This window comes from Novipirellula herctigrandis, from assembly GCA_007859835.1.
In the GTDB taxonomy this organism is placed as follows: Bacteria; Planctomycetota; Planctomycetia; order Pirellulales; family Pirellulaceae; genus Novipirellula_A; species Novipirellula_A herctigrandis.
Map to the genome: position 1 here is coordinate 635278 of SJPJ01000002.1, position 115343 is coordinate 750620.

At 51.8% G+C, this 115343-nt stretch carries 97 protein-coding genes and 1 tRNA gene (1 of these 98 running past the window's edge); 49 read left to right on the forward strand and 49 right to left on the reverse strand.

The features are described from left to right. The coding region (gene dnaE, locus CA13_RS33210) for a DNA polymerase III subunit alpha (protein ID WP_419195283.1) at positions 1–3187 on the reverse strand (3187 nt) is incomplete at its 3' end. 456 nt (positions 3188–3643) lie between these two features. On the opposite strand from dnaE, the gene CA13_RS33215 reads away from it, so the two are divergent. The 3 genes from CA13_RS33215 to CA13_RS33225 all read left to right on the forward strand — a co-directional run bounded on the left by CA13_RS33215 (position 3644) and on the right by CA13_RS33225 (position 9001). Then, complete coding sequence (locus tag CA13_RS33215) at positions 3644–4594, forward strand: DoxX family protein (RefSeq protein WP_146404384.1); 951 nt, start codon at positions 3644–3646, stop codon at positions 4592–4594. A gap of 64 nt (positions 4595–4658) precedes the next feature. Further along, entirely contained in the window at positions 4659–6503 is a 1845-nt protein-coding gene (locus CA13_RS33220) for a Gfo/Idh/MocA family protein (RefSeq protein WP_146404385.1), read from the forward strand. Between the two features lie 602 nt (positions 6504–7105). Beyond that, complete coding sequence (locus CA13_RS33225; RefSeq protein ID WP_419195284.1) at positions 7106–9001, forward strand: TolC family protein; 1896 nt, start codon at positions 7106–7108, stop codon at positions 8999–9001. A gap of 3 nt (positions 9002–9004) precedes the next feature. Here CA13_RS33225 and CA13_RS33230 read toward each other — a convergent pair whose 3' ends face one another. Continuing rightward, complete coding sequence (locus CA13_RS33230; RefSeq protein ID WP_146404387.1) at positions 9005–10402, reverse strand: undecaprenyl-phosphate glucose phosphotransferase; 1398 nt, start codon at positions 10400–10402, stop codon at positions 9005–9007. Between the two features lie 86 nt (positions 10403–10488). Beyond that, entirely contained in the window at positions 10489–11436 is a 948-nt protein-coding gene (nadC, locus tag CA13_RS33235; RefSeq protein ID WP_146404388.1) for a carboxylating nicotinate-nucleotide diphosphorylase, read from the reverse strand. 187 nt (positions 11437–11623) lie between these two features. Here nadC and CA13_RS33240 point away from each other — a divergent pair, with 187 nt between their 5' ends. After that, positions 11624–12106 (forward strand): ComEA family DNA-binding protein, encoded by a 483-nt coding sequence (locus tag CA13_RS33240; RefSeq protein ID WP_419195285.1) that lies wholly within the window; start codon positions 11624–11626, stop codon positions 12104–12106. Positions 12107–12220: 114 nt separating this feature from the next. Continuing rightward, complete coding sequence (uvrB, locus tag CA13_RS33245; RefSeq protein WP_146404389.1) at positions 12221–14332, forward strand: excinuclease ABC subunit UvrB; 2112 nt, start codon at positions 12221–12223, stop codon at positions 14330–14332. A 23-nt stretch (positions 14333–14355) separates the two neighbouring features. On the opposite strand, the gene CA13_RS33250 is transcribed toward uvrB, so the two are convergent. Then, entirely contained in the window at positions 14356–15051 is a 696-nt protein-coding gene (locus CA13_RS33250; protein WP_146404390.1) for an NAD-dependent deacylase, read from the reverse strand. Further along, a complete protein-coding gene (locus CA13_RS33255; protein WP_419195286.1) occupies positions 15051–15926 on the reverse strand; it encodes a SprT family zinc-dependent metalloprotease in 876 nt (291 codons plus the stop codon). Before CA13_RS33255 ends, CA13_RS33250 begins: the two co-directional genes overlap by 1 nt. A 1-nt stretch (position 15927) precedes the next feature. On the opposite strand from CA13_RS33255, the gene CA13_RS33260 reads away from it, so the two are divergent. Beyond that, entirely contained in the window at positions 15928–17955 is a 2028-nt protein-coding gene (locus tag CA13_RS33260; RefSeq protein ID WP_146404391.1) for a hypothetical protein, read from the forward strand. A gap of 15 nt (positions 17956–17970) precedes the next feature. On the opposite strand, the gene CA13_RS33265 is transcribed toward CA13_RS33260, so the two are convergent. From CA13_RS33265 to CA13_RS33280, 3 genes are all read right to left on the reverse strand, one after another. Then, positions 17971–18648, reverse strand: coding sequence for a hypothetical protein (locus CA13_RS33265; RefSeq protein ID WP_419195287.1), 678 nt, complete (start codon positions 18646–18648; stop codon positions 17971–17973). A 508-nt stretch (positions 18649–19156) separates the two neighbouring features. Continuing rightward, positions 19157–20344 carry a DUF1559 domain-containing protein gene (locus CA13_RS33270; protein WP_146404392.1) on the reverse strand — a complete coding sequence of 396 codons (1188 nt, stop codon included), beginning with the start codon at positions 20342–20344 and terminating at the stop codon, positions 19157–19159. A 738-nt stretch (positions 20345–21082) separates the two neighbouring features. After that, on the reverse strand, positions 21083–21571 hold the full coding sequence (locus CA13_RS33280) for a hypothetical protein (RefSeq protein WP_146404394.1): 489 nt from the start codon (positions 21569–21571) through the stop codon (positions 21083–21085). A gap of 210 nt (positions 21572–21781) precedes the next feature. Between CA13_RS33280 and CA13_RS33285 the strand changes: the two genes are divergently transcribed. After that, on the forward strand, positions 21782–22276 hold the full coding sequence (locus tag CA13_RS33285; RefSeq protein WP_146404395.1) for an FKBP-type peptidyl-prolyl cis-trans isomerase: 495 nt from the start codon (positions 21782–21784) through the stop codon (positions 22274–22276). Positions 22277–22296: 20 nt separating this feature from the next. On the opposite strand, the gene hcp is transcribed toward CA13_RS33285, so the two are convergent. Further along, a complete protein-coding gene (gene hcp, locus CA13_RS33290; protein ID WP_473087525.1) occupies positions 22297–23622 on the reverse strand; it encodes a hydroxylamine reductase in 1326 nt (441 codons plus the stop codon). 111 nt (positions 23623–23733) lie between these two features. Between hcp and CA13_RS33295 the strand changes: the two genes are divergently transcribed. Then, positions 23734–24453, forward strand: a complete 720-nt coding sequence (locus CA13_RS33295; protein WP_419195288.1) for a Crp/Fnr family transcriptional regulator — start codon at positions 23734–23736, stop codon at positions 24451–24453. 59 nt (positions 24454–24512) lie between these two features. Here the strand turns inward: CA13_RS33295 and CA13_RS33300 are convergent, their stop codons facing one another. From CA13_RS33300 to CA13_RS33315, 4 genes are all read right to left on the reverse strand, one after another. After that, positions 24513–25304, reverse strand: coding sequence for a hydroxypyruvate isomerase family protein (locus CA13_RS33300; protein WP_146404396.1), 792 nt, complete (start codon positions 25302–25304; stop codon positions 24513–24515). A gap of 83 nt (positions 25305–25387) precedes the next feature. Continuing rightward, a complete protein-coding gene (locus tag CA13_RS33305; RefSeq protein WP_146404397.1) occupies positions 25388–27256 on the reverse strand; it encodes a CRTAC1 family protein in 1869 nt (622 codons plus the stop codon). Between the two features lie 15 nt (positions 27257–27271). Next, a complete protein-coding gene (locus tag CA13_RS33310) occupies positions 27272–30124 on the reverse strand; it encodes a multiheme c-type cytochrome (RefSeq protein ID WP_146404398.1) in 2853 nt (950 codons plus the stop codon). Positions 30125–30342: 218 nt separating this feature from the next. Then, positions 30343–30807 carry a hypothetical protein gene (locus CA13_RS33315; protein ID WP_146404399.1) on the reverse strand — a complete coding sequence of 155 codons (465 nt, stop codon included), beginning with the start codon at positions 30805–30807 and terminating at the stop codon, positions 30343–30345. A 137-nt stretch (positions 30808–30944) separates the two neighbouring features. Between CA13_RS33315 and CA13_RS33320 the strand changes: the two genes are divergently transcribed. The 9 genes from CA13_RS33320 to CA13_RS33360 all read left to right on the forward strand — a co-directional run bounded on the left by CA13_RS33320 (position 30945) and on the right by CA13_RS33360 (position 37423). Continuing rightward, positions 30945–31511 (forward strand): RNA polymerase sigma factor, encoded by a 567-nt coding sequence (locus CA13_RS33320; protein ID WP_146404400.1) that lies wholly within the window; start codon positions 30945–30947, stop codon positions 31509–31511. Further along, positions 31504–31923, forward strand: coding sequence for a hypothetical protein (locus CA13_RS33325; protein ID WP_146404401.1), 420 nt, complete (start codon positions 31504–31506; stop codon positions 31921–31923). Before CA13_RS33320 ends, CA13_RS33325 begins: the two co-directional genes overlap by 8 nt. Positions 31924–32127: 204 nt before the next feature. After that, on the forward strand, positions 32128–33048 hold the full coding sequence (locus tag CA13_RS33330) for a hypothetical protein (RefSeq protein WP_146404402.1): 921 nt from the start codon (positions 32128–32130) through the stop codon (positions 33046–33048). Positions 33049–33052: 4 nt separating this feature from the next. Further along, positions 33053–34078, forward strand: a complete 1026-nt coding sequence (locus tag CA13_RS33335; RefSeq protein WP_146404403.1) for a type II secretion system F family protein — start codon at positions 33053–33055, stop codon at positions 34076–34078. Then, positions 34078–35208 carry a type II secretion system F family protein gene (locus tag CA13_RS33340; protein ID WP_146404404.1) on the forward strand — a complete coding sequence of 377 codons (1131 nt, stop codon included), beginning with the start codon at positions 34078–34080 and terminating at the stop codon, positions 35206–35208. Before CA13_RS33335 ends, CA13_RS33340 begins: the two co-directional genes overlap by 1 nt. Then, positions 35205–35582, forward strand: a complete 378-nt coding sequence (locus tag CA13_RS33345; protein ID WP_146404405.1) for a type IV pilus modification PilV family protein — start codon at positions 35205–35207, stop codon at positions 35580–35582. The genes CA13_RS33340 and CA13_RS33345 overlap by 4 nt, the downstream gene beginning before the upstream one ends. After that, on the forward strand, positions 35579–36088 hold the full coding sequence (locus CA13_RS33350) for a PulJ/GspJ family protein (RefSeq protein ID WP_146404406.1): 510 nt from the start codon (positions 35579–35581) through the stop codon (positions 36086–36088). Before CA13_RS33345 ends, CA13_RS33350 begins: the two co-directional genes overlap by 4 nt. Beyond that, complete coding sequence (locus CA13_RS33355; RefSeq protein ID WP_146404407.1) at positions 36085–36543, forward strand: hypothetical protein; 459 nt, start codon at positions 36085–36087, stop codon at positions 36541–36543. Before CA13_RS33350 ends, CA13_RS33355 begins: the two co-directional genes overlap by 4 nt. Beyond that, positions 36527–37423 (forward strand): DUF1559 domain-containing protein, encoded by an 897-nt coding sequence (locus tag CA13_RS33360; RefSeq protein WP_146404408.1) that lies wholly within the window; start codon positions 36527–36529, stop codon positions 37421–37423. The genes CA13_RS33355 and CA13_RS33360 overlap by 17 nt, the downstream gene beginning before the upstream one ends. An 11-nt stretch (positions 37424–37434) precedes the next feature. Here CA13_RS33360 and CA13_RS33365 read toward each other — a convergent pair whose 3' ends face one another. After that, positions 37435–38172 (reverse strand): N-formylglutamate amidohydrolase, encoded by a 738-nt coding sequence (locus CA13_RS33365; protein WP_419195289.1) that lies wholly within the window; start codon positions 38170–38172, stop codon positions 37435–37437. Between the two features lie 123 nt (positions 38173–38295). Next, on the reverse strand, positions 38296–39207 hold the full coding sequence (locus CA13_RS33370) for a hypothetical protein (protein WP_146404410.1): 912 nt from the start codon (positions 39205–39207) through the stop codon (positions 38296–38298). A 2-nt stretch (positions 39208–39209) separates the two neighbouring features. Here CA13_RS33370 and CA13_RS33375 point away from each other — a divergent pair, with 2 nt between their 5' ends. Further along, the gene (locus CA13_RS33375; RefSeq protein WP_146404411.1) at positions 39210–39833 is read left to right on the forward strand and encodes a TlpA family protein disulfide reductase; all 624 of its coding nucleotides are present in this window, start codon (positions 39210–39212) and stop codon (positions 39831–39833) included. 42 nt (positions 39834–39875) lie between these two features. On the opposite strand, the gene CA13_RS33380 is transcribed toward CA13_RS33375, so the two are convergent. Genes CA13_RS33380 through CA13_RS33390 form a run of 3 tightly spaced genes read right to left on the reverse strand, consistent with a single transcriptional unit; the run spans position 39876 to position 42897 of the window. Next, the gene (locus CA13_RS33380) at positions 39876–40943 is read right to left on the reverse strand and encodes a Gfo/Idh/MocA family protein (protein WP_146404412.1); all 1068 of its coding nucleotides are present in this window, start codon (positions 40941–40943) and stop codon (positions 39876–39878) included. A 7-nt stretch (positions 40944–40950) separates the two neighbouring features. Further along, a complete protein-coding gene (locus CA13_RS33385; protein ID WP_146404413.1) occupies positions 40951–42027 on the reverse strand; it encodes a Gfo/Idh/MocA family protein in 1077 nt (358 codons plus the stop codon). 57 nt (positions 42028–42084) lie between these two features. Further along, positions 42085–42897 (reverse strand): sugar isomerase domain-containing protein, encoded by an 813-nt coding sequence (locus CA13_RS33390; protein WP_146404414.1) that lies wholly within the window; start codon positions 42895–42897, stop codon positions 42085–42087. 164 nt (positions 42898–43061) lie between these two features. On the opposite strand from CA13_RS33390, the gene CA13_RS33395 reads away from it, so the two are divergent. Further along, positions 43062–45923: a serine/threonine-protein kinase gene (locus CA13_RS33395; RefSeq protein WP_146404415.1), complete on the forward strand. Its 2862-nt coding sequence runs from the start codon at positions 43062–43064 to the stop codon at positions 45921–45923. A 172-nt stretch (positions 45924–46095) separates the two neighbouring features. After that, positions 46096–46488 carry a hypothetical protein gene (locus tag CA13_RS33400; protein WP_146404416.1) on the forward strand — a complete coding sequence of 131 codons (393 nt, stop codon included), beginning with the start codon at positions 46096–46098 and terminating at the stop codon, positions 46486–46488. 76 nt (positions 46489–46564) lie between these two features. Here the strand turns inward: CA13_RS33400 and CA13_RS33405 are convergent, their stop codons facing one another. The 3 genes from CA13_RS33405 to CA13_RS36010 form a co-directional block, all read right to left on the reverse strand. After that, positions 46565–47587, reverse strand: coding sequence for a DUF1559 domain-containing protein (locus tag CA13_RS33405; RefSeq protein WP_419195290.1), 1023 nt, complete (start codon positions 47585–47587; stop codon positions 46565–46567). A 216-nt stretch (positions 47588–47803) separates the two neighbouring features. After that, positions 47804–49042, reverse strand: coding sequence for a DUF1559 domain-containing protein (locus CA13_RS33410; RefSeq protein WP_419195291.1), 1239 nt, complete (start codon positions 49040–49042; stop codon positions 47804–47806). Between the two features lie 67 nt (positions 49043–49109). Continuing rightward, positions 49110–49241 (reverse strand): hypothetical protein, encoded by a 132-nt coding sequence (locus CA13_RS36010; RefSeq protein WP_419195292.1) that lies wholly within the window; start codon positions 49239–49241, stop codon positions 49110–49112. A 549-nt stretch (positions 49242–49790) separates the two neighbouring features. Here CA13_RS36010 and CA13_RS33415 point away from each other — a divergent pair. Continuing rightward, positions 49791–51089: a serine hydrolase gene (locus CA13_RS33415; RefSeq protein ID WP_419195293.1), complete on the forward strand. Its 1299-nt coding sequence runs from the start codon at positions 49791–49793 to the stop codon at positions 51087–51089. 188 nt (positions 51090–51277) lie between these two features. Here the strand turns inward: CA13_RS33415 and CA13_RS33420 are convergent, their stop codons facing one another. Then, entirely contained in the window at positions 51278–51979 is a 702-nt protein-coding gene (locus CA13_RS33420; RefSeq protein ID WP_146404418.1) for a glycine zipper domain-containing protein, read from the reverse strand. Between the two features lie 208 nt (positions 51980–52187). Beyond that, positions 52188–52652 (reverse strand): transcriptional regulator NrdR, encoded by a 465-nt coding sequence (gene nrdR / locus CA13_RS33425; RefSeq protein WP_146404419.1) that lies wholly within the window; start codon positions 52650–52652, stop codon positions 52188–52190. Between the two features lie 79 nt (positions 52653–52731). Here nrdR and CA13_RS33430 point away from each other — a divergent pair, with 79 nt between their 5' ends. The 4 genes from CA13_RS33430 to CA13_RS33445 all read left to right on the forward strand — a co-directional run bounded on the left by CA13_RS33430 (position 52732) and on the right by CA13_RS33445 (position 55946). Next, positions 52732–53370, forward strand: coding sequence for a PH domain-containing protein (locus CA13_RS33430; RefSeq protein ID WP_146404420.1), 639 nt, complete (start codon positions 52732–52734; stop codon positions 53368–53370). A 109-nt stretch (positions 53371–53479) separates the two neighbouring features. Beyond that, complete coding sequence (locus CA13_RS33435) at positions 53480–53884, forward strand: GYF domain-containing protein (protein ID WP_146404421.1); 405 nt, start codon at positions 53480–53482, stop codon at positions 53882–53884. 80 nt (positions 53885–53964) lie between these two features. Then, on the forward strand, positions 53965–55620 hold the full coding sequence (locus CA13_RS33440; RefSeq protein ID WP_146404422.1) for a TlpA family protein disulfide reductase: 1656 nt from the start codon (positions 53965–53967) through the stop codon (positions 55618–55620). Positions 55621–55715: 95 nt separating this feature from the next. After that, positions 55716–55946 carry a hypothetical protein gene (locus CA13_RS33445; RefSeq protein ID WP_146404423.1) on the forward strand — a complete coding sequence of 77 codons (231 nt, stop codon included), beginning with the start codon at positions 55716–55718 and terminating at the stop codon, positions 55944–55946. On the opposite strand, the gene CA13_RS33450 is transcribed toward CA13_RS33445, so the two are convergent. Continuing rightward, positions 55920–56699, reverse strand: a complete 780-nt coding sequence (locus tag CA13_RS33450) for a (5-formylfuran-3-yl)methyl phosphate synthase (protein ID WP_146404424.1) — start codon at positions 56697–56699, stop codon at positions 55920–55922. The two genes, CA13_RS33445 and CA13_RS33450, sit on opposite strands and share 27 nt — an antisense overlap. Before the next feature lie 149 nt (positions 56700–56848). On the opposite strand from CA13_RS33450, the gene CA13_RS33455 reads away from it, so the two are divergent. The 6 genes from CA13_RS33455 (at position 56849) to CA13_RS33480 (ending at position 61619) form a co-directional block, all read left to right on the forward strand. Further along, positions 56849–58036 carry a ribonuclease D gene (locus CA13_RS33455; protein ID WP_146404425.1) on the forward strand — a complete coding sequence of 396 codons (1188 nt, stop codon included), beginning with the start codon at positions 56849–56851 and terminating at the stop codon, positions 58034–58036. Between the two features lie 105 nt (positions 58037–58141). Then, positions 58142–59464 carry an endo-1,4-beta-xylanase gene (locus CA13_RS33460; protein ID WP_146404426.1) on the forward strand — a complete coding sequence of 441 codons (1323 nt, stop codon included), beginning with the start codon at positions 58142–58144 and terminating at the stop codon, positions 59462–59464. A gap of 232 nt (positions 59465–59696) precedes the next feature. Further along, entirely contained in the window at positions 59697–60338 is a 642-nt protein-coding gene (locus CA13_RS33465) for a ClpP family protease (RefSeq protein ID WP_146404427.1), read from the forward strand. Between the two features lie 69 nt (positions 60339–60407). Continuing rightward, on the forward strand, positions 60408–61001 hold the full coding sequence (gene clpP / locus CA13_RS33470) for an ATP-dependent Clp endopeptidase proteolytic subunit ClpP (RefSeq protein ID WP_146404428.1): 594 nt from the start codon (positions 60408–60410) through the stop codon (positions 60999–61001). Between the two features lie 73 nt (positions 61002–61074). Further along, positions 61075–61148 (forward strand) — tRNA-Lys (locus CA13_RS33475). Between the two features lie 45 nt (positions 61149–61193). After that, positions 61194–61619, forward strand: a complete 426-nt coding sequence (locus tag CA13_RS33480) for an FKBP-type peptidyl-prolyl cis-trans isomerase (RefSeq protein ID WP_146404429.1) — start codon at positions 61194–61196, stop codon at positions 61617–61619. Positions 61620–61644: 25 nt separating this feature from the next. Here the strand turns inward: CA13_RS33480 and CA13_RS33485 are convergent, their stop codons facing one another. Both CA13_RS33485 and CA13_RS36015 read right to left on the reverse strand, forming a co-directional pair. After that, the gene (locus CA13_RS33485) at positions 61645–63501 is read right to left on the reverse strand and encodes a DEAD/DEAH box helicase (protein ID WP_146404430.1); all 1857 of its coding nucleotides are present in this window, start codon (positions 63499–63501) and stop codon (positions 61645–61647) included. A 496-nt stretch (positions 63502–63997) separates the two neighbouring features. Beyond that, positions 63998–64933, reverse strand: a complete 936-nt coding sequence (locus CA13_RS36015) for a hypothetical protein (RefSeq protein WP_419195294.1) — start codon at positions 64931–64933, stop codon at positions 63998–64000. Positions 64934–65433: 500 nt separating this feature from the next. Here CA13_RS36015 and CA13_RS33495 point away from each other — a divergent pair, with 500 nt between their 5' ends. Next, positions 65434–66195 carry a hypothetical protein gene (locus CA13_RS33495; protein ID WP_146404431.1) on the forward strand — a complete coding sequence of 254 codons (762 nt, stop codon included), beginning with the start codon at positions 65434–65436 and terminating at the stop codon, positions 66193–66195. A gap of 24 nt (positions 66196–66219) precedes the next feature. Here the strand turns inward: CA13_RS33495 and CA13_RS33500 are convergent, their stop codons facing one another. The 3 genes from CA13_RS33500 to CA13_RS33510 form a co-directional block, all read right to left on the reverse strand. Further along, positions 66220–66990 (reverse strand): rhomboid family intramembrane serine protease, encoded by a 771-nt coding sequence (locus tag CA13_RS33500; protein ID WP_146404432.1) that lies wholly within the window; start codon positions 66988–66990, stop codon positions 66220–66222. Between the two features lie 140 nt (positions 66991–67130). Beyond that, positions 67131–68480: a polysaccharide biosynthesis/export family protein gene (locus tag CA13_RS33505; protein WP_146404433.1), complete on the reverse strand. Its 1350-nt coding sequence runs from the start codon at positions 68478–68480 to the stop codon at positions 67131–67133. A gap of 137 nt (positions 68481–68617) precedes the next feature. Continuing rightward, the gene (locus CA13_RS33510; RefSeq protein ID WP_146404434.1) at positions 68618–69730 is read right to left on the reverse strand and encodes a hypothetical protein; all 1113 of its coding nucleotides are present in this window, start codon (positions 69728–69730) and stop codon (positions 68618–68620) included. A 409-nt stretch (positions 69731–70139) separates the two neighbouring features. Between CA13_RS33510 and CA13_RS33515 the strand changes: the two genes are divergently transcribed. From CA13_RS33515 to zwf, 6 genes are all read left to right on the forward strand, one after another. Further along, complete coding sequence (locus CA13_RS33515) at positions 70140–71726, forward strand: glycosyltransferase family 4 protein (RefSeq protein ID WP_146404435.1); 1587 nt, start codon at positions 70140–70142, stop codon at positions 71724–71726. A 308-nt stretch (positions 71727–72034) separates the two neighbouring features. Beyond that, the gene (gene rpsB / locus CA13_RS33520; RefSeq protein ID WP_419195295.1) at positions 72035–72832 is read left to right on the forward strand and encodes a 30S ribosomal protein S2; all 798 of its coding nucleotides are present in this window, start codon (positions 72035–72037) and stop codon (positions 72830–72832) included. A gap of 240 nt (positions 72833–73072) precedes the next feature. Beyond that, positions 73073–74059, forward strand: coding sequence for a translation elongation factor Ts (tsf, locus tag CA13_RS33525; protein WP_146404436.1), 987 nt, complete (start codon positions 73073–73075; stop codon positions 74057–74059). Positions 74060–74201: 142 nt separating this feature from the next. Further along, positions 74202–74942, forward strand: a complete 741-nt coding sequence (gene pyrH / locus CA13_RS33530; RefSeq protein ID WP_146404437.1) for a UMP kinase — start codon at positions 74202–74204, stop codon at positions 74940–74942. Positions 74943–75133: 191 nt separating this feature from the next. Beyond that, the gene (gene frr, locus CA13_RS33535; RefSeq protein WP_146404438.1) at positions 75134–75694 is read left to right on the forward strand and encodes a ribosome recycling factor; all 561 of its coding nucleotides are present in this window, start codon (positions 75134–75136) and stop codon (positions 75692–75694) included. Between the two features lie 109 nt (positions 75695–75803). After that, positions 75804–77258, forward strand: coding sequence for a glucose-6-phosphate dehydrogenase (gene zwf, locus CA13_RS33540; protein ID WP_146404439.1), 1455 nt, complete (start codon positions 75804–75806; stop codon positions 77256–77258). A 98-nt stretch (positions 77259–77356) separates the two neighbouring features. Here the strand turns inward: zwf and CA13_RS33545 are convergent, their stop codons facing one another. The 4 genes from CA13_RS33545 to CA13_RS33560 all read right to left on the reverse strand — a co-directional run bounded on the left by CA13_RS33545 (position 77357) and on the right by CA13_RS33560 (position 80908). Continuing rightward, the gene (locus CA13_RS33545) at positions 77357–77983 is read right to left on the reverse strand and encodes a LutC/YkgG family protein (RefSeq protein WP_419195296.1); all 627 of its coding nucleotides are present in this window, start codon (positions 77981–77983) and stop codon (positions 77357–77359) included. Continuing rightward, entirely contained in the window at positions 77980–79365 is a 1386-nt protein-coding gene (locus CA13_RS33550; RefSeq protein WP_146404441.1) for a lactate utilization protein B, read from the reverse strand. The genes CA13_RS33545 and CA13_RS33550 overlap by 4 nt, the downstream gene beginning before the upstream one ends. Further along, on the reverse strand, positions 79362–80138 hold the full coding sequence (locus CA13_RS33555; RefSeq protein WP_146404443.1) for a (Fe-S)-binding protein: 777 nt from the start codon (positions 80136–80138) through the stop codon (positions 79362–79364). The genes CA13_RS33550 and CA13_RS33555 overlap by 4 nt, the downstream gene beginning before the upstream one ends. 77 nt (positions 80139–80215) lie before the next feature. Further along, the gene (locus tag CA13_RS33560) at positions 80216–80908 is read right to left on the reverse strand and encodes a DUF4332 domain-containing protein (RefSeq protein ID WP_146404444.1); all 693 of its coding nucleotides are present in this window, start codon (positions 80906–80908) and stop codon (positions 80216–80218) included. Positions 80909–81293: 385 nt separating this feature from the next. Between CA13_RS33560 and CA13_RS33565 the strand changes: the two genes are divergently transcribed. Then, complete coding sequence (locus CA13_RS33565) at positions 81294–82160, forward strand: DMT family transporter (RefSeq protein ID WP_419195297.1); 867 nt, start codon at positions 81294–81296, stop codon at positions 82158–82160. A 154-nt stretch (positions 82161–82314) separates the two neighbouring features. Beyond that, on the forward strand, positions 82315–83529 hold the full coding sequence (locus CA13_RS33570; RefSeq protein WP_146404448.1) for an amidohydrolase family protein: 1215 nt from the start codon (positions 82315–82317) through the stop codon (positions 83527–83529). Positions 83530–83545: 16 nt separating this feature from the next. Here the strand turns inward: CA13_RS33570 and CA13_RS33575 are convergent, their stop codons facing one another. Continuing rightward, complete coding sequence (locus CA13_RS33575; protein WP_146404450.1) at positions 83546–84202, reverse strand: hypothetical protein; 657 nt, start codon at positions 84200–84202, stop codon at positions 83546–83548. Between the two features lie 88 nt (positions 84203–84290). Further along, complete coding sequence (locus CA13_RS33580) at positions 84291–85328, reverse strand: aldo/keto reductase (protein WP_146404451.1); 1038 nt, start codon at positions 85326–85328, stop codon at positions 84291–84293. Between the two features lie 170 nt (positions 85329–85498). Between CA13_RS33580 and CA13_RS33585 the strand changes: the two genes are divergently transcribed. The 4 genes from CA13_RS33585 to CA13_RS33600 all read left to right on the forward strand — a co-directional run bounded on the left by CA13_RS33585 (position 85499) and on the right by CA13_RS33600 (position 89252). Beyond that, positions 85499–86410 carry an alpha/beta hydrolase gene (locus tag CA13_RS33585; RefSeq protein ID WP_419195298.1) on the forward strand — a complete coding sequence of 304 codons (912 nt, stop codon included), beginning with the start codon at positions 85499–85501 and terminating at the stop codon, positions 86408–86410. Between the two features lie 5 nt (positions 86411–86415). Continuing rightward, positions 86416–87576: a 3-dehydroquinate synthase gene (locus CA13_RS33590; protein ID WP_419195299.1), complete on the forward strand. Its 1161-nt coding sequence runs from the start codon at positions 86416–86418 to the stop codon at positions 87574–87576. A 76-nt stretch (positions 87577–87652) separates the two neighbouring features. After that, complete coding sequence (locus CA13_RS33595) at positions 87653–88600, forward strand: leucine-rich repeat domain-containing protein (protein WP_146404453.1); 948 nt, start codon at positions 87653–87655, stop codon at positions 88598–88600. Between the two features lie 16 nt (positions 88601–88616). After that, a complete protein-coding gene (locus CA13_RS33600; RefSeq protein WP_146404454.1) occupies positions 88617–89252 on the forward strand; it encodes a DUF2238 domain-containing protein in 636 nt (211 codons plus the stop codon). A gap of 13 nt (positions 89253–89265) precedes the next feature. Here CA13_RS33600 and polA read toward each other — a convergent pair whose 3' ends face one another. Further along, a complete protein-coding gene (gene polA, locus CA13_RS33605; protein WP_146404456.1) occupies positions 89266–92061 on the reverse strand; it encodes a DNA polymerase I in 2796 nt (931 codons plus the stop codon). Positions 92062–92530: 469 nt separating this feature from the next. On the opposite strand from polA, the gene CA13_RS33610 reads away from it, so the two are divergent. Further along, positions 92531–95248 (forward strand): sodium-translocating pyrophosphatase, encoded by a 2718-nt coding sequence (locus CA13_RS33610; RefSeq protein ID WP_146404458.1) that lies wholly within the window; start codon positions 92531–92533, stop codon positions 95246–95248. A 104-nt stretch (positions 95249–95352) separates the two neighbouring features. Here the strand turns inward: CA13_RS33610 and CA13_RS33615 are convergent, their stop codons facing one another. The 4 genes from CA13_RS33615 to CA13_RS33630 all read right to left on the reverse strand — a co-directional run bounded on the left by CA13_RS33615 (position 95353) and on the right by CA13_RS33630 (position 99310). Then, entirely contained in the window at positions 95353–96309 is a 957-nt protein-coding gene (locus tag CA13_RS33615) for a ribonuclease H family protein (RefSeq protein WP_146404460.1), read from the reverse strand. Positions 96310–96348: 39 nt separating this feature from the next. Further along, the gene (locus CA13_RS33620; RefSeq protein ID WP_146404462.1) at positions 96349–97500 is read right to left on the reverse strand and encodes an HD-GYP domain-containing protein; all 1152 of its coding nucleotides are present in this window, start codon (positions 97498–97500) and stop codon (positions 96349–96351) included. Between the two features lie 171 nt (positions 97501–97671). Then, on the reverse strand, positions 97672–98253 hold the full coding sequence (locus CA13_RS33625) for a hypothetical protein (RefSeq protein ID WP_146404463.1): 582 nt from the start codon (positions 98251–98253) through the stop codon (positions 97672–97674). 247 nt (positions 98254–98500) lie between these two features. Next, a complete protein-coding gene (locus CA13_RS33630; protein ID WP_146404465.1) occupies positions 98501–99310 on the reverse strand; it encodes an SDR family NAD(P)-dependent oxidoreductase in 810 nt (269 codons plus the stop codon). Between the two features lie 211 nt (positions 99311–99521). Between CA13_RS33630 and CA13_RS33635 the strand changes: the two genes are divergently transcribed. Together CA13_RS33635 and CA13_RS33640 are read left to right on the forward strand one after the other, a co-directional pair. Next, positions 99522–100787 carry a serine hydrolase domain-containing protein gene (locus CA13_RS33635; RefSeq protein WP_146404467.1) on the forward strand — a complete coding sequence of 422 codons (1266 nt, stop codon included), beginning with the start codon at positions 99522–99524 and terminating at the stop codon, positions 100785–100787. A gap of 93 nt (positions 100788–100880) precedes the next feature. Next, on the forward strand, positions 100881–101234 hold the full coding sequence (locus CA13_RS33640; protein ID WP_146404469.1) for a hypothetical protein: 354 nt from the start codon (positions 100881–100883) through the stop codon (positions 101232–101234). Between the two features lie 1123 nt (positions 101235–102357). Here CA13_RS33640 and CA13_RS33650 read toward each other — a convergent pair. Continuing rightward, positions 102358–103035: a hypothetical protein gene (locus tag CA13_RS33650; RefSeq protein WP_146404471.1), complete on the reverse strand. Its 678-nt coding sequence runs from the start codon at positions 103033–103035 to the stop codon at positions 102358–102360. Beyond that, the gene (locus tag CA13_RS33655; protein ID WP_146404472.1) at positions 103032–103733 is read right to left on the reverse strand and encodes a hypothetical protein; all 702 of its coding nucleotides are present in this window, start codon (positions 103731–103733) and stop codon (positions 103032–103034) included. Before CA13_RS33655 ends, CA13_RS33650 begins: the two co-directional genes overlap by 4 nt. Positions 103734–103818: 85 nt before the next feature. On the opposite strand from CA13_RS33655, the gene CA13_RS33660 reads away from it, so the two are divergent. Continuing rightward, positions 103819–104130 carry a hypothetical protein gene (locus CA13_RS33660; RefSeq protein WP_146404474.1) on the forward strand — a complete coding sequence of 104 codons (312 nt, stop codon included), beginning with the start codon at positions 103819–103821 and terminating at the stop codon, positions 104128–104130. A 39-nt stretch (positions 104131–104169) separates the two neighbouring features. On the opposite strand, the gene CA13_RS33665 is transcribed toward CA13_RS33660, so the two are convergent. The 6 genes from CA13_RS33665 to CA13_RS33690 form a co-directional block, all read right to left on the reverse strand. Then, entirely contained in the window at positions 104170–106347 is a 2178-nt protein-coding gene (locus CA13_RS33665; protein WP_419195300.1) for an efflux RND transporter permease subunit, read from the reverse strand. Continuing rightward, the gene (locus CA13_RS33670; protein ID WP_146404478.1) at positions 106347–107153 is read right to left on the reverse strand and encodes an alpha/beta fold hydrolase; all 807 of its coding nucleotides are present in this window, start codon (positions 107151–107153) and stop codon (positions 106347–106349) included. Before CA13_RS33670 ends, CA13_RS33665 begins: the two co-directional genes overlap by 1 nt. Before the next feature lie 196 nt (positions 107154–107349). Then, positions 107350–109581 carry a S9 family peptidase gene (locus CA13_RS33675; protein WP_146404480.1) on the reverse strand — a complete coding sequence of 744 codons (2232 nt, stop codon included), beginning with the start codon at positions 109579–109581 and terminating at the stop codon, positions 107350–107352. Positions 109582–109643: 62 nt separating this feature from the next. Next, positions 109644–110381: an arginyltransferase gene (locus CA13_RS33680; protein WP_146404482.1), complete on the reverse strand. Its 738-nt coding sequence runs from the start codon at positions 110379–110381 to the stop codon at positions 109644–109646. Between the two features lie 117 nt (positions 110382–110498). Further along, positions 110499–111866, reverse strand: coding sequence for a DUF1598 domain-containing protein (locus CA13_RS33685; protein ID WP_146404484.1), 1368 nt, complete (start codon positions 111864–111866; stop codon positions 110499–110501). Positions 111867–112196: 330 nt separating this feature from the next. Further along, positions 112197–112601: a hypothetical protein gene (locus CA13_RS33690; protein WP_146404486.1), complete on the reverse strand. Its 405-nt coding sequence runs from the start codon at positions 112599–112601 to the stop codon at positions 112197–112199. A gap of 158 nt (positions 112602–112759) precedes the next feature. On the opposite strand from CA13_RS33690, the gene CA13_RS33695 reads away from it, so the two are divergent. After that, positions 112760–113698, forward strand: coding sequence for an epimerase (locus tag CA13_RS33695; protein ID WP_146404488.1), 939 nt, complete (start codon positions 112760–112762; stop codon positions 113696–113698). A gap of 17 nt (positions 113699–113715) precedes the next feature. Here CA13_RS33695 and polX read toward each other — a convergent pair whose 3' ends face one another. Continuing rightward, a protein-coding gene (polX, locus tag CA13_RS33700) for a DNA polymerase/3'-5' exonuclease PolX (RefSeq protein ID WP_146404490.1) crosses the window boundary here: on the reverse strand, positions 113716–115343 show its 3' portion. The gene runs 106 nt beyond the window's last position; 1628 of the gene's 1734 nt are visible here — the last part of the coding sequence; its start codon lies off the right edge, out of view; it ends in the stop codon at positions 113716–113718.

Here is a 115343-nt window from a genome sequence, read left to right on the forward strand (position 1 = left end):
CTTTGGGCCAGACGATACATCGGATGGCCCCTTGCATGTCCTCCAAGTCGAAGTTGGCGTACTTTGACGGCGCCCCCGGTTTGGGGTTCTTCGTATGCGCGATTTTGATCGAACTAATCATGCCACCAAGGGTCACTTCGCCGCGGTCTTTGATCTCGGAAAGTCCATCCGTGGTATGGGTTCGGAAGGTCGCAAGTTTCGGTTCAAATTCTGCTAGCGGATGGCTATCGAGATAGAATCCGAGGACCTCTTTCTCCGCCAAGAGCTTCTCACGTTCGGGCATTTCATCCATCTCAGGCAACGGAGTCGACGTAGCAGCATCTCCGTCCTCTTCTTCGTCATCAAATGCGCCAAATAGACTGACCTGACCGCTCCTTTTGTCCGCTTGGACAGCGGCTCCGGACTGCAAAGCTCGTTCAATCACTGAAATCAGTTGACTCCGCTTCGCACCGAAACCATCCATCGCCCCGGCTTTGACCAATGTTTCAATCGCGGACTTGTTACAGGCCGATTGGTCAACACGTTCACAGAAATCAAAAATATCCTTGTAGGGGCCATGCTTTTTGCGTTCTTCGGTAATCGATATTGCCGTTGAACCGCCACAACCTTTGATCGCCGAGAGTGCAAAGAAAATCTTACTATCATCAACTGAAAAATCCGCGTCGCTTGTGTTGACATCAGGATGGACGATCTCAATCTCCATACGGTCGCAGTCTTCCATATGCTCGACCAACGCATCTTTCCGCTTAAAGTTGCGTCCCGAAATATCGCTCGACAAAAGAGCCGCCATAAACTCAACGGGATAGTGAGCTTTTAAATATGCGGTTTGGTAGGCAACAAGTGCGTAAGCGGTGCTGTGGGACTTATTGAAACCATAACCGGCAAACTTGACGATCAGCGTCCAAATATCTTCAGCATCTTTTTCGCCAAGGCCACTTTCGCCACAGCCCTTGATAAAGACATCGTGGTTCTGGTTGATCAACGCCTCTTTCTTTTTGCTGATCGCCTTAATACACGTATAGGCCTTGGCCAACGGGACATTACCGAGACGATTTAGAATCCGCATCACTTGTTCCTGATAGACCATGATCGAGTTGGTCTCTTCAAGAATCTCTTTGAGCACCGGATGCTTGTACTCGGGTTGCTGACGACCGTGTTTGATATTCACGTAGTCATCGACCATACCGCCTTCGAGCGGACCTGGGCGATAGAGTGCCGCTGTCGCGATGATGTCGCTAAATTGGTCAGGCTTCATTCGCGTTAACAGGTCACGAATGCCACCCGATTCGAGCTGAAAAACTCCCTTGGTTTCGCCCCGCTGCAACAATGCGTAACTTTCCTTGTCATCAAGCGGAAACTTCAGCGGATCGATCGCTTTTCCGGTCGTTTGCTCGATCAATTTGACCGTCCGACTTAGGATCGTGAGGTTACGAAGACCGAGAAAGTCCATTTTCAGTAGCCCCGATGCTTCCACATCGTTCATCGACCACTGAGTGATGACATCCTGTTTCCCAGGAACGCGTGTCAGTGGGACGAATTCGGTCAACGGCCGATCCGCAATAACCACCGCAGCAGCGTGCGTACCGATATTTCGTGCCAAACCTTCGATCTTCATCGCTAGATCGAGTAGTTCGCGGACTTCGGGATCACCATCGTAGGTCATTTTCAAATCGGCACTCTTATCAAGTGCTTTTTTGATCGTGATCTTCAGCTCGTCCGGGACCATTTCGGTGATCTGGTTCACACGCACTAGCGGGACACCAAGCGCACGGCCGGTATCCTTGATCGCCGCTCGGGCGGCCAATGTTCCAAAGGTCCCGATTTGGCAAACCATGTCGTTTCCATAGCGCCGCTTGACGTAGTCAATCACTTCGATACGACGTTCTTTTTCAAAGTCAATATCGATATCTGGCGGCTCGGTTCGACTTTCATCTAAGAAACGTTCAAACAGCAGGTCGTACCGGAGTGGACAGACGTGCGACATGTAAAGTGCATAACAAACGATTGCACCGACCCCGCTACCACGAGCGGTCGCTGAGATACCTTGATCGCGAGCGTAATTGACGAAGTCCCAAACGATCAAAAAGTAAGTTGGGAAACCGAGTTTTTCGATCACGCCAAGTTCGCGATCGAGTCGAGCGATCACTTCCTCGGAAAGTTCGCCATCAACGATACGTTCGGTGTCACCCTCGTACCGGTCCAACAATCCTACGACGCACAACTCTCGCAAATACTCTATTGGCTTTTTGTTATCGGGGCACTCAAACTTGGGGAAGAAGTGCTTGCCGAGTTCGATTTCAATTTCGACAGAGTCTGCGATTTCCTGGCTGCGTGCGACCGCATGCTCGAGTCCGGGAAACTTTTCGTACATTTCACCGGGGCTGCGCAAGAAGAATTGGTCGTTCTCCATCTTCATTCGCGACGTGTCGGTGCGGAACCGGCCGGTGTTAATGCACAACATGATATCTTGTGCCTCCGCGTCCGATTGATCGACGTAGTGACAATCGCTGGTGGCGACCAACGGGATGCCAACGCGGTTTGCGATGTCGACGGCCCCCTCCAATTGTTGCCGTTGGATCTCGACGCCGTTGTTCATGATTTCGATGAAGTAGCGATCCCCAAAAACACGTTCGAACCAACCGGCGATATCACGTGCCTCTTTTTCGTGCTCCTCGGTTTGGATGCCCTTTAAAATCGCGCGGCTAAACTCGCTGCTGACGCAGCCCGACAAGCAAATGATCCCTTCGTTATATTTTTCCAGGATTTCCTTATCGATCCGCGGTTTAAAATAGAAACCTTCAAGTGACGCAGCGCTAGCGAGTCGAACGAGGTTGCCGAAACCGGTGCGATTTTTCGCTAGCAGCGTCAGGTGATAGCTGGCTTGCTTACTGCTACTGGCGCCTCCTTTGTCGAAACGGCTTCCTGGAGCAATGTATGCTTCATAGCCAATAATTGGGTTGATCCCCGCACCTTTGGCTTTACGATAAAATTCCAACGCACCGTGCAGGTTGCCATGATCGGTAAGCGCCATCGCATTCATACCGTGGCTAACACAGCGATCAACCAATTTTCCGACATCGCCCGCCCCGTCCAAAAGGCTGTAGTGGCTGTGGCAATGGAGATGAGCGAATGGCTTTGGGGGGGCCAACTCGGCTTCGGTTTCAGCAATTTCAAGCGGTGCGTTCATCAGTTGATTCTCCGTAAAAAGACAAGTACTCGCCTCTTCCAATGCCCTTTCGACAATGTTGATGTGTCAACATTGGTTAACAGTGGATCGTTGAGTGGAAGCCGCCGCAACGCAGAGTCGCGGACAAGCCGCGTATCGACGATGACGTTAGCCTACCGTCGAGGCAGCGTCGGGTCAGTGACTTGACAAGCAAAAAATGGAATTTGTTTTTCCGCCCAATTGAGTTTTCTCGGGCCTTAATGAAGCTGTCATCGGGACGATTTGCCGCAGAAACATCCGCAGAAATTTTGCTTAACTTCTCCTTGGCTTTTTTCGCTCAAGCTGCCATAATGGAGTCGACTTAATCGCAGAGAGCCCTTCTAGACCGGCTCTCGCTTACCTTCCCACCTTTCCAAAGCGGCCCCTTTGGCTGGCTGCTTGCTGCGAAGTTATCCTCTGACTAGGAGTCTGCGTTCTGTGAGAAAGCAAATATTTTTGCCGCTGCGTTTGGCCGTTGGCTGGGAGCTTTCTCCGAGACTGCTGAGCATCCTTGGTGCCCTCGCGTTGGTCCTGCTACGGGTGACCATTGGATGGCACTTTTACACCGAGGGAATGGAAAAATATTCCGCTGGTAATTGGACCGCAGCACCCTTTTTCGTGAACGCCAAAGGCCCGCTGGCAGAACAATTCCGCGGGATGGTTTGGGACAACGATGGTTCGATCCGTCTTGACCGCGACACCGTGATGCTTCAATGGGCCACGGTTCGCGATGAAGTCGCTGAGCATTACGGCTTTGACAAAGAACAAACTCGACAAGCCCAGGCGAACTACGCCAAAGCGGTCGAACAGTATGACTGGATTATCAGCGAAAACGCTGCGGATTTGGAAGAGTTCAAACTCGGAGTCGCTCGGATAGCGAAATTGGACTCCGATCCGGTTCGCGACGGTGTTTCGAGCCTGGGTGGCCAGCGAGACACGATCCGCAAAGAGTGGACAGGCAAAGGAAAACCAGCACTGGGGCAAATCAACTCGCTTTGGGAAACTTATATCGGGACGCAAAATGCCCTGGCCACTCGCGAACAAGTCGACTCGACGCCCGCCTATAAATTAATGAAGCCGCGCAGCGCGTTGATGGACACGAGTATCATTGATGTGATGTTGCCCTATTTTGATATCGCCGTTGGTTTATGTCTGCTATTTGGGTTATTCACTCCCGTCGCAGCGTTAGCCGCCGCCGGTTTTCTCGGTTCAGTTGTACTGAGCCAATTTCCGCCGACCACTGGCCCTACATCGAGTATGTATCAATTGATTGAATCGATGGGCTGTTTGGTGCTGGCAGCGACGGGTGCTGGACGTTTTGCCGGCCTCGATTACTTCCTTCATCTCATCGTCCGTAAAGTCTGGGGTGGCCCCAGCCAAAACGCTTAGGTTCAACTTTTGAACCGAAAATCCCCAATCAGCGAATCAAAAACTAGTAACGAGGCATAGAACCATGGTCGATAAACTATCCACTGACGACCGCAAAGTCGGCGAAGACAACTATTACGAAGCGGTTGGCAGCTACTACGACGTCAACCGTCGCGACTTCCTGCGAGGCATCATTTCCGCCGGTGCGGTTAGTGGTGCGGGACTCGGGGCTGCCTACTTTGGCTATGGCAAAGTAAAGGATCCAGTACGGGTCGCCGTAATCGGTACCGGCGACGAAGGCAATGTATTGATTGGCGGATGCAATCCCGAGTACGTCGAAGTGAAGGCGATTTGCGACATCCGGCCGTTCAGCCAATTCCGAGCTTTCAACGGTGATTGGTCCAGTCCTGCTGCACTTGGTCGTCGCCCCGGTTTGATCAATGTCGCTGGATACAAGGACGAGGCCGAAGCTCGCCGCAACGTCAAAGTCTATGACGCCAGCAACGGTGGAATCATGGCGTGTCTGGATGATCCCGATATCGAAGCGATTATCATTGCATTGCCGCTTTGGCTACATGCACCGGTTGCCGCTCAAGCGATGGAGCGTGGTCTGCATGTGCTGACCGAAAAGTTGATGGCACATAACGTTGCCCAATGTAAAGTGATGTCCCGCATGGCAGCCCAGCTCGAAGACAAGGGCGGAAATCCTATCCATTTGGCGACCGGCCACCAACGTCACTACAACGTTAAGTACGACAACGCGGTCAACCTCATCCGCTGGGGACTGCTCGGCCAACTGCATCATATTCGTGCCCAATGGCACCGAGGCAATTTGCCGGGCGCCGATAGCTGGTCGATGCCGATCCCGGGTGGCGAGAAGATGAAGGACGGAAAAATCTTCGATCGCATCGCCAAGGATCTTCAATACCGCCGCGAAGCTCTCGAAGGCACCGTCGATCCGAAACTGCGTGAAAACCTGAAAATGGAAATCGCTCAGTGGGAAGCTTGGGATCAGGACAAGACGATCGATCCATCAAAGTTTGGCTACAACGAATACACGCTGCAAGGCAAAATATTCAGTCCAATGGAACTGCTGCATCGTTGGCGATTGTTCGGCCCAACCGGTGCAGGTTTGATGGCAGAACTAGGCAGTCACCAACTCGATGCAGTCAGCATCTTCCTTAGTTCGCTTCGAGACGACGGAAAGAAGGTGCACCCTCTCAGCGTTCATGCGGTTGGTGGACGTCACATCATGCCAATGGACCGTGAAGTGGGCGACCACGTGTATTGCATGTTTGAGTTCCCAGGACCGGAATATTCGGAAACCTTCGATGTCGGTTACTACGACCGTGTCCAACAGTACCCGAACCCCAAACAACCTCGCAACGGTCCTGTCGAAGGTTACGAAACCGATCCGAACAAGAAGGTGGTTGTGACCTATTCGTCGATCAACGGAAACGGTTTCGGCGGCTGGGGCGAAGTCGTGATGGGAACCAAGGGGACGTTAGTCTTGGAAAAGGAAACCGACGTACTACTGTATCGAAATAGCGACACCAGCAGCAAAGTGGGCGTGTCTAAGAAAGAGGGCGGTTATGCTCTCGATACAAGCGCAAGTGGCGACTACGCCGCGCCGACGGCAAAAGCCGCCGCTGCGGGGCCAGTTAGCCGAGGCTACCAAGAAGAAATCGAGCATTGGGCGTACTGCATACGCAATCCAGATGGCGAGAACAATGTTCGGTGCTATCCAGAGGTCGCGATGGGCGATGCAGTCATCGCTATGGCCACCAATGTTGCACTCAAAAATGCAGCGTCGGGCAAGAGTGGCTATATGAAATTTGAAGAAGATTGGTTCAAAGTGGATAGCGACGCGGTTCCCGACGATAGCAAAATCGCTGATGCGGAAGCTTTCATGAAGAAGCCCGTCGCATAACTCGTTTTCTCGCTGTGATTTAATTTAATAGCAGCGTGATTCGTTGCCTTTCGATCCATGAAGGGCAAGCACGAAGATTGAACCTTAACGAACGCTACATACAAGGCACTTTGATTGGCAAGTTTTGCCGATTAAGGTGCCTTTTTCTTTTTTGCGGCTCTTCGTAGTGGGGCAAATGCCTCGGCGTAGTACGGTTCCACCGATGAACACACGTATTAACGGTCGAATGCATTAGAACACCCTTGTTTTGATGGACCAAATTTGGCTGCATTCAAATGATTCCTAAGCAATCCATTGCAATCACAATCGGCTTAATGCTGCTGGTTTGCTTTGTAGCCTACCCGCTCACACATGCTTCGAGAGCGTCTGAAGGCGCAGAACACGCGTTTCGAGTTCCGCCGGTTTCGGCCAAGGCCAATCAAACAACAACACCCTGGACTCCAACGAAAAAAAGAAATTCAGCAGATCGCATTGCAGGACCTACCACACCACCACGATTAACCCACAACCCGTTTTGTGATCCCCCGCTGGCATCAACAACCCCGCTGGCATCAACAACCCCGCTGGCATCAACAAAGCTGCAAATCCCGAAACCATCTCGGTTGCCAATTCCCTCTCTAACGAGCAGTGCGTTCCCAAGGCCCAAACGGATCGCGGCACGTTCTTTCGCCAGCTATCCGAACAAGGACGAAGCGGAAGCGGAAGCGGAAGAGACCGACGCCACAGACGTCGAAGAATTGCCGCCACCTCGGAACCACGACCAAAATGACAAAGAACTCGACCTTGGAAATCCATCCGCTTCGGCGTCCAACAAAACACCTGAAGAAATCGATGTAGAGAAACAAGATTCATTGGAAAGCGAAACGGATCCGTCAAATCGGAAAATTGACGACGATTCCGAGAAGCAGTCGGATGATGCTGAAGAAGGTGAGGACAAGGACGAAGAAAACAACGAAGAGTCAGATGCGCTGCAAAAAGCGATGGCAGCCCCTTTTCCACACGTACCAACTTGGCAACTAACCTTGGTGGACAGCGTCCATTTGGGAATCACTAACAACCGTGATGTTGCTGTGCTACAACCTGCTCCGAAAGCGAATGCGGCAGCAGTATCATTTGAACGGGGTGACTTTGACCCTGTTTTTGGCCTCTCGGTCTTCGGGGGCGAAGACGACCGCCAAGTCCGCAGCGAAATTCAAAACTTTGGCGCAAAGACGAATTATCAGAACCGCGACTTTTTCAAACCAGTCGATGGATTGAATCAAATCTATTTGAAACAAAGATTGATGAACGGCGGCAGTTATGAGATTGGGGTCGGGACCGACTACCAACGCTTTGTGCCGGCCGGTTCCGAACTGATTTTGCCATCCGCATGGGAATCGTCAATCAATATTAACTACATCCAACCACTGCTTCGCGGACGTGGTAAAGCCGCAGCGACCGTCAAACTACGTGTCGCCCAAGCAAAACAGGAACAATCACAATACGAGTTCTACACGGAATTGCGTGAGATCGTCCGTGACATTGATATCGCCTATTGGGAATTGGCCGGTGCACGCCGACGCCTTGATGTCGCCAAACGCTACGTCCGGTTGGGTGAGATCTATAACGAACAAGAAATCGAGCGTGGGGATTTGGGGCTGAGCGCAAAACCGCAGCAGATCCAAGCGATGACTTTGCTTGGTGACTTCATTATCAGTGCGGCACAAGCCAAAGTCGAAGTGGATGTGTCGGAGATGAAGCTACGACGACTGTTAGGAATCGCTGACCAGCTTTACGCCGACAACAGCTTGTGCTCTTTAGAATCGAATCCCGAGATTGGATTGCCAATCGAGCCAGTCTATGACGTTAACCATCTCGATGAACCCACCGACTTGAGCGCTGCGATTAGCCATGCAATGAGTCGCCCAGAAATCGTTTTCCAACAAGCGAAGGTCAAGGAAATTCAATACCGACTTGCGGCAGCAAAAAATTCTCTGCTGCCGGATATCAAAGCGTATACGCAGTATCAACAACTTGGACTAGCCAAAGAACTCGATTCGTCCTCATCGACTGTCTTTGATGGCGATTACGAACTTTGGGGCGTCGGGATCACGTATGAACGACGACTCACTCAGCGAAGCGAACGCGCCGACGTACGACGGTTGAGTTATTTACTCTGTCAAGAACAAGCCCAAGCACGAAAAGTCTCCCATGACATTGTGGGGCAATTGCGAGAAACTAAAGCGTTCATCGACACCGCTCGAGCAACGATCGAAGCCCGCGAAGCTCAATTGGAGAAGCTTGCCGAACAGGTGGAAATCTACAACGAACTCTACAAAGAGAACCGAGTATCGCTATTTGAACGAGTTCAGTTTGCAACCCGCCTCCAAGAAGCCGAATTGTCACTAATCCAAGATTGGACGCTACTGCAGGCCAATCAAGCACAATGGCGTTTTGCACGCGGCGACAACGCCGACACATGCGGCATCGAACTCAGCAACGGCAGAACGTACTTGTAGGCATTAGTATGCTTCCTGGCTCCAAACGACTCGCAGCGTTTTGAGCAGAATCTTGATGTCAAGCCAAAGCGACCAACTGCGAATGTAGCGGTGATCCCAATCGACTCGTTGCTCCATTTTTTCGATCGTGTCCGTCTCGCCACGACATCCATTGACCTGCGCCAATCCGGTAATACCTGGCTTCACTTTATGCCGAAGCATGTATCCGCGAATTCGGCTTCGGTATTGCTCATTATGAGCCGATGCATGAGGACGCGGGCCAACCAATGACATCGATCCCTCAAGCACGTTGAACAATTGCGGCAATTCATCGAGGCTGGTTCGCCTTAACAGATTTCCAATTCGCGTGACCCGAGGATCGTTCTTGGTCGCTTGTTTGACCACGGGGCCATTGTCACAGGTTCGCATGGAGCGGAATTTCCAGACCAAGATTTCTCGGCCATCCAATCCATAGCGCTTTTGACGAAAGAAAACAGGTCCGGGCGAAGTAAACTTAACCGCTAACGCGATCAGGCTCATTGGAATTGCGGATACCACCAATGCGGCTAACGAAATCGCCACATCCGTGACGCGTTTCATAACGCCATCGACACCAAATAGCGGGTTTTCAAAAACACTCACCGCGGGAATCCCGCCCATGCTGTTCCATCGTGAATGCAATAGTTCAAACACGAAAAAATCAGGCACGATATAGACCGACACCGTCGAGTCACTGAGCTCATCAAGCAATTCACGGATTCGGTCCTCCGCACGCATCGGCAGCGTGATGAAAATCGTGTCGATTATTCCATTTCTCGCCATTCGTACCATCTCGGGCAAATCGCCCGTTAGCGAATGCTTTTGCGTGCTGGTGGCGTCAAATCGAACCTCGTTGCGGTCGTCAAAGAATCCCACAAGATTAAAGCCTAGCGAGGGATCGTTTTCGACGTTCGCCGCCATTTGGATTCCTAATTGATTCAATCCGGCAATCGCGATTCGTCGTGCCCCGACGCCTCGACGCAGAAGTCCCTCTTGAATGATGCGCAAAGACATACGCGACAAGCCAATCAGCGATGGTGCAAGGATGACCCAAGAAAACATCACCGAGCGAGCGAATTCCTGGCTATATCGAGTTGCAAACCCTAGGAACGCGAGCACAAGCACCGTGATACTCCATGTACCGAGGATGCTTGAAATTTCCATATTCGCCGAACCCGCGTGGCTTTTGCGGTACAACCCCGTCAATTGACCGGTCAGCAAAAACACGACCACGGCGATCAAACCCATCGCTTGAGCCGCGTCGTCGATTGCGCCGCGAGCAATCCATTTGACGATCGCCAGCGATGCGAATACACCGGCGGAATCGAGAGCCGGTTGGATAAAATCCCAACATCGTCGATGATGCACGATTGGAGATTGCATGAGCGGATTTGCTTTGGGAAAGGCGTTTCAAAGAGGCTGATCGTCACAGCAACCAATTTCGAAACCCTGGGCTACTGCACAAAACCCTAGCTCAGCGTTTCGCCTATCCAATCCAATCCGAGGTCCAAAGAGGTCGCTTGGTGCGTCAATGCACCGCAACTAATTCGATCTACACCGGTTGTAGCAATTTCAGCGATTGTCTCTAAACGCACATTGCCTGATGCTTCGAGCTCAATCGGCACATCCGCTTGATCGCGAATCGCCACGGCTTCGCGAAGTTCGCTAACAGTGAAGTTATCCAACAAGACAATATCGGGGCGGACTTGGATCACGTCTCGAAATTGGTCCAACGAATCGACTTCGATTTCCACAATCTCGGGTGCTTGAAGGTGTTCCACGGTGGCACCACGCCAATCGATAGCTTTCTGTGCAGCCGCACTGGCCGACATTTTCTCGGAAGTTCCACTGGCCTCATCCCTATCGCCGGCCAACGCCAAGTGGTTGTCTTTGATCAAAAACCCATCGTACAGACCACTTCGGTGATTATGACCACCGCCGCACGCGACCGCATACTTTTCAAGTAATCGCCAACCCGGTGTCGTCTTGCGAGTGTCGTACAAACGCGACGAGCTTTCACCAATCGCTTCAACATACCGACCGGTCAACGTTGCGATCCCACACAAACGATTAATCACGTTGAGTACTGTTCGTTCGCATGTGAGCAAATCACGCACATTGCCTCGCATCGTTGCAATTGCGTTACCCGGAGTTAATGACGCCTTGTCTTGGCAATGACATTCCACTTCCAAGTCGGCATCGAACTCATCTACGATCCATGGAAGCACTGCTAAGCCAGCACAAATCCCGGTCACTCGAGGCACGATCTGACAACAACCGCGCCGATCCGGCGGAATCAAACATACCGTTGTCCAATCCACCGCGTTACGAAGATCTTCGGCAATGGACAATCGCACCAGGGCTCGCAAGTCATTCTCGAGTGCTTCGTCGGCAACAACAGTTCGGTAGTCTTTCATGGAATTCAATCTAGTTGGTTGAAGAGAAACGGTTGATTAAATCGAGTAGGGAGATCCTTCTCAGGAGAATCAAACCCACAAATATCAATGCTAGTAAATGTCTCTTTTTTCGAGCAAAATAGGTGAAGAAATGGCCTGAAGGCTTGATCGTCAAACCGTGGCATTATCATAATGCAGCCGGCGCCCGATGAGTACGGCACTGGAACGTGTCGTCGATTGGAGTGTATTCTTTCTGTCACCTGCTTGTCATGGAGTTGATTCATCCGTCACCATGGTCGGTTCTAACGGTACCAACGCTGATGCAACTCCGCTTTCCCTAGCGAGAGTCCAATGGACACTGGTTATCGGTCTTCTGTTTTCGTTAACGGCATTCCTATGGGCGTGCTTATCAAGTATCCAAGATCGTGCCGAGCATTTGATGATGGCTCCGCGCGACACGAAAATGGTTTTGGACATCAACCATGCAAATCCTCGCGAGTTCGCTCTGTTACCGACGGTGGGCCCCGTTCTGGCAGATCGAATCGTCCATAACCGGAACCAGCACGGTGAATTCCGAACCGTCGCCGAACTACGACGGGTTTCAGGGATAGGGCCCAAAACGCTCGTCGCCATTGGTGACTACTGTAGCGTCGATTCGCCCATCCCTTCGCTAGCGTATCTTGACCGGTAAAAGGTCGGTATCCCGATCCACCATCGTCGAACGGGGATGTCTTGGTTAGAGTGATGGCTAGCAAAGAACGCGTCCTGCATTCCGACCTCGGAACCGTCCCTGGAATTTACGCCAATGTCATCCATTTCGCTTCCGCCCGCCGCATTTCAACTTGCGCGTCCCTTCGAACCGTCAGGGGATCAACCGCAAGCGATCGAGGAATTGACACGTGGCTTTCAGTCGGGCCGCAGTACTCAAGTTCTGCTCGGTGCGACCGGCACCGGAAAAACCTTTACGATGGCGAACGTGATCGCCAACCTCGGCCGCCCTGCATTGATTCTCAGTCACAACAAGACGCTAGCCGCTCAGCTTTACGGTGAGTTCAAAGAATTCTTCCCTGCCAACGCAGTTCATTATTTCGTCAGCTACTACGATTACTACCAACCCGAAGCGTACATTCCGCAGCGTGACGTTTACATCGAAAAGGACTCATCGATCAATCAAGAAATTGATCGACTCCGATTGGCGACCACAAGCTCGCTCGTCAGTCGTCGCGATGCCGTCATCGTCGCATCCGTCAGTAGTATCTACGGTCTCGGATCACCCGACGACTACCGCCAATTGATCGTTTCGCTGCATAAAGGGGAAACCGTTCGACGCGATCACTTACTACTTAAATTCGTTGACGTTCTTTATGAACGTAATGACGTCGCATTTGAACGAGGCAAATTCCGTGTCCGCGGTGACAGCATCGAGCTATGGCCAAGTTACGAAGAATTTGCTTTCCGAATCGAAATGTGGGGCGACGAGATCGAACAGATTTCTTTGATCAAACCTGTCTCTGGTGAAACGATCAAAACGGTGGATCATCTTTACATCTATCCGGCAAGGCACTTTGTCATGCCCGAAAAACGCATCCAAGCCGCGATCCGCGGCATCCGCGAAGAACTCGCCCAACAACTTGAAGTCTTCCAGCAACAGGGCAAACTGCTCGAAGCACAACGCATTTCTGCACGTACTCGATTCGACCTCGAAATGCTAGCCGAAGTCGGCCATTGTCCTGGCATCGAAAACTATAGCCGCCCCCTTTCGGGCAAGCCGCCCGGCTCAACACCCGATACGCTTTATGATTTTTTCCCTGACGATTTCATCACGTTTGTCGACGAATCGCATGTCACGATTCCGCAAGTGCGCGCAATGTACGCCGGCGACCGGAGCCGGAAAACGACATTGGTGGACCACGGTTTTCGTTTGCCCAGCGCATTGGACAACCGACCGTTGAAATTCGAAGAATGGGAAAATCGGACCGCCCAAATTTGTTTCGTCAGCGCAACGCCAAGCCCATATGAGCTTGAACGAACTCAAGGAGAAGTCGTCGAGCAAATCATTCGCCCTACTGGGCTGTTGGATCCGATCGTTGAAGTCGAATCCGCTCGTGGCCAAGTCAAACACTTGCTCGAAGAAATCCGTATCCGTGCCGCAAAGAATGAGCGGGTCCTTGTGACCGCGTTAACCAAGCGACTCGCCGAGGACCTCTCGGCATTTTTGCAGGAACAAAACGTTCGCTGTCGTTGGCTTCACAGTGAACTCGATGCCTTCGAGCGAGTCGACTTGTTGCAAGAATTGCGAGCCGGCCGGTTTGATTGCCTCGTCGGTGTGAATCTATTGCGTGAAGGGCTCGACCTCCCCGAAGTCTCGCTCGTCGCGATCCTTGACGCGGACAAAGAAGGATTCCTAAGAAGTGAAACCAGTTTGATTCAAACGATAGGGCGTGCAGCACGGAATGCCAATTCGAAAGTCATTCTATACGCGGACAAGGTCACCAATTCGATGAAAATGGCGATCGAGGAAACGAGCCGCCGTCGCCAAATTCAAGAAAAGTACAACGAGGAGCACGGCATCACCCCGGAAACCATTCGAAAAGCCATCCGAGCAGGAATCGAAGCCGATGTTGCTAAGCAGCGTCAAGCGACGGCTGCGGCCGACGAATCGGCGGAAGCCTACATTACGCTCGAATATGTCGAAGCACTCGAACGTGAAATGCTTTCCGCAGCCGAAGACCTCGAATTTGAACGCGCCGCTGCGCTACGAGACCGCCTCATGCAACTCCGAGAAAACATCGGCAAACCCCTTTCGGAAGTCGAATTCTCAACCGCATCCACCGGCGCAACCGGTCGCCAAAAGAAACGCCGAAAAGGCGCCAAAGGAGCTGGCCGAAAAAACATTCCGCGTCCGAATCGTGGCTAATCCTTTGCAGCGAGGGTAATGCTTTAAAGAGTCAATGACTTCAAAAACTTCCCCACTTCCACCGTCGCCTTTCCACGAATGGATTCGTCGAAGATTGGCGAACTCGGTGTTGCATCGAGATTGATTTCAATTCGGCGACATGTGGGTTGGGTCCATTGCACGATACTCGCCGCTGGATAGACGACCGCGGACGTGCCGATCGCAATAAACAGATCAGCCTTAGCGGCTGCGGCTTCGATTTGTTCAAGTCCAATGGGCATTTCACCAAACCAAACAACGTGAGGCCGAAGTCGACCGACCGCATTGGGGTTGAGCGGATGAGGTGTCGAGGCATCTAAATCCCCGGTCCAATCGAATATTGAACCCGTATCAACGCAGCGGGCTTTCAACAGTTCCCCGTGCATCGCCAAAACGTTTTGACTGCCAGCCCGCTTATGCAAACCGTCGATGTTTTGCGTGACCAACAAGAAGTCATCGTCATGCTTTTTCTCAAATTCCGCCAACGCGATGTGAGCGGCGTTCGGCTGTATATCGGGCTCCTGGAGTCGGCGTCGGCGTTCGTTATAAAACTGGTGCACCAGAGCGGGATTGCTTCGAAACGCCTCGGGTGTCGCCACATCTTCAAAGCGATGCCCCTCCCATAAACCATTTGCATCGCGAAACGTGGGGACCCCTGATTCGGCTGAAATACCAGCCCCCGTCAATACGAGTACCTTCATCACGTTTTCCTTGAATTCGACTTTGATAGTTTTTCGAGTGGCACGTAGAATCGCGTGTAACGGCCGCCGTCACTAAATCGTTCGCCTTTAGGGTTTTCTACTAACACAGTGGCACGGCGAGTGATTCGGTTGACGCGGCCTAACAAGACATGGCCGTCATGGACAAAACGAACTTGATCGCCAACACGGATATTGAACTTTCGGACCGCTCGTTCGCGTTGAGTGATTAAGTCGTGGCGGAAATCGCGGTGATCAAAATGTCGTCGTGCGATCGACTGAAACCTCGCCTCGCTGCAATTTCCGTCATTCCAAATTAGCATTTCCACCAGATGTGTGAATTCGTGTTCGGCCACACGCTGCATCGCTTGCAACCGATCCTTACAAAGCCGTCCGGTAACTTCGACTTGGCGATCAGCATCTTCGAAGGTCTGAAACAAGAGCGTCGAGGAAAGGACCAATTCAAACTTCCGTTTCCCGTGTTGGGTGCCTTCGGGGTAGTGCGTGACCAATTTTCCAGCGACCTGTGTCATGCGTGAGGAGAAACCGAACGAAAGTCCCTCGGCAAAAGCAGCAGGCAGGATCAGCCCGTCAAAAAAACGCTCGTCGATCATTTGAACCAAACGCACCAAGTCGTCCCGCCCGACCTTCGAGAAATTGGGACGGTCAATCACACGGCTGAGCGACAAGGTTGCCCTGTATATTTCGTTCTGCCACGAAGCGATTTGGCCGGGCGAGAATTGGCGTGACGCGACTTGTTTGGCGAGCCGATCAAGAAGTGCTGGATCGCGAGGTTTGACCGCGCCGCACGAGTGCACTTTTGACCCGATTGAACCAGCCGCGTTGGGAGTGGAAGAGCGTTTAGAAAAGCGGCTCATAATGCGAAGCGGTCCGTTGCTTGGCGGAGTCGAAAAAAGGGTCGGAAAAACGGATCGACCGAGCAAATGGGGTAGCACCGAGAGCGTAATCTTTTCAGCCCTGGATTCCAAGATCGTCGATCGATCCCTAGCAAAGAAAATTTCTCCTGCAAGCGAGCCCTCTAATGGGTCGGATTTTGCCGTATTTGCCGAACTTTTGCGAGGATTCTTGGCCTCGATGGGCGAGATTCATTTGACGATGGGCGGGGGTGTCGATGATAATAGTGGCGTCCCTAAACTTCTCTTTGCACGCAAATCTCAGCAAAAAACGAGTGAAATCGCTATGACTCTTCGAGCGGCAACGAAAACGCAAACACGAAGCCATACGCAAAAAGCCTTGGCGATCTTGTTTCTGTTCCTGATCGCAGCAACCATGTCGGTCTTGTGCGTGTCCTCGAACGGACAAGGAGCGGCAAACGGCAAATTTGATGTGATTCAGATGAACCCGGCTTTCAAGGAAGAAGCGAACGTCCGCAGGATGGAAAGGGCAGCTGGAGCGTACGCGAGTTACCGAGGTGACCCAGCAGCGTTTGGCAGCCTACGGATCGCACAAGCTTTTTTCCAGACCTATTTGCCCGGAAAAATGACTCAGCCCGACTCGTTTGAAGAAGTGTCCAAGTTGACGCAGGATTCACTCAGCTATCTCAATCGCGCACAACGAAGTGGAAGCCCCAGTGCGAAGAAGTTGCTCGAGTGGATCTATGTCGGGATGAAAGGGGTTGCCGAAGGAAACTATCAAACCGTCGCGCGCATCAACGCTACGATTGCTCTAGGTCGACTCGACGAACGAGTTGCGGACCAAGCCAACCAGCGTCCGCCAACCCCCCTGCGGTACTCGTTGCCCATTTTGATCAAACTCTACGAAGACCAGAAAAACGATGAGGGCATCCGAGCGGCGGGTTTGCAAGGCATCCGGCGCCATTCGATGTATAATTTCCCAGGCATTTCAGCCGCGGATCGCACGAAATTGACCACCCTCATGAGTGATCTGCTGAAAGAACCCACTCCGGACGATCGCACCGAACAAGCTCACGCATTTCTACAACGATACGCAGTCGACATTCTGGACTATCTCAACACCGATGACCGTCCGGCCCTCGCCAAGGATTTGGTTACGATCAGTTCCGATCCCAAACGGACGAATTTGATCGCGTTGTATTCGGCGGCCACAGTGGGCCGCATGCCCGAGGAACTAAAAGGTCAAGTGGACGCCCCGGAAAAAGTACTCGAGAATTGGTCAGTTCGTGCCTGGAAAGGCTTTCGAGACGAGCTAACACACATGGCATCGCTCGGTCGCGGAAAGCAAGCGATGCAGCAACCGTCCAAACCTTCATCTCATCTCGCCCCCGAGAAACCAACCGCAATGGCTCGTAGCGGCATGATGGGTGGATCTGGGGGATATGATGAAATGATGGGCGGTGGCTACGACGACATGATGTCGGGTGGCAGCGGAGGAGAGGGTTACGAAGAAATGATGGGTGGTGGCTACGACGACATGATGATGGGCGGTGGCTACGACGACATGATGATGGGCGGCGGATATGACCAAATGATGGGCGGAGGTTATAGCATGCCTGCTGCGAACCCTCAGCCGCCCGAAGTCGTTGCCTCCCGCAAGCGACTCAACTCAATCCTTGAACAAATTCTCCTAGGCGTAACCGGTAGTCCCAAGCTCGATCTCGAGAACGAACAACCAAATGGTGGGCTTTACGCTTCGGTTCCTGAAGCGCAACAGCAAGAGCTCATGATATGGCTTGAAGAAATGCAACCGGTCGTGGACGCATTGAACGATCGGGCGCATGACACCAAACTGGAGTTTGTCGCAGCTCTGAAGGAGCAGCTTGAGGTGCTAAGAGATATCGCTGGCCCTGCTGCCGATGAGGTCGAGGCTCAAGAAAGAGCCTATGCTGGGATCGTCCAGGCTTCCGACCTCTTGAAAGGCGATGACGACGCGGCCGATTCCGCCGTGGGCTTTGACCCCGCCGAGTAAAACGCAGTATCACTATCACTGGCTAGCGATTGCACCATCAATTGCGATGGTTTCGCTAAAATCATAGGGGTGAAACGAACGTCCAATTTGTTGGGCTAACATCCCAAGATAGAGTTTGCGGAACCTCGTTTCGTTCGTTTCGCTGGTGTACTGGCCTGCCGAAACCGGATAAGTGAACTCATCGAGATCGCGTCGATAAAGGACTTCGCCCGTCGCGGCGTCGATCAACGTGACCGAAGCGTCCGCTCGTCCTCGGTAAAGCGTCGCGCCGTCGCGAAGTCGTAAATTGCGAAGCTCGATCCCGAGCACCTTCTCCGCTTTGACACCTTTGCCTATCTCGGCAAAGTCAACATTGTTCCAACCATTACTGTCTCGCCAATCGGCGATCTCATCTTCGCGAACCAGTTTCACGTCATCGAGTTCACGAAGCAGAATTTCACCAACATAGCGGCTCAGAAGTCGCGCGGAAATATTATCGGAATACTCACTGTTGTCCGCAATCGTGACGATCGCCAATCGTGAGTCTTCCAGCTCTTTGGAATCTTTATAGTCCGCCGGCACTTTGTCAGCCCCCACTGCATGGACCAAATTTGCCACCAATCCCAAACAGCCGGTTTGGGTCACCAAAATGGCAGCAAACAGCAAGCTTCCCAACAAGGTTACAAGCGTGTTTGTGGAGAATTTCTTCGTCATCGCGAATCCTTTTCGCTCACCGTGCGGTACCGATCGACAGATTGACAATGTCGATACAGCGGAAATTTAGCCTTTTCAAGCTAGACTCTTAGACTCTTTCTCGTCCGCTTGGCAACCCTGATTTCCCCCATTCCCGATCACCGCAATCAATTGTTAAGTCAGGCATATTTAATGGGGTTGATGACAGGATCCTGAATTTGATGGCATGTTTTCGCGGTCAGAGACCAGAAAAAGAGCAAAATCCATGCGAATTCGACGATTCGAAAGGAGTTCTATCGCGGTGATTGAAGGCCGACGCTCAATATCGATCACACAGTCCCGTCTTCCAATTCACACGCGTGTCGTGTTCATGCCACCGTCATGACGAAGAACCGGTGCGAAAGTCTTGCATACCGTCTAAACAAGCGGAAAGTTCAGGTCTGCAAATATAGACGAGCCAAAAAAAAACGGGTGCGGCCATAAAGCCACACCCGTTTCCGTAAGAGTTTAAGTCTTGTTCAACGCAAACTTAGAACGTCATATCAACCGTTTCTTTCGCATTCTTGGTCCCCATAGCTCCCCAAACCCCGTACGGACTCTCCAGACCAGGGTGATTGTTGTAGGGATCGCCAAGAGCTTTGACGGATTGATCGCCACTTTCGATTGAGTCGGTGACAAACTTAACCGCACCGTCTCCCATCAAAATGTGACATCCGCCTTGGTGGCGACTCGATGGAGGAGCAATGCAATCTGCGTCTTCCCAACGGCCAACAATGTAGCTATTTGGTGGGCGGACGGTATTCATACTGGTGTAGTAGGGACGTCCATCGGCCCATGAACAACCTCGACGTTGATACGTGTCCCACCCCATCAGAGTAGGACCACCCTCTGTCTTCCAGAATCGAGGACGTTCTGGGTTAATCCAACCATTCGATTCCCAGTGATTCGGAGGAAGATCTCGGAAGTTACCATCGACTGCCATATGCGAGAAAGTCTCGAAACGCCCGTCGCCAGTGCAAATCTCACCCGCAGCCATGGTATTGGCTAGGCCATCAAGGATATCGCGGAAACGGGTGAAATGCCGACAGAAGAACGTTCCTCGATCAAACGCTTTTAATCGTGCTTCGTTCCAAGGATTGTTGCCACCGTTTTGGGCGGTATGGGGAACCCCATTGCTATTAATGCCACCAAAGTGGATTTCATTTACAGTATCGCCTAAACATGCAGCGTAATTGGTCATTGCGCAACTTGTAGAGGTAGGAAGGTTTGGATCACTTGGACACCGGTAGCCGGGGACCTGAGTTAACCACGGCAAGTAGTTTCTGTCCCAAGGAATCGGCCCCATGGAGTTAAAAGTTGGGACCCTTGGCGTTCCATCGCGATTAAAGCCGTATGGATTGGAAATACTCTCCCACAACGCTTGTTGCTCAATAAACGGTGTCAAACAAACGAGCCAACTGATAATGTTGTCGTTGTTACCAGGACCTAGATTATAGGTACCACCTGATTGCTTCGGCAGCATTCCAAAGGCCGAATGATAGTTGTGCAGCCCAAGACCAATTTGCTTGAAATTGTTACTGCAACTCATACGGCGAGCAGCTTCACGAGCTGCCTGCACGGCGGGCAACAATAGCCCAACCAAAACGCCAATGATGGCGATAACAACCAAAAGCTCAACAAGCGTGAACCCCCGTCGTCGACGGGTAGAAAAATTCATTACATAGTTCTCCTAGAGAGTGAAACAGAAAAAAACAAATACATCGATGATGACTGCAAAATCCGACGGCGGACTTTGCAATCAGATAGCCAAAAGCCAAAAGCTCCGTTTGAAACTCAGACCACGCGCACCGCTAGAGGGATAGCGGTTGCATCCATCGGACGGGGATCCAAATAGGGGGCAACCAAACTTTTAGCTGCCGTGTTGCTCACGCTCACGTTGAGCGCGTTGCTTCGCATAGTCCTCTTGAGCTTCAATTTCGTCGGCGGTGATCGACTCGACAGACTTAAGTTCAACGGGACCGCTTCCAGAGCCGCATCCGACAGAAAGGGGAAGACAGCAGAGCATAAAGCAAGAGAGAACGAGCACACGGTTCATATTGAAACCAGACTTTCATTCAGCGGGGAATTTGGTGGGAAGTTGAGTTCGAATACTACTGTGCGTTCTGATCGATCGCAATGACTTATTGAAGCAAAGGACAAATCACCAGCCCGCTTTGCCATGCAATTTGCCACGCACCTGATTCGGTAAGCAATCAGTATCTCGAGCGACTGATTTGATTCGTAACGAAGAGCGTCTTGAGCAGCGTATTTGTTTACTTACAACACTGTGCTACTGAGGAGGAGTTGCAATTCGTCGACATGCGACCGAACGGCTAACTGTTAAATGTGTGACATATTGGCCCATCGCCACCGACCGAACAGTCGCAATTGGATGGTAGTGCAAACCGTGACTGCACTAGGAATCGAAATTAATTTCGGTGACCCCACGAGCCTTGCTAGGCAGTTTTCCGGTGATAGTCACTTCGGTGATCGGATAGCGTCCAGGGGCAAAACGCTGGTTCGCCTTCGTCATAAAGATGCCTTGAGGAAGCACCAACGTTTCCCCTTTTTCAAGTGGCGGGTCACGGTACAAGAAATACTGACCATTCAAATTAATGGTCAAATTGGGAATATCAAATTCGGCTAAGTTCTTGATAACAACTACGTCCACGAGTAGCCCACCTTGAGCGCCAGGTGATTGCATGACTTGGCGGTCGAGTGAAATCTCCACGGGCAATGACTTCTCTGCCGCGCGCCCATACAAGGTGGCGTACAGACTTAGCCCAGCAAGCGGCGCAATGCATACCACCAACAACGCAATGGTCAATGCACGAGGCGACAACCGGGCCACCGGCGCGATGCTGCGGGGAGGCAAAGTTGTGGGATCGGTTTCAGATTCAGGCATTGGCTTGTTCATGTCCGCCAGTAGAGGATCGCATCGGGGCGATGAGTTGTCTTTTGTCACCACAGCATCAGTGTACGAGTTCGAAATTGCTCGACAAGCGACGCGCCATCGATCTCAGCATGGTCCCGCACGGGGTACTAAACAATTTGCAATTTCTGGTACACTTTGTCGCACTTACTGACTACCTCCACCACTTTAGGAAACCAGTTCATGACAAAATTTTTGCTATTCACCCTGATGTTCTGCCTCGTTTCGATGGTTAGCCCCGACAACACCTCAGCCGAGGACGAAAAACCGATTCTCAAACCAGGGCCTGCTGATTCTCAAGAAAAGGAGGCGCCGGGTTCTATTGACGAGGATGCCTCGGCCGAATTCAAGAAGACCGAGTCGGGCTTGAAGTATCGTATTTTGCGAAAGAGCGACAAAGCCAAACCAAAGGCGACCGATAAAGTCCAAGTCCATTACAAGGGATGGCTCGACAACAAAACGATCTTTGACAGTTCATACCGTCGCGGTCAAAAAATTGCATTTCCGCTGAACCGCGTCATCCCTGGTTGGACCGAAGGAATGCAGTTGGTCGGCGAAGGGGGAATGATCGAATTAGAAATCCCTTCCAAGATCGGCTATGGTCCCCGCGGCGCGCCACCCACCATTCCGGGTAACGCAACCTTGCACTTCATCGTCGAGCTATTCGAGATCCAATAGCGTTTGCTTGCCACGACGAACTAGGCACCGACGGCTTCGGCACAATCAGCCGCGCCGTCGGGTCCGATCAATTGCAGATTATAGACCTCCTGCAATTTCGCCATGATGTTCGGCGAAATGAATGCCGGAGCAGCGGGTCCAATCCGGATATCTTTCACGCCAAGCGACAATAGCGTTAGTAGGACTGCAACCGCTTTTTGCTCGAACCAACTCAACACAATCGTCAGAGGCAAATCGTTCACCGAACAATCAAATGCATCCGCGAGCGCGACAGCAACGGCAATCGCACCATATGCGTCGTTGCACTGGCCCATGTCCATTAGACGCGGCAACCCAAGATGTTCGCCGTAGTCAAAGCCGTTGATGCGATATTTGCCACAACCGAGCGTTAAAATGAAGCTGTCCGATGGAGTTGCCTGTGCGTAGTCGCTGTAGTAGTTTCGTCCCGGTTCAGCGCCGTCGCAACCACCAATGACAAAGAAGTGACTGATATTGCCACCTTTAACCGCTTCGACAATATCGGCAGCTTTGTCCAAAATCACTGTGCGGTGGAATCCGACGGTCGATTGTTTTTCGAGGTGTTCGACACATGGTTCGCATTTTTTTGCGCACTCGATGACCATCGAAAAGTCATCGTCAGGCACCTTCACTCCTTCGGGTACGGCCGTAGCGCGAGTGTGAAATAGACGATCTTTGTAGGCTTCACGCGGCAACAGCAAACAGTTGGTTGTCGCCAATACGGGACCAGGAAACGCCGAGAATTCGGTCTTTTGTTTTTGCCAGGCACCGCCAAAATGTCCTGCCAAATTGGGATGGTCGCCAAGCACCGGATACATGTGAGCAGGCAGCATCTCACCGTGAGTGTAGACGTTGATGTTGGTCCCCTCGACCTGTTTCAGCAACTGAAGCAAGTCGACCATATCGTGGCCGGTTACCAAAATCCCGGGCCCTGCTTTGGTACCATGATCAACCGTGGTTGGACGCGGTTTTCCGAGGGCCTCGACATGCCCTTCGTCGAGCATCTTCATTACCTTCAAATTGATCTCACCGCATTTAAGAACAAGCTCTAGCAAACTATCGACATCAAAGTTTACATTCGTTACTGTCGAAAAGAGAGCCTCTTCGATGAACGCGTTGACTTCCTCGTCCGTTTTGCCCAGCCGACGAGCATGATGAGCGTAAGAGGCCATCCCTTTGAGACCATATAGCAGGATTTCCTGCAACGACTGGACGTCTTTGTCCTTGCCGCAGACGCCCGGCTTATCACCGATTGAGCAGCCAACGCCTCGTGAGGTTTGCTCGCATTGATCACAAAACAAAGGTGGGCATACGGGAATTGCAGTCATGTTTACCGATCCATCGAAAGGGTAAGATTTAGAGATTCAAAAGTACAGAACGCATTGTCGACGCTTTTCGAAACCGACACCTTGACCTAGATCAAGCCAAAGCATTTTTCTATGAATATTCAATCCCGTTCTCAAAAAAGCCCCCGTACGGACGAGGAAGTGATTCGGTCTTGCGGGCTGTTCCGCGGCCTCGATGACACACAACGAGCGGTTTTGACGTCGATGGCGGTACGTAAACGTTTCAAACAGGGCACGCCGATCTTTGTTCAAGAGGAAGCCTGCCCAGGCCTATTCGTCGTCGATCACGGTTTGGTTCGCGTGTTCCGGCTTGCACCCAACGGCCAACAACACGTCCTGCATCTTTGCGGCCCTGGCCAGACCTTTGCCGAAGTCGCCGCGATCGGTGGATTTGCATTGCCAGCATGTGCCGACGCAGCTCAACCGGCCGGATGTGTGATGATTCCAACCGATCGGTTGCAACAGGAACTTGCGTTGAACCACCAACTCTGTCGCCAACTGCTCACGGGGATGGCATTTTGGGTTCGCCATTTCGTGCAACTTCTCGAAGACATCGCGCTGCGTGATGCAATGGGGCGAGTCACTCGTCTCCTTTACGACTCGCCATGCGATGCATCGGGGCGAATTCAGTTGCCCGGTGCGAAGAAAGACTTAGCCAATCATCTTAATTTGACAAGCGAAACCTTTTCACGCGTCCTACGTCGATTGGCAGAACAAGGAGTGATCGAGTTCGATCAAGACCGCTCAGTTCACGTGATTGATGCACAACAACTTGAACAACTCAGCGGCCAATCTCAAAATACGGACCAATAGCTAAGTATCATGTCGTCTTAGCGTTATGTCAGAGCGGCCCAGTCGAACTTTTTCAGAAACTAAACAGCGCAAATCTCAACCGATTTGCGAAGCGATTCTAAACGTTCCTGGTGACTCGGGTTTCTTTTTGCGGGGCTAAATTCAAACGCCACGTAACCGTCGTAGCCGCTATCCACAATCGCTTGCATGACCGCTGGATAATAGATTTCTTGCGTATCATCTGGCTCGTGCCGACCAGGATTCCCAGCGACATGAAAATCAGCGATGTAATCAATGTTATTGCGAATCGTGCTGATCACGTTTCCTTCCATGATCTGCATGTGATAGATGTCATACAGCAACTTAAAACGCTCCGAGCCAATCGCTTTACACAGTCGCACACCCCAATCGGTATGGTCGCACATATAACCAGGGTGATTCAACTTGCTATTGAGCAATTCCATCACCAACGTGATTCCCTTTTCTTCACACAGTGGCATCAGCCGCTTGAGCCCTTCAGCACAATTACGCAATCCCGTTGCATCGTCCATTCCATCACGATTGCCGGAGAAACAAATCAGGCTTCCAACTCCTGCATCTGCGGCTGCATTGATAACTTTTGAATAGTCTGCCACCAAATCATCGTGTAAATCGGTGCGATTGAACCCCTTGCGAAGCCCCATACCGGCCCCACTTCCAAGCGACACCGCGAGCCCATGTTTGTGGACCGTCGCCCAATCCTTGGGTGACACCAGATCCACAGCAACGATTCCCATCGCCTTGAGTTCTTCGAGAAATTCATCAAGTGGTATGTCGCGTCCGTAACCACGAGTCACACTGAGTTTGATGGCGGAATCTTGAGTGGAAGGCATAAGAATGATCCTGAAAGGCGGGAGTGCCAAACCCCCTTCAAAATGGGTGCGTTGGCGAGAATGGAGTTCTGATTATACATCCACTACTTCCGCTCCACCACGTGTGTCTGGTCCACCGTCAGGTCTTCAAGCGTTTGCGTCTTTCCGTCCGGCCATTTCACGACGGCTTTTTCAATCACGGTCGATTCACCAAGCCCAAATGTGACGGGCAATTCAACCTGCGACAAATAGCTTCGTGTCGGCATCACTTGCTTTCGACACACTTTTCCATCGACGGTCAATTCGACCCAAGATCCAATTGCATCACGATTAATCGTCACTCCGTCGCCCACCAATTTGAGTCGCACAAAGTGATGTTTACGATCTAATTCGTTCCGCAGTAGCCGTGGCTTGCGTCCTGTGGTTGCCACAAGGACATCCAAGTCACCATCCTGGTCATAATCGAGGTAGATCGCTCCACGCCCAACCATCGGTTTTAGCAAGTCATCGCCACAATGGGCTCTGTCCACTTTCAAAAACTCGGTTCCGTACTGAGCGCCGGCATTCCAAAACACCTGGGGCGGCTGCTCATAATGTTGGCTCGGTTGCACTCGGTTGATATCTTCTTCCAAATGCCCGTTCGCACAAAACAAATCCAAACGCCCGTCAAGATCATAGTCGAAGTAGAAAATACCAAACGTTAATTCTAATCGGGTACTTGGACCGAGCCCCGTCGAAACCGCTTCATCAAAAAACTGCATTCTCCCTCGGCGAGACACGTACAGCGCAGTCATCTCATTAGCAAAGTTCCCGATAGCAACCGCCATTGCACTATTTTCACGAAACGGCGTCACGTCGATTCCCATCGCGCCACGCGCACTACCACCAGAGTCAAATGCAAGTCCGGCTAAAACTCCGAATTCTTGAAATTTGCCGTCGCCCGTGTTCTTAAAGAGCAAATTCTGCACGGTGTCATTGGCCACAAGCAAATCGAGTGTACCGTTGTCGTCTAAATCACAAACGGTCACTCCAAGTGCTTTGGGCTGTTCCACCCCCGTGGCTGAATTGCGGACTTGGACTCCTGTTTCAGCCGAAATATCGGTGAATTGACCGTCTCCATCATTGCGATAAAAGTAGGGGAACACTCCCTCGAAATTTTGTGGTCGTCCGTAGGCGCGGCCACCGCCGACAAGCTGAAAATTCTGCGACACATCAAACTCCCGACTCCATTTCAAATAGTTGCCCACGAACAAATCCAAATCACTATCGTTGTCGAAGTCAAACCAAGCCGCTCCACAACTCCACGCGTCATCTGCGCCACCTAACTTCGCTGCCGCAGTGACATCCTCAAATTTGCCTTCGCCAAGGTTATGGAACAACCGATTGGGACCAACAACGGTGATGAAGACATCAACCAATCCGTCATTGTCATAGTCCCCCACCGCGACTCCCATCCCGTAAGCAGAAAAATCGAGTCCCGATCCTTTCGTAACATTCGAAAAAACGCCATCGTCGTTACGGTAAAGCCCCATGGTACTAGGTGAGTCCGACCGTTCTTTCGCACTGAGTTTTTTTTCACTGGGCCAATCGTTTGAATTGACAAACAGAATGTCTTGATCGCCATCGTTGTCAAAATCAAATGCAGCACAACCGCCACCCATCGTTTCGGGCAATAGTTTTTCACCAGTAGCACCGTTGTTGTGAACAAAGTCGATGCCGACCTCGTCTGTCACATCGGTGAACATGACTGACGGGATTTCGACTTTGGGCATTTCGCGAATTTTCACCGGAGCGAGTTTTGTTTCCTTGATTTCGGGCGGTGGTTCACGCCGTGTCGCGAAAAAAGTAATCACTCCTCCAATCGTCACCAATGCGACAATGCCGGCAAGCGAACGACGAAACGCTCGACCAATCGCTGCGTCGTCGTGATGTTCGATCTCTTCTTCGTCGATTTGAGGTGGGATCTTATTCATGTTTTGAGTTCGGCTTTATTCAGTGGTTGACGTTTTAGTATCTATTTGTAGCGACCGAATCAACGAGTATTTCACGACCGCTTCGGCCGCATGATTCGCTGCGGGATACCGTTGTCTCGCTAATCGGATCGCTCGGCCTTGTGCGTTGTCGTCTGGCTTATAGGTCAAATGCAATTCACGATGTTTGGCTGACAAGGTTTCGTCACCAAGTTTTTCGTACAACTGCTGCAAATTGTGATGTGCCGAGACATTTTCAGGATCAATCTCAAGCGTTCGTTTGAACTGCAAGACCGCTTCACTGAGGTACTGTTGAACCTCTTCATCGCGGCCTTGTCGAAAGCGAACATTGCCAAGATCAAACAACGTGCGACCGAGCAAATTGATCACCTCGATGTCGTAGCTGAAATCAAAACCGCGTCGCTGCATTTCTTCGGTATTGTCTTCAAGCACACTGCGAAGGTTCTGTTCGGCTTCCTCCAAACGACCTTGCTGCGCATTAACATCCCCTGATAACCAGGCCCACGTCCACCGCGGGAAGCCTTCGGTGTCGGCATACTTTGTCGCTCGATTGAGTGCGTCCACGGCGTCATCCAAACGTCCCTCGATGTTGAACACTCGAGCCAAATTCAATGGCCCGTCATAGCGGTCGAGCTTCTCGACTTCCAAGAACGCCTCCTCCGCTTGCCGCAATTCGCCTTTACCTTTGAGCAACAACCCGATTCCATAGTCGTTCCAACGTTGCCAGAGGGGAATTTTGCTGTCGGCGTTTTCGGGTGTCACATCAACACCTTCGATCGGGAAGACAATGGAATCGGTCGCAATCGTCGTGATCGGCAAGTCATTAACATACGCTTCGCCACGCTGAGTTCCTCGAATGGGTCGACCTAGCGCGTCCATCTTGTCGGCGACAAAGTTCATATAGTGTTGGTCAAACTTTCGGTAAAGCACCTTCACTTCGACCTTTACAGGCGCGTTAACATCTTCGGGAATATCGAGTTCGTAGTGAACCGTTTGAGCTGCACCGGGAGGCAATTGGTGGTTGTAAAGAGGCGTGAAAATATCCTCCGCATTGCGTCGGTCAATGCGTCGTCCGTCTTTGTCTAGCATAAAGACGTTCAAAAAATGCGACCACGGATCAACTTCATTTTGAGCATCCTTATTCACTTCACCGCTACGCCCGATCAACCGATCACCGCTGGTGACTTTCACATCAATCCACACTTCGTTCGAATCGGTGGTTCCTTGGGTAAAATGATGCCCTAGGTTCAATGTCCGGACCACCGCGTCGAGTAGGTATTTGCTTCCTGGTTTCAGCGTTGGAACCGACGGACGCAGCGGCGCAATCTTTTCCCCATCGATCTCGACACCTTCTCGCAGTGCAAACAAATCGATTCGCAAGTTGTCTTTTAGAAAGTCCTGATGTTTCGCCGTCACCTCTGCGCGATCTCGCAGCCAAGAAATCCCCGTATTGGCCGAGGGAAAAAGGTGGTCGTGGACACTCATAGCGTCAGCACCTTCGTAATCCTTCGCACCAAAGTCGTTCGATGCGGTAAGCGGCATGTGGCATTCGTTGCAATTGTGTTCCGCTTTCTTAGGGTAGTAAAAGCTTCTTGCGCCATGTCCCGATACGCCGCTAAGAAGATAGGAATCGTAATGATTCTGGCCTCGTAAAAATTCCTTGTAGTGATTGAGTGCGTATGGCAAATGAACCTTGTGGCAAGTCGAACAGAACTCAGCGGTTTTATGGAACGGTTTTAAGAACGTCTTTTTGTGGAAAGAGGGCTTCGCTTTGACCAACTGGTTGTTGATCCACTGAAACGCTGCATTCTCGCTATAGGCAAACGGATAGTGCAGCGGTTCTTCGATCGTGTAGTCACCGTTGCCTCGCACGCTGTTCACGTTGGTAATCGCATGACAAACGGTACACGTGATTCCTGCTTTGGCGGTGACGTGGTCGAGCATATCGAAATCGGGATCGTCAAACGCACCAGAGAAAAACGGGACTGGATCATGGCACCCTGCGCAAAAGCGAGTTCCTTTGACATTTCCGTCTCGCTCAAGCGAGACCGCTCGCGTGTCCATCACGCTGGCTAAATACGGTGGATTGTTAAATGAACTGAACCGATGAACGCTGTCAGCCCATTGTTTGTGAACATCTTCGTGACATTTCAAGCAATATTGGTCCTGCATCAATGTCTTTGCAGGAATGAAGTTTCCCGATGCAGTTCGAGAGAACGAGGGCAAGAAGTATTCGGTACCTGATTCAGGACCGACCGCATTCCAATCTCGCGGGTCCTGCATTTGCAGCGCAACCAACCCAAGAATCGAAGCGACTGCAACACCGGCAAACCCAATCCCAACTTTCCATTTGATCTTTGGCCCTACCAGTCGGTGCAGCCAATAAAGCCATACTGCAGCAAGCGGGCACGCAACATGCAACCAATAAACCACGCTGCGTGCAAACGGTTGTTTCAAATCAAAACCACTCACTCGCATCAATAGAATGCCGGTTGCCAAGACAGTTAGACTGACCGAGAACAAGGCATAACCAATCCGAAGTGCCCGCCGGTTACGCCTATTGCGCGTGTTCCACATGTGGACAAAGCCAAAAATCACTAGTGGCAAAATCAAAACAAGGCCCATCGCCAAATGAGCCAGAAACATGAATTGGTAGTAGTAATCCTGGTAGGTTTCACTACGCCACCATTCCATCAACGTGATCGTGGCAAGATACCCAGAGTTGGCGAACAACAATGCGACCAGAACGAAAACGAAGTAAAGGAGTTTGCGAAGTCGGGGACCGACCGCACGAACGTACTTCATTTTTTTAGGAGGAGTACCAGAGGAAGCAGGCGAATCCAATGACATGGGTTCTTTCCAAACGAAAGGAGCGCAATGAGATAGGTTAGAAAGCACGAACGCAACGCGAGATGTCGCAGGCACTTCATCAACAACGAATGACAACCCTTAGGTCAAGAGCTGTCAAGTGACGAATGCCAACGTGCACACACAGAAATCAAACGTTGCGTCGACTTCTGCGGCACGTCGACTTCTGCTACGCGTCGACTTCTGCTGCACCAAGAGTTCTAGAATCTCGGTGGTCGCTCGATCCCATCGCGATGGCCACTCAATCGATGACCATCATTTCCTTCAAGCGAGAAACCAATTTCGGAGAGGCCCCCCAAGTCACCAACCCAAAGCACCCCGAAATCGTTGGTTGTTTGCTCGGTGTCAGAAGCGGGCGGATTCGGAACGCGCTTCGTAGGCGATTGGCCACACAGCGGACCGCTACATTTCTTCCTGGAGGTCGGCTGCCAAGCGATAGGTGTTTCTGCAGCGGTCGCAACCGAGAGGGTGACGGTCGTTTGCTCCACAACCGGTCGATCGACGTCCTCAGAATGCGCTAGGTCCTCGGGATGCGCTAGGTCCTCGGAATGCGCTAGGTCCTCGGGATGCGCTAGCCAATCGCCACATGACGCGTCCACCTTGCCGGGAGCCAAAACACCCACCACCAAGAGAATCGCAATTGACGAAAAAAGGAAACGGAGCATCGCGACAGAAATGTGAGGAGAGGGTTAGCTCTTTAGACAAGCCGAGCAAAGGCACCATGACGCTAATTTACGAAAATCCTGGGCAAATGGTTCGGATTATTAGACAAACCGGCCGCTTTGGCGCATTCTAATGGATAATGGCTACCCTTGACAACTTTTCCGAGCAAGTCCGACTCTACGCCGGGCGGATCGCCGAAAGCAGCGCCCCTGCTTTATCGGGATTGTATGATTTAACCGCTGAACGCTTGGTGCGCTACGCGACGACGATCACATCGAACCAACACGATGCGGAGGATGCCGTGTCGGCTGCACTGGTGCGAGTCGCCAGCGAACCGAAGATTCTATTGGACGCCGAATTTCCGTGGCCCTATTTGCTCAGGATGGTCCGTAACGAGGCCTTGGTAATTTTACGGCGCAAGAAACGATGGTCCCTGCTCAGCGATCTTTCGGATTTGGTTGTGCGGCGGTATGTGAATCAAATCGAGGTTGAAGACCAAAATCGTGCTGTTTGGTTTGCCCTACGATCGTTGCCCGCGGAGCAGAGCGAAGTCGTCGTGCTAAAAGTTTGGGAGTCAATGACGTTCGCACAAATCGCTGAAGTACTCGAAATAACCTCGTCGACCGCCGCAAGCCGTTACCGCTATGCGATGGAAAAGTTGTCGGTAAAATTGCGGTCAGCCAGTGCGGAGGTGCTTCATGAATAATCCGAATCAACACCATGAGGATGGTTTGCCTCGCAGAGATTCTGACTGGAACCATGAAACATACTCCGATATCGAATCGCTTATTCGAACTGCAAGCGATTTCGTTCGTCCCAGCGAGGATCATCGTCCGCGAACTCTCGAAGCAGCCCGTGCGCGATGTGCAGATCTGCGAACCGAGCAAAAGCTAGGCGTTTTTCTTGCCTGTGCCTTGCTGGTGCTTGCGATCGTATCCCCTGGCTTTCATTACCTAAGCCGTTATCGATCACGTTTCCAAGGAACGACCGCTGCTGAGATACAAGAGCAAGCATCGATAATTTCAATCAAAGCGAACGTCAGCCCTCAATGGGGGATGTTCGAGGCGTTTAGCCAGTGGCGAGAAGACCAAGCGGAAGGTTTCCGGGGATCAAGGTAAGCGAAACTGCCGCAGTAAGTTTTCACATTGTCGCAGGTGCGGGCACGACAAGCTGTCTCCTACCACTGCTTCGCGATGCCACTAACGACTCCAATTTGGGAACAAGCGTTTTCCATTGAATGGTTAGACAAATTGGTTCTTGGTGCGCATCCATAGATTGCCGATCAGTGATGGCCGCGACCCCAAACCCAATGACGGGACACAATGCAAAACACGCTCGACCGCATCCTTGCCTTCAACGAACAGCTTGTGTTGCTGTCGCGTGCAGGATTGCCGGTGGATCTTGGTGACGGACGAGGCGCCGATTCCATAGAATCGGCGATCGAAAAGATCAATGCAGCACTAACGCTCGCAGTCGCTCGCGGCCAATCGGTCGAAGAAGTCATTCAGCAGAGCGATACAATGTCCGAATCCTATCGGCACTCTGTCGCTACACTGCTTCGCTCGGACGACTCAACCGTTGCATTGGATCGACTGACGGCAAGAGCTCGGATCCAACGCGAACTTACATTTGACCTATCGCATTGGCTGTTCCAACTCGGCGTTCTACTGCTACTGGTATTGATCGGATTCACCTATTTAATTTTCCAATCGGCCCCGCGGATCGAGAGTTATTTTGATGAACTGGGAATTGCTCCAGGACCGCTCGCCATTCTCACAACCGCACGTAACACCTATGGAATTTGGTTTCCGATCGTGCTGGGGATGCTTGTGCTTGGCGTCGTAGGGTGGAAAAAGTACGCCAACCGAATCCCGTGGTCCGCATTGCCGGGCGGAAATCGCTATGCGACCACCCGAGCCAATGCTGACACTGCAAATCGCTTGGCATCCCTTACAAACCAAAACATACCGCTTGACGATGCGATGGCGACCACGAACACAAACCCGACGACGCTTGCTCCGCTGTTACGTTGGGCAATCGAGGGCGATTTAGGGGGCGAGCCACGCGGTCGCGTACTGCAATCGGTCGCCACGATCTACGAACAAAAGGCAAACAATGCCGGGTCAATTTGGCGAGTCTTGGTTCCGTCGGTGGTAACGACGATTATAGGTGGAATCATTGCCTTAGCATTTGCATTGTCCGTGTTCTTGCCATGGGTCTATTTCTTGAATGTGCTGACATAGTCCAATGAATACTTCACTACCAACCGCATCGACAATCGAAAACCAAGTTGCTCGTTTGATTGTGCATCGGGAAACGCTTGTGCCCGCATTGTCCGCGCTGGCTGCGGAAATGCCACCAAGCAAAAGCCGAAGCGAATTGTCGCAACTCACAAAACACATCGCCTCGGGGGTATCCACACGCGAATTGCTGATAGACCCAAAAACCGTCGTATGGTTAGCTCCGATAGCGACCGCCATCGGGTGCGGTGAAGAACCGATGCAACTATCGGACGCGATTCGACACATCGCTGAAGAAACACAACTACGTAACGAGCGCCGACGTGCTTGGAGTTATCCCATCTTTGTCATCCTGGTCGCATTTTTGATCTTTATGGCATTGTCGGTTTTAGTCGTTCCGAACTTCCAGCAAATGTTTGAAGAATTCGATCTGATGCTACCGTTTCCGACACAAGTGCTATTTGAGCTGTCAAGCTCCATCACCCATCGTCCGATCGCAACAGGCTTGGGGATCATCATTGCCGCAACAGTCGCTTATGGCACGGTACGATTATGGACTCATCTCGCGATTTCAAGCCGGATGTTCGGATCTCTCGCCGTTGGAAATTCAGCAAGTCTTCGAGCGATGGCGATCATGACTGCACAATTAGCCGACTTGTTGGAACTCGGCACCAACACAGATGAAGCGTTTTGGTTCGCAGGAGACCAATGCAACCATCGGCACTATCGCAATATTGCCCACAAAATTGCCGGCCATCTTCAAAATTGCCCGACTCCAATCTCAGAATCACCTTGGGCCAGACAATTGCCAGGGAATTTAATCTACGCTGTCACGGCGGGCGACGATGGCAAACCGAATGTGCCACTGCTGAGAGCTTTGTCGGCAATGTACCGTGAACGGTTGACTCATCGCAGTGGTTGGCTCGGGGGTGCAGCATCGTACATCGCAACCTTTGTCATTGCGATACTTGTTTTCTTCGTGGTGATTGCGCTATACATGCCATTGATTGACCTAATCACGGGGTTGTCCTAATGTCAACGCTGATTGAGACAATTTTCCCAACGCTTACAAATCTGGTGCAATGCCTTGCACCTTGGTGGCGAATTTCGCCAATTTGGTCAAGCGATACGGTCGATGCAAGACAGCGTTCCCTACTGCGAATACTGGCGACCGCTCACAAGGAACGGCTTGACCCCGCCGTGTTGGTCGACCATTTGGCCAACGAGCATCGATGGAGTTACAAATGGCGACTGAAACGACTCGCCCGGCGCCTACGCGAAGGGACATTGCTTGTCGACGCACTCGAGCAGACCCCCGATGCATTGAGCGATCCGATTGTCTTGGCAGTTCGTTTTGCAACACAGTGCGGGACACTCGATGCAACCTATTCTCGACTGATCGGCGAACATGACGAGACCGACAACCGATTGCAGTATGCCATGCGTCATTCGCTAGCCTATGTCATCGTCATCGGTCTAATTGCATGCCTGATCACCCTCTTTCAGATGACGTTTATCATTCCAACCATCGTCAAAATGGAACGAGATTTTAGCGATGCATCGGAACAAATCAGCTCGGCATCGGTACTGAAATCCCTAATATCGGTTTCTCATTTCATCGCGGACTACTTCCCGATGCTCCTGATGCTGATGGTGCTCATTTTTTTGATTTTCAAAGTCGGAAACATTCGCCGACTGTTTCGCCGCGGGCTAGCGGGCAGATGGTTTAGTGCCGTGGCAAAACGGCGATCGGCCCAATTGCTTGAATTACTTGCGGATAGTTTGGAAGCCGGTCGCCCCTTATCCGGATCATTTTCGACTCTTGCTCGCTATCACTTCGACACCCGCATTCGCCATAAGTTGTTGATTGCAAGAAATGAAATCGAACAAGGTGCGAAGCCTTGGGACAGTTTGGCCGAAGTGCAATTGATTTCCCCAGCAGAATCGAAAGCGATCGCTCACTCGTCAACGAAAACCGACCGCGTTTGGACGCTTCGACGTGTTGCCAATTGGCAAAGCAAAAAGCTCAGTCGCTCGCGAGAAAACCGATCAACCCTCTTTCAACCGATCGCCGTCATGGCATTGGCTTCCTTTGTACTTTGGATTGGCTATGCCTATTTTCAGTTCCTCTACAACCTCGTTCAGAATTTGGCAAAACCATGAAGCCTCGATCAGGCGTCACGCTTACCGAACTGTTGGTTGCCGCAACCGTCGTGGTCACCGGCATGGCGATTGTCGCTCCGCTAGCGATCCGCTCAGGCCGAATGTGGCTGGAAACGCGAGCACAACATATCGCAATGGATGAGTTATCGAACCAACTTGAGCAAATTATTAGTTTGCCTGCGAACGAATTACCTGCTGAATTGCCAAGGCTTGCTGCATCCGATTGGGCAACCGAACGGTTGCCGGGCGTGCAACTCAACGGCGAACGATTAGGTCACGATGCGGTTCGCGTATCGATCAATTGGACCCGCGTCGGTGATCCCAAACCCATTGAGTTGATTGGATGGATCAGCCCACAGGAGACATCCGAATGAGACACAACTCAACATTTGGCCATACACTGATCGAAGTGGTCGTAACTCTTTCGCTTGGCACGTCGCTGACGGGTTTGGCGGTTGGTTTGGTTCACCAAGCGATGACGATCAAATCCATTTCCAACGATCGAGCGGATCATGACCGAGATGCCGAGCGACTTGTTTGGCAATTCCGCGAGGATGTTGTTCGAGCGGAGTCCGCTGACAGCCTCAATCCCGAGAACATCGAATTTCGGAGCAAAGCCCCGAGGGAAATCAACTATGCCGCGGACAACAACCGCGTAACGCGAATCGAAACCGTCGACAATGATCTGGTTCGACGGGAAACCTATGAGCTTGCTGAAACATTCGTCGCCCGGTTCGCAGTAAACGAAAAAATGAATGAAGCCACGATAGTGATCGTTTGCATGGCCAACCTTGATGGCGAGCGAATCGATCGAAAAGTCAACGTGCACATCGGCAGGTGGAGTCGTTATCAACACCGAACCGAGAAGGTGGAACCATGATCCGCGAAGACAGGCAGTCAACCAATCGAACCGGAGCGTTCTTGATCGCAGCATTGGTTTGTTTATTAGTATCAACCACCCTTGCTGTTGCAGCCATCCGTTCCGCCGTGGTAGCCCAACGTGAACTAAGAATTCAAAAGCAACGGCTTCAGACCGAGTTTTTATTGGGTGCTGCGATCGCTCGCGCGGCCCACAAGGTCAACACATCTGGCGAGTACGCCGGCGAGACTTGGATACCCAGTGAATTGGTCCAAACATGGCCATTGGCGGAAGCCGACATCACGGTTAAACCGATTGAGGATTCAAACGAGCTCGAAGTCCATGTGACTGCGAGATTGTCGACGATTTCGGACAATCGCACAAACATGCAGTCCTACCGCACTCAACGCAGTTACAAATTCACCCTTTCCGCATCCCCAACCTTGGAGTCTTCCGAAGATGCAAATTCCAAATAAAGATTTTTCGCGAACGACTCGGTCCGCGTTCACATTGGTTGAGCTTCTTGTCGTGATCGCAATCATTGGCGTTTTGGTCGGCCTACTTCTGCCAGCAGTCCAAGCGGCTCGCGAAGCAGCCCGGCGATCAAGTTGCATGAACAACAATGTCCAACTTGGGCTTGCGATCCACCATCACGAATTCAGTCACGAACGATTGCCGTCGGGCGTAATCGACGAAACTGGTCCGATTAGAAATGAACCGATCGGCAATCATATAAGCTGGATGGTTCAAATCTTGCCGTTTATCGAACAGCAGCCGGCGTATAAGCATTATGAGTTGTCCGCAGGATCTTATGCGACACAGAACGCCCCGGTGCGAACATTGGAAATCCCAACCTTTCGTTGTCCGTCGTGCCCAATTTCTTCGTCCGACATCACCGTATCGGTTGATGGTGAAATGAGGGACGTCCGCGTGAGTGATTACGCAGGATGCCATCACTCAACCGAAGCTCCGATTGATGAAGACAACAACGGCCTATTGTTTTTGAATAGCCGCATTCGGTTCGCGGAAATATTGGACGGCAGCTCCCAGACAATCCTGATCGGCGAGGCAATCCCTAGCAAAGGATCACTCGGTTGGGTCAGCGGAACGCGGTCGACTCTTCGCAACACCGGATCCAAGATCAATAGCGGAAAGACAGACATCATGCAAAGCACCGCCGAAGTGGATGTCGGCTCGCTGACCGTCGGCGGTTTTAGCAGCTTTCACCAAGGCGGGGCAAACTTTGTCTTTGCCGATGGTTCCGTTAGGTTTTTGTCCGAAACAATTGATCCCGAGTTGTTGCAGCAACTTGGAAACCGAGCCGATGGTGAATTATTGAAGAACGGCGTTTATTGAACGGTTGTGCTCTAAGCGACGTCGCGAGTCTCTGGGACAAAACTCTGTGGCGCCAAATCGACTTCGGCCATTAACGCGAGCGATCGACACATCCCATCGATCGCCTCGTCGCGACGCAACAACGGACGCCCCACCCAGGCGCGATTCAGTAGCACTTCGATACCGATGTATTGCTCTGCGGAAAATTCACTGCGCATCGCAGTGACAATGCTCTCGGTCGTTCCCCGACGTGGATAATTGCGACGAACGCGGACCATTGGCACCTCTTCGTACATCTCGTCGATCCAATCGAGAGAAAAATCCACTTCATCGGTCCGCGAAGGGTCGTACAACAATCCGACATCGGTACGTCTTAGTTTTCCGTCTTTGCGAAGCGCGAAGGAACGCATCGATACATGGATGACGTATCCGCTGAGGTTAATTGCTTGGTGCAATCCCCGTTTTAGCTCTTGTCGATACGGTTGATGGACCTCTGCAATCAATCCTTGACGCTGCGTTTCATTGAACTTCCGAGCCGTCGAGGGAAACACATTTCGATGGCGAACTGAACGAGTGACATCAATCAGCTCCGAGGCATAGGGGTTTAGATGGATGGCACAACCGAGAAATCCAGCGATCCGCGTAGCAGCGTACCGAGCGGGCTGGTCAACAAACGGTTTCGGCTCCGATTCTTGCGGCGGCGTGATTGAATCGATCAGCCACGAAGGGACGCGCGTACCTCCCGTTTCACAGCTAATCAGAACCGTCATCATGAAAATCCTAGTATTTTCCCAGGCAAACCACTCACCCGAAAAGTAAAAAATCGCCTCGCCAAGGAGTGTACTCTTTGAATCGATCCCAGGTAAACGTCGGATTTACGAGGAAAACAGCCCCTATTCTTCCATTTTGACACTTCCAAACGGCATCGGAGCCCCTTCACTCGTGACCCACGCCCGACCGTTATCGTCCACCGCAACGGCTTCGACTTGCCTCCATCGGGGGATCTTGACCGGCGCGGGGACAGTTCGGATTTGATCGGCGATCCGCATTTCCCGATCCTTACAGCGAACACAAAAACCATTCCAGTAGTTGACGACCCATAAATCACCGGTAGCAGAATCAAAATCCGCTCCGGTTACCATCGGCATTGCGATGGCGCCGACGTAGCTCGCTTCGATGGCATGAGAAAAGGGGAGCGGTCGTTCAAAAGTCGACAACGGAATCGAATAGACCCTGCAAATTGGCAACGCTGACTTGGTTAGCAGTAATACTTGGCCACGACTACTATCGACCGCCACCGCTTCACAATCTCGGGGACCATCGGGATAAGTAACCGTCATCGCTCCAAATTGGTCCGTCGCGGTGTCCGTTGTTGGATCAGGTTCATCGACAATCAACAGCGAAATCGATGCTCGTTTGTGGAGGTTGTCACCGCAATCCGCCAACAGCAATCTGTTTTGACCGTTATGGCAAAACGCCGCCATATCTTCCCAATCAACAGCCGGGGCGGATTTCAATTTACAAACACCTACCCGTTTGGCATCGCAATCGAATGCAAATACCCTAGCCGTATCCCCCGAATCATTGTGCGTCCAAAAGTATCCTGGTACGCGCCGCGATGATGCCAAACCACTACTTTCAGACACTGCTGGTTCGTTCAGATAAACCGGAACCTCTGACTTTTCGGGTAGATTGCGTGCGGCAATCGCCGGATTTTGTGCATTGTTACTTTGCAGGCCCACCGATTCCGATAGGATGAAAAGCAGGAAGAGAGACACTCCCAGTGGACGAAAGCAAACGAACATCAATGACAACCTCTGATTCAAAACCAACTCCATCTGAACCGGAACCCAAATCGCCTTGGATGTGGATCATCCCCGTCATTCTAGTCATCGGCCTGCTATACGTAAGTCGAAGTCGTGGGCCGGGGCTAAATGGTCCCGAAGGAGGTGCGATTGGGCGGCCAGCACCGCAAATTAACTTGATTTCTCTTTCGCAAAGTTCGGAGATCAAGGAAACCGTCAATGAATTGGCATCGGGCAAAGTTACCTTGATTCATTTTTGGGGAACTTGGTGTGGACCATGCAAGATGGAGTATCCACACTTGTCAGAAATGGTCAGTGATTTGCAATCGAAGAGCGACTTTCGTTTCTTGTCGATTTCTTGCGAATCCGGCAGGAATGTAAACTTCGAGCAACTTGCGAGCAAAACGAATGATTACTTAACCGATATCGGTGCTTCGACAGACGTGTTTGCCGACCCGCAAGGAATCACTCGCATGAGTACGGCGGAGCGGTTGGGCCAGCCAACGATGTATTATCCCACTTCGATTTTAGTGGATAGCAGTGGAACGATCCGAGGCGTATGGGAAGGTTATTTAAATAATGGGGTCGCCGAAATGCATTCTGCGATCACAAGTCTGCTTGACTGACCCGCTACCTACAAATGGTCACGCAGCGAGTATGGTGAGCATCTAGGGATGCGACTCTGCGTTTTCAACAGCGGCGAAGCACATCGCTAACCCTCGGAGGTTGTCGCGAGCGTTGTTGAGAGGTTGTCGGCCTTGTTCGATCGCACACAACAACTCCGCCATCGTTCCGAAGAAACCTTCGCGGAACCAATTGCCTTGCAGATCGGCGTGGAACCAACCCTCTTCGGTATATGCCGTAACCGATTGCTCGGTCAAACTTGTCCCACAACTGATGAGTGTCCCCTTTGTCCCTCGAACCACCGTTCGATCCTCGGCTCCCCACCGGGTGTCGGCATCGAAATTTAAAACCACACGGGTCTTTGGATAATCAAGAAGTGCAGTCGCCAGCAGGGGCGGCTTGGCCGTTTGACCTTGCGAACGCATTGCCGATGCGTAAATGCGATCAGCAATTCCCGGTACAATGCTCGCGGTGAAATCAAACCAATGAATCGCAAAGTCCTCGAGGACAACATGCGTCATTTGATCAAACAAGGTCCCCTGTATCCAATTGTGGTCCCAATGGATATCGACAGCGACCGATACCACATCGCCAATTAGATCCGCCTTAACGGCCTCGCGAAGGAACGACAAATGGGGTGCCCAGCGCCCGTTTTGATTGACCGCCAACAGACAATGTTTTTCGTCGGCAAGATCGACCAATCGTCGCCCTGTTTCCATATCCAACACAAACGGCTTTTGGCTCAGAACATTTTTTCCCGCATCGAGTGCGGCTTCGATAATCGGAACGCGGACAGCCGCCGGCGTGGCAATGTCAACGACGTCCACGTCTGCATTTTCCAGCAAGGCTTGAGACTCGACAAAGACTTCGCCATCGGGATAAAAGGCGTCGCGACGTGCCTGCGCACGAGACAAGTCGAGGTCCGAAAACGCGACAACATCAAACCCAGCATGCTTGTAAGCAGCCAAATGGTTCTCGGAAATTCCACCACATCCGATCAATCCGATACGGTGGGACCGCAACGGCACCGGCGGTTCGTACGGAAAGGACTTGGCCGCAACCTGTTCGGACGATTTCGGTTTTAGATCGTAGTTTCGTTCGTTGTCACTCATGCGATACCTAGGGCAATAATTCGACGGTTCGCTTTTCTCTCGCACTCAATACTGCGGAATCCACGATTTGCTGGCCGATGCGACTGATTTCGGTACTCAGTATCCCTTCGACGTCGCTATCACGTCGGATCACATCGACCAAATACTGGATCGGGTCTTGCCTCGGTTCCTTTAATTCATCCGATGGCACATCTTTCCCTTCGGGGCAGTCACGTGTTTGAACGTGAATGGTTTTTCCATAATCTTCGCTTGCAATCGTCCCCTCCGTTCCAACGATCACAAAACCGCACTTTGGTTGCGGTTGATTTGTCCATGGATCGGTAAAGGTGCCCCAACGTGTTTCGACTTTGGACAACCCCGTATGGTAGCGACAAACGATCACGCTATGTTCATCCACTTCTAAACCTGCGGGTTGGTCAACCACGCAAGTCACTTCGATCGGTTTGCGGCCGTTCATGTACCAAGTTCCAAGAGTGGTTCCGTAGCCGGCATAATCAAGCAGCGACCCTCCGCCGGCACTCGCTTTATAGAACCAGCTATTCGGTTTTTCTTGTTCCACTTGTTCGGCCGTCCGCTCGACCTTGTCTGCGACGTGCCAAAGAGGTCCCCGATTGCCGCCATAGTGATGGAATTCGATGACTTCGCCGATTAGTCCTTCATCGATCAATCGTTTTGCGGTGCAGTGCGACGGGACCCAAGCCAACGGCCAATTGATTGCCAAACGATGGCCCGATGCATTCATCGCTGCGATCATCTGATCCGCTTCTGCGAGCGTGGCCGCAAATGGTTTTTCAACCATGATGTCGCATCCAAACGGCGCGACCTTTTCGACCCATTCACCATGCTGGGCTGCAGCAGGACAAAGAATCACTAGATCAGGCTTCGTCTTTTCCAGACATTCACGATAGTCGGTGTAGACATCATCCTGAGAGATCGAAAACGCCTTGACTGCATCGACCATCCGTGCCGGATCGACATCACAAATCCCGACCAAATCAACATCAGGATGATCGAACGCATTGCGAAGAAGGTCGCCCATGTGAAAGTGATCGAAATTGATTCCTACAACTTTGCATTTAGCCATGTGAGTTTGCCAACAATAGGTTACGAGTTAAATATAAGCATCAATACCGAGAGTCGATCAAGAGCCGGAAACCTTTTCGTAAAGTCGGGCCAATCGATGTGCGTGTTCGTCGTAGGCCGATTCGAAAAGTTCCACCGCTCGCTCGGATCCCACGACACAACCAGCAGTCAACACTTTGGGTGGTTGGCCTGCCGCGGTCAAACGCGCAGCGACTTCCGCTTTGATCGCGTTAACGACTAAACACCCACCTACAGTCGACCCTGGGGCAACCGGCGTATCAAGATTGTCCACGTGCACCATTGCATCACCAGCGGGAGCTCCGGTGTCGAGGACTAAATCGGCGACGTCAGTTAACTTGATCCCACGCGAGTGTTTCGTTGTACTCGCTTGGGAGTGTTTCGCACTGACCAACGCAACGACGCGAATGCCTTGTTTCTGAAACGCTTCGGCCATTTCAATCGGCACCACATTGCATCCACTGCTAGAGCACACGAACGCCGAGTCGGTATCGGACAAGTCAAAGTTTCGCAAAATTCGATCTGCCAATCCGCTAACGTTCTCTAGAAACATCGCTTGCCGTTGGCCGTTGCATCCGACAACCAAGTTATGAAACGTCAACGACATCTCAACGATTGGGTTGAAACCGGGAAACGATCCGTAGCGAGGCCACATTTCTTCGACCATGATACGGCTATGTCCGCTGCCAAAAACATGCACCATTCGGCCGCCGAGAATCGATTCAGAAAACCAATCCGCTGCCTGCGCGATTGCCGACAACTGCATTTCAACACAATCGGTCAATTGTCGACAATGATCCAAATAGGCTTGGCTCGGTGAACGACTCGAAAGAGAAGCCGGATTGATTGACATCAGTTGGTGGGTTCCAAGTGGCGAATTGAAGACGTCGGGCGTTCCGTTATAGCGGGTTAATACGTATAAATACAGGTGATTCGTTGACCAAAAATGGGCAGCGAAGTAAACTAGGTAGACGGATCATCTGCTTTTCTCGACTTTTTTCTTTGACTGCGATTGTGATGGCTTCTGACGGATCAATTCGGACCGATGCGTCGACGGTTCATCGTGGTTCGAGCAAAAAAACTGACATCCGCAAGAAGTCTCCCGGTGGGCAAGCGGAAACGGACAAACCGGCGTCAAGTGATAGCTCGGCGGAATTAGAAGAACTTGCAGATGCTAAAACGATCATACGCGGTTCCTCGCGTGTTCGGTCGAGCGGGTCGGATTGGAGTCGATCGGATCGCACGCCTGCGTCGGTCGCGGGTGTCTTATTGGGCCAGCGGCTTAACCATTTCTTGCTGGAAGACTTTGTTGGTGGCGGTGGCATGGGCGCGGTTTTTCGTGCTCACGATGAACAGCTCGATCGGACCGTGGCGATCAAGGTCATCCCGTTTGTTGGTGATGACCCCGATCTGAAACGCCGATTTCGGAATGAAGCTCAAAGCGCGGCCAAGCTTGACCATCCGCGAATCGCAAAAGTATTTGATGTTGGAACCGACGATGATTGGCATTACATCGTTTTCGAATACATCCAAGGGACCAACATCCGCGATCTCGTGACTCGCGACGGTCTGCTTCCGATCGACGAAGCAGTCTTTTTTACGTGCCAACTCGCTGATGCGATCCAGCATGCTTCGGATCGCGGCGTGGTTCATCGAGACATAAAGCCATCCAACGTGCTGATAGGCGAAGGAGACACGATAAAGCTGGTTGACATGGGGTTGGCCCGAACCGAGAGTCTCGACCTGAACGAGGACATGACCGCCAGCGGTGTGACACTCGGCACATTCGATTACATCTCGCCCGAACAGGCTAACGATCCACGCGACGCTGATTTCCGCAGCGACATCTATTCACTTGGCTGCACCCTCTATTTCATGCTTGCAGGCGAACCGCCTTATCCTGGCGGAACGATGTTGCAAAAATTAATGCACCATGGCAAGACACCGCCGCCTGACATTCGGTTGCTGCGTGAAGAAGTCAGCGAAGATTTGGCTGCCGTGATCAAAAAAATGTTGGCCAAGGATCCCGAGGACCGTTACCAACATGCCAACGACTTAGTGGCGGACTTGCAAGAAGTCGCGTATCGCGAAGGGTTGCAGCGAGTGCAAACGCTTGGGCCAGTGACAATCAATACGCCTGGCCCGTTTTGGGCGTTTTTAGATCATCATGCAGCTTGGTTGGTGGCATTTGGACTTTTGCTTATCAGCGTGGGCGTGCTGTATGTCGTGGGTCAATTATCCAAAGGCCAATTTGCAATATCCGTTCCCGCGAGCAAAAGCGTCGAATTCAGCTCTGCGAATCTGCCCCAATCGCCGCTGCAAAAGGGAACCAGTCAAAACGGAGTTGATTTGGGGCCTTTTCCCGGCGATCTATCCGGTTCGAACAGTGCCGACTTTGTAGAAACGTCGCCGCGCGCGACGATGGATTCGGCCACGCTCGCCCCTTCCGCACCACCACGTATTCGCGACTTGCCGGTTCCCGAAGAACTAAGTCGCGAAGAGACCATGCCCCTGCAAAACAATTCGACAAACATTCGTTCAAACCCTAATCGAACAGGGACGAAAACGGATTCGAGGATTCAACCACAAGACCAACCTGCTCTTGGTTCACTCGATCCAAATGTCCCATCCGATTGGCGCCCTCGCGCCATTCGAGTGTCCCAGTCACCGCCGATGTCGGCCGATGGCGATAACGACTCACTTGAATACGCGTACGCATCATCGCTAGAGGAAGCGATCGAGTTTGCCTCTAGCTTCGAAGTGGATCGAATCGAATTGGCTGAACCACTTATCCGAAGTGCTCCTGTCACGATCGATCGCGATGGATTGGTGATCTCCTCAAGCGTCGGCGGTACGGTAATCGTTTTTGAATCCGATAGCAGTGCGCCGATGCAACATGCGGAATTGATCAAAATTGGAACCAATCGAATTGAGTTGGAAGATATTCATATCACGTGGACTGTCCCGAGTGGCGGAATGAGTGGCGGATGTATTTTTTCCATGAACGCAAATCGCTTGGTGCGGTTAACCGACTGTAGTGTGACGATCAACAACTCCGTACGCCAAAGCGATGTTTACGCGTTTGAAATTGAAACCGATCCGAAAAGGAAGAAACGAACACGAGAACGTTCCGACGAGGCGAGCGATCCACTGCGGAGCAATGCTAAGTTTGGTGATTCCAACTATATGGGATCGCTTCCTTTGGTATCAATCGAAATGTACAACGTCTGCATCCGAGGACAAATGACCATGGCCAAGATGGATACGGCTGCGGAGTTGCAGATGCGTTGGGAGAACGGTTTATTGGCGATCACCGGTCGCATGATTGAAACAGCGGGACTGTTAAGCAAGCCACTTCCATCCGCAAAACCGATTCAACTTCGCTTGGAAAGATTGCTCGTAATGGCACCGCGTGGTTTCCTGCGAATGCGATTGGATGCCGATCATCCCTATCCGCTTCAAGTTGACCGGGAAGCCAAAAACTGCGTCTTCATTATCCAAGGCGACGTGCCAGTAGCGGAATTTTCAGGAACAAGTTCACTCGCTAATTCACCCCCGGTTTTAGTGCTACGTGGCGAAGCAAACGCGTACGATGCAAAAGCCGATTTGTCGGACGTGATGCTAAGATTGGTCGATACGAAAAACGAAGAAGCGATCACCAGAATGGTTGACCTGAAAGACGCCCCCCCCACGTGGGCTGTCGAACAGTCGTCGCGGTGGGCCGTCGATTGGGCAAGCGAAACATTCAAGTCACAGCCCGTGAACCAATTGATGCCGCAAGATTTCCTGCAATATGGGGCGGTCATTAGCGGCTTTAATGAAAAAGCTCTGACGATTATGACGCGTCTTGAGGCAGCTAAGGCAGATGAAGAAATCTGATCTCGATTTGACTTTCAGTAGGTTTTAGGACTTAATAGAGTCCGGCGCACGAAGGACGCCGATACTAACGACTTCCGCATCCCCACCTGTCTAGGTTTTTGCACCGAACCATCCGTTCGCTCAAACCTACAATCTGAACCCACCCTTTTTAACGAAACCACCGGAGTAAACAATGAAACGATTGATAGTATTTCTAGGCTTACTATGCCTGTTGGTATCGCCCGCAATGGCGATCAGCGAGTTCAGCAAGCAGTGGAAAGGCGAATACCTTGGCAAAGATGCCGATGCAGACTTTGTCAAAGCAGGCCGCAGCGCCGGATGTTACGTTTGTCATGTCAAGGGCGAGAAAAAAGACGAAGCTCGCAACGAATATGGGAAAGCGATCAAAGAATTCTTGAAAGCAGAGGATTTTCCGAAGGAGTACGTAAAAGCAAACCCGGAAGAAGCAAAAAAGAAGATCCTTGAAGGCTTCAAGAAAGCGGGAAAAAAGAAGAGTTCGGACGATCGTACGTTTGAAGAGAAAATCAAAAACAACGAACTTCCTGCAACGGATGCAGGAATATAGAACCGACTGAATAAGATCGATTTAGAAGTAACGCTTGCTGGCATACGATGTTGGCAAGCGTTTTTTTGTTAGCAACCTACGGCAACATTGATGCATCGATTACTTCGCGTCCATCGCGGGATCCGATTGAATGACGAACACCTTCGTCAAGGCTATCGGTTAAGAATTTGACCGATCCATCACAAAAGACGGTGCTAACGCCACCGAAATGGTGACTCCCAGGAGAAATTTCAAGCTGTTGCTTCGGAGCCACTTGAAGATTCATGTCATATTGAAGTGACATCAACGCTTCGGAAAAATCGTCCCCTTTGCCTTTCCCTTTGCGGCGGTCGAATTCGGGGTGATATACCGCGAAGTGGCTGCAAATATTGCATTGCGGTTCGTCGACAAACCGCGTCTCGCCCACCATCACCGTATGGCTTAGCCCATCGAGTATCCCTGCAAAACGAATCGGCAACGGCCAAGGTAACCCAGGCGGAACATCAGGCGGATCGAAGGGGTGCCTTTCCATTTGTCCAATACGAAGGACACCATTGCTATTTTCCATGCCCCTTAGCGAGGATGTGGAATAGCTGTCTCTGACAGCGTCGCTGCCCGCGTTACCAAGATAACTGTTCATCGCGCGTGCCACATCCTTGCCATCGATAGCGAGGTTATTATTGTCGGTCAAAAACTCGGGACCGATCTCCGTTGGACAGCGGTACATTGGGACGAGCGTTGTCGCGATCTTTTCAAATCGCTTTCGTTCTTCAAGAGTGACGGGACCGTTCTTCAGCGGCGGAATCAGTTCCCACAGTCCCGCTTGTTCTGCAAAAGGCAAAATATCGGTCGTCCAACTATAGCCGTGTCCTCCTTTGGCTCCCCATGGCAATGACCGGTACGTTGACTCATAGTTGTGAAGTGCCAAGCCGATCTGCTTCAAATTGTTCTGGCACTTCATCCGTCGGGCTGCTTCACGAGCGGCTTGAACCGCTGGGAGTAACAATCCGACAAGAATCCCAATGATGGCGATGACCACCAATAATTCAATCAGCGTGAATGCACGTTTCGTCGGAAACAGGTGCATGGTCTTTCGGCGATTGTTGAACCAACGGGGCATGTATCAAAGAATCCGCAAATGAAAAGCGATGAGTGAAACCAACTCATCCTTAGTAAAAGGGGAAGAGACAAATGTCCACAAAACGAGTCAAACGCCGAGGGACGGCAAGTCTTCATTGTTAGCCGGGCGAACCAAAATGGCAATGATTCTCTACTTAAGAACGCGTCAAAACTTGGTCCGGACCCTTCAAATTGCAACGGCACGGGTAAAAAGAGGCTAAAAAGCGTCCTCAATCGTTTCCTGCGATGCACGTGTGCCGAGAGCCCCCCACAATCCAAATGGGCTTTGCGAGCCGACGGGCGTAGGACTATCGGTGCGTCCTCCGAGTGCTTCACAGTAAACGCAGGGTGTTTGTGGATTGCCAGCTTCGATCGAGTCACTAATGAATTTGGTTGCTCCGTCCGCCATCAAAATATGGACTCCGCCAGCGTGCCGGCTACTTGGTGGCGCAACGCCATAAGTATCCGAGTGTCCCACCAGACAGATCTCGGAATTTGGTGGCAAGATCGTGTTCATTTGCGACTGAAGCGTGTGGAAATCGGCCCACCGAAAACCTCGTTCGGATATCGCTCCGTAGACATTTGCTGCGGAGGTCAAGAACATCGGTCGTAGTGGATCGACATAACCAAGATCGTCACATCGTTTGGGATTATTGGCGATCTGGAAAAACCCGCCTTTTCCGTTCGTGAATCCAATCGTCCTTTTGTCGCGGTCTCCGAGTCCCGACATAATTTCGCCAGCCGCGATCGTGTTAGAAAGCCCATCGGTAATATCGCGAAACCGCATGCTCTTTCGCGTCACAAAAGTTCCCCGCAACCCGCAACGGGCCCTTCTCATTGCTAACGAATCTTTTTCATAAAGCCAACGTGTTCCGTTCCAGACGGTGACACCATGTTCGGACTCATAAAAACTATCGCCCGTACAAGCGGCGTAATTCGTTCGCCCTAACGCTGGGACGCCGACACCAGGATCGCTCGGGCAACGAAACGTCGGAACCTCGGTTGCCCAAGGGGGATAATTTCCATTCCAAGGCCGAGGTCCAAAAGCAGGCCAAATATCTCCATCTTCCTCGACCATGGGATTGCTTACTTTTTCCCATAACGCTTGTTGTTCGACATAGGGCAGAAGGCCGACCAAATACGATAGTTCCAATCGCGTGAACGCATTGCCGGTATTGTCGTCAGCCAACGAAGTGTCATTGGTCGTTTCATTGGTAGGTCCCACCCCGTGAATCGGCAATTGATTGAAAGCGGAATGATAGTTGTGCATCCCTAATCCAAGTTGTTTGACGTTGTTACCACAACTCATTCGCCGCGCTGCTTCCCGTGCCGCTTGAACCGCTGGCAAAAGCAATCCGACTAGCACACCAATGATCGCGATCACGACCAACAATTCGACCAGAGTAAATCCTAAGCTGCGGAAACGATCCGATGACATTGTTTGTTGGCGTCTCATGGGAGCCTCTTGTTTCGGTGGACGGGTTAGAGCTTCCTGCGTCTGGTCAAAAAAGGAATCCTAATGCCTACTTCTCTCGTTGGGCTTCGGATGCTGCTTCTTCCGCAGCCGCTTGGGCCATAATCTCGTCGTAAGAATATTCCGCACTCTCTTCAACCACACCGCTGGAGTGCCCACCACATCCGCACACAATTGGCATGAACAAAAGACACAACATCAAAGGCACGTTCAAAAAAAGCCGGCTCCTTTGATCGAAGCTGGCCAGGGGTCGTATTTGCGAGAACATGAGCCACCTTTGTTCGATGAAGTCAGCGTGTGATAGGCGAAGCACGTTGACAGCCTGGAGTACGTCGAACGCCAGAGCGCAACCTCGCTCCAACTTGATTCAAGCACCAAACCAGTTGTACCGATTGGTGGACAAAGGAACAAGCCTTTTTTACTGGTAATTATATGAAGAAGGCGTTAGTTTGCTAGAACACAACAAACAGGCAGGCCAGAAATTCTCACAGTCATCTCCAGCTGTCATGGCGCGCCATGCCACTTGGGCTTACAAATGGCACCGATCGGTTCCGCAAAGGACAATTGGTCATCTGCGACTCATTCTCCACTTCTCTCTCTCCTTCGATGCACCGAAACTTTTGTTGATCGACTGGTGTTAATAGAGGAGCGTTATATAAAAATGGGCTACCGGGGGAGTGCTGGCGGCTGTCTTGAATTGGAATCCGAACTACAGAATCGGGAGTTCTTCGTGAAGAAATTATTCGTCTGGGTTATCGCCGTCGTCGTTGTGAACGTCTCCATTGTTCCGGGTCAGGCACAAGCTCAGACGAGCCAGGCATTCCTTCAATCCCGATTCGATTCGTATGACAAAGACAGCGATGGTCAAATCACCAAGGCCGAATGGCACCGCCCTCTTTTGTTGCGACGACTCGACCAAGATGGTGACGGTGCGTTGGACATCAAGGAGTTTCGAACGGCAATCGAATTAGCGGTCGATGGTCGTAGCAGCAAAGAACAGGCAACGGAACCATGGCAGCCCGCAACCTTTGCCGCGAAGATTCCCGCCGAAGCGCCGATTACGAAAGAGTCAGTCCTGGCTGCGGCACAATACAGTGCAGCGGAAAAAGGAATCTCATTCCTAGTCATGTACGATGGCAAGACTATCTATGCCGACTATCCCAATGGAGGATCCCCGAATCGGGCTCTTGAGTTAGCCAGCGGTACAAAGAGTTTCACTGGTGTAATGGCAATCGCTGCAATTGAAGACGGGTTGATCGATTCGCTTGACGAAAAGGTTTGCGACACGATCACAGAATGGAAGAACGATCCACGAAAGTCGCAAATCACCGTTCGCAATTTGTTGAATTTGTCGAGCGGGATCGCTGCGAACAGTCTCGGCTCGCAACGCGTCCCCAGCTATGCGTTGGCTATTGAAAGTGAAACGAAAACAAAGGCTGGTGAAAAATTCGAGTACGGGCCCGTCCACTTTCAGTGCTTTGGCGAATTTATGCGTCGCAAATTGAAAGCACACGGATCCTCTGGAAGTCCGTTGGACTATCTACAACGACGTATTTTTGATCCGCTCGAATTGCGCTATCAGTCATGGAGAAAAGACGAAGACGGAAATCCGCACTTACCATCGGGCGCGTCCCTGACCGCGAGTGCTTGGGCAATATATGGCGAGTTCATACGACTCGGCGGAACCTGGAACGGAAAACAAGTCATTGCAAAGGAAGCTCTCGACCAATGCTTCGCAGGCAGTCCCACGAATCCATCTTATGGACTCACTTTTTGGCTCAACAAACCTGTTACTACCGCCCAACGCCGATCGACAAGGCAAGTTCGATTTGCCACCGACGATCTCACAAGTGTCAAGAAAATCCCAGCGGACCTCGTTTTCGCTGCCGGTGCAGGCAAACAGCGTTTATATATCAGTCGCGATGCGAAACTAGTCGTCGTCCGACAAGCGGAAGGGATTATTGATGCTTTGAGCGGAAAACACAGCGGCTATTCGGACGTCGAATTTCTCAGTCGGCTGATGAAGTAGACAGCATTGCTCCAACACCTTTTGGGCTTGCCAACAATGATGGTTTGCAGGCGACGGAGAAACGTATTTTTTCACGTCTCTCTATTGCCCGACTGCGTCTCTCTATTGCCCGACGGTGGGACGATTAGCACCATGCTCTGGCGAGCGTGGCTTCCTTTCGTCATCCAAATTCGTTACTAACAAACGCCTTAGAATCGGATATGAACGCCCGAGCGATAGGGCACAGGGCGTGGATGGTGGTGGTAGTAGTGCGGATGGGGACGGTAGTAGTGTGGATCATAGGAGGGAACAACCATCCGCTCTTCCACGTACACGGGGGTTTGCTGAATAATCGGTTGAACGGCCACCGGTTGTTGCACCCGAGCCATGCGTTGGGTTCCCGTCGGTGATTGTTGCATTGCCGTGATGACCGTTTCACTGACGCCTGCTTGATGCAGCGCGATGATATCCGGAACATTTAATGCTTGCTGCACCCCTCGTTGTTTGACTTGGTTAACGATCACCGAATCGCTTAATCCACTTCGGCTCATTGTGGCAACGTCGGCGATCGACACGGCGCCTTGTGTGGCAACCATCGCCGATTGTTGTGCTTGATAGTACTGCTGTTGTTGGCGGATCGCGTTTTCTTTGTCATTGGCATTGCCGAGCAATCCCCCGGCCACCGCCCCGACGACGCCTCCGATCGCGGCTCCCGCGCCCGCTTCGCCGTTATGGTCGCCGATCAATGCTCCCGCGACTGCGCCGGTCAATCCACCCAGAGTCGCACCGCGCTGCTTTCCGGCCTGGCCGTAGCTGTTCGCGGAGATTCCGAGCACAAGGGTCGTGGCAACAGTCCACCGCAGGGCGGTCCGACCTATTGTTTGATGAAAAAAGGGGGTCTGGAAAAACATGGTTCCATCCTTGGAAATTGGCCTTCGAATTTGGCCTTCGAATTTGGATTCTCGGTTCGGCGCCACGGACGAAGTCATTGGGCCGACCTTAGTGACGCAGTGGCTTATCGGATAAATCCGCTTTGATGCCCAGATCAATCTTGCGATTCGAGATGGCAAACGGCGCGTTTTTGTTCACCAACTTCGCGATTTCTTGAAACGATCACTTTTATTTTTTTGCATTGGGGCCAACGATTTTGGAAATGGCCTGAATGAAGTCGTTGGCATCATCAAACTCGCGGTAAACACTCGCAAATCGGATGTAGGCGACCTCGTCGAGACTCGCCAGATGGCGGAGCACGATCGCGCCGATTTGGGTCGCAGTGACTTCGGAATCGAATGATTCATAGATTTCAGCTTCGATACTTTGGACAACCTGCTCAATTTTCGAGCTTTGGATCGGTCGTTTTGAGCAAGCACGCTCGACACCTCGACGAATCTTTTCCCGGTCGAGCGGTTCCCGAGTTTGATCGCTTTTTACGACACGAACATTCAATTGTTCCAATTTTTCGAGCGTCGAGAAACGTCGATGACACGAATTACAGATCCGTTTACGACGAACCATGTAGCCAGCTTCTGCGGCTCGCGTATCGAGGACGCGGTCATTGTCGACGTGGCAGTAAGGACAACGCATGGCATCTATGTTTAATGACGGGAAACGGCTGGGCCGGTATATTATCGGAAACCATCGTCGAAGGAAAGGAAATCGAGGCATGAGCGACAACGAAAACAACGATAACGACCTGAAAAACAAGAATCCCTCGTACCGCTCCGATAACTCGCCGTTGGGTACCCCTGCGGATGCAGAGGAATCGGCGGCATCAAAGTTTCGACAACAAGTCGCATCGAAAAAGTCGGGGCTCGACGACTTCGAACCCGAAGAAAATTTGTGGAGCGGGCGATATAGCAGTAAAGCAATGCTGGGAACTTGGATCCTGATGATTGCCTCGTCGCTCGCATTGCTGATTTTGGCGGTGCTACTTGAACCATTCCCGCTTTGGGCCGCTGGCGCGCTGATATTGCTGATTTGGGTCGCCGGCGTTTTCATGTACGCTTGGCGGCGGTTGGGGTACCACTACCAATTGACGACCCAGCGTTTTATTCACAAAACAGGGATCGTGACTCAGCGAACCGACCGGATTGAGGTGATCGATATTGACGATGTCAGCTTCACCCAAGGGCCCGTTCAGCGTATGTTCGGAGTTGGCACGATCCGGTTAACGGGCAGCGACCGGACCCACCCGGAGCTTCAGATGCTGGGGATCGCCGAAGTAGACGAGGTTGCGGGCCTAATTGACGACATTCGTCGAAAAGAGCGGAGGCGTCGCAGTCTGCACATCGAGTCGATATAATCAAAGCGAGGCAGGTGGTGTGACGAGACGAAACGCTGCCACTGATTTTTTGGAGTCAAGTGTTTGCTTGACGCAGTTCATTTCTGAGTCTGGTTGAGAGGAAATCGGCGTGGCCGAATGGTATATCCAGCAGTCAGACGCGGTCGAAGACATTGGTCCACTTCGGCCCAGCGACTTGCTAAAGATGGTACGCGGGGGTGAAGTTACCCCCGAAACTCGAATTCGTAAGGATGACTCGGCATGGTTCAATGCCTCCGAAGTAGGAGGTTTGTTTGAAGCCGCCATGCGTCCGACGATCGAGTATTTTTGTCCGCAGTGCGAGCGACCGGTCCACGAGCCACCCGTTGTCTGTCCGAATTGTGGCCGCGAGATCCATCGTGCGTTGACGAAAATCACCGAGAACACGATCGCCAGCGGATCAAAACGAGCTCATCATCACGATCAACCTGGTAAGTCGGTTCAAAATTGGTTGAAGAGCAAGATGCTGCGCCGCGATGAAGATCCCGACCAATAAGTACCTGCTTTCTTGACGCAGTCTTTCTCCATCCTGTAACAAACGCGATTGCCGCGCTCACTCCAATCCATAGCAACACTGTGTCAAATTTTTTAGTTCACTGCAAAGTCGCGTTTCCAATCGTCATTTCGGTTTTACTATTGCTCGGTGGTTGTTCCAACAGCAAACCATCCGAAGCTTCCGCTCAACCTGATTCCGAATTGAATCTGTCTCAATCGGCCCAAGACGTAGTCGAACAACCTAGCCAGCCACAACCGGACGAACCCGATCGGACACAAACGCCACAGGCACCGTCACAAGAGGCATCACCACAGGCACCTGTTTCCACTTTGCCCAACATGCCCCACAGCCAGCCTGCGACACCGGCATCCAGTAGCGAGGCGGACTTTGGTACCGCGATACTGGGTCAAGCCGAACCGACTCGTCAATTGCGTGCCGACTTAACACCGGCCCAGTTACGTGAATTCCTTGCTGGTGCCGATTCGGACATGCAACTCGTTGCCAGCGGCCGGACCGGAATTCGCGACCAGCAAGAAGCGATTCTAGAGATGCAGCGGATCGTTAAACGAAAACTCGAAGCATCGCGACGGTTGCGTGATCACGGCGACGCCACGGAAAGCGAAACGAGCGAAGGCGCTCGAGGCGAATTGCAATCACTTTCACATTTGGCGGCGCTCGGTGATTTAAAAGCAGCAATCGAACTTGAAGAGCTTGCCAATGCAAATTTAACTTCAAGCGACTCCGTGTTGGTCACCGATAGCCGCTTGGTGCTGATTGGATTTGCGATCGAATCGCTGCAAAACGGTAATGACAACGCCGCCCAAAAGATTACAGACTTTGTCAAAGACTTGGCGTCCTCTGCCAACGCGCCCGGTATTCCTGCGATGATGGTGATGGGCCAGGCGCGCGACATCCTATCAAAGTACGAGCACGACGAAGAAGCTAAATTGATTCGCGACACGATCATCGACTTATACGCGAATGCATCCGATCCCGAAATCGCAAAGATGGCCGCACAATTAGCAGGCAGCGTCCAATACGACGCGATTGATCATTTGCTTCAACAGGCGATCGATGGCAAGTCCGTGAGTGAAACCGATTGGTCAGTCTCTGTGCAGACCCTGATCGATGAATCGCCGGACCTACAAACGGTGCAATACCTTGCGGGGGCCGCACTTCAATTCGAAGGACTCGAGCAACGAGCACTTGCCGATGTCACTTACGAGAAACTTGACGAGACCTTTTCGAGCCTCGACACTGCGACGGGCAAAGAGGCTCGCTTGGCGATCGTGGCTCGACAAGCGCGTGAAAACTCCATCGGAAAAACGTTCGACCCTGATTTACAATCGGTCGATGGTTCAGCGCTTTCGATGGCCGACTATCGCGGAAAAATCGTGTTAGTGCCCCTCTGGGCGATGGGTTTCCCGGAGTCGATGCAAGTATTTGGCCCGCTTCAAGAACTGGAACAGGAATCGCCTGATTTGATCGCCGTGGTGGGGATCAACCTGGATCCGGCCGGGGCGCCGGTCGCTCAGTTTGTCAAGCAAAACCGAATCACATTTCCGAGTTTTCGAGCAGAATCATCCCAGACGGCTGAAGTCGCAAATGAAGTCGCCGCTCGATTTGGGATGGTTTCAGCACCCTTTATGGTAGTGCTCGATCAACAAGCACGCGTTGCCTCGATCAATTACACGCTCACTCAATTAAGACGCTCGATCGCCGAATTGCGAGAGTAATTTTTCGTCACCGAAAACGATCCGACCGAGCAAAGCGAAATCTGGTAACTAAACTATGGGTTACCTCCTACGTTTGTCTTTTTTCGGATTCCGCAATGCAGTTTATTGAACTTACTGGCAAGACGCTGCTGGAAGTCGTCAACGAGGGCGAAATTGATCTAAAACAACTCCATGAATCGGGCGTGACTGGTGATTCGATTCTTCGCATTAACAAACACGGCGAAATTGAACTTCGGTCTCGAAACGGATGGAAATTAGTCGGTGGGTTAATCGGCAATTTCGAAGAACGCTTGATGGCGCTAACCCAATTGAATTGGGCTGGATAGTAATCCCACCTTTTCCACCCACGCTTTCAACCGAGCAGCGTTGAGTTTTCCGCGTCGGCCAATTTTGCTATCCGGATCACAAACATCACCACGAACGGCAAAGCAATCGGGATGGATGCCAACGGAGTTTAGGAGGTCGACACTCTCCAAACGCATTGATCCGGCGAGTGACCATTTCATATTGGCTGCCTCAGCGATCCTTTGCAGCCGAACGAATCGGTCGAAGGAAAGAAGATCGAGGGAGCCTGCACCATTTTTCTCAAACGTGTCGATTAGACAACGCTTGAAGCCCAACTCGGCTGCAAGTTGAAAGATCCGCTCGGGCGCAACACAACCTGCAAGTTGGTGATCCGCGTACGCGACCGGAACAAGCTCGGCAGCCGCGTTTCGGCAAGCGAGTCGGTGATGAGCATCCCGCCATAGTCGAGCTAATCTTTTGGGGCAATCGATGCCACTCGGGCCAACTTTCGCGAAACGAAACGTTTGGGGAAGTTGATCGATGATTTTCCCGTAATCTTCGGATTCCCCAAGTGCCGCGGAAAGGAGCGAGTGTTTAGACCGGAGCTTACCGATCGGATGCATCAGCGCCCCCCCCCACGCGACGACGATCGCAGATGCCCGGTGCCAGACCAGCGGGTCCACCGCAGCAAGGGCCCCATGGTTAGGTTCTTTGAAGTCGATGATCTGTACTTTGGCCGCTATCGCCTGCTCAAACTCAGCAATATCTCGAACGCTGACTAGTAGATCCCGCACAGGTAGACTCCTTTACACGTTTAAGATTGAAATCCGAGCCGATCAACCAACAATCAGGATAGGCGATTGTACCGAAACGGGGTAAAGTCCCATCTTGCGACTACAACGTTGTCTTCAAAATTCTTCTCCCTTAGTTTCAAAGTTTCGCTTTGCAATACGACTCCATCTCTAGCCTGAACGAACTTGAGGATCTATGTACTCAGATCGCGGACAGCCATTTGGTGGGGTTTGATACCGAGTTTGTCTCCGAAGACAGCTACCGGCCCGAACTGTGCTTGATTCAAGTGGCACTCCCGGACCGGTTGGCGATCATTGACCCCTACAAGCTTGAGACGACGAAGCCGTTTTGGGAAGTACTTTCCACGCCTGGGCGGATCGTTGTCGCCCATGCCGCTCGCGAGGAAATCCGGTTCTGCTACCGATTTTCGAACAAGCCAATCGCAGGGCTTTTTGACACCCAATTGGCCGCAGGGTTTGTGGGCATGGAATACCCGGCGTCTTTGGCGACGCTGGTTCAACGGTTGGTTGGCAAATCGTTGCCAAAGGGCGAGACACGAACGAATTGGCGTCATCGGCCATTGTCAAAAGACCAAATCACGTACGCACTTCATGACGTGACGGATTTGGAAACAATGCACACCAAGTTAGCGTCGATGGTCAGCGAGCTCGGACGCGCTACGTGGGTCGAAGAAGAAACGGCCAACTTGCAGCAAAAAGTGATCGATGCCGAGACACGCGAAAATTGGCGCCGCGTCAGCGGGTCAGCGGGTTTGAACGCTAGGCAACTCGAGACGGTACGGCAACTATGGCTGTGGCGTGAAGGACGTGCTCGCGAGACCGATCGGATTCCTCGCCGAGTCATGCGAGACGATTTATTGATTGAACTTGCCAAACGAGCATCCGCTGACATTGACAAGATTCGCGGTATTCGGGGACTGGAACGACGTGGCTACATCGGTCAATACGAAGCGATTGCCAAAGCAATTCAAACGGCGTTAAATACTCCCGAAGCCGATCTGCCACGTCGGGCGCGTGGAAGTCGAAAATCGGTTTCGCCGATGCTAAGCCAATTCCTATCAACTTCGATCGCGTGCATCAGCCGCCAACATAAACTGGCCCCACCGATCGTCGGTAACGCGGATGACGTACGTGAACTGTTAGGTTATGAACTCGAAAAACGCAAATCGGATTCGTTGCCATCGTTATTGGAAGGATGGCGTGGCGAGATTGTAGGGAAACCATTCCGCCAGTTGCTCTCAGGGGAGCTAGCGATTCGCGTTGCGGACGTTGACGAGACCCAACCGCTCGAATTCATCGACGTACCGCCGCTGAAGTGAAGTTGCAGTGATGGCCAATCGAGTTGACGGGATGTGACGTCGTCGGGTTTGGGTTATAGTGGATTTTCCCACCTTTCCCACTTCCCACCTTGGTTGAATCTTGCCATGAAAAAATCATGTCACTTCTGGTGCGCCGTCGCATTCGCGACGTTTCTATCGACTTCCCCTGCACTCGCAGATACCAGCGATGAGTCTCTATGGAAAGAAGCAGGTGCTAGGATTGAAAAGCATCGAAAAACGGATGTCGTGATTTGTGTTGTTGATCGTGACGGCAAACCGGTTCCCAATGTCCCCGTTCGATTTGAGCAGACGCGGCACGCATTCCTGTTTGGATCAAACATTTTCCGATGGCAAATCGATGATGCGAATTTGCAGACCATGTATCGCGATCGGTACGCAAAGCTATTGAATTTTGCCACAGCCGGGTTTTATTGGCAAAGCTATGAGTGGAAGCCAGGCAAAACCAAACTTGACCAAACGAAGAACGTTGCCAGATGGTGTGACGAAAATCGGATTCTGCTCAAAGGCCATCCGTTGGCATGGAACCATAGTGATCCAAAATGGTTGCCGGACGACAGTGACGCGATCTTTGATTTGCAGCAACAACGGATTACCGACTGCATCACGTCGCTTGATGGCGAAATCGACACTTGGGATGTTGTCAATGAACCAACGCATGTCGATCGCAAGGAGTTCGTGCAGCGTGCGCCAAAGCTGACTCGCATGTGGATGGACAAGGGACAAATCGAATTTGTAAAAGCCTGTTTCCAAACCGCCCGTGCCGCCGGACCAAGTGACACATTGCTTGTGAACGATTACCGCGTCGACGATGACTACGCAGCGGTCATCGAGCAATTAGTCGACGCCAATGGTAAACCGCTTTATGACAAGATCGGAATCCAAAGCCACCAACACGGCGGCACGTGGAGTAATCACCAGATTTGGGCGGTGTGCGAACGCTTCGCGAAGTTCGGCGTTCCCCTACATTTCACCGAAGTGACCATCCTTTCGGGGGAACTTGGGGGACGAGCCGATGACGACCAAAAACCGTGGCCGAGCACGCTCGAGGGTGAAGCGTATCAGCAATCCGAGGTGGAGCGATTCTACACAATGCTCTATTCGCACCCGGCGGTCGAGGCGATCACGTGGTGGGATTTCTCAGACCTCCGGTCGTGGAAAAATGCGCCAGCCGGATTGTTGCGAGCTGACATGACTACCAAACCAGCGTATCATTCGTTGATGCGGCTGATTCACAACGAGTGGTGGACCGACGAACAACTCGAAACCGATTCGGATGGTAAAATGTTTTGTCGAGCGACCTATGGCGACTACAAGGTCACGGTCACGTCGGACAAAGGCGAACCCGTGTCGGTCGCAGCAACGGTCTATCGCGGTCGAGCCAACGAAATCGTCCTGCAATTGCCCTAAACCTGTGCAATTGCCGTAAACCTGTTCGCCAATGGAAAAAAATCAGGCGTTTTTGGTCATCAAGAACGGCTCTGGTGCAACCCGTCTTGCCTTCACGGCAATAATGACGAACACTAACGGAAATCGAACACTCGATTACTGCGTACCGGTGCCCTCCTAAATGGAAACTAGCGCCGGACAACCCTTGCTGGGAAACAACCAGTCAAACAGCCACCTGTCTGAAAGAGATTGCATGAATTTGCCGCATGTTCACGGTTTAACGAACACTCACGAGTTGTCCAACAGCCATTCGTACCAGAGTTATCAACGTCAGCGTCAATTAACCCTTGGCGATTTGCTGCTCGAAAACCGCATCGTGTTTTTGCAAGGTGAGATCCACTACGCAAATGCTAACGATGTCGTCATGAAATTGTTGTATCTGCAAAGCGAAAACCGTCGCAAAGACATCCATTTTTACATCAATTCGCCAGGCGGATCGGTCACCGCAACACTAGCGATTTATGACACGATGCAAATGCTATCATGCCCTGTGGCGACTTACTGCGTCGGCGAGGCTTGCAGCGGAGCCGCCGTGCTATTGGTGGGTGGCAGCAAGGAGAAACGGTTCTGTTTGCCAAACAGCCGGGTGATGATGCATCAACCGATGGGTGGCGTGGGCGGTCAAGTCAGCGACATTGAAATCCAAGCAGCGGAAATGTTCCGTTACCGTGACGTGCTGAACCAAATCATCAGCACGCACTCGGGCCAATCGGTCGAAAAAATCGCTTCCGACACTGACCGCGACTTCTTTCTCAGTGCAACCGAAGCGAAAGAATATGGATTGGTCGACGACATTTTGACCAAGCCGCCTGCGTCCGAAGAGGACGAAGATTAGTTTTAGCCGCAGCCTCTTCCACATTCCTTTCGAGAATTCAACAAAACACTCTGTATAGAAAGTCATAGCATGCCACTGATTCCTTACGTCGTCGAAAAGAGCGGCCGCGAAGAACGCGTTTACGATATCTATAGCCGTCTGCTGAAGGACCGCATCATTTTTCTCGGTCAACAAGTCGATGACCATATTTCCAACGCGCTTGTTGCCCAGATGCTGTTCCTACAATCGGACGACCCAAAGGCCGACATTCATCTCTACATCAATTCGCCCGGCGGAAGCATCACCGCTGGAATGGCGATTTATGACACGATGCAATTTGTATCGTGCGACGTAGCGACCTATTGCATTGGCCAAGCAGCATCGATGGGCGCTGTCCTACTGACCGCTGGAGCCAAAGGGAAACGATTTGCCCTTCCCAACGCCCGTATCATGATCCACCAACCACTTGCTGGGATGCAAGGGACCGCACGAGAAGTGGAAATTCACGTTGGCGAACTCCGCCGAATCAAGCAACGTATGAACGAAATCATGATCGAACACACCGGTCACACGCTCGAGAAGATCGAACAAGATACCGACCGCGACCGTTTCATGAGCGCCGAGGAGGCCTGCGAATACGGCCTGATCGACAAGGTCGTCGATCGCTCTGGTCAAATGTCCTAGTGAAGGACTACGTCTGAAGAGAGAAGTTTTAAGTAGACTTCTTATTTCACATTTGCACTTCCAAGCTTCCGAAGCCCCCTTCGTCTAGCGGCCCAGGACGCTGGACTTTTCAGTCCAGAAACAGGGGTTCAAATCCCTTAGGGGGTACCTTGGACGCACTTTGCTGCCCGATTTCATCAACACGGAAATACCATGAGATTCTTTCTGATCCTTGCCGTCGCTCTGTTCGCATGCGGATGTGGTGTTGAAACCGGGCCAAGTAAGATTGACTCAGATGCGCCGACAGAATTCACGACCACCGGGTCAGGTTTAAAGTACCGAATTCTCCGAAAATCAGACGGTCGGAAACCCAAACCAACCGACAATGTGATGGTCGACTACGCCGGGTGGCTCGACAACGGCAGCGAATTCGACAGTTCGTATGCCTCGGCCAAGCCCGCCACGTTTCGACTCAACCAGGTCATTCCTGGATGGACCGAAGGAATGCAATTGATTGGGGAAAAGGGAATGATCGAATTGGAAATTCCGCCGGAGTTGGCATATGGGGACGCAGCCCAGGCGAAAATCCCACCGGGCTCGACCCTCCATTTCAAAGTCGAACTGCTTGAAATCAAGTAGCCAAATAGCTCGCTAAGCAAGATCTTTACTTGGCGACCACCTTTGCGTGCTTGCGTTTTCCTGATTTCTTGCCCGACATCGCCGGACTGTTCTTACCCTTTGGCGATTTTTTACCGAACCGCTTGGGGGCACCGTTTCCAGCGAAGGGCTTTCGCTTGCGGCTATCGCTTCCACCTTTTCCGCCCGCATGACCTTCCAAACCGCGGATGTCTAATTGCTTTCCAACGACCCAAGTGCGGCGAAGCGTTTGGAATATTTCGTTTGGCATCCCTTCGGGTAAATCGACGGTCGTGTAATGCGTTTGAATATCGATCGGGCCGATAAATTGGCCTTCGATACCCGCTTCATTGGCGATCGCACCAACCAGATTACCTGGCTTTAGCCCATCGACATGACCGACTTCGACTCGAAATCGTTGCATTCCTTCACGAACCGGACCGTTTCGCATCGAGCGTCTTCCCGATCTACGATCAAAATCCTGACTTTCATCTCGATCTCGGCGGTCTCCAAAATCGCGTTTTTTCCCACGCTTTGGCTTGGGCGCATCCTTGAGCAGTAACGGGCGGCCACCTCGCGTCATTTCCGCAAGCGCTGCTGCCACCATCTCGATCGGTTGCTCCGTTTCCTCGACATATTGGCTGATCAGATCTTTGAAGAACGAAACATCTCGCCCTGCAATCGTTTCCGTGATGCTGTTTTTAAAACCATCAATTCGCTTCTTGTTAATCTCTTCCGTCGTAGGCGGATTGACCACTTCAATGGTTTGCCGAGTCAATCGTTCAATCGCACGGAGTCGTCCGGTTTGGCTTCGCGAAAGCAAAAGAATGGCTTCGCCACTACGTCCGGCTCGCCCGGTGCGGCCAATGCGATGAATGTAGGATTCGCTATCATGGGGTGCGTCGAAGTTAATCACGTGACTGATGCGTGATACATCCAAGCCTCGAGCAGCAACATCGGTTGCCACCAAGATATCCAAGTGGCCCGACTTCAACTTATCGACGGTCCGTTCGCGAAGCCCTTGAGGCATGTCACCGTTCAGTGCCGCCGCAGCATAACCCCAACGTGTTAGATTATCGGCCAAGGTGGTTGTTGATTCTTTGGTTTTGGCAAATACGATCACGCCGTCTGTGGTTTCGGCTTCGAGAAGCCGCATCAACAATTCTGGTTTTTCTCTTGGTGTTACGTACAACGCTCGTTGGCGAATTCCATCGGCCGTCATCGTTTTCTGCTTGATTTGAATCGTTTCAGGATTCTTCAAGTGCTTATTGGCAATCCGACGAATCGGCTGCGGAAGGGTTGCAGAGAAAAGTGCGATTTGAGTCTCCGCCGGAGTCTGATCGAGTACAAATTGGACATCTTCAAGGAAGCCCATGTTCAACATCTCGTCCGCTTCATCGAGCACCAAACAATCAAGTTGGTTCACGACAAGCGTGCCACGTTTGATATGGTCAATCACACGACCAGGTGTTCCGACAACGACCTGAACACCTCGTCGCAATTGTTTCAGTTGGGGTTCGTAATCTTGACCGCCATAAATCGCGGCGACCGACATCCGGTCCATTTCGCCACCGTAAGTCGAAAAGGACTTTGCAACTTGAATCGCAAGCTCTCGCGTCGGTGCAAGCACTAACACTTGAACCGCCGTTTTACTCGGGTCAATTCGTGACAAAATCGGCAGCGCGAAGGCGGCGGTCTTTCCAGTTCCCGTTTGGGCCTGGCCAATCACATCACGTCCATCGAGCAGGTGTGGAATGACGGCGGCTTGAATAAGTGACGGCGTCGTATAACCAGCTTTTAGCACGGCTTTTTGAACGGCGTCGGAAAGAGCAAGGCCAGAAAATGTTTCGGTAACGGTAGCGGGGCTGTTGTCCAGCTGAGTCATACGGGTACTTTGCAAGTAAGAGCGTGTTCGAAAAAGGGTCTCACCCTCGATAGAACACGCTTTGATTCAACACCACTCGGTAGGCACCGGTTTGTTGAACTGGATGGTCTGACTCAGAATCGGCCAGAGCAATGGATAAAGCACGTTCGTAGAGGAATTCCTCGCGGCAAAAGCGTTGCCACGGACAGGCAGACTGTAAGAAAACATTGTCTTTTCCGCAACTCTCGGCGCGAGGTCGCCCTCGCATTGCAGGTAGGTTTATAACGACGCATCGTGCACTGTGTGACGCAATTGGATCACCGAGAGTCCTTAGCGTGAATCAACGCCCCCTTCGCAAAAAACGCAAAACTTTCAGTTTTCCAACTATCCATGTGGTTCTTCGGTCCGTGCCAGGCGACTCTCTTCAACTTCGGTTGTGGTCACGCCAACAAAAAAACGCGAGACAACTGTCTCGCGTTCTCTTGATATCCATCGTTAGCAAACAACAATTGGTTCGCTAACCTTTTTTCGAAACCGAACTCGATGAACTCTCGATAATGGGTTCAACGTCCATGATTTCGCTCTGCTGTGTCTCATACTCGTCTTGCGAACTTGCGATACGTTGAGCTTCAGCCACGATCAGCATCGCGGTCTTCAATTCGATTGGCGAGAACCAGCGCACGTTGCCTGTGTACTTGCTTTCCGAACGGTTCTTGACTGCCAGTTCCTGCCAAGACAATTTATCCAATATGTGCCACGCTGCGGCCTGCGCTGAGTTTTGGGTAACAAGCGAATTGCCAAGGGCTTCACATACCAAGCGAACGCTTGTATCGGTCGTGACTTGTTCCAGTGGAACGATTTTGTATTCCATCCGTGGATTCGGGTCGGGCTTACCGTGTTCTAGACAAACCGTTGCGACCGAGAGCTTCTTGGTGCGTTCTGGTGGAACTCGCATCATGCCGCCCATGCCGCCGCCCATGCCACCCATGCCGCCGCCCATGCCGCCACCCATGCCGCCACCCATGCCGCCGCCCATGCCGCCGCCCATGGCTTGGCCACCGCCACCGCCCATGCCGCCACCGCCCATGCCGCCCATGCCGCCGCCCATGCCACCCATGCCGCCGCCCATGCCACCCATGCCCATTTGAGCAAGGACATGAACACCAGCAAACGCAGATGGCAAACGCAGATGCATCGGCTTGTCCGTCAAATTCTTAACGATCACGTTTGCGTTGGTCGTATCCAACGGTATGAACTTGACTTCGACTTGGCCTGCGTCCATCGCCTCGAACAGACCGGCATTGATCGCATCGTCGTCCGGCAGCAAGCTTTCAGCTCGCAAAGTCGCCCCATGGAAGACGCTAACGCTAATGCATAAAAATGCGGAACAGAGTGGAAGCAGCAGACCGGTGCTGCGTTGAGAAAGTTTCATCACGCCGTTTTTCCTCTTCATCGATTCGCCTCTTGTGTAGGAGAAGTGTTTTGAAAATGCGTCCCGACAAACGAGGCGAATCAGATCGTGCAGCCAACCAAATTCTTCTGCGATGAACGACAGCCCCTAGCTGTCGATTCACGAGCCGACTGGTTTCCCCGGCGAACACGAACGATTTTCTGTCAAAGACACCCCCTACAGGATAATCGCTCGCAGTGTTCCTTCCAAGCAGAATCCGGCTCAGATCCGCAATCTCTGGCAGAAGACCCTACAAAAGGTCCGATCCAGAGAACCGGAAAAATCGTTCCTCTGCGATGCCCATCGATTTCCACGAGATGACTCGTGTTTCCACGAGATAACTTGGGTTTCTATTGGATTTCGTCCACCGGCAACTAATATCAAGGATTCGAAAGCGTGAATCATAAGAGCCAGAAGCCGGAAACCACGACAATTTGATGAATGATCGTCGTATTTTCTTTTGGCCCCATTCCCCCCCTCCAAGCGAAAGGTCCCTCCTAACTATGAAACGCAACAAATCAATCTACTCGCTACTCGTCGCAGCACTCGCGATCGGACTTCTTGGTGCCCCAATTCGCAGCAGTTTGGGTCAAGATGAAGCTGCCGATGCAGTGACTGAAACGGTTGAAGAGGTTACCGAAGCGGTTCCTGAAGCCCCCGAAGCGGACGTCATTGTCGCCGAACCGGTCGAAGTCGAAGAAGCTCCGGAAGCCGCTGAGGAAACACCGGCACCGATTGAAGAGCCCGCTGAAGAAGCAGCCGATGAAATGGAACCGGTGGCCGATGAAACGCCAATCGCCGCACCTGCGTCGAAGGAAGAAACCCCACCGGCTACCGAGGAAGCCGCTGCAGAACCCGCACCTGCTGCTGAACCCACACCTGCTGCTGAGCCTGTTGCTGAGCCTGTTGCTGAGCCTGCAACCGATGCCGAACCTGTTCCGATGGTGGAACAAGAAATCCCGCCAGCACCGAGTGCGCCTATCGTTTCAATGGAAGAAGCGACTCAGTCTTACCCAGCACCATTACCGGCTTCTCCTTCATCGCCTGTCGATTATCCGATTTATCCACAACCGACATTCGATGCGGCGTACCCATGTCAAGGCGAATACGCTCCACCAGCAACCAATTGCTGCTACGAAATGCCAATCAATGCAGGACCAATTTGTTGCGAGCCAGTTTGTTGCGAGCCAATTTGTTGCGAGCCTGCACCTTCGTGCTGCAAGCAACAGCGCGGATGCCTGAGCCGTCTGTTCAGTTGCTTCTAGAGCTAGCTTGACGACGAATAAAGCTTAGAACCGCCGCTCGGTAACGGCTTCGTGACCGAGTGGCGAGCGGCCAATGACAATGGCCGCCAGTGCGCCGGCAACAAAGCCGCCTATATGTGCCCACCAGGCCACGCCTCCAGCAACTCCGCCTGCTATCGCCGTCACACCGCTGAAGGCTTGAAACAAAAACCAAATCCCAAGGAAGACGGGTGCAGGTAAGACGATTGTTTGCAAAATGACAAACAACGGTATCACCGCCATCACTTTCGCGTGCGGATACAAATACGCATACGCCCCCATCACTCCCGCAATCGCGCCACTGGCTCCAATGGTAGGAATGACGCTTTCGGTGCCGGTGAAGTAATGGGCCAACGCCGCCGCGATGCCGGTTCCCAAATACATTGCTGAATAGCCAACGTGCCCCAAACGATCTTCGACGTTGTCTCCAAAAATGTGGAGGAACCACATATTGCCAAGAAAGTGCATCCATCCACCATGCAAAAACATACAGGTAATGACCGTCATCCATGCCGGAATGATCGGCGACGCCATCTCTCGCGTCACTTCACGAACCTGGATGCCGTAAGACGTCATTTCTTGGACTTGTTCTCGAATAACCAAGTCAGCAGACGGATTCGATAGCCGAGCAGGTGTCATCCCAAATCGCTCGACGATCGTCGCATCACCGGGGCCAGCCGAAAGCTGGATTAGAAAAGCAACCGTACAAATCGCGATGATGATGTAATTGACGACCGGGGTCGTGCGGCTGGGTATGCTGTCGCGTAAAGGAATCATAGTGCGAAATTATCACTCGATCACTGCCATCGGCAACCCGTTGATCCGGCGTGCCATGGACATCAACGAAAAAACCGCACTGTGACCGGTTGGCGACAGTGCGGTTTCGCGTTTCGTAGGACTTGGTTGCTTCTCAAAACCTAGTTTCGAAGCAACTCTCGAATTCCGTAAGTAAAGAAGGTTGCGATACCGAAGTTAAGCACTTCCTCTTCACAGGTGTGTTGGAGGATGATCGTATCACCGGCCATGATCAGCGGTCGGCTCTTCGGATCATTAATCGCTTTCGTCAGGTCCACTTCGATTGCAACTTGCCCGTTACAGCGTGTTTTGCGAAGGATGTAAACACGCCCTGGTGGTATCGACGAACCAGCTGAACCGATCAGACTGCCCGATCCACCTGAGACTGATTTCCCAACTCCGCCGCCAGCAACCGCGATGGCTCCGAGAACGTCAAGGTCGTAGTCACGTGGTAGCGGGAATTCTCCCCCAGGCAGCAAGCCACCAGTGTAGTAGACTTCGGTTTCTCGCGATTCGATGTAGACAATGTCGCCATCTTGAAGCGTGATTTGTTCGTTGGTGATATCTGGAATAACGCCTGGTTTTACACGCAATGGAATTCGCAGGATCGAAGGATCCTCTGGAAGTTCCGGTGGGCAAGCACAAGGATCTAACATCGCGGCACGTTGTTGTGCATAGAATTGCTGCATGAATTGCGACCGTTTACGTTGGTCCGCTTCGGTTGCCCGAAGCACCTTCACTTCGTTTTTGGCGTTCAATCCAGGAAGTCCGCCGGTTTCAACCAAAGCATGAAGCACATCGTTTTGGTACGCAGGCAACTTCACCATTGCACCGCTTGCACTTCTGTCGCTGCCACCGCGAATGTAGTCGGCCGCAAGGTTTTGCACATTCAATCCACCGCCGTCTTCACGCACCACGATCACGTCGTAGGTTCGTTCCTTGATAATCGTGACAATCGGGCGAGCTTTCTCGGGTCGCAAGATTTCGTTGTCGATGTAAGCATCACGGATCGATTCGCGAACTTGCTCAAGCGTCAAACCTTCCACGTCGAGTGGCTCGATCAATGGCAGAGCCAACGTCCCGTCGTCTTGTACAGCGATTGGATAACCAATCGAAGGTGGCAAAGTGCTTTCCGAATCGGGGAAGTTCACTGGCGGTGGTTCGGGCGGTGCATTGGGTGGATTGAAAGGTAGCACCCCTTCAATATAGACGCCCAAAATATCGCCACCTGAGATTTGGTAATCACGAGGCGGTTCGAGCGAAAGTAGCGAAATGTCAACGGGGACCAAATCATTCTTTGGCTCAGCAAAGAATGTATCAGGCAACCGATTGGCGGGAACACCATCGATGGGCTGCGTCAATGTCGTGCAACCGGTAAACGAGGTGCATAGAAGACCGGCGGCGACTGCGGTCGATAAAGACCGAAGAATGCGGGACGCCCGTTTTCCGACTAGCAAAGATTTCCTGTTCATCCCTGAACTCTCTAACAAAGGATAATTCGTATGCGTAAATTGGGGCGCTGGTGGGCGTCACCACGAGACAATCGTTTTCGAGATAGGCCGACTCTGATGGGAGGCTTCCGTTCTCGAACAAAATCAAGTTATCAAGATCACTGAAAGCTAAACGGCAAATCTGCTGCGGATGACTTCGTTGCCGATTTCGCCTCAGGCTTGCTATTCGATGCGTCCGAAACAGGCTCTGCAATTGCGGCAGTTCCGAAAATGCTGTCGATGACATCGTTGATGTCTGCCGACGCAACGGTATCGGAATTTGCCGAATCGCTGTGGGCCTTCGCAGGAGACGATGAACTTGATGGGCGGGGTTCCAACTCAGGTATATCCGAGGAGGAGGCACTGAAAGAGTAACCCTGGTCGTCGTTAAACATCATCGCTCCGGCGTCTTCACGAAGCTCAAGTACATCTTGCAGACTCGAACCAGTATCTTCTTCCTGAACTGCAGGCGTGCCTTCCTGCATCGGTGCCGCGTTGGTGTTGTCATCAACAAACGGACTTTGCGGCAGATCCAACCCGATATCATTATCGCTTAAGGCTGGCGCTGCCATCATCGCCGGAATCGCCATTGGTGCTGCATTCATTGGCATGCGGCCCGTTTGGATTTGATTCCAATGCCCCACGCCATCTTGCTCAGCGGCTTTGACGCCCATCGGATAACCTGCGAACCAATCGTTGACGGCCGATTGACCGTTAGCCGATTGATAAGCCCACCCCCAATACTTCGACGGTGCTACCGAGGGAATACATCCGTTGCCGCCATTAGCGACATCCATGTAGCCTTCAATAAAACCGTCTTTGAACGCTGAGGATGGGTTACAGAATTGGTGTTTCTGACAATGCCAAGCTTTCGCGGCCATCACCCTGTTGCGGTGACCGATCATAAACTCGTCCAACGCCTCCGTTTGTTGAACCGACTTGCAGACACCACTAAACATGGTGCATCCAGTTGATCCGACAATCGCGATGGAAAGTCCTGCCAACATCACAGCGCGGATGGCGCGACGACTACGACGAGACTTGCGAGTTAGTTTGCTTGAACCGGACGCAGCTGATGAAACAAGTTCACCAGGCGGCAAGCTCGCACAATCATCCATTGAATGGTTCATAGCGTTTTCCGTTTCCGCGACGCCACTTTGGGCGTTGATTCGTGTTTGCGGTAAAATGAGTGAACGAATCGCCATTTGGCCCCCCTTTGGCAGCAAAGGCATTCCGGTTCTAGTCCTACTGTTTGTGACGGTTGTACGTTTAAATACCACCGCTCAGGGCTATTTATCGCCGCGTTAGGCCTGTGGGATTAGCTAAATATTTCGGAAACAACGCTTGTGACGACAGGTCGGGTTATAACGACAATGTCAGTTCGTCCAAATCATGCGGTTTTTTCCGTATTTTCTAGCAAGGGAAGCTATGCTGCTTAGAACAGAAGGAAACACAATTAATTGCAAAAAATTCGGTTATCGCCGGTTCGCCTAAGCAATCCCATTTTTATACTGGGGCTGACGAATCGGCTTCATTCACTGCGACAGATCCATCATTTGCCTGTAGTGATTTCCGCTTCATCGGGCTATAACCTATCGAAATGCCCTACGCCCCACGAATTTTACACCTAGGCAAACTTTTATGATTTGGTTGCTCCTAGCGAGTCTAGCCGTTTCAACCGCTGCGGCGTTGGTTCTCGTTCCCGCCGTGCGAGCACTCGCTTGCCAGATCGGCATGATCGACAAACCCGATGCCCAGCGAAAACTTCACACTAAACCGATCGCACTTGGCGGTGGCGTTGCGGTCTTCGGGTCACTGCTCGTGGGTTGCATTCTCACCCTCCTTCTCGATGTCCAGTTTTTTGGTGGCAAGTTTTCCGGCGTTTTGATGAGCGGACATTGGAAATTGCTTTTCGTTGCTGCTGGGGCAATTTTGGCAGTCGGGTTAATCGATGATCGATGGGCTCTTCGTGGTCGCCAAAAACTGCTGCTGCAATGCATGATCGTAGCTGCGATCGCGGGTGGTGGATCGATGATTCGCGAGCTCAGCCTATTCGGTTTCGAATTCCAACTCGGCTTGCTGTCGCTTCCGGTTACGATGCTGTGGCTTTTGATTGCCATCAATGCGTTGAACTTGATCGATGGTGCCGACGGGATGGCGACGACCGTTGGAACAATCGTTTGCCTTGGACTTGGCATTTTAAGTTGCCGCGACGGTGTCAGTTTCAACGGCATTGTCTGCTTCGCGTTAGCTGGCTCTTTAATGGGCTTTTTAGCGTTCAACCGTCCTCCTGCGACGATCTTTCTCGGCGACGCTGGCAGTATGATGATCGGGTTATTCGTAGGTGTCTTAGCGATTTGGTCTAGCGTCAAAGAATCAACCATTTTGGCGTCGGCACCTGTTGCGATCCTTGCGATTCCGCTGTTTGACTCAACCGCTGCAATTCTCAGGCGATGGCTAACAGGGCGCAGTATGTACGCGACCGACCGAGCCCACCTGCACCACTTGCTTCAAGCCAAATTTGGCAGCCATGGCATGCTTGTGGTCGTTGCTGTACTTTGCCTCATCACAACCACATTATCGGTTGTGGCAACCTTTTTCGGGCTTCCTTGGTTGGCAGGGATCGGGGTCGTCTTTGTGTTGGGTCTACTTATCGTGACTCGTTCCTTTGGTTACGCCGAATTCCGCTTGGTGTTAAGCCGGATGGCAGGAATTTATCGATCGTTTTCTACGTCACCGCGAGACACCGAATCGAGAAAGCTGGAGCGACAACATGCGCTTCAAGGAAATGGCGCGTGGGAAACGGTCTGGGAACCTTTGGTGGAATTTGCCAAATCCCACGATCTTGCGAGCATCAAAATCGACTTGAACATGGCATGGCTACACGAAGGTTATCATGCGTCTTGGCAGAGCGTCCGGCTACCGGAAAAAGCCAATCAGCTTAGCATGAGCGTGCCTCTTTTCACGCGTCAAACGATGAACGAGAGTGAAATGGCGATTGGCCGACTGCATATCATTGCTCCTGCCAACACACCGATGATCTACCAAAAAGTAGCTGAATTTGTCGAGCGATTGGATGAACTTGGGCCTCAAATCGACCACGTCATCGAGCAGCTCTCTGCGGATGACACATCGCACGATTCCAAGGTTTTCCACTGGCCAAAACGCAGCGAAACGGTCGCTCCAACGAGCGAGCAAACTGCCAGACAGCCCACCGGGGCGAATTAGCTTCGCGAAGCGATCGGGATCCCTTGCCCAATTCGTACCGATCCGCTACCTTTCTTGGCTTCTTGATCCGTGGAACAATCATCCAAACCGATGGTCGCCACGGTTCTTTCCAATTCGTTTTCGCCACTGCACTTTGGGACGAAGGGCATACGCCGATTGCTTGGAACAGACTTTTTGCACCAGCTTTCCGGCCGCTCTGGTTTCGACCGAAATCGATGCGACAGACTTAATCTCTATAGTTTTTCGCGTTTTTTCGGTGATTCTCGTAGCCCGCAGCCGGCCACATCAAAAGGTTTAAGAAACACTTAATGACCACGACTCCATCAAGCCCAATCGTACAAGAAATGATCGAAGCGGGTGTCCATTTTGGGCACCGAACGAGTCTCTGGAATCCAAAGATGGCACCGTACATCTTTGGCCGCAAGAGCCAAATTCACATCATGGACATCCGCGAAACCCTGCGCGGCATGCTCCGAGCCAAAAAATATCTTAGCCAAGTGGCCGCTGGCGGTAGCTTGATTCTGTTCGTCGGCACCAAACGCCAAGCAGGCGAAGCGATGGAAGAGCAGTCGCTGCGATGCGGAATGCCTTTTGTATCCGAGCGTTGGCTGGGTGGTACGTTGACCAATTTCCGCACCATTCGCAGTCGTTTGGGTCGCTTGGAAGAACTTGAAGGCTTGAAGGCCAGCGGCGAATGGGATAATTACAGCAAAAAAATGCAGTCCGCATTAAACCGCGAGTACCGGAAAATGTACCGCAACCTGAACGGACTTCGTACCATGAACCGGTTGCCCGAATGCCTGTTCATCGTTGACCCCGGTAAAGAACGTAACGCCGTACGGGAAGCCAAGCGACTTGGAATTACCACAGTTGCATTGATCGATACCGACAGCGATCCTTCGTTGATCGACTTGCCGATCCCAGGCAACGACGACGGGATTCGCAGCATCGAATTGATCATGAAGCAATTGGCTGATGCCGTGATTCAAGGCAAGGGTCAAGCAGCGATGGAAAAGGGGAAGACGCCTGAAGCAGTTGCTCCAGCGGGTGCGGAAGCCGAAATGGTTGCTGCCGCAACGACAACCGAAGAACGCCCTGCGGAGTAATTCCGGTAACCCTAAACCGCCCACCCCCCTAAAGCGTGGATCCCTGAAGCGTGGATCCCTGAAGCGGACCTTCGAGTCTTAATCAACAATTTGCCAAGCCAGTCGCCACTGGCTTTTTCGTCTATAGCGCCGTTCCCTGCGTTTGCAATGATTCGTGAACGCGAGCGAAAATCCGCGATTCGGCCCGGCGTCTGTCTGTCCAGTACTCCTGTTTAACCTAACTGTATCATAGGAAAGAGAATGTCTATCTCAGCAAAAGACATCGCGAATTTAAGAAAAGCAACCGGCGCCGGCATGATGGATTGCAAGGCTGCGTTACAAGAGTCGGGCGGTGACCTCGACGGAGCGATGGATTATCTACGTAAAAAGGGCCAAAAGGTAGCCGCAAAACGTGCGGATCGCGAAACCTCCGAAGGTGTGGTTGTCTCGTTGGTCGATAAAAACGCCAAAGAGGGCATCATCCTCGCCATCGGTTGCGAAACCGACTTTGTTGCCAAAAACGATGACTTCATCGCATTCGTCAACCAGCTCGCAAAAATCGCTGCGGACAATAAGGCCAACACGACCGACGAAGTCATGGCCTTGCCATTTGATGACACGACCATCGGTGAAAAGCTGATTGCTCAAACGGGCGTGATCGGCGAGAAGATTCAAATCGTCGGTTACAATCGAATACAGGGCGAAAATTTAACGTCCTACATCCATGCCGGTAGCAAAATCGGCGTGATTGTCTCCTACAAAGAAGGTGGCAAAGAATCCGAAGCACCCCAATTCTTCCGAACCGTTGCGATGCACATCGCAGCGATGAATCCATCGATTCTTCGTCCAGAAGAATTTGATGATGAATTGGTGACCAAAGAAGCCGAAGCACTTCGCGCCCAAATCATCGCGGAAAACGAGACGAACGAACGCGAAAATCTTGGCAAGCCACAGAAAAATGTTCCTCAGTATGCCAGTAAGCGGCAGCTGACTCCGGAAGTCTTGAAGCAAGCTGAAGAAGCGATTAAGGCGGAACTGAAAGCCGAAGGCAAGCCAGAAAAAATCTGGGACAAGATCGTCCCGGGTAAAATGGAGCGATTCATTGCCGACAATACATTGCTCGATCAAGAACGATGCTTGTTGAGCCAAACCTTTGCTTTGGACGATACAAAAACTGTCGAAGCGGCCATCGCAGACTTCAGCCCCGAAAGCGAAGTTGTCGAATTCACGCGAATTTCGGTTGGCTAAAATCAACGTTGCTGGCTCTTTTGTTGCTGGCTCGATAAAACAAACCTCGTTTGGCCCCCATCGGGCTCGACGAGGTTTTTGTTTATACTTTTTGGCACGCCTCTGTTACCCTTTCGCCTCCAATACAGCATCCTGAGCTATCATGTCGAACGAGCCTGCTACCGAACCAACATTGCACTTCAAACGGGTAATCTTGAAACTTAGCGGCGAAAGCTTGGCCGATTCCGGTGGCCGAGGCATCAGTGCACATGAAGCGGGCGAGATTGCGAGGCAAATCAAACAAGCACACGATACCGGTTGTGAAATTGCAATCGTCATTGGCGGTGGAAACATCCTTCGTGGGGCACAGTTCTCCGGCAGCAATTCCCTGGTCCACGAAGCGACAGCCCATTACATGGGAATGCTCGCCACGACGATCAACTCTCTTGCGATGCAAGACGCCTTGGAAGCTCAGGGACTCGAGACACGCGTGATGTCAGCGATTCCGACGGAAAAGATCGCGGAAACCTTCATCCGCCGTCGCGCCCTTCGGCATCTCAGCAAAGGCCGTGTCATCATCCTCGCGGCGGGAATTGGCAACCCGTTTGTGACGACCGATACCGCCGCTGCTCAACGAGCCTTGGAACTTGAAGCCGACATTGTCCTCAAAGCCACTCGTGTGGACGGCGTCTTCAGTGACGACCCTGAAAAGAATCCGCACGCTGTTCTATACGACACTTTGACCTACACCCAAGTGATTGAAAAGAAACTGCGGGTGATGGACGGCACGGCGATCGCGCTTTGCAGCGAGCATAACAAGCCCATTCTAGTGTTTAATTTTAAGCAAAACGGCAATATCGTTCGCGCGATCTCGGGCGAGACCGTAGGCACGCGGATTGGGTAAAGCGAATAAATGGAGCCGAATCCAGCATAAGAACTCTGGATTCAGCACCGCAAATTCCTCGACTGCTACCGCGTTGCTCACCAAAACGACTAAACTGAACTTGTGCGGCAAGCGTACTACAGTGACCTATGTGAGAACGGGATATCCTCGCCCGTTTTCGTTTTTCTCTGACTTTCCCAAAAGGATGCAAGATGTCCAACGATGATGTGTTACTCGATACCGAAGAACGAATGGAAAAAGCGATTTCGGTGCTTAGTAATAACCTTTCCGGTATTCGAACAGGCCGGGCTAATCCAGGTTTGGTCGATTCGCTGAAGGTGGACGTTTACGGTTCGTCAACGCCTCTAAAGCAGCTCGCTTCGATTGGCACACCCGAACCTCAGCAGATTGTCATTCGCCCCTACGACACATCGACGATCAAGGAAATTGAAAAGGCTATCGTCGCAGGCGATCTTGGACTGAATCCGCAGAATGACGGCCGGATCATTCGGTTGAACGTCCCCGCATTGTCGACCGACGTGCGAAAAAAAATGGTCGCTCGGATTAAAGAATTGACCGAAGAATCCAAAGTGTCGATTCGGAATATTCGACGTGATGCCAACAAGGCCATTGATGCATCGGAAAAAGCAAAAGAAATCTCCGAAGATGATCGCGACTCGATGAAAGAAAGCGTTCAGGAATTGACGAAAAAATTCGAAAACCAAGCGACTGAACTCGCCAAGGTTAGAGAGTCGGAAGTACTTGACGCTTAAGATCGATGCACGGAATCGATGCTTCACAATTCAGTTCGGGAACTCCCTCCCGAACCGGTTGTCGATGCTCGCAATACAATAATCGCACAAACAAGGAACGAACAAGGCGATGGCGAATACGATCGTTATTTTTGGCGCGTCAGGTGACTTGACTAGCCGCAAATTGATTCCTGCGCTCTATCGTCTGTTTCAAAAGAAACGTTTACCCGACGGCTCTCAAATTGTGGGTGTTTCACGCAGCGACTTCGAGAGCGAGCAATGGCGCCAGTCGCTGAGAACCAGTGTTGAAAAGTTCGCCGGCGATTGTTTCGACAATGAAACGTGGAACCAGTTTGCCGAGAATATTTTCTACCACGCTGGGGATATCAAAGAAGCGGGCGATTTTAAAGCGCTCGCCAAGTTCCTCGATAGCATCGAACCAGAACACAATTCGGGTCGTTTGTATTATCTATCGACGATGCCCCAATTATACGAAGAGGCGCTCAAGCAACTCGGCGCTGCGGGACTCAATGACGACTCGGATGGATTCCGCCGGGTCATTATTGAAAAGCCGTTCGGGACCGATCTGAAATCCGCTCAAGCGTTGAATGCGTCAATTCATGGTGTATTTCGTGAAGATCAGATCTATCGCATCGACCACTATCTGGGCAAAGAAACGGTTCAAAACATTTTCGCCTTGCGGTTTGCGAACAGCATTTTTGAACCAATCTGGAATCGGAACTACGTCGACCATGTCCAAATCACCGTTGCCGAAGAAGTCGTGGTTGGCCGCCGTGCTGGCTACTATGATACGGCGGGGATTCTCCGCGACATGTTCCAAAATCATCTGCTTCAATTGATGATGATCACGGCAATGGAACCGCCTGCCCGTTACGACGCGGCGCTCGTGCGTGATGAAAAAGTCAAAGTGCTGCATAGCATCCGGCACATGACCGGTGGCGATTTCGCATCCGACACGGTTCGAGGGCAATACAAAGGTTACTTGAGAGAAGAAGGCGTCCCCAAAGGTAGCGACACCGAAACGTTCGCTGTTTTGAAACTGTTTTGTGACAATTGGCGTTGGAAAGACGTACCGTTCTATTTGCGCAGCGGCAAAGGAATGTCGTGCCGGACGACACAAATTGTGATTCAGTTTAAAAACGTGCCACATATCCTATTTGGCGAAAAGACACGCGAACCACTCGGCAATCGTTTGGTGATGCAAGTCCAACCGGCCGAAGGCATCCAGTTGCACTTTGAAACCAAGGTGCCCGATTCGGAAATGAAGACGCGCACGAGTACTCTCGACTTTAGTTTTAGTAACACGCCGGGCGGCAAGTCATTGCCCGATTCATATCAACGACTTTTGCTTGATGCTTTAACGGGCGATGCGAGTTTGTTTGCACGTAGCGACGAAGTGGAATTGGCTTGGGGCATCATCGATCCGATCCTCGCCGCATGGCGAAGCCCCGCCGCCCCGCCACTTTTCCAATACGAAACCGGTTTTTGGGGACCACCCGAATCATCCAAATGGATGTACAAACAAGACCGTGAATGGTTCGACGTATGCCCCGTGTTGTCATAAACACGCCTTTGCCCCGATGAAATCGTTCCGGCTTGGCAGAATTCGCGCCGGCCTAGCAAAGGTTGAAGAAACGTTTCGCGGACATTTCCAACGCCCCATTAAGGCGTCAGAAAAACCTGAAGCGCACGACAGCCATGGGCTCCCAATACGAGAGACTGTTCGATGTCCGCCGTCTTACTAGGCCCAGACACGAAAACCCCGAAAGGCGACTTAGGCGTTCCAATCCGAGCATAGGCTTGGTGCATGTGATGGACGATTTCTCGCCGCGAAACTACGATCGCTAGATATTGGGCAATGAACAACAAAGCTCGATGCGGCATTGCCTGACCATCGATCCAAATCGCTCCATTTTCAGCCACCGCGAACTCTCCTTTCGCAATCGTCCAATCCACGGCTGACAAATCATGGGGGTCCTTGATTTGGGAAACATCAAAACTACTTTGGACCGCTTCGGGAACGAGCGAGACGACTCGCTCGGCCGATGCAAAGACATCGATTTGGTTCAAAATGTCGGTCGCCTCGTGTGGGTTGTCGAGCATATGAACTGCACCACCAACACTTTCTAGCATCGCGACAAACGCACCAAGCGGATCGTCAAAATGCGTCAGCATGGATTCGTCCGGCGTCGGCAACCCGGGCGAAGAAATATCCATCACCATCAAGCGATCTAAAATCGCTCGTCGACTCTTTGTGATCGATTCGTTTTGTTGGAGCATCTCTTTCATTTTCGGTTCTTCGCGTACCAGTGGCGGAAACTTTCCTTCGGTGGCTCGGGCAATTCGCGAGCGATCGTCCATGTGTTGAATCGATGGTGGGTTGCCCAGTGCGGCAGGAAACGAAGCGAGGTTCGCCCCAACCACCCGGCTAACGAAAACACTTTCGCATTGCGAAACAACAAGGATGCTGCTTTCATGCTAATTCGTTTGTCATACGACAAGAGCCCTTGCTTACCGATTTCTTTCCGCCACGCCAACAATTGATGATGCAGTGGAATCTTTACAGGACAAACGTCGGTACACGATCCACAGAGACTGCACGCATATGGCAAACTTTTGTGTTTGATCGAATCACGCGTTGGCGACAAAACCGAACCGATCGGCCCCGGTATCGTCGCTTGGTAGCTATGCCCGCCGCTTCGCCGGTACACAGGGCATGTATTCATACACGCACCACAGCGAATGCAATGCAAGGCTTCACGGAATTCACTGTTGTGGCGCAATTTGCTGCGTCCGTTATCGACTAATACAATATGCAATTCGCTATTGCGATCGCGTGGCCCATGAAAGTGCGACGTATACGCTGTGATTGGCTGTCCGGTAGCCGAACGAGCGAGCAAGCGAGTAAAAACGCCCAGGTCTTGGAACCGGGGAATCAACTTCTCGATCCCCATGCAGGCGATGTGCACACGCGGTAGTGAAGCGCCCAAATCAGCGTTTCCTTCATTGGTACAAACAACGAACCCGCCGGTTTCTGCGATTCCAAAATTGACGCCAGTGATTCCCACTTCGCCTGCCAAAAATTTACTCCGCAAATGGCCCCGTGCCGCTTCGGCAAGATACTTTGGATCAGCCGCTCCCTTATCCGTTCCCAAGTGTTCATGGAAGGTTTCGCCCACTTCTTCTTTCTTCAAGTGAATCGCGGGCAGAACGATATGGCTAGGTGTTTCGTCCCGCAATTGGACAATCCGTTCCCCCAAATCGGTATCGACAACGTCAACACCATTATCTTCCAAGAAATGGTTTAGTCCGCATTCCTCGGTTAGCATCGATTTGCTTTTCACAATGCGTTTGGTGTCATGGTCACGGAGGATTTGCAACACAATTTGATTGTGTTCCTCGGCATCAGCAGCCCAGTGGACGGTAGCTCCGAGTGCGGTCGCGTTTCGTTCGAACTCGACTAGATAATTACCCAAGTTCGCGATCGTAGCTGTCTTGATTTGGGAAGCCATACTGCGCAAGTATTCCCATTCACCCACCGTCGAGGCTTGCTTATCGCGTTTCCCACGAACAAACCAAAGTGCTTTGTCGTGCCATGGAGATCGGTCACCGTTGGTAACAAACGGTTTCGCAGCAGTGGGATGATCGATAATCGGCAAGGTCACACTCATTGCTTCTTCCCCTTTGGTTTTCGTCCAGCCAATATTTGCACCACATGCATCACTTCAATCGGGTCTTTCTGCCTGCGGATCAAGCCTTGAAGGTGCATCAAACAACTCATATCGGCCGAAACAATCACTTCACTGCCCGAAGCGACATGATCGGCCACACGGTCACGTCCCATCGCTGCCGAGACATCCGGTTCATTGACCGCAAAGGTCCCGCCGAAACCACAACATTCGTCACTTCGGCTCAAATCACAAATCTCGATATCCTTCACGAAATCCAACAAATCACGGACTTTGTTGTTGCGTGGCGTCATGTTCTCGCTGCTTGGCCCGAGTCGCAATTCGCGTAGTCCATGGCAACTTTGATGCAACGAAACTTTGTGAGGAAAATGAACATCTTGTCCATCAATTTTCAGTTCCGATAGGTGCAACTCGTCAACGAGGTATTCGCACAAATCGAATGTTCGAGTTTTGACATGCTCGAACGCCGCATCCTCTTTCGCGAAATATTCGTCGTAATGATTGCGCACCATCGAAGTGCAGGACCCCGATGGGCAAACGATGGCATCGTAGGGAGCGAAAATATCCACGAACCGACGTGCGACTGGAGCACAATCGGCAGTACAACCGGTGTTAGCCATCGGTTGGCCACAACACGTTTGGTCTTCGGGGAAAGCGACGTCGACGCCAAGACGCTCGAGGATTTCAAGCGTCGCGATTGCCACATCAGGATAGAATTGGTCCAAGTAGCAGGGGACAAAAAGTGCAACGGTCATTCACGATTATCCGCGGAGATACATTTCAGTGTTGCATCACAGTATAACCGCAAAAATTTGACGCAATACCCGGACAACTAAGCTGCTTTGGCCGCCGCGAAACACTGAGTTGCGACATGGGCATCCACTGTCGGATAGATTCGCGGAGCAATGCGTCTTTCGCAGGTGCTGATCCAACGGCGAATCCGCTTGATGCTCGGCAGTCGGCGTCCACGCAATAATTTGCGTCCTGAACTGCTTTCGGCAAATCGCTGTAAATCCCGGTACAACATAATCGGGGACTCCACAGCCAAGCCACGAATGCTGCGTCTGTGAATACTGATTAGCAACATCGCATCACGTGGCATCATGCCAGGAACGGTCGCTGCGAACCGAATCGCTTGGCGGTATCGTTTCAGAATTCGGATCGATTTTTTCGGTGAATTGAATTTGGTAGCCAGACTTTTCAAGTCAACCGTCACCAAATCGCCGGCAGTAGTGATGCCCATGTCACACAATTGTTGACAACGCGCTTCCGGAAAAAGCTTCATGTGGTCAAGTTGCTGGCTCAGCATCCATTCGCGATGGTTTCGCGTTGGCACCCCGATAGAGGGCGTCTCCGCTGAGGATGCCGAGGGGACGCTTTGACGCAGTGTTGGTGTTTGCGATGGCCGATTGACGAGGGGCCGGTTCAAATGAGCGAACAAAACGACGTGATCGGGTGAATGGAGATCAACCGGTACGGGTGCTTGATGCGACCGTGAAATCAGACGTAGAAAAGTACGTAGCATAGTGGTTTCCCGAGTGAGAAAGAGAAGAGATGGTGGGACACTCGAAATCACCAAATAACGAACCGGAGTGAGCGAACGCCATAGCGATTTTCAAAAAAAGCGTTCGTTTGGCTCAAGAAAACTCATGCCCTCAGTTCAGGCTTCTTGGGATCACCCAGTTCTGACCGATGGGGATGATTTGTGCACACCCTAACGGTGAGCGTTCCACGGGTCGATCATGGGATCCCTGCTCACACAACTCGACGCGTTCCAAGTTGCGATCTGCAGGTTCCCCGTTGCGATCTGCAGGCAAAGAGGTAGAGTATTCGGCCTTCACCCCCATTGTGATTTCCTCAAAAACACCTCGATCCAGATGGGGCAACCCTCAGCATCCAAACGCGATTTCGTGAAACTCCACTTCATTATTTTGATGTGGGGATTTACCGGTGTTTTGGGCGAGTTAATTGATCTTCCCGCAATCGAATTGGTTTGGTTTCGTTGCATCATCGCAGCCGTGACCCTCGGGCTGATGCTGCGTCATCGCATTGGGATCAATGCATCGGATAGAATTCGACTTGGTTTGATCGGGTTCTTGATTGGGCTGCACTGGGTCCTATTTTTCTTGGCCGTCAAGATTGCCAACGTGTCGGTGTGTATGGTCGGGATGGCAACCGTCTCTTTGTGGACAGCGATTTTGGAGCCAATGATGCTGCCCACCGCAAGATTTCGGCGGGGCGATTTCGTTTTTGGCTTGCTAATCATTTTGGCCGTGACAGTGATTGTTCACAGCGAACTAGACCAATCGGTCGGTTTTGCGGTCGCGATTGGTTCGGCAATTGTCGCAGCAACCTTTTCGATCCTGAACAGTCCTTTTGCTCAACGATTGGACCACCGTGTAATCGCGTTTTACGAAATGATTGGAGCGGCGATCTTTTGCGGACTTTGTTTGCCGATTTCGGCACTGTGGCTTAGCGAAGGACGTGGACTCGATCTGCGACCGAGCGTCACCGATTGGCTCTACCTCGTTATCCTCGCCGTGGTTTGCACCGTATACGCCTATAGCCAATATGTCGAACTGCTGAAACGAATGAGTGTCTTTACAATCAATTTCGCCAACAACTTGGAACCCGTCTACGGGATGTTGATGGGAGCGTTGCTGTTCGCGGACTATCGATCCTTGGGCGTTGGCTTTTACGTCGGAGCAACCGCAATCGGTATCTTGGTGCTGCTGCACACCGGACTTTCACGTCGCAAACCAGTTGCGGTAAACTAAAGACGGAAGGATTCGGGCGCGGCTTTTGCAAGCCAACTGGATGATAGTGGTCTGTTGCGCCAGATAAGCGACTTGAACACCTCACCAACGGGGAATAGAACTCGCAAATGATAAGTTCACAACTGAAAAGCTATCCTCGCCCCATAAACCACCAATGACCATTCTAGCGGGACAATTGCTTTTACCTTCCGAATCGACCAACGAAGCGGTCGCGCGTCCGGGTTTTATCCGCATCAAAGACGAACAAATCGTGGAAGTCGTCGAAGGCGAAATTCCCAGCACCGCAGACTACTCGAATCCTCACGCGTTAATCTGCCCTGGATTTATCGACACGCATCTTCATCTGCCCCAATTCAACATCATTGGTGCGCATTCGTTACCTTTGTTGAAATGGCTGTCCGATGTTACGTTCGTTTCCGAACAGCGTTGGGAGGATTCGACGTATGCCAAACACATGACTTGTGATGTACTGCGTCAGCTACTTGCGGTCGGTACGACAAGCTTCTGTGCCTATGGATCGGTTCATCATCAAGCGACGCTGGAGGCTTTGAAGGTGGCTCGCGACATCGGTTTCCGTGGCGCTATCGGCCAAGTATTGATGGATCGAAACGCCCCTAAAACACTTTGCTACAATCCAACACAATTGATCGAAGAAGCCGCAATCACGCTTGAACAATTTGCTCCGAATGACTGTATGGTGGCGGCTGTAACACCTCGATTTGCGATTAGCTGTTCAGCCAAATTGCTTAGCGATGCCGGTAAGTTGGCTCAACGCTCCGACGCGATCATTCAAACTCACTTGGCTGAAAGTGTTAATGAATGCAAGCATGTTTCTCAGCTCTTTGATGGGATGAGTTATGTCGATGTCTATCGTACAAGCGGTTTGTTGAATGCTCGAAGTTTGCTTGGTCACGGCATTCATCTTAACGATCAAGACCGAAAAACACTTTCGGACGAAAATGCTGTGATCGCCCATTGCCCAACCGCAAATTCCTTTTTGCGTTCGGGAACAATGAATCGCCGTAAGCTTGCCGCAAATTCCGTGCGTGTGGTGCTCGGCAGCGATATCGGAGCAGGCTACGAACGCAGTATGGTGAGAGTTGGCCGGGCGATGATTGAAGCGGCTGCATCGATCGGCGATTTCATCCCATCTACGGCGTCGGCATGGTATGACATCACCGCAGGAGCTGCGAATGTGTTGGGGTGGCCGGATGTTGGCAGTCTCGTTCCCGACTCACGCGCCGATGTGCTTCTGATTGAACCGGATATTGGTTGGCTTGATTCACCTGTCGATCCGCTTTCAATGCTGATGTTCGCGTGGGATGATCGCTGGATCAAACGAACCTACCTGAGAGGGCAAATGGTCTGAGACGCCATCGCGAAGACTAATCGGCGTAGTTTGGATAATAGCCGTCATAGTAGGGTGCAGAAGGGTAAGCAGTGCCCGCCCCAAACGGATACGGATTCAACGAACCAGCATCAACAGGAGTGTTGTTGCCACGACGACGCTCACTGGGCCAATCATGATCACCACTAATTGGCCCTTGTCCGGAGCCGGGATAATCGTGTCCGGAGCCGGGATAATTGTGTCCGGAGCCGGGATAATCGTGTCCGGATTCTGGGTGATTGCGTGACGGCTTGCCATGCTTGGGATACCCAACGCTTCCACCTGCTCCGCCATAAAAATTTGGACCCAGATTGAGGCCAGCATAGGGAGCCCCCCAATTCGGATAGGGGGTACTATAGGGGCGATACGGAAAGCGCCATTCGCCGTAGGGTCTAACCGGTGGTCCCCAAGATTCGACGCGATGATAATTGTCGGCTGATTGTCCGTAGGCCAACGTGCTCCGCATGTGCGTGTAGCCGCTGGTTTGAAAATCCGATACCGCTAAGGTCGTCGGCGCGGCGATCGGTTGGTACTGAGCCACCCGCTGAAACGTCATCGGATCATGCGTATACGTGCTCGGCAACGTCAACCAGTCGGCTCCGAAGCTAACGGTTGCAATCGCGAGGCTCAGCAAGGTAAAAACGGCGTTCTGCATAAACGCCAAAATAGTTCGCGTTTGTTCCTCGCGCCGAGAAATCGAAAAAATCTCACGCAAAATTCCGCAGATACCCTGCGCAGAACCCCTACAACCGGCGTAGCCCGTCTTCGGTCATCGGTGTCGGAATCTCGGCATCAAGCTCATCGATCCTTGCTAGTGTCTCGGCATCGAGGATCAAATCCTTTGCCTCAAGCGATTCTGACAACTGTTCGGTACTGGTCGCACCAATGATTGTCGAGGCAACAAAGTCATGTTGCCGACTCCACGCAACCGACAATGCCGTAACACTAACGCCAATGGATGCTGCAATGTCGCCAAGTCGACGTGCCGTTTCAACCGACCGTTCGTTGACGAACCGCTGAGCCATCCTCTTTTGCCTCGGTTCGCCGGTCAACAAATAATCAGTGAACCGTGCTCCCGACGGCGGCCCCTCGTTATATTTACCCGTTAACACGCCACCACCGAGCGGTGAATAGGGCAACAGACTCAGATTCTCTCGCCTCAGTACTTGCGCCAATTCACTTTCGCAGCGGCGATTGATCAAGCTAAAGTTATTCTGCACGGTCTCATATCGGTCGAGCCCTTCGATTTCGGCCGCTCGCAAACTCTTCATCACCCCCCAACAGGTTTCATTGCTACAGCCGATTACGCGGACTTTTCCCATATCGCGAAGTTCCGTCAGAGTCCCCAGGACTTCTTCGTAGGGGAGGCCGTGGTCGGGCCAATGGATTTGGTAGAGATCGATATAATCGGTGCCCAACCGAGTGAGCGAAGTATCGCATGCTCGGATAATCTGGTGTCGATCGATCGATGCCTTGCCAAGACGAACCGGTGAACAGAACCAACCGTGCGAGGGGCCGGTTACTTTAGACGCGACAATAACCGACTCGCGAGGCTTGCCCTTAAGCCAACGGCCAAAAATTTGTTCGGTTAAACCGACGGTGTCTTTACTAGGTGGCACGGGGTAAATTTCTGCTGCATCAAAGAAATCGATGCCTGCCTCGTATGCTAGGTCACAAATTCCATGACTGGATTTTTCATCGCATTGGCTGCCGAACGTCATCGTGCCCATACAAATGTCGGTCACGTAAACACCACTGCTGCCTAATCGTCGTTTTTCCATTGTCAAATCTTGCTTGGTCGAATTGGGTTGGTACCTGAAGGCCACCATCTTTTGCGTTTCGCTGAGAAATTCAAGCCCACACGAAAAAATCTCCTGTTGCTGCTAGAATAGTGAGTCCTCGCGTGGACCTTCCCTGATTTCCTATCCGCCCACCACCCCCAACACGATTCATGCGTCCGCTTCCTTTCAGTCGCTGTTTAGCTTGCCTAACGATTTGTCTTGGCTTGATTGCGGTAGCACGTACACCCATCGGCGCCGAGGATTACATTCACGGTCCGGACTCGATGCGTATCGACACGGTTCCGAAAGGCAGAGTGACGCAACATGAGTGGTCGGAGAGCGTCGTCTTTGCCGGAACCAAACGCCGCTACAGCGTTTATATCCCGGCCCAATACGACGGCTCGAAACCAGCCGCATTGATGGTGTTTCAAGATGGACACGCATTTGAGGGTCCTAAAGGTGATTTCCGCGTCCCCATTGTGTTTGACAATTTGATCGCAAAGGGGGACATACCGATCACGATCGCAGTGATGATTGATCCAGGCCACCGTGGCGATTTGCCACCTAAGCGAGGCTGGTCACCGAGACCGAATAACCGCAGCATTGAATACGACACGGTCAGCGGTGATTACGCTGAGTTTCTTCTGGCCGAGATTCTGCCTCAGGTGGAAAGGGAATACAAAATCACAAAGAATCCCGCCCTTCGGGCGATTTGTGGAAACAGCTCCGGTGGCATTTGTGCTTTTTCCGTTGCTTGGCATCGACCGGGTGCTTTCCAAAAAGTGCTTAGTCATATTGGCAGCTTTGTCGATTTACGAGGTGGACACAATTATCCGCCAATGATTCGAAAATCGGACAAGAAGCCGATTCGTGTTTTCCTGCAAGACGGCGAGAACGATTTAGACAATCAATTCGGCAATTGGCCGTTGGCAAATCAACAAATGGCCAAGGCATTGGCGTTTAAGCAGTACGACTACAAGCTTGTTTTCGGTACCGAAGCTCATAACGGGAGACATGGCGGGGCGATTTTTCCCGATTCGCTACGATGGCTTTGGCGAGATTGGAAGGACGAAAGCTTTTAAACCTCATGCCCGACGGCTCCATGTATTCGACTGACATTCGCTTCTCGGTCCCCTTTGTCCATCGCTTGCGTACGACAACGGATGTCGCCGGAGAAGATTTCCCGACGCTGCTCGATGTTCTAGAAAGCAGTGACGACGCCAATGCGCGGGTCCTTTTGGTTGCTGAACAGTCATTGGTTCGATCGAGCGACAGGATGAAACGAATTGAATCCAAGCTGATCGCTTCGCAACGCGTCGACTTAGTCAATTCGCTGCATGTTATCGAAGGCGGCGAGACAATCAAGAATTCCTACGTGGGTGTCGAGTCCATTTTGAAGGCGATTCATAGCGGAAATCTCGATCGGCGCAGCTACGTTATTGCGGTCGGTGGTGGCGCAATGCTTGACGCGGTCGGCTACGCCGCCGCCATAGCTCATCGCGGCATTCGCTTGGTAAGGCTACCAACGACGACACTTGCGCAGGCTGATTCAGGAGTGGGCGTAAAAAACGCAATCAACTACTTCGGCAAAAAAAATTGGATCGGAACCTTTGCGGTTCCCTGGGCCGTGATCAACGATTCCAAGCTACTTGAAACCCTGCCGCATCGTGACTACCGCAGCGGTTTTAGCGAAGCGGTAAAGGTGGCGTTACTTAAAGACGCAACGGAGTTGGGCTGGCTGGAACAAAATAGTGCAAAGATTGTAGCCCGAGAGAGAACGGCCTCCGCGCGAGCGATTCATCGTTCGTGCCAATTGCATGTGCGACATATCACCGAAGGCGGCGATCCGTTCGAAATGCAAGAAGCCCGACCGCTCGATTTCGGTCATTGGTCGGCGCATAAACTCGAGGCACTTGCGGGCTATGAAATTCGCCACGGAGAAGCGGTGGCGATCGGAGTAGCTATTGATTGTTTGTATTCCGCTGAAAAAATTGGTTTGCCCGAAGCTGATGCGAACCGAGTGATCACGTGTTTGCAATCGCTTGGGATCACGCTTTGGCACCCATCACTGCAATCGGTTGATGAGTTAATGGAGGGCTTGGAAGAATTCCGCCAACACCTCGGGGGACGTTTAACCGTTACAATGTTGAGAGGAATTGGAGCCCCCGTCAACGTCCACCAAATTGATTCCAGCGCTATGAAGAATGCGATTGAAACATTGAAAAACCGGGTAGGCTTGCCAACCTGATGTTGGCATTCAACCCCGAAAATCCAACGATTATCGTTCGCTACAATTCTCCACTTCCATTACAACGGGCCCCCTCATGAAATACGCTATTGTTCTACTTGCCTTTTCGATCGTCGGTTGCAGTTCCGAACCAACGACTTCGCCGGATGTGGCGAAACCGTCCCCTGAAAAGGTTACGAATGAAACAGCGGACACCATTGAACAAATCGAATCGTTGGCACAAAAAGTCACACGCGACAAAAATGGGGCGGTGACCCAAATCGACTTCCGTGGTTCGATTGTCGGCAACGAAGATTTGGCTTTACTGAAAGGACTACCGAATCTAAAGGTGCTTAAGTTTTCTGGCAAGGAAGCTAGTTGCACGGTTAACTCCGAAGGCATGTCGCTGATCGCAGAGCTTTCGAGCCTGAAAGTCCTCAGCCTCGATTTTCTCAAGATTGGTGACGAAGGCATCGCAAAACTGGCGGGACTTGGTAACCTTCGCGAACTTTACATGGCAAACATCGGCATAGGCAACGATGGGATCAAGACAGTTTCCGAATTCTCGGAACTGCGAAAACTTCGAATTGCACAAAACGCTTTTGATGTGTCAGGGTTCAATTCGATCGCGAAATTGAGCAACCTCGAGGAGCTAGACATCAGCGAATGTGAAAAGCTTGATCACGGGGCGGGCGAATCGCTGGCGCAACTCAGCAAACTTAAGAAGCTAAATTTATGGAGAGTGAACCTCTCGGACGCAGGCATCAAGCCGCTAGAAAAACTCACTGCGATCGAATCGTTGAATCTCGACAACACCAGCTTGACTGACAAAGGCATGCCATCGCTCAGTGGTTTTGATAAACTAACTTTCTTGCACCTCGGTTCAACCAAAATTTCCAATGCTGGCTTAGTTCATCTTGAAGGACTTGCCAGTCTAAAAAACCTGATCGTCACTCGCACCAAAGTGGACCAGGAAGGGGTTGATCAATTGAAAGAGAAGTTACCCAACACCGAAATTCAACTGGAATACGTTTCTGGGAAATAACCGTAATCGGGGTACGATGCGATTTCAAATTACGACGCTCCTGATAACGGTTGCTTTAACAGCGGCGTCATTCTACCAGGCTCCGTATCCGAACGAACTGTGGTTGCAGCACATGCCGACGGTCGTGCTGTTAGTGGCTCTTGCCGCATCGTCGATCTGGTTTCGCATTTCCAAAGTATCGTTTCTCTGTATCGTCGCTTTCTTGTGGCTACACATCCTTGGTGCGCGTTGGATCTACTCTTTCGTGCCTTATGACGATTGGTCTTGTTTTCTACTCGGTCAATCAGCATCAGAGCATTTCGGTTGGCAGCGTAATCACTACGACCGAATGGTACATTTGGCTTCAGGACTATTGGTGGTACCGCCTGCTTCCGAGGTGTTGCAGCGTTGGGGTGGCATGCGACCATTAGGGGCGGCAATGATGGCGATTGCCGTGGTGTTGGCTATTGGTGCGGTTTACGAAATACTCGAATGGCAGATCGCAGTTGCATTCTCGCCGCAACAAGCCGAAGCATATAATGGACAACAAGGTGATGTCTGGGATCCCCAAAAGGACCTTGCTCTGGCTTGGATCGGTGCAGCGATTTCCGCAGGGCTCGTGTTTCGGAAGTCGTACGATCGCCCTACTTCAAAAGCTTTTCCAAGTGGCTAGCTTGCCAGCACTGCTAATGTGCCTGGAGCCAATTTTCGCCTACTCCCATCTCGACCACAATTGGGACGCTCATCGACATCGCCGTTTTCATCGCTTCTTCAATGGCGGGCATGACTGAATCTTGCTCGCTCTTCAGCATGTCAAAGACAATTTCGTCGTGAACGGTAAGCAGCATTTTGGTTTCAAAGTCACCCTCTCGCAAAACGCGATGCACATTGATCATCGCAAGCTTAAGCATATCCGCCGCAGTACCCTGAATCGGGCTATTCATCGCCAATCGTTCTGCTGCGTTGACGACTGTTTTGTTTCGTGAGTTAATGTCACGAATGTAGCGGCGACGACCTGTTTGGGTGGCAACATAGCCATGTTCTTTTGCGAATGCGATTGTTTTGTCGATGTAACGCTGGACCCCAGGGTACTTCTCAAAATAGTTCTGGATTAATTCGTTTGCTTCGGCTCGTGGGATGTTCAATCGCTGCTGCAACCCGAACCCCGAGATGCCGTAAATGATTCCAAAATTGACCGTCTTTGCCTTGTCTCGCATTTCTCGACTGACATCTGCGATCTCAACCTTGTAAACCTTACTGGCGGTAACGGTGTGGATATCCTCGCCGCTTCGGAACGCGTCCAACATTGCTTCGTCGCCACTCAATTCCGCCATCACTCGCAGTTCAATTTGCGAATAGTCCGCAGACAGCAATAAATGCTTGTCGTCACGGGGAACAAATGCCGCGCGGATTTCTCGGCCGCGTTGTTTTCGCACGGGAATCGTCTGAAGGTTGGGATCATTCGATTGAATGCGACCAGTCGATGTCCAAATTTGGTCGTAACGCGTATGCAAGCGACCGGTCTTTGGATTAACCGCCAATGGCAATTGATCAACGTAGACCGACTTCAACTTTCGAGCGCTTCGGTAATCGAGAACGTCGCCAATGATCGGATGTTTGCTTGCGAGTCGTTCAAGTTCCGCTTCGCGAGTGGAATATTGTCCGGTTGCGGTCTTCTTTGGATTTTCTTCAAGCTGCATTTCCTCGTAAAGGACGATGCCGAGCTGTTTGGGAGAATCGATATTGAATTCACGGCCAGCTGCTTCGAAGATCTTGTTCTGCAACTTTTCGATCTCGCCACCGAGCGTTTCCGAATAGGTTGCGAGTGCTTCGCAATCGAGCCGAATGCCTTCGTGTTCCATATCGACCAAAACGGGAACAAGCGGAAACTCGACGTTATAGCAGACGTCACTTGTTTCCGACTTTTCCAAATCAGCGCGAAGCAACTTGGAAACCTGCAACGTGACGTCAGCATCCTCGCATGCATACTCTGCGACTCGCTCGACATCGACATCACGCATGTTTTTCTGGTCTTTGCCTTTGGGGCCAAGCAAATCAGATGTGGGAATCGGCCGATAACCGAGATAGAGCGTCGATAGATAGTCAAGCCCGTGTTTCATCTCGGGCTCTTTCATCGCATGGGCCAGCATGGTATCGAACAATTTCCCACGAACTTCGAATCCATGCCAACGAAGCACGGTCAAGTCGTATTTTAAGTTATGCCCAATCTTCTCGATCGATTCATCCTCAAAGATCGGTCGAAACTCATCAATAACCGCTTGTGCTTGCTCGGAGTTGTCTGGACAAACAACATAGAAAGCCGAATGGGGTTCGAAGCTGAATGCTAATCCAAGGGGTACGGCTTCACGAGCGTCAAGTGAAGTGGTTTCCGTGTCGAAACAGATTGAATCTTGTTTCTTCAGTTGTTCAATCAAAGCGGCGCGTTGTTCGCTCGTGTTGACTGTCTGATAGTGATGCGAGACATCGCTGATCGTCTTCTCGGTGACCGGCTCATCGAACAAGGTTGCTTGAATTTCGCTTTCCCGTTTTTCTCGAACGACGTTGGCTCGCGCGGAGGCCGCCGAAAAGGTCTTGCCGAAGATCCGTTTTCCGATTGCGTCGAATTCCAGTTCGGTTAAAAGCGACTTGAGTGCTTCGGTGTCATAGGCATTCCAAGTCAATGATTCGATGTCAGTCGTGTGAGGCACGTCTAACTGGATGGTAACCAATTGTTTGGACAGTAGTGCTTTGTCGCGATTTTCCTCGATGTTCTGTTTTTGTTTTCCTTTTAGTTCGTCGAGATGGTTATATAGATTTTCAATTGAATTGTACTTCGCAATCAACTTCTGCGCCGTCTTTGGTCCGATACCAGGAACACCTGGGATATTGTCACTGGAATCGCCCATTAGCCCAAGGATATCGATCACTTGGTCGACACGCTCAATATCCCATTTCTGCAACACCTCTTTGACGCCAAAGATTTCCAAGTCGCCTCCTTTGCGACCAGGTTTGAGGACAAAGATATCGTCAGTCACAAGTTGGTCATAATCTTTGTCAGGCGTAACCATCCAGGTTTGGAAACCTTTGTCGGCGGCTTGATGAGCCAGAGTACCGATCACATCATCGGCTTCGTATCCGGGCATTCGGATGGTGGTAATTTTCAATGCATTGAAGAGCCGATCCATCAGTGGCAATTGTTTGGATATGTCCTCGGGCATTGCTTCCCGCTGTGCCTTGTACTCGGGAAACGCCTCATGTCGAGCGGTCGGTTCGGATGTGTCGAAGGCAACCGCCAAGTGTGTTGGCTGTTCGCGTTTGATAAGATCAAGCACGGTATTGAGCACACCGAAAACCGCTGACGTGCAAATGCCGCCGGAAGTGAACCGGGGACTTCGCATCAATGCGAAGTGGGCTCGATAGGTTAGCGCCATGCCGTCGAGGAGGAAAAGTTTTTTCTCGTTTGGGAAAAGATCCGTCGTCATAAGTCTGTTTTAAAAGGAGGCGGGCGCGTTGAAAAGTTTTGTCAGTGTAGCGTAAAGCGAGCCAAGTGTAGTGCGACCGTTTGCCCTATGCATCGCTTGCATTTGCGTCAACTGCTCGCACCGACTGTAGATGTCACACTTGTCGTGCAAGTGTGACATTATGCCCCATTTTGCCATGGTCATTTTGCCTACCCAAAACGGGGTTTGTCGGGGAAAGAAATGCCGCAAAATTGACGGAGGTTATTCATAGCCTTGGTTTTTCGCATTTAACTTACTAACCTAACTCGCTTGTCAGAAACAGGTCTACCTAATCTGGGGCATGTTTTTCGTGTTTAAGGTGGACACTGTGGTGATAAAGCAAACCGGGGCGAGGTTCCCGTATCGATTTTTGACCTGATGGTTTTCTGACATCTCTTCCCTCCCTCCCCTCGAATGACTTAGATAAGGGCATAGACGAATGGTATCACGCATGTTTGGAAAACGAAGCAGACGGGCGTTGGCCGCCGTGGCTGCTTCCGTTTTGTGTCTCGGAACGCCGCTGGTGGCGATCGCACAAGATAGCACTGATGCGGCTGTGGCGGCAGCAGAGACTGCTGCTGAGGTAGCTACTCAAGTCGCTCCGGTAGCCGGTGTCGACAACACAACGACGGTGATCGTTTGGTTGATTGCGTTCCTTGCATCAATCTGTGCTCTGGTTCAAGCCTATCTGTTCTACAAGACGATGCAGGACTCCGATCCTGGAACGGATCGGATGCAAGAGATTGCTGGCTACGTTCGCGAAGGTGCCAATGCATATTTGACGCAACAATACAAAATCGTCGGCATCTTTTTTGTGATCATCGTTGCGCTGCTCGCTTACGCCGCTTTTGGATTAAATGTCCAAAGCCGCTGGGTTCCGTTCGCGTTCTTGACCGGCGGTTTCTTTTCAGGTTTGGCCGGTTGGTTCGGGATGAAGACCGCTACCTTGGCCAGCAACCGAACAGCCGCTGGCGCCCAAAAATCGCTCAATGCGGGCCTTCAAGTCGCGTTCCGTTCGGGTGCGGTGATGGGATTGACCGTCGTCGGACTTGGGCTTTTAGACATCACCCTTTGGTTCGCTGTGCTCTATTGGATTTTGCCGATGGTGAACCCTGATTATACGATGAAGCTTGTTGACATCACGGTAACGATGCTTTGCTTCGGCATGGGTGCCAGTAGCCAAGCTCTTTTCGCTCGTGTCGGTGGTGGTATCTTCACCAAAGCAGCCGATGTCGGTGCCGACTTGGTTGGCAAGGTTGAACAAGGAATTCCAGAAGATGATCCGCGTAACCCTGCAACGATCGCCGATAACGTCGGTGACAATGTTGGTGACGTCGCAGGAATGGGTGCTGACCTTTACGAATCGTATTGCGGATCGATTTTGGCAACCGCCGCACTCGGTGTGGCTGCCTATTCGACTAGCATCTTGGTTCCTGATGGGATGGATGGAGTGCAAGCTCAGTTACAGGCGATGCTACTTCCAATGGCCATCGCAGCCATCGGTATTTTCCTGTCGATCGCTGGGATTTACGTCGTCCGAACGAAAGATGATGCGACACAAAAGAATCTGCTCGCGGCACTCGGTCGTGGTATCAATCTTTCAACCGTTTTGGTCGCCATCGCAGCCATCTTGCTCGGAGCATGGCTGATGCCAAAGACTCCCGGTACGACCTTCAATCTTGGTGGACTTGTGATTCCTGGGGTTGCTTTCAGTGTGATCACGGGCTTGCTCGCCGGTTGGTTGATAGGTAAATGGACCGAGTATGCCACCAGTGACGAATTCTCACCGACGAAGAAGTTGGCCGATCAAGCATTGACCGGACCAGCAACCATTATCATCGGTGGTATCGCCGATGGCATGATGAGCGTCTGGTTGCCTGTGGTCGTGATCTGCATCGGGACTCTTACATCATTTGGATTTGCAAATGGATGGAACTATGCTGACGTAAACTTCTTTGCCCTTGGACTTTACGGAGTTGGAATTGCAGCAGTCGGTATGCTAAGCACGCTAGGCATTACCCTTGCTACCGATGCATACGGCCCGATTGCGGACAATGCAGGTGGCAATGCCGAAATGTCTGGCTTGGACCCAATTGTTCGCCAGCGTACTGACGCCTTGGACAGCCTTGGCAACACGACCGCTGCGACGGGCAAGGGATTCGCAATCGGCTCGGCGGCACTTACCGCATTGGCATTGATGGCAGCTTACATCGAAGAAGTCCGAATCGGTTTTGAACGATGGGGCGACGAAGTGGTGGAAGTGGTCGACGCGGACTTCATCAAGGCGTCCGATGGCTTCGTTGTCAGTCGTTACACTGATGTGGAAGGAACCGAGCACGCAGCAACTTGGTTAGTCGCACCAGCGACTGTGGCTGATAATGATGAACTAACGACCGCATGGGACGCAAAGTCATTCAAAGAAGGCCCAATTGCGGTTGATGACATGATCGCCTACGACAAAAACGCCGATGGCAGCATCGTCCTTGACGAGAAAGGCCGTCCAGCGGGTGCCGCTTTCATTTCCACAGGTGACAAGCTGACCTTCTTGCCAGCAGCACACCTACAAGACTTTAGCAACTACTACAACTTCTCGGTGATGAATCCGAAGGTGTTGGTTGGTATGTTCCTTGGGATGATGGCAACACTTGTATTCTGTGCGATGACGATGAAAGCCGTCGGCCGTGCGGCGCAAGGCATGGTTGAAGAAGTTCGACGTCAATTCAAAGAGAAGCCGGGTATCATGGAAGGAACGGAACTTCCCGACTATGCTGCCCCCGTCGCTATCAGCACCAAGGCGGCTCAAAGGGAAATGATATTGCCATCGCTTCTCGGCTTGGCTCTTCCCGTTTTAACCGGGCTTCTGCTGGGCGTCGGTGGCGTGATGGGCTTGCTAGTTGGCACGCTGACCGGTGGTTTCTGCGTCGCCATTTTCATGGCCAACGCGGGTGGTTCTTGGGACAATGCCAAGAAGTACATCGAAGCCGGTGCTCATGGTGGTAAGGGAACCGACGCACACAAAGCCGCCGTCGTTGGCGATACGGTGGGCGACCCCTTCAAAGACACCAGTGGCCCTAGTCTGAACATTCTCATTAAGTTGATGAGCATGGTCAGCGTTGTGGTCGCCGGCTTGATTGTCCGCTACAGCCTTGTCGCCTTAGGGATTTTCTAACAGGCGAACAAAATTCCCAGGCAAGAATCGAGTCGCACCTTTTTCCAGCCATGGAATCAGGTGCGATTTTTTTGCTTGGTTCCTTGCCCACTATCGATAGGTGTTCATCGGCAGCGCACCAAGCGATCGCGCTTAATCTTTTTTCGTTGGATGATTTCGTCGATTTCACTTAAGAAACGACCCGCGTCGCTAGGGTATCCCGCGGTTGGCACAATCGTTTGGCCTTTCTTTGCGTGTTGGGCAAAGTAGCGGTTCAACTCATTCATGCACAGCTCTCGCAGATATTTGGCGTGCATCGACGAAAGCGCTACGGGCGTGAACGAGTCACCTTTGACAGTAAAGCGGATCTCAATTGTTTCCGCTTTCGACGATAGCTCGTAGTGGCTTTCCGTTGCCGTTTCTGAAATAACGCGAAGCATCGATTCATTGAAGAAATGCTGAAGCAAGCCTCCGTAATAGCGTCGGCCGCCGTGACGATCGCAAAATACGGATATCTTTGATTCGTTCCGATTCGCTTCGACAATTGACGCAACTAACCCGAGTGACAAATCAGAAAGCAAATCGGACTTATTCTGGCCTCGCTCGATTGCTTGGTTGAACTGTGATGCCGTGACAATTCGCGTTTGAACGTCTTCCAATGTGATCTCACCCTCGCACCATTGATCGATGACCTCGTTCGCGTCGGGCATTTCCTCAAGACGATCTTTTAACATCGCGCTAAGCCACGGTGTCTTCTTGATCCAGACCAGATCGTCCGCAGCAATCTGACCTAGCCAATCGAACATCGTTTCGCCACTGCAATCGCTCCACGATCGACAAACACTTGCGACCGAGGCGAGAATTCCGAGAGAATCTCTACCACGTGGATGAAAGACTTTCTTTGAATCATCCACCAACAATGTTCGCTCACCGGCGATGATTGGTTTTCGCAGGGAGTCGAAAGCCTCGACCATTGCCGCCTTTGTGGCGGCTTGATCAGGAAGACGCCAAGCTGTCGCAGCAACAACGAGTGGACCGAGGCGGGGTCCGTAACCCGCTTCATCGACGGCGATCAATAGCATTCGCGGTTCCCGTGCTTGCCATTCGTTTTGAACGGCTGGTTAGATGGCCATTTCGGGACAAGTTAGCAATTCGTCCACGACGTCTTTGGCCCACTGAATCCCACGACCTTCAAGGAAAATTTGGATCACGCGATCCAGTGGCATGCCTTTGCGATAGGGCCGACTGCTGGTCATCGCATCAAATGCATCGGCGACCGCAAGAACTTGAGCATCGCGTGGGATTTCTTCCCCCTTGAGCCCATCTGGGTAGCCACTGCCGTCCCACGACTCGTGGTGATGGCGAACCGCCGGCAAGATCCGTCGAAACGGACGAATCCCTTTGAGGATATCGTACCCGAGAACGGGATGGAGTTTAATCTTTTCGAATTCTTCGTCTGTCAATTTGCCGGGTTTGCAAAGCACGGAGTCTTCCACACCAATCTTTCCGATGTCATGAAGGATCCCCGCCATGCGAATTCGCTTTTGATCCTCTTCGCTATAACCAAGCCGTGCCGCAAGCTGAACCGCCAAATCGGCGACGCGTGTGGAATGGCCGCTCGTATAGGCGTCTTTCGCGTCGAGTGCCGAAATCAACGATCCGATCGTTCCTTCGAACATCTGCTGAAGTTCCGCATATTGACGTTGATTGATCAAATGAACGCCAAGCATCATCGACGTCGAACGCATCAGGTCCGCTTCGGTAGTGCCAAATTCATCCGAAGGATGAGAGCTCTCTAATTCAGCCAACCGAATCGCGATCATGCGACCGAGACTTTCTCCACGTCGATCGATTGAAACGACGATCGCATTGTAAATTTCACCATCGAGGCACAAGTGGTTCGAAATAGTGATCTCGGATTCGGATGCGTTACCAATACGATCGCGTTGGCGAATGGCGGCGTCGGCAATCCAGCGAAGCGTCGAAGGATCGACCGCGGTTCCCGTACGATACATGGCCTCGGAGCACGCCTGATCTTCGTCGGCAAAAAGCTCGATTGCCAGTGTGCTAACGCAGACGCAGGGGGCAAGTTCACCGAGCAACATCTGGCAGATCGTCTCGATGTCTTCGCCGACTTCCAATCGCTCGCCGAATTCGCGGATCAGCGATAGCTCTTCGAACTTTTCGCTCAACGCCTCCGCCAAATATTCCACGTCACTTTTTTCGGGTCTATCGCAATCGATTGACGAAGCGGTGGATTGGTCGACAAGCATTCAATGGGCAAATCTAGTGGCAACGGGTTGTTCACAGCGCGGCAAAACAACCTTACAACGCCATGACGAAGCCGACGCAGAATTCACAACCAGCTGGCTAAGACAGCTGAAAAAATATATCGGTTATGTCGATTCGTTCAGTTATTCGCCCCGATCCCAATAGCTCCGATCCTAATAAGACTTCGGAGACGTTCGGCCCGCTGCGACCTGCGGCTTGGGGTTGAAAATTTTGCGTTGGCGAGATGGTTGATAAGGCTGCTCGGTCACTTCGCCTTCCACAACGATGTGACTCTTTGGCATGGGAACCCCCGAGATGTAAGTTTCGCCGACGCATGAATCGCAACCATCGCAGCCACCACAAGCGCGGCCGCAGGCGTACGAACCGCATGCCTGACCGCTATTGCAATCGTCGCCACATCGATAACCCCAAAGACTTTCAACACCCGAGAAAACCGATCGGCACTTGCCACACGATTGACCGTTGTGGTTGCCGCATTGGTCGCACGGATCACAACAATCCGCAGGCTCGTTGATCCATGGATCGACGTACAGTTCACCGCATCCTTCGCAATCGCCGCAACCATCGGAGCAGCCACAGCCGTAACCGCCAAATGCTATCGGCCCGTACGATTCACCGTCGCAACTGCCTGAGCCGCAACCCGTCGGCCCACACCCAAACGGCGTCACGCAACCGGTGGCGCCAAGCAGCGATACGGACAAGACAACCAAACTAAGCTTTCGCAGCAACGACATATTTCCATTCCTAAAACGTTTTGTCCACGTACTAGGAAAGATAATCGTCCTGGATAGGCGTTAAAGTTTAACAAATCCGCACAATCGGAAAAATCTAACAAGCCTGCAACGTTGGGCACATCCGTATTTCAAACTGGGCGATCAGCCGCCGAGCGTTTGCTCGCGGTCACACCATTAGCGTGAACTGGCGGCCAGCGGCTAATTCGCGTAATGTGAAGAACGGATTTGCCCTGCGGGTGCCGTTCATCTACTGTTTCGCTTGAAAGAGGGCCTCCGCTTCTTGGACACGAAACATTTCGGTGTACGGCATTTGAATACCGCCATCGATCGTCAAAGTGCTTCCGGTAACGTATTCGCTTGCGGAATCGACCAAGAAAACGACACCGCGTCCAATCTCATCGGCACGTCCAAGTCGTCCCATCGGTAACTCGCGTCCCTTTTTCTGCAACGTCTCTTCGCTGAAGAACTTTCGTTCCCCTGGCGTATCAATCCATCCAGGGTGAACCATATTGCAGCGAATACGGTATTCTGACAACTCGCATGCCATTGTCATCGCCATTTGATTCAAAGCGGCTTTTGCCATGTTATACGGCATTGCTCCTGGCATCCCCAAATGTCCCATCGGACTACCAATCACGACAATGTTCCCACCATTATTCGCTTTCACCAGAATCTGTGAAGCGCGGCGAAGGAAATAGAACGCCCCGTACATCGTAACGTCGATCGTTTTGCGGAACTCGTCCAAATCCTGCTTTAACATCAAACGACGATCGCTGTAGGCGGCATTGCTGACGACGATGTCGAGCCCACCAAGTAGCTCGGCGGCCTGCTCAGCAAGTCCTTCGGCTTCCTTTTGCACCCCCATATCCGAAGCGACCTTGTAAGCTTGAACGCCATAGTCGCTGCATATTTGCACCACTTCGTCTGCTTCGTTGGGGCTACTGCGATAGTTGATGACAACGTCCGCGCCGGCTTTGGCCAACTCGATGGCGATCCCTCGCCCGATACCTCTTGAAGAGCCACTGACAACAGCTCGTTTGCCTTTCAATACGCTCATTTTTATTGCCTTCTTGGAAATTTAGCTAAATGGCAGCTACCACAGGATACCGAAAACAATGGGGTTGGTCATTGCACCGCGAATTGCTAATTACGAATCTTTCAAAATTCAATGAACCGACAAAAAACCAATCTTTTCCAATTGTCTTTGGTTCCGAATTTGCGGGATTGAGGTTGCCATTACCGATACACCCTCCTAGCATTCCCACAGCATGAACAATCTCCTATCCTTCAGCATCCGATCCGCATCTGTCCTTGGGATACCTGAACCGATCGTTCAAGGTGAAACTGCACCGGAATTTGAGCGTGTTCGGATGGAATTTGAACGCAACTTTTCGCAACGTGGTGAACAGGGTGCCGCATGTACGCTATACCACCGTGGCGTCAAAGTGGTCGATCTTTGGGGCGGTGTCCAGTGTGGCGAAACCGGCCGGAAATGGACTCGTGAAACACTGACCCTGTGCTTCTCTGTCACAAAAGGAATGGCGGCAGCAGTCATGGCGGTCGCCCACAGTCAAAAACTCTTTGATCTGGAAGAACCGGTCGCTTCCTATTGGCCCCAATTCGCCCAAAATGGTAAAGCACGCATCACGGTCAGGCAATTACTAGCCCATCAAGCAGGCCTGATCACAACCGGAAAGCCGCTCTGCGCCGAACAATTGGCGGACCATGAAGCGATGGCTGACATCATCGGTGGCCAGCATCCACAATGGGAACCGGGGACGCGGCATGGCTACCACACGTTGACGTTGGGGTGGTACCAAAACGAATTAATCCGGCGTGTCGACCCTCAAGGACGTAGCCTGGGCGTTTTTTTCCAAGAGGAAATCGCTCGCCCACTCGGCGTCGAATTTTACATTGGGTTACCCGACGATATCTCGCTCGATCGGGTCAGCACCATTAAAGGCTTCCACCGGGTAGAGATGCTTGGTCATTTGAACGAGCTACCTCCAATGATGGTTTTGGCAGGTATTTGGCCAGGGTCGCTCGTTTCAAAATCCATTCGTACGCTTCCGCTTGATAACCCCGCCGATATCGGTGGCCCTCAATATCGCGGCGTCGAAATTCCCTCGGCCAATGGAATCGGGCAAGCTTCCGCAGTGGCGAAGATCTATGACGTGTTGGCACGCGGTGGTGAGGAATTGGGGATCTCTCCGGCAACTTATCACGAGCTGCTTGCGCCAGCGATCTCGCCTCGAGAAGGTATCTATGACGCAATTCTAAAAATGGACACCCGTTACAATTTCGGTTTTTCACGGCCGAGTCGTGGCTTTCAATTTGGTGTGGATCACAAAGCATTTGGTTGCCCAGGCGCGGGCGGATCGTTCGGCATGGCAGACCCCACACTCCAACTTGGGTTCGCCTACATGACCAACAAAATGGGTTTCCGATTGTCCGACGACCCGAGAGAAAAAGCGGTTCGCGACGCATGCTACCAATGCCTCGCCGAGATGGGTGAACAGCGAGCAATTGCTTAGCGGGACAGCGACACTTTATCGTGGCTGGAGCTTCGGTCCCGAAGCGATTTACCGCGTGCAACCCTTTGAGTATTCGCCCCAGCATCGACGAGTATGAAAGACAATCCATACGAACCACCGCTGCATCACGATGAGCCCGCCGTTTTACGCCAAAGGCGGTCGATTCTCCTGATGATTTTCGCAGCCGGTTTCGGGATGACTAGCTTTCTGGTTGGGCTGCTAGTCGCGGCAGAATCGATCGTAATGTCGCAGCGTCAGGGCTTCGATGTTGAAATTGCAAAGGGATGCGGTGTCGCATTTGTGTTCGCCTTGCTCGGGGTTTGCTGGGCATGTTCGTCGAGACTGTACTGGATGCAACGCCACCGCGTCGCTAACTCGGTCAATGTGAGCGTTTTCGTAGCGGCCGCTACGTTCTTGTTGCTTCTGAAACTTGGCATCATCATTTGAGCGGTTCTCCGCGCAATATTTTTGCGAGTTTCACAGTTCTGCACCGAAGCTTCCTGAAACACTGTTTTGCCGCAGATTTGTTTTCGGGTAGCAACCAACGTAGCTCAGCGGTCCTCCGCCGAGAATCATAAGCAAGACGACCGTGCGTTTTGATTCCTACGCTAGGCACGGTGCTTCATTTTAGGGTTCTTCGTGCCCAAAGCCCTGATGGCGCAATGACCGCTTCGCGTCTCGCCTACATCGGTAGCTGTGATTCAACGTCCAATGCACTCACTGGAAAACAATATGGAATTCCGGTTAAAGGCACTCATGCACATAGCTGGGTGATGTCGTTCGCTACGGAACAAAACGCCTTCGACCGCGCATGAGCAACTGCTTTGATCGAAGTACAGAGCGGTGATTCCGATCACAAGACAAAAAAGCGTTCTTCATGGCAAAGTGCTTCTCGTCGATAAGACTTGAAATGCCAAGGGAGCTAACGAGCTGGTTTGATTGGAAACGGACCAAGTTCGACGCGGAAAGGAGATTCGCTTATCAGATAGCCAGTGATGAAGTCCTCTGCTCGGTCAAACCGATCGAGCCTAAAACGTGTTCGATGCGTTTATTTTGAAGGGGATCGTTGCGTGTTAGCAGGAGCCTAACCATTTCGACTGGAAACGGTTTTGTGTTGAAAGAATCCGCGTAAACCCCAGTCCCGAGAGCACCGAAAACGAAGAATGTTTTCGGTCGCATCTCGAGAGTAAAAACTTGACCATCCATGTCCACCCCAGGCATTGCGATGAGCAATTCGCCAATCATTTCTTGCGGGCCAATAAACTCGCCACAACAGATGATCCCGACTGATGCGTTCAGCGAACGAAAGGGGAAGGGGGTCGTTTCGTCTAATTACCCCCTTCCCTTTTTCTTTGGTTCCCTTTTTCTTTGGCCTGGCCCTTTTTCTTTGGCTTCCCTTTTTCCTTTGGCCAGTATTCTGTCAGGAGTCATTGTTTTTTCGCAATGTGGATTTCGCGAACTCTGGGCCGACCGCGAGGCCGCAGTGTCGATTCTAGCTCTAATCGCCGGGCGGTCGATTCAATCCATGTCTCATCACCAAAGAATAAAAAGTGTTTGCCAGTTAGCATATTCACAAGTCGCTATTTGCTTCGTCGATCCAAAGCAAAATGCCGTTATTGGATTCATTCTGAACGCTGAAACCGGCTTCGCTCTGTGTTCTTTCATAGTTCCGGCGGTGATAGAGTTTAATCCGCTGGCCAGCCGTAAACGATTGGGAAACGCTTTTCAAAGTTGAATAGTTGGCACACGAATCAACAGGCTGCCAACTCGAATCACGGATTTCCTTCATGACGCCCCGTCCGTCGACCAACGCTTCAATGACATACTGAGAACTGGACTCGCCTTTGCCCTGCTTGGTGCAATGAAGCTCGATCCAATGTTCGCCTGGTGTTAAGTGGAAAGAGTTGTTGGGTGTCGGATACACCGACCGGGAATTCGGGTAGCTGAGGATATTTTCGAGCGAAAGGCACAAACGGTTGATACGCGCCGGTTTTTTTAGCTCGGGAAGATAGACACCGACGATCAACTCATCCGATAAAGTTGGCAACCGCTTTATCACAACAATCTTACTTGGATCGTCAACAGTCAGCTCACAGGCCAATGCTTGAAGTACCCTCACTTTTCGCTCAGTCAATTCACGTTTGTCATGGATGCGATGAAACGCCACCACAACCGCGACCAGCGCAACAAGCAGCAATATGGTTAACAAACTGAATTGCCAGCGTCTCTGTTTCGGTTCGTCGGTCATTCAGATCCGCCTTGGCGTTTCAATTGTTCGCGACTCTCTTTTACTTCGAATGCCTGAGCAGTTCCGATCCAGAAACTGATGAGTGGTTCGGTCTGTAGATTCCCCCAAAGACGGCTGTCGACTTCGCTCTTCAACTTTGGCATCAAATCATCTGGAACGCGCACCTCGAACAAGGTCAGGATCGTATCGACGGACTGTGCTACTTGGCAATCATTTCCAGCAAAACTAATCTGCAGTTCGTCCCAATGCGTATTCAAGATCATTGCCGCCTGCTCGTCGATAATCATCCTATCCGATGGCCCAGCCTCGCGAATTAAATGGATCTCGGTGGTATCATCAGACCGATGAACACGAAAACGAAGAATGTTTTCGGTCGCATCTCTCGAGTAAAAACTTGACCATCCATGTCCACCCCAGGCATTGCGATGAGCAATTCGCCAATCATTTCTTGCGGGCCAATAAACTCGCCACAACAGATGATCCCGACTGACGCGTTCAGCCAGCTTCAAGTTGAGTTCCTGCGGATTATCGATATCAAAGCGACCGAACATTTTCTCAAGCCGCTCTTTTTCTCGCCGCAACGACTCGTACTGACGATTTTCGCTAACAAGAGAGACAGTGAATATCATGATCACTAGCAGCAGAAACCAATTAAACGGTTTTGCTTTAACGCTGCTGACTAACTCGGCCGGTCGCATCCGCCTGTCTTCCAAAGCTGGTATTCATTCGTCAATCGCTTAGTCTAAACCGCAAACATCTCATCGACTAGAACAGGCCGAATCAATGTTAAGGTTTTCATATGCTGCATTGGTTACGATCGCCATCCTCTCGCCAGTCTCAGCGATTGCTGCTGAGACGACAACAAAGGTAGGCGAGAAAGCACCGACTAGTATTGTCGCCACGTTCGTTGTGGGGCCACTTTCAAAATCAAATGTGACCAATGCGTATCCAGCTTTAGGGCACCGCGGCTTGCGAAAAATCGCGGTCTTCACTCGCGATGGGTCAACGCCTAATTTTAGAGTAGTAGAACTCGGCAAACGTTTCGGGCCGCATCCTGAGTCGCCAAAATGGTTGGCGACTTCCGCTACGACTTAACCCTCATTTTGATCCTGACGCAGCACGATTCGGTCGGGCCTACTTTTTGTTTTCAAAACTGCGGCCAAGGGGCCCTGCTAAAATTGCTGGCAACAGAATTAGGTCGCCCACAAGTGCAGACAAAAGCAACGCGACCATCAACCAAGCGAAGTGCAGGATCGGTACAAACGAACTGGCTGCAAACACCAAAAGGCCGCTCGCACAAATCAACGTCGTATGAGCCATCGCGCCAGCACAACGTTCGAATGCATCTTTGAGTGCCTCGTCTCGCGGCAAACCGTCCTGCAACCCTCGACGGAACCAAGTCAGGAAGTGGACGGTATCATCGACTGCAATTCCGAGCGCCGCACTGGCAGTCATCACCGATCCGATTTGGACCGGAATTCCGACCCATTCCAATCCGCCAAAAACAACAACGGCGGGGAACAAGTTTGGAATCATCGCAAGCAATGCGGCTGGCAAACTGCGAAGCACCGCCACCAACACCAACCCAATGACCAAGAACGCGGCTAAGAAACTGCGAAACAAATCCTGCAACAATTGACGTTGGGCTTTGTAGATCAGCGGAATCACGCCTGTGAAAATACCGTGAGCGTCGTTCTCTTTCAAAAGCGGTTCAATTCCATAACGCAACGTCTCGGCGAATCGTCCGTAATCCAAATCGCCAATCGCTTTGGCACGCACCGTGATTCGCCAAAGATACTCGTCGTCCGCTTGAGCAACAAAATGAGCATCCTTGAGTTGCTGCTCCGTTTTCGGGCTGTTGATGATTTTCCGTTCCATCACTTCGCGGATACTGCTACCCGATGGTAAAGCAGAGGACATATTCACCGCTGACATCGTAGCAACCGGTTCGTCCATCGATTGGATCTTGCTTTGGACCATCGCAACGACTCGCATTTGCTGAGCCATGTCTCGTGGATCATCCTTATCAAATCCAATCACCACTTCAAGCGGCACCATCGGACCGATGTGCGTCTCGAGCCATTGGTAATCCATGATCGCGTCACTACCCGGCAAGAAACGATCTTGCAGTTTTACCGTCGAGGTAATGTAGGGCAATGCCGACGCACACAGAGCCATCAACGCAAGACACCCGGCCATCAGCACCGTATGATAACGACAAATGACTCCTGCCAAACGCCCACTGAGGCTCATTTGCGGGACATTGGGTTTCTCTTTGGTTTCCTGCTTAGGCGGAAACAACTGTAGCGCCGCGGGAAGCAAGGTAAACAGAATTGCCAAACTTGCCACCATTCCGAGTGCTGAGAACAAACCGAACTCTCGAATCGGTTCGATCTTACTCATCACTAAAGAGATCAGCCCGATCGCGGTCGTTGCGGCAGCTAACACACACGGCAACCAACCGTTCAAAAGGGCTTCTTTCAGGGGATCCATGCACGTCTTATCGATCACCGCGTCGCGATAGTAGTTCACCAAGTGAACCGCCGACGAGATGCTAAGGACGTAGATCAAGGGCGGCAACATCGTCATCAGCAAATTCATCTTGCTGCCGCTAAAATAAAGAACCGACAGTGCAACGATGGTGCTAAAGCCCGCGGTAACCAAGACAATTAATGCCAAACGAACGCTCCGCATACGCATCGTAGCGAAAAAGAACGAAATGAGCGCCGAGAATCCTGCGAGCTTGAAAAGCAGACGTCGACTTTCGATATCGATGGCTGCGGCGTCGACGGTCGGACCAGCTAACCGAAGTTCGCTAGCAGGGATACCGGACTCCGCCTCAACGATTTGTTCAATCGTTTTCACCGCCGCGACGCGGTCAGATCGCCCTGTGGCCGAAGTCGACAGCACCAAGCATGTCGTTTCGTCATCCGGATTCACCAAGAACCCACGCAGACGCAACAGTGCCGAAGAACGTGTCATGCCAGTCGCCGATTGCGTCAACTCAGCCATGATGCTCGGGCCCGACAATACGCGGTCAAACATCGGCGATGCTTCAATGGCCGCTGAGACCGAACTGACCCGAGGATCTTCGATCGTGCATCCCGGCCAACTAACGACTGCAACTTCATCGCTGCCGAAATGCTCACCAAACCAATCGTACGTATCGGTTTCTTCGAAACTCTTAGGAAGCCATTGGCGCGGATCGTTAGATGTGCTTTGAAGTGCCGAAATGGCGCCGTAAACGAAGAGCGGGGAAACGAACGCCATCAACAAGAGCGTTACTTTGGCAATTCGAGTCCGTCGGTCCATTAGGAAAAGCATTCCGGCAAGAATCCATCCAACAACTTGGCAAACGCATCGGGTTGTTCCCAATTCGGCGCGTGTCCACACTCGTCAAGAAACTCTAACTTTGATCCGCGAATCAAACGTTGGAAATCTTCACCGGTCGAGGGCGGAGTGATTTCATCATCGCGTCCCCAAATGATCATCGTCGGCAGATCCAAGGACTTCAATTCGTCCTCGACGCTACGATCACGAGTCGCACGAGACACGCGAAGTAAAAACCGAGTGTAGTCGCGATCCATGACCGATTTATGCCAATGGTCAACCAATTCTTCCGAGACCAAACTTTCGTCATAGAGAATTCCGACCACCGTTTGACGAACAAATTCGCGAGTTGGTCGTGATCGCAGACCGCGAATCGGACTTCGTTCAAACAATCCTGCGCTGCCGGCTAAGACGAGGCCTTTGGCATAGTTTGGATTGCGGACACATAGATCGATTGCGACCAGTCCGCCCAACGAATTGCCACAGAGAACAAACTGATCAAGCTTGAGCACATCGACCAAATTCGCCACCACAGCACTCAAATCCGCGACGCTTTTCATTCCATCGTGCCGGCGGCCCGGCTGCGGATCAATGGGAAGTTGGGGAGCGATCACACGATATTTATCCGACAACCGCTCCATCACATCGCGATAATGTTCAGGCGTCCCAAACAACCCATGCAAAAATACGATCGAATTCGGTCCTTTCCCCATATCGACAAGGCGGTCGAAATCTACTTCGAGGTTCGGGGCAAGTTCTTTCGTTTTCGGTTTCGGGCTGAAAATCACTATGAAACTTTCACTGAGAAATACGGGGGATGAGGCCTCCCGTCCTGGGAAAACAATCTAATAGTTTATCGATAAAGACTAGATTCGTCGAACCCGAAAGGCCCTCTTTTGAGTTCACCTTCGTTTGAGGGGCCTGCATGAACTTCCCAGTCGATACAAACGGTACTTTACCAACGCAAAAAGCGAAAGGTGGCAATCAGCGGCCTTCTTCCACGCAGTACCGATCGAGCCAATCGAAGAAGACCCGCCCCCAAAGCACCCCGTTCTGGGGGGTCATTACCCAGTGACCTTCATCCGGAAAATAGAGAAAACGGCTTTCCACTCCCTGCACTTGCGCTGCCGTAAATGCCTCCATCCCTTGCGTAACCGGCACGCGGAAATCCTTTTGCCCATGTATCACAAGTAACGGAGTCTGCCAGTTCCCAGCGAATTGGTGCGGCGAAAATCGTTTGTACTCTTCCGCGATCACTTCACTTTTCCAATAGGGGCCTCCGAGATCATGATTCACGAAGAATAGCTCCTCGGTCGCACCGTACATCGATTCCAAATTGTAGACCCCGCAGTGGGCAATCATCGCACAGAATCGATTCTCACTATTGCCCATCAGCCAATAAACCGTGTAGCCGCCAAAGCTGGCTCCAATCGCAGCGACTCGTTTACGATCAATCGTCGGGTCCGCGATCATTGCATCGGTCGAGGCCAAAATATCTTGCATCGCTTGGCCACCCCAATCGCCACTGATTTGGTCATTCCACTCTCGGCCAAAGCCAGGCATCCCGCGGCGATTGACCGCCAATACGACATACCCCTTGGCGGCCATCATGTGAAAATTCCAACGATAGGAGAACCATTGACCAATTTGTCCTTGAGGCCCTCCTTGGCAATAGGTCAACATTGGCCATTGCCGCGGCGCTTTTGGATCGTAGCCAGGCGGCAGGATCACCCAATTGTGAATTAGCTTTCCATCGGTAGCAGTAAAGAAACGTTCTTCGACAGTGGGCAGCTCGAGCGTCGCATAGATTTTGCCGTTTACATCGGTGATCGTCGTTACCTGATTCGTCCCCACTTCAATCACCGCTAACTCGGTCGGCCGCAGCATGCTTTGTTGGCTCACCAACACTTTGCCCGCGTTCGGAATCGAAGCGAGAACCGCGAAGTTAAATCGTCCGTTCGACACTTGTTCAAGGGAATGATCATCAATGGAAATCTCGAATACCTGAGTCGTACCGCGTGTCTCACTGTGGAAATAAATCCGTTCGCTGTCGTCGCTCCAGGTCGCCGAATGTGCGGTTTGGTCTAACCCTTCGGTTAGCTCATCGATTGTTCCGCTTCCTAAATCGTAAAGCATGATCCGATTACGATCCGATTCGAAACCGGCTCGTTCCATGGAATGAAACGCCAAGAAACGCCCATCGGGCGAGTAGGCTGGGCCGATGTCGTAGCCAGGCATTCCAGGAGTAATATTCCGCAGTTGGCCGCCAGCGGTGCTGACCAAATAGATACTGCTATCCGTGCTTTCGGCTGGATTGTTAACCAATTTCATCGTCAAGGCGATTTGCTTTCCATCGGGCGAAAACGCAAACTCATCTCGTCCGCCAAAAGGAGGCAGTGGGCAATCCGCTTTCAACGAAGTCATTAAATCCAACGGCTCGTCTGGTTCTCCTTGTTCGTTGATCCTCGCAACATGAAGGTGACTGTAGGCGTAATCGTGCCATTGGTTCCAATGTCGGAACATCAGTGAATCGATGATACGCGCATCCGCTTTGGGCAAGTCTTCATAGATCTCGTCCACCTTGGAATCCAACTTGACGTCGACCGTGAACGCGATCGCATCACCCGAAGGTGACGGCTTTAGATTCGCAATGCCTTCGCTGACAAAAGTCAATTGAACCGGCTCGCCACCACTCGGGTCGAGCATCCACGCTTGCGGCTTCTCTTTGTCTTCGTCGGACTCTTCACCGTCGGAGTCATCATCGGAGTCTTCGTCCGCGGAGTCATCATCGGAGTCTTCGTCCGCGGAGTCATCATCGGAGTCTTCGTCCGCGTCCGTCTTCGCCGGTGCAATGTAAATCAGCTTGGCCCCCGAGGAATGGTTCAACCATCCCAATGATCCGAGACCTTTGATGTCTTTGAGCAATGCTTTCGCAACCGGAGCAACGAGTGGTGTGCCAAAAGCGATCGATATCTTTTCGGCCACATCGATCTTGCCGCTTGGTAGCGGCTGAACCATCAAACTCGCAGTCCCCTTATTTTCGGCCAAATCGTAACGAGTGACGAGATACGCCACCGTCGTTCCGTCGGGTGAAACGACAGCATCGCCAATCCGCCCAAAATCCCAAAGCTTTTCAGGTGTGAGCGTTTCGGCTTCACAGAGAGTGCTGCCCAGCAGGAGTGTCAGCAGAACCAGAGTCGACGATAGAAAACGCATGAAGCTTACTCTCTAGATGCAAGGGGAATCGTGAAGCGTGCAGGAAAACGTGACGCGTCATCCTAGCTAAAATCGACCCACTTGTCATCGATCAAGCGTTGCTGAGGTAGGTAGCGTGCTTTGTAGTTTAGATGGCGGTTTTCGGTGACATACATGCCTAAATAGAGATAGCGACGCCCATTTTCGGCCGCCCATCGCATTTGCTTGAGCACCGCATAGGTCCCAAGGCTGTACCAGCTTGCCTCGCAACAAAAATGGGTATAAACCGCCGAGGCACTTTGTCGTCCAACATCAAAAATCGAGACCGCCACTAATCGGCCATCAAGATAAATCGACAACTCACGCGTGTCACAAAACGACTCCCACAGAAAGGCTCTGTAGGAGTCTTCTTCGATCGGTTCGTCCGAAAACCCCAGATGACGCAAGCGTCGGTGCTCGTTGAACATTTCCACCCTTTGTGCATCCACACATGGGTGATCGAAGCGACACTCCAAATCTCTGTCGCCACGCCGAAGGACTCGTTTGAAAGATTTGGTCCAATGAAAATCAGCCACGATCACTCGCGTTGGCTTGCATTCATCGCAACCAGGACACTCAGTTTTGTAGGCAAAGCTGCCGCTACGGCGAAAGCCCATCGACAACATACGGTCCATGACTTCGGGCGTGACCGAACCAACCGGCAATCGCAGGGGCATGCGAGCGGTGGCCTGTGGAATATAAGGACACTGTTGATGCTGGTCCTGAATCACGACCAAACGACATTCATCGTTTGGCAAACGCAGCTCGTTTGGCCGATTCATGCAGACCCTTCCCCAATAACGTCAATGATTAGCGACGTTACTAGTATAAGCAGGTCCGCTCCGAAGCGTAAAATTCAGCAAACGTGTCGAGAAATGAAGCTCACAAACCGGTGGGGATCAATCCCACCACCATTGACCGTCTTTCAGATGTGACGGCCCCGCTTCGCTTTTCGTCTTGCCGACCATTCCGTCGGTGTCTTTCGTGACGTGCTCGGATTTGAGCGCCGTACGAGGCGAAATATGAACGCCACCACCAAGCGGGGTCATCAATGTGTTTCCACGCCAAATCGCATTCACAGCCGTTTCAACTTGTTCCGGTGCATTATAGGTTTCCACCGCTACCTTCGACTCGTCCGAGAACACGGGCATCGCCCAATCCGCTTGGCCATAGAAATCTTGCTCGTGGATATAGGCTGCTGCTACAGCAACGTCGATCAATTGCCCTAACTCTGCGTAGACACGAACTTGCTCGGCGATCTTGGGAAACGCTTTCGTAAAGTCACTGCAAAACGCTTCGCTGGCACGATTCGGTTTTCCGGCCGCTCGAGTTCGTGCGCCATTGATCACGCGTTCGTTTTCACCCACTAGCTCGACACCTCGCTGGTTGATCTTCATCGCCAAACCATCTTCGCTGACCGAGATCGCGTCATAGTTGGGTTGGAAATACCATCGTGTCAAAGCACTTGCAGCAATCGTGTGCGGATTCGCTCGTTCGACGTAACTCATCACACGAACAGGGAGTCGTTCAAGACCGATGCCGACAAGTTTCATTCGGTAATCGGCTTCGACAAGTACACGAGCAAAATGAGAGGTATTAGGGATGCCTTTGAACGTGACCGTTTGTAAACCAAGGTTATTCTTTAATCCCATCGCGACTCGCTGGGTGTCGCCTCGTTGAGCGTGACCGCCGAACGATGCCAAGAACCGTTGCATCCGTTGAAGCCCCTCGGGCGTTGGATCGATGGAGACGCTAATGACCGAAGTCGGTTTTGAATTCGGAGCATACGCTCGCATCGCTGTGACAACGTCCTCAAGCAATACGGTCGGACGACCTGTTTGAATGCCAACAAAACGCTCTGTCGGATCCGCCACGAAGCCTTCACTTGGCCCCGCTAGGACGATGTCTTTGGTATCAGGATAGTAAAAGACGAAGTCGATCGAGGTCAGTCCAGCGAGTGCCTTCATGTCGTCCGAAATCGTGCCGCCTGCTTCCAATTGTTTCGCAAGCTCGGCCTCGAGCCGATTTAGCGAAACCTTGCGAAGCAGACTCGGCTGCATGATCTCGCTGTCGGCTCGCATGCGAGCTTCCGCAAATCGCTGTTGGGCAAGCCGCGGGTCGAATTGGCGAAATTGCAAAATCCCTTTGGCGTCAACGTCCACACCCGCAATTGGTTGCCCAAATAGTTGTGCAGAAGCCGTGCGGACCGTCGAGGTCATCACCGCGAAAAGAGACAAAATAAGCAGAAAACGGGTCGTTTTTTTCATCAGTCGGCCAGTGGAGCTTCTATGGCGAAAAGTGGATCGTAGCGCAGCGTCACCGCAGCTTTCCCTTGACGATAATCGCAGACTGACCATTCATCAAGAAATGAAAACGCCATATTGAGGAAAGCGGGGTAGTTTAGGTCGATTTTACTGGCTGAGACGATCGAAAGGGGCAGGACGAGGAAGGGAAAGCAGTAACAACCAAAATTTGATGGAGATTGACCGATAGCGTCCACAGATGCCGCGCAACCTCCCCAAAAGACACCCACCCACCCCCTGAAGAACGAATCGAACCCCCCTTCCTCAAGACGGAATCCCCCTGCTGCTCCGAGGTCACATGTCGCCCACTTTCGCGTCCAACTGAACCTGACGGATATACTCTGCTTGCTTGTCTTGGTAACGACGGATCATTCGAACGATAAGCTTTCGTCCCAAGATGATCGGCAGGACCGCTGGATAGTCAGCCAAGAAGATTGGTAAGACGCGAACGGCTTCGCGAACGATTAAATCCATGCGCTCGTCGCTAGTGTTCACCGAGGGTGACGCTGCATACAAAACCGATGCGTCATCGGGGTCAATAAAGAACGCAAGTCCGTCACAAATGATCGCGTGACCTTCCGCAAAATTGGGTGGCGGCTTGACCGGTGCGTGTTGGAAATGCTTTCGAAGCTTCGACCACCAATTTTCATACGGATCAACGTCATTCGGCGGTTGATAAGGATTTTGATTTTCGGTCATTGCGTCGGAAAGGTGCCGCGTTCAAAGTCGCAAGAACGTAAGACGAAGTTCAAATTCTCGAGATTCCCTTTCGATGCGGTTAGGGGCTTCACGAGATTGCGGTCTATTGGTCGTAGTCGCACTGAACCGATCTCAACGGAGGTGAGTATAACGTAATCATGTCAGACTTATTCGGAAAACGGATCGTCATCGCCGGCGGCAGCGGCTTCTTGGGCCTTGCAATGGCGGAGTCCTTCATCTCCGCCGGGGCATCCGTATCCCTACTTTCGCGATCGGTTCCCAAGGGCGATGGCGTCTGGTCGCATCACGTCTGGGATGCCCGAACGATCGGCCCTTGGACGGATGTTCTTGATAACGCCGATGCGGTCGTGAATCTTGTTGGGCGAACCGTCAACTGTATCAAGACTCCGGATCATCAGGATGAAATACTTCGGTCGCGAGTCGAATCGACTCAGGTGCTCGGCGCTGCAATGCGCAATGTCACGTCGCCACCGCCGGTATGGGTACAAATGAGTACGGCGCATCTCTACGGAGATCCACCAAGTTTAGTTTGCTCGGAAAGCTCAGCCGAAGGAATTGGATTCGCACCCACAATCGCTCGAGCATGGGAGGCCGCATTTGCTGAAAATTTGCTGCCGAAACAACGAGGTGTCGTGATGCGGACCAGCTTCGTAATTGGACGCGATCGTGGCGCGGGTGGTGGAGCACTTGCAACGCTTGGGATGCTGGCAAGAGTCGGGTTAGGTGGTCGTGTCGGTAGTGGCACTCAAGGCATGAGTTGGATTCATGAGGCCGACTTGATTCGGCTATTCGCCAAAGCAATCACCGACAACACAATGTCCGGAGCCTACATCGCATCGTCACCGAATCCTGTCTCGCAGGTCGAATTCATGCGCACGCTTCGTCAAGCCATCAAGATGCCGATCGGCCTTCCGGCATACGAATGGATGGTACGCATCGGTGCTCGGTTGATCCTGCGAACCGATCCTGAATTGGCACTCTATGGCCGGTACGTTGTATCGGAGCGTCTTGCGAGTGCCGGGTTTGAATTTCAGTATCCAAAACTCGAACCAGCGCTCTGCGATCTCTACGAATAGGGGCGGGGAACGCTCGGTTACTGAAGACCCTTCATTTGTTCCCACGACCGCGTGTTAGCAACATCGCCTTTGGTCAGTCCGCCGCGGCGTGCTTGCTTGATGCCATATTTCATCACCACCAGACCGTCAGTCGAATGCGCGTCGGTGCTTATCACGATCGGAATGCCGTGACGCTTAGCAGCTGCTAAGTGAATGTCGTTCAAATCCAACCGGGCGGGGTTCGCATTCAGCTCCATCATGGTTCGATTCGCTTTCGCCGCTTTCATAATCATTTCCATATCCGCTTCATACGGCGGACGGCGATTGATCAGCCGTCCCGTCGGATGAGCGATACAGTCGACATGCGGATTCTCGATTGCGCCAAGGATCCGTTCGGTAATTTGGTCTCGAGGCTGTTTTTGTCCGTAATGAACACTCGCCAAAACCCAATCAGCTTCCGCCAGACAATCATCGGACAAATCCATCCCCCCTTTCTCTAAGATATCGCACTCAATTCCTTTCAAAATCACCAACCGACCGTCGTACTCACTACGAAGCGAATCGATCGCATTCCATTGGGCTCTCACTCGTTCTTCGTCCAAGCCGGATGCCATCGCCACTCGCTTACTATGGTCAGTGATAGCGATGTACTTTAGGCCTCGCTCGATCGCGGCATCAGCCATTTCACGAATCGTCGCAGTTCCATCGGTCGCAGTGGTGTGCATGTGCAAGTCCCCGACGACATCGGACATTTCGATCAATTCGGGAAATTTGTTCTTCGTAGCCCACTCAAACTCGTTTCGATCTTCTCGCAGCTCCGGCGCAATCCACGACAGTCCGACCGCCCCGTAGACTTCCTGTTCGGTTTTGCCTGCAATCGGTTCATTGGCGACCTGGTTTTCATCGTCAACGCGAAAGACGCCGTACTCGTTGATCTTTAGCCCATGGTCTTTGGCGATTCGACGAAGATGCACGTTGTGGGATTGTGAGCCAGTGAAGTATTGAAGAGCGGCACCAAATTGGTTTGCTTCGACGAGCCGCATGTCGACTTGGAAGGCACCCGCGACGCGGATTGAAATTTTGGTTTCGCCGCGGACGATCGTTTGCGATCGCCCAGGGAATGCTTCGAAGTGATCCATCGCCGCAGTCCGGTCTTTCGCGACCACTAACAAGTCCAAGTCGCCAATCGTTTCACGACCGCGACGGTAGCTACCCGTCCACTCCATCTGCGAGATCGTTTTGCATTGCCTCATGTATTCGCCAATCACCGTGGCCAATTCATCGCCCTTGGCCCAGTAGATTCGCTCGGACGCTTGCTTAGCGATTGACAACCCATCGAGGATTGCCGCTTCGGTCTTTTTCCCAAACCCTTTAATTTTGGCGACAAGCCCTTCCTGGCAGGCTTTCTTTAAATCGTCAAGCGATTCAATGGTGAGCCTTTCGTTTAATTTGGCTGCTTTCTTTGCCCCTAGCCCGGGAATCCGAGCCATTTGAACGACCACCACAGGAACGGCCCTGCGAAGTTCTTCCAATTGGGGTAACTTGCCGGTTTCCAAAAGTGTCAGAGTTTTTTCAGCAAGTGTCTTGCCGATTCCTGGTAAGTCCGCGAGGTTCCGGCCTGAGTCTTTGGCGATTGCAGCAACCGGTTCATCCAGATCGCGAATCG

What these genes read in the sequence shown, in the direction of transcription:
- CA13_RS33220 (WP_146404385.1), top strand. Translation starts at nt 4,659, where the DNA reads ATGGTCGATAAACTATCCACTGACGACCGCAAAGTCGGCGAAGACAAC.
- CA13_RS33230 (WP_146404387.1), bottom strand. Translation starts at nt 10,402, where the DNA reads ATGCAATCTCCAATCGTGCATCATCGACGATGTTGGGATTTTATCCAA.
- nadC (WP_146404388.1), bottom strand. Translation starts at nt 11,436, where the DNA reads ATGAAAGACTACCGAACTGTTGTTGCCGACGAAGCACTCGAGAATGAC.
- CA13_RS33240 (WP_419195285.1), top strand. Translation starts at nt 11,624, where the DNA reads ATGAGTACGGCACTGGAACGTGTCGTCGATTGGAGTGTATTCTTTCTG.
- uvrB (WP_146404389.1), top strand. Translation starts at nt 12,221, where the DNA reads ATGTCATCCATTTCGCTTCCGCCCGCCGCATTTCAACTTGCGCGTCCC.
- CA13_RS33250 (WP_146404390.1), bottom strand. Translation starts at nt 15,051, where the DNA reads ATGAAGGTACTCGTATTGACGGGGGCTGGTATTTCAGCCGAATCAGGG.
- CA13_RS33255 (WP_419195286.1), bottom strand. Translation starts at nt 15,926, where the DNA reads ATGAGCCGCTTTTCTAAACGCTCTTCCACTCCCAACGCGGCTGGTTCA.
- CA13_RS33260 (WP_146404391.1), top strand. Translation starts at nt 15,928, where the DNA reads ATGCGAAGCGGTCCGTTGCTTGGCGGAGTCGAAAAAAGGGTCGGAAAA.
- CA13_RS33265 (WP_419195287.1), bottom strand. Translation starts at nt 18,648, where the DNA reads ATGACGAAGAAATTCTCCACAAACACGCTTGTAACCTTGTTGGGAAGC.
- CA13_RS33270 (WP_146404392.1), bottom strand. Translation starts at nt 20,344, where the DNA reads ATGAATTTTTCTACCCGTCGACGACGGGGGTTCACGCTTGTTGAGCTT.
- CA13_RS33280 (WP_146404394.1), bottom strand. Translation starts at nt 21,571, where the DNA reads ATGCCTGAATCTGAAACCGATCCCACAACTTTGCCTCCCCGCAGCATC.
- CA13_RS33285 (WP_146404395.1), top strand. Translation starts at nt 21,782, where the DNA reads ATGACAAAATTTTTGCTATTCACCCTGATGTTCTGCCTCGTTTCGATG.
- hcp (WP_473087525.1), bottom strand. Translation starts at nt 23,622, where the DNA reads ATGACTGCAATTCCCGTATGCCCACCTTTGTTTTGTGATCAATGCGAG.
- CA13_RS33295 (WP_419195288.1), top strand. Translation starts at nt 23,734, where the DNA reads ATGAATATTCAATCCCGTTCTCAAAAAAGCCCCCGTACGGACGAGGAA.
- CA13_RS33300 (WP_146404396.1), bottom strand. Translation starts at nt 25,304, where the DNA reads ATGCCTTCCACTCAAGATTCCGCCATCAAACTCAGTGTGACTCGTGGT.
- CA13_RS33305 (WP_146404397.1), bottom strand. Translation starts at nt 27,256, where the DNA reads ATGAATAAGATCCCACCTCAAATCGACGAAGAAGAGATCGAACATCAC.
- CA13_RS33310 (WP_146404398.1), bottom strand. Translation starts at nt 30,124, where the DNA reads ATGTCATTGGATTCGCCTGCTTCCTCTGGTACTCCTCCTAAAAAAATG.
- CA13_RS33315 (WP_146404399.1), bottom strand. Translation starts at nt 30,807, where the DNA reads ATGCTCCGTTTCCTTTTTTCGTCAATTGCGATTCTCTTGGTGGTGGGT.
- CA13_RS33320 (WP_146404400.1), top strand. Translation starts at nt 30,945, where the DNA reads ATGGCTACCCTTGACAACTTTTCCGAGCAAGTCCGACTCTACGCCGGG.
- CA13_RS33325 (WP_146404401.1), top strand. Translation starts at nt 31,504, where the DNA reads ATGAATAATCCGAATCAACACCATGAGGATGGTTTGCCTCGCAGAGAT.
- CA13_RS33330 (WP_146404402.1), top strand. Translation starts at nt 32,128, where the DNA reads ATGCAAAACACGCTCGACCGCATCCTTGCCTTCAACGAACAGCTTGTG.
- CA13_RS33335 (WP_146404403.1), top strand. Translation starts at nt 33,053, where the DNA reads ATGAATACTTCACTACCAACCGCATCGACAATCGAAAACCAAGTTGCT.
- CA13_RS33340 (WP_146404404.1), top strand. Translation starts at nt 34,078, where the DNA reads ATGTCAACGCTGATTGAGACAATTTTCCCAACGCTTACAAATCTGGTG.
- CA13_RS33345 (WP_146404405.1), top strand. Translation starts at nt 35,205, where the DNA reads ATGAAGCCTCGATCAGGCGTCACGCTTACCGAACTGTTGGTTGCCGCA.
- CA13_RS33350 (WP_146404406.1), top strand. Translation starts at nt 35,579, where the DNA reads ATGAGACACAACTCAACATTTGGCCATACACTGATCGAAGTGGTCGTA.
- CA13_RS33355 (WP_146404407.1), top strand. Translation starts at nt 36,085, where the DNA reads ATGATCCGCGAAGACAGGCAGTCAACCAATCGAACCGGAGCGTTCTTG.
- CA13_RS33360 (WP_146404408.1), top strand. Translation starts at nt 36,527, where the DNA reads ATGCAAATTCCAAATAAAGATTTTTCGCGAACGACTCGGTCCGCGTTC.
- CA13_RS33365 (WP_419195289.1), bottom strand. Translation starts at nt 38,172, where the DNA reads ATGACGGTTCTGATTAGCTGTGAAACGGGAGGTACGCGCGTCCCTTCG.
- CA13_RS33370 (WP_146404410.1), bottom strand. Translation starts at nt 39,207, where the DNA reads ATGTTCGTTTGCTTTCGTCCACTGGGAGTGTCTCTCTTCCTGCTTTTC.
- CA13_RS33375 (WP_146404411.1), top strand. Translation starts at nt 39,210, where the DNA reads ATGACAACCTCTGATTCAAAACCAACTCCATCTGAACCGGAACCCAAA.
- CA13_RS33380 (WP_146404412.1), bottom strand. Translation starts at nt 40,943, where the DNA reads ATGAGTGACAACGAACGAAACTACGATCTAAAACCGAAATCGTCCGAA.
- CA13_RS33385 (WP_146404413.1), bottom strand. Translation starts at nt 42,027, where the DNA reads ATGGCTAAATGCAAAGTTGTAGGAATCAATTTCGATCACTTTCACATG.
- CA13_RS33390 (WP_146404414.1), bottom strand. Translation starts at nt 42,897, where the DNA reads ATGTCAATCAATCCGGCTTCTCTTTCGAGTCGTTCACCGAGCCAAGCC.
- CA13_RS33395 (WP_146404415.1), top strand. Translation starts at nt 43,062, where the DNA reads ATGGCTTCTGACGGATCAATTCGGACCGATGCGTCGACGGTTCATCGT.
- CA13_RS33400 (WP_146404416.1), top strand. Translation starts at nt 46,096, where the DNA reads ATGAAACGATTGATAGTATTTCTAGGCTTACTATGCCTGTTGGTATCG.
- CA13_RS33405 (WP_419195290.1), bottom strand. Translation starts at nt 47,587, where the DNA reads ATGCCCCGTTGGTTCAACAATCGCCGAAAGACCATGCACCTGTTTCCG.
- CA13_RS33410 (WP_419195291.1), bottom strand. Translation starts at nt 49,042, where the DNA reads ATGAGACGCCAACAAACAATGTCATCGGATCGTTTCCGCAGCTTAGGA.
- CA13_RS36010 (WP_419195292.1), bottom strand. Translation starts at nt 49,241, where the DNA reads ATGCCAATTGTGTGCGGATGTGGTGGGCACTCCAGCGGTGTGGTTGAA.
- CA13_RS33420 (WP_146404418.1), bottom strand. Translation starts at nt 51,979, where the DNA reads ATGTTTTTCCAGACCCCCTTTTTTCATCAAACAATAGGTCGGACCGCC.
- nrdR (WP_146404419.1), bottom strand. Translation starts at nt 52,652, where the DNA reads ATGCGTTGTCCTTACTGCCACGTCGACAATGACCGCGTCCTCGATACG.
- CA13_RS33430 (WP_146404420.1), top strand. Translation starts at nt 52,732, where the DNA reads ATGAGCGACAACGAAAACAACGATAACGACCTGAAAAACAAGAATCCC.
- CA13_RS33445 (WP_146404423.1), top strand. Translation starts at nt 55,716, where the DNA reads ATGCAGTTTATTGAACTTACTGGCAAGACGCTGCTGGAAGTCGTCAAC.
- CA13_RS33460 (WP_146404426.1), top strand. Translation starts at nt 58,142, where the DNA reads ATGAAAAAATCATGTCACTTCTGGTGCGCCGTCGCATTCGCGACGTTT.
- CA13_RS33465 (WP_146404427.1), top strand. Translation starts at nt 59,697, where the DNA reads ATGAATTTGCCGCATGTTCACGGTTTAACGAACACTCACGAGTTGTCC.
- clpP (WP_146404428.1), top strand. Translation starts at nt 60,408, where the DNA reads ATGCCACTGATTCCTTACGTCGTCGAAAAGAGCGGCCGCGAAGAACGC.
- CA13_RS33480 (WP_146404429.1), top strand. Translation starts at nt 61,194, where the DNA reads ATGAGATTCTTTCTGATCCTTGCCGTCGCTCTGTTCGCATGCGGATGT.
- CA13_RS33485 (WP_146404430.1), bottom strand. Translation starts at nt 63,501, where the DNA reads ATGACTCAGCTGGACAACAGCCCCGCTACCGTTACCGAAACATTTTCT.
- CA13_RS36015 (WP_419195294.1), bottom strand. Translation starts at nt 64,933, where the DNA reads ATGAAGAGGAAAAACGGCGTGATGAAACTTTCTCAACGCAGCACCGGT.
- CA13_RS33495 (WP_146404431.1), top strand. Translation starts at nt 65,434, where the DNA reads ATGAAACGCAACAAATCAATCTACTCGCTACTCGTCGCAGCACTCGCG.
- CA13_RS33500 (WP_146404432.1), bottom strand. Translation starts at nt 66,990, where the DNA reads ATGATTCCTTTACGCGACAGCATACCCAGCCGCACGACCCCGGTCGTC.
- CA13_RS33505 (WP_146404433.1), bottom strand. Translation starts at nt 68,480, where the DNA reads ATGAACAGGAAATCTTTGCTAGTCGGAAAACGGGCGTCCCGCATTCTT.
- CA13_RS33510 (WP_146404434.1), bottom strand. Translation starts at nt 69,730, where the DNA reads ATGCCTTTGCTGCCAAAGGGGGGCCAAATGGCGATTCGTTCACTCATT.
- CA13_RS33515 (WP_146404435.1), top strand. Translation starts at nt 70,140, where the DNA reads ATGATTTGGTTGCTCCTAGCGAGTCTAGCCGTTTCAACCGCTGCGGCG.
- rpsB (WP_419195295.1), top strand. Translation starts at nt 72,035, where the DNA reads ATGACCACGACTCCATCAAGCCCAATCGTACAAGAAATGATCGAAGCG.
- tsf (WP_146404436.1), top strand. Translation starts at nt 73,073, where the DNA reads ATGTCTATCTCAGCAAAAGACATCGCGAATTTAAGAAAAGCAACCGGC.
- pyrH (WP_146404437.1), top strand. Translation starts at nt 74,202, where the DNA reads ATGTCGAACGAGCCTGCTACCGAACCAACATTGCACTTCAAACGGGTA.
- frr (WP_146404438.1), top strand. Translation starts at nt 75,134, where the DNA reads ATGTCCAACGATGATGTGTTACTCGATACCGAAGAACGAATGGAAAAA.
- zwf (WP_146404439.1), top strand. Translation starts at nt 75,804, where the DNA reads ATGGCGAATACGATCGTTATTTTTGGCGCGTCAGGTGACTTGACTAGC.
- CA13_RS33545 (WP_419195296.1), bottom strand. Translation starts at nt 77,983, where the DNA reads ATGAAAGAGATGCTCCAACAAAACGAATCGATCACAAAGAGTCGACGA.
- CA13_RS33550 (WP_146404441.1), bottom strand. Translation starts at nt 79,365, where the DNA reads ATGAGTGTGACCTTGCCGATTATCGATCATCCCACTGCTGCGAAACCG.
- CA13_RS33555 (WP_146404443.1), bottom strand. Translation starts at nt 80,138, where the DNA reads ATGACCGTTGCACTTTTTGTCCCCTGCTACTTGGACCAATTCTATCCT.
- CA13_RS33560 (WP_146404444.1), bottom strand. Translation starts at nt 80,908, where the DNA reads ATGCTACGTACTTTTCTACGTCTGATTTCACGGTCGCATCAAGCACCC.
- CA13_RS33570 (WP_146404448.1), top strand. Translation starts at nt 82,315, where the DNA reads ATGACCATTCTAGCGGGACAATTGCTTTTACCTTCCGAATCGACCAAC.
- CA13_RS33575 (WP_146404450.1), bottom strand. Translation starts at nt 84,202, where the DNA reads ATGCAGAACGCCGTTTTTACCTTGCTGAGCCTCGCGATTGCAACCGTT.
- CA13_RS33580 (WP_146404451.1), bottom strand. Translation starts at nt 85,328, where the DNA reads ATGGAAAAACGACGATTAGGCAGCAGTGGTGTTTACGTGACCGACATT.
- CA13_RS33585 (WP_419195298.1), top strand. Translation starts at nt 85,499, where the DNA reads ATGCGTCCGCTTCCTTTCAGTCGCTGTTTAGCTTGCCTAACGATTTGT.
- CA13_RS33590 (WP_419195299.1), top strand. Translation starts at nt 86,416, where the DNA reads ATGCCCGACGGCTCCATGTATTCGACTGACATTCGCTTCTCGGTCCCC.
- CA13_RS33595 (WP_146404453.1), top strand. Translation starts at nt 87,653, where the DNA reads ATGAAATACGCTATTGTTCTACTTGCCTTTTCGATCGTCGGTTGCAGT.
- CA13_RS33600 (WP_146404454.1), top strand. Translation starts at nt 88,617, where the DNA reads ATGCGATTTCAAATTACGACGCTCCTGATAACGGTTGCTTTAACAGCG.
- polA (WP_146404456.1), bottom strand. Translation starts at nt 92,061, where the DNA reads ATGACGACGGATCTTTTCCCAAACGAGAAAAAACTTTTCCTCCTCGAC.
- CA13_RS33610 (WP_146404458.1), top strand. Translation starts at nt 92,531, where the DNA reads ATGTTTGGAAAACGAAGCAGACGGGCGTTGGCCGCCGTGGCTGCTTCC.
- CA13_RS33615 (WP_146404460.1), bottom strand. Translation starts at nt 96,309, where the DNA reads ATGCTATTGATCGCCGTCGATGAAGCGGGTTACGGACCCCGCCTCGGT.
- CA13_RS33620 (WP_146404462.1), bottom strand. Translation starts at nt 97,500, where the DNA reads ATGCTTGTCGACCAATCCACCGCTTCGTCAATCGATTGCGATAGACCC.
- CA13_RS33625 (WP_146404463.1), bottom strand. Translation starts at nt 98,253, where the DNA reads ATGTCGTTGCTGCGAAAGCTTAGTTTGGTTGTCTTGTCCGTATCGCTG.
- CA13_RS33630 (WP_146404465.1), bottom strand. Translation starts at nt 99,310, where the DNA reads ATGAGCGTATTGAAAGGCAAACGAGCTGTTGTCAGTGGCTCTTCAAGA.
- CA13_RS33635 (WP_146404467.1), top strand. Translation starts at nt 99,522, where the DNA reads ATGAACAATCTCCTATCCTTCAGCATCCGATCCGCATCTGTCCTTGGG.
- CA13_RS33640 (WP_146404469.1), top strand. Translation starts at nt 100,881, where the DNA reads ATGAAAGACAATCCATACGAACCACCGCTGCATCACGATGAGCCCGCC.
- CA13_RS33650 (WP_146404471.1), bottom strand. Translation starts at nt 103,035, where the DNA reads ATGACCGACGAACCGAAACAGAGACGCTGGCAATTCAGTTTGTTAACC.
- CA13_RS33655 (WP_146404472.1), bottom strand. Translation starts at nt 103,733, where the DNA reads ATGCGACCGGCCGAGTTAGTCAGCAGCGTTAAAGCAAAACCGTTTAAT.
- CA13_RS33660 (WP_146404474.1), top strand. Translation starts at nt 103,819, where the DNA reads ATGTTAAGGTTTTCATATGCTGCATTGGTTACGATCGCCATCCTCTCG.
- CA13_RS33665 (WP_419195300.1), bottom strand. Translation starts at nt 106,347, where the DNA reads ATGGACCGACGGACTCGAATTGCCAAAGTAACGCTCTTGTTGATGGCG.
- CA13_RS33675 (WP_146404480.1), bottom strand. Translation starts at nt 109,581, where the DNA reads ATGCGTTTTCTATCGTCGACTCTGGTTCTGCTGACACTCCTGCTGGGC.
- CA13_RS33680 (WP_146404482.1), bottom strand. Translation starts at nt 110,381, where the DNA reads ATGAATCGGCCAAACGAGCTGCGTTTGCCAAACGATGAATGTCGTTTG.
- CA13_RS33685 (WP_146404484.1), bottom strand. Translation starts at nt 111,866, where the DNA reads ATGAAAAAAACGACCCGTTTTCTGCTTATTTTGTCTCTTTTCGCGGTG.
- CA13_RS33690 (WP_146404486.1), bottom strand. Translation starts at nt 112,601, where the DNA reads ATGACCGAAAATCAAAATCCTTATCAACCGCCGAATGACGTTGATCCG.
- CA13_RS33695 (WP_146404488.1), top strand. Translation starts at nt 112,760, where the DNA reads ATGTCAGACTTATTCGGAAAACGGATCGTCATCGCCGGCGGCAGCGGC.